The sequence below is a fragment of the Streptomyces sp. NPDC091281 genome, from assembly GCF_044757425.1.
Classification (GTDB): domain Bacteria; phylum Actinomycetota; class Actinomycetes; order Streptomycetales; family Streptomycetaceae; genus Streptomyces.
The window spans coordinates 891,002-980,202 of the sequence record NZ_JBIVUY010000002.1 but is presented as its reverse complement, the minus strand read 5'-3'; the positions used below and the strand labels follow the sequence as shown (position 1 = coordinate 980,202).

General features: G+C 72.9%; 77 protein-coding genes and 5 tRNA genes (1 of these 82 cut by a window edge). 38 read left to right on the top strand and 44 right to left on the bottom strand.

Features of this window, described 5'->3' with window-relative positions; translation table 11 throughout:
- Positions 1-108 precede the first annotated feature (108 nt).
- Positions 109-972: a bifunctional hydroxymethylpyrimidine kinase/phosphomethylpyrimidine kinase gene (gene thiD, locus ACIQPQ_RS08865; RefSeq protein ID WP_401301457.1), complete on the bottom strand. Its 864-nt coding sequence runs from the start codon at positions 970-972 to the stop codon at positions 109-111.
- Complete coding sequence (locus ACIQPQ_RS08860) at positions 969-1,949, bottom strand: thiamine-phosphate kinase (RefSeq protein WP_383774249.1); 981 nt, start codon at positions 1,947-1,949, stop codon at positions 969-971. Before ACIQPQ_RS08860 ends, thiD begins: the two co-directional genes overlap by 4 nt.
- Positions 1,950-2,293: 344 nt before the next feature.
- Between ACIQPQ_RS08860 and ACIQPQ_RS08855 the strand changes: the two genes are divergently transcribed.
- On the top strand, positions 2,294-2,527 hold the full coding sequence (locus tag ACIQPQ_RS08855) for an Lrp/AsnC family transcriptional regulator (protein ID WP_383774251.1): 234 nt from the start codon (positions 2,294-2,296) through the stop codon (positions 2,525-2,527).
- A 20-nt stretch (positions 2,528-2,547) separates the two neighbouring features.
- Entirely contained in the window at positions 2,548-3,030 is a 483-nt protein-coding gene (locus ACIQPQ_RS08850) for a DUF3515 domain-containing protein (protein ID WP_401301453.1), read from the top strand.
- A 92-nt stretch (positions 3,031-3,122) separates the two neighbouring features.
- On the opposite strand, the gene ACIQPQ_RS08845 is transcribed toward ACIQPQ_RS08850, so the two are convergent.
- The 3 genes from ACIQPQ_RS08845 to ACIQPQ_RS08835 form a co-directional block, all read right to left on the bottom strand.
- Positions 3,123-4,280 carry a D-alanine--D-alanine ligase family protein gene (locus ACIQPQ_RS08845; protein WP_401301450.1) on the bottom strand — a complete coding sequence of 386 codons (1,158 nt, stop codon included), beginning with the start codon at positions 4,278-4,280 and terminating at the stop codon, positions 3,123-3,125.
- A 104-nt stretch (positions 4,281-4,384) separates the two neighbouring features.
- Positions 4,385-5,395 (bottom strand): NAD(P)H-dependent glycerol-3-phosphate dehydrogenase, encoded by a 1,011-nt coding sequence (locus tag ACIQPQ_RS08840; RefSeq protein ID WP_401301447.1) that lies wholly within the window; start codon positions 5,393-5,395, stop codon positions 4,385-4,387.
- Positions 5,392-6,183: a lysophospholipid acyltransferase family protein gene (locus ACIQPQ_RS08835; RefSeq protein ID WP_383774259.1), complete on the bottom strand. Its 792-nt coding sequence runs from the start codon at positions 6,181-6,183 to the stop codon at positions 5,392-5,394. Before ACIQPQ_RS08835 ends, ACIQPQ_RS08840 begins: the two co-directional genes overlap by 4 nt.
- A gap of 175 nt (positions 6,184-6,358) precedes the next feature.
- Here ACIQPQ_RS08835 and cofC point away from each other — a divergent pair, with 175 nt between their 5' ends.
- Together cofC and ACIQPQ_RS08825 are read left to right on the top strand one after the other, a co-directional pair.
- Entirely contained in the window at positions 6,359-6,997 is a 639-nt protein-coding gene (gene cofC, locus ACIQPQ_RS08830; protein ID WP_401301444.1) for a 2-phospho-L-lactate guanylyltransferase, read from the top strand.
- Between the two features lie 10 nt (positions 6,998-7,007).
- Positions 7,008-7,211, top strand: a complete 204-nt coding sequence (locus tag ACIQPQ_RS08825) for a hypothetical protein (RefSeq protein WP_383774263.1) — start codon at positions 7,008-7,010, stop codon at positions 7,209-7,211.
- Between the two features lie 144 nt (positions 7,212-7,355).
- Here the strand turns inward: ACIQPQ_RS08825 and ACIQPQ_RS08820 are convergent, their stop codons facing one another.
- From ACIQPQ_RS08820 to leuC, 4 genes are all read right to left on the bottom strand, one after another.
- Complete coding sequence (locus tag ACIQPQ_RS08820; RefSeq protein WP_401301442.1) at positions 7,356-8,009, bottom strand: HU family DNA-binding protein; 654 nt, start codon at positions 8,007-8,009, stop codon at positions 7,356-7,358.
- A 136-nt stretch (positions 8,010-8,145) separates the two neighbouring features.
- A complete protein-coding gene (locus ACIQPQ_RS08815; protein ID WP_383774267.1) occupies positions 8,146-8,376 on the bottom strand; it encodes a hypothetical protein in 231 nt (76 codons plus the stop codon).
- A gap of 293 nt (positions 8,377-8,669) precedes the next feature.
- Positions 8,670-9,263, bottom strand: a complete 594-nt coding sequence (gene leuD / locus ACIQPQ_RS08810) for a 3-isopropylmalate dehydratase small subunit (RefSeq protein WP_401301438.1) — start codon at positions 9,261-9,263, stop codon at positions 8,670-8,672.
- 6 nt (positions 9,264-9,269) lie between these two features.
- Complete coding sequence (gene leuC / locus ACIQPQ_RS08805; RefSeq protein ID WP_401301435.1) at positions 9,270-10,700, bottom strand: 3-isopropylmalate dehydratase large subunit; 1,431 nt, start codon at positions 10,698-10,700, stop codon at positions 9,270-9,272.
- A gap of 188 nt (positions 10,701-10,888) precedes the next feature.
- Between leuC and ndgR the strand changes: the two genes are divergently transcribed.
- Complete coding sequence (ndgR, locus tag ACIQPQ_RS08800; RefSeq protein ID WP_053137572.1) at positions 10,889-11,605, top strand: IclR family transcriptional regulator NdgR; 717 nt, start codon at positions 10,889-10,891, stop codon at positions 11,603-11,605.
- A 157-nt stretch (positions 11,606-11,762) separates the two neighbouring features.
- On the opposite strand, the gene ACIQPQ_RS08795 is transcribed toward ndgR, so the two are convergent.
- The 9 genes from ACIQPQ_RS08795 to ACIQPQ_RS08755 all read right to left on the bottom strand — a co-directional run bounded on the left by ACIQPQ_RS08795 (position 11,763) and on the right by ACIQPQ_RS08755 (position 15,925).
- Positions 11,763-11,835, bottom strand: a tRNA-Glu gene (locus ACIQPQ_RS08795).
- Between the two features lie 28 nt (positions 11,836-11,863).
- A tRNA-Gln gene (locus ACIQPQ_RS08790) sits at positions 11,864-11,935 on the bottom strand.
- A gap of 20 nt (positions 11,936-11,955) precedes the next feature.
- A tRNA-Glu gene (locus ACIQPQ_RS08785) sits at positions 11,956-12,028 on the bottom strand.
- A 62-nt stretch (positions 12,029-12,090) separates the two neighbouring features.
- Positions 12,091-12,163 (bottom strand) — tRNA-Glu (locus tag ACIQPQ_RS08780).
- A 22-nt stretch (positions 12,164-12,185) separates the two neighbouring features.
- Positions 12,186-12,257 (bottom strand) — tRNA-Gln (locus ACIQPQ_RS08775).
- Positions 12,258-12,348: 91 nt separating this feature from the next.
- Positions 12,349-13,080 (bottom strand): HAD family hydrolase, encoded by a 732-nt coding sequence (locus tag ACIQPQ_RS08770; RefSeq protein ID WP_401301432.1) that lies wholly within the window; start codon positions 13,078-13,080, stop codon positions 12,349-12,351.
- Positions 13,081-13,208: 128 nt separating this feature from the next.
- On the bottom strand, positions 13,209-14,693 hold the full coding sequence (gene gltX, locus ACIQPQ_RS08765) for a glutamate--tRNA ligase (RefSeq protein ID WP_401301429.1): 1,485 nt from the start codon (positions 14,691-14,693) through the stop codon (positions 13,209-13,211).
- On the bottom strand, positions 14,686-15,462 hold the full coding sequence (locus tag ACIQPQ_RS08760) for a fumarylacetoacetate hydrolase family protein (protein WP_401301425.1): 777 nt from the start codon (positions 15,460-15,462) through the stop codon (positions 14,686-14,688). The genes gltX and ACIQPQ_RS08760 overlap by 8 nt, the downstream gene beginning before the upstream one ends.
- A 247-nt stretch (positions 15,463-15,709) precedes the next feature.
- Positions 15,710-15,925, bottom strand: coding sequence for a hypothetical protein (locus ACIQPQ_RS08755; RefSeq protein ID WP_383774279.1), 216 nt, complete (start codon positions 15,923-15,925; stop codon positions 15,710-15,712).
- A gap of 595 nt (positions 15,926-16,520) precedes the next feature.
- Between ACIQPQ_RS08755 and ACIQPQ_RS08750 the strand changes: the two genes are divergently transcribed.
- The 8 genes from ACIQPQ_RS08750 (at position 16,521) to ACIQPQ_RS08715 (ending at position 27,242) form a co-directional block, all read left to right on the top strand.
- Positions 16,521-20,369 carry a nitrate- and nitrite sensing domain-containing protein gene (locus ACIQPQ_RS08750; RefSeq protein WP_401301422.1) on the top strand — a complete coding sequence of 1,283 codons (3,849 nt, stop codon included), beginning with the start codon at positions 16,521-16,523 and terminating at the stop codon, positions 20,367-20,369.
- 9 nt (positions 20,370-20,378) lie between these two features.
- Positions 20,379-20,792 carry a roadblock/LC7 domain-containing protein gene (locus ACIQPQ_RS08745; RefSeq protein ID WP_003993189.1) on the top strand — a complete coding sequence of 138 codons (414 nt, stop codon included), beginning with the start codon at positions 20,379-20,381 and terminating at the stop codon, positions 20,790-20,792.
- A 112-nt stretch (positions 20,793-20,904) separates the two neighbouring features.
- Positions 20,905-21,303 carry a DUF742 domain-containing protein gene (locus ACIQPQ_RS08740; protein WP_019058642.1) on the top strand — a complete coding sequence of 133 codons (399 nt, stop codon included), beginning with the start codon at positions 20,905-20,907 and terminating at the stop codon, positions 21,301-21,303.
- Complete coding sequence (locus ACIQPQ_RS08735) at positions 21,284-21,859, top strand: ATP/GTP-binding protein (protein ID WP_030793795.1); 576 nt, start codon at positions 21,284-21,286, stop codon at positions 21,857-21,859. The genes ACIQPQ_RS08740 and ACIQPQ_RS08735 overlap by 20 nt, the downstream gene beginning before the upstream one ends.
- A gap of 383 nt (positions 21,860-22,242) precedes the next feature.
- The gene (locus tag ACIQPQ_RS08730; RefSeq protein ID WP_401301419.1) at positions 22,243-25,569 is read left to right on the top strand and encodes a nitrate- and nitrite sensing domain-containing protein; all 3,327 of its coding nucleotides are present in this window, start codon (positions 22,243-22,245) and stop codon (positions 25,567-25,569) included.
- A gap of 10 nt (positions 25,570-25,579) precedes the next feature.
- The gene (locus ACIQPQ_RS08725; protein WP_030948713.1) at positions 25,580-25,993 is read left to right on the top strand and encodes a roadblock/LC7 domain-containing protein; all 414 of its coding nucleotides are present in this window, start codon (positions 25,580-25,582) and stop codon (positions 25,991-25,993) included.
- A gap of 96 nt (positions 25,994-26,089) precedes the next feature.
- Positions 26,090-26,680 (top strand): DUF742 domain-containing protein, encoded by a 591-nt coding sequence (locus ACIQPQ_RS08720; RefSeq protein ID WP_383778418.1) that lies wholly within the window; start codon positions 26,090-26,092, stop codon positions 26,678-26,680.
- Positions 26,661-27,242 carry an ATP/GTP-binding protein gene (locus tag ACIQPQ_RS08715; protein WP_269642923.1) on the top strand — a complete coding sequence of 194 codons (582 nt, stop codon included), beginning with the start codon at positions 26,661-26,663 and terminating at the stop codon, positions 27,240-27,242. The genes ACIQPQ_RS08720 and ACIQPQ_RS08715 overlap by 20 nt, the downstream gene beginning before the upstream one ends.
- A 211-nt stretch (positions 27,243-27,453) precedes the next feature.
- On the opposite strand, the gene ACIQPQ_RS08710 is transcribed toward ACIQPQ_RS08715, so the two are convergent.
- From ACIQPQ_RS08710 to ACIQPQ_RS08700, 3 genes are all read right to left on the bottom strand, one after another.
- Positions 27,454-27,648 carry an acyl-CoA carboxylase subunit epsilon gene (locus ACIQPQ_RS08710; protein ID WP_383778416.1) on the bottom strand — a complete coding sequence of 65 codons (195 nt, stop codon included), beginning with the start codon at positions 27,646-27,648 and terminating at the stop codon, positions 27,454-27,456.
- Positions 27,649-27,705: 57 nt separating this feature from the next.
- Positions 27,706-29,301: an acyl-CoA carboxylase subunit beta gene (locus ACIQPQ_RS08705; RefSeq protein ID WP_383778414.1), complete on the bottom strand. Its 1,596-nt coding sequence runs from the start codon at positions 29,299-29,301 to the stop codon at positions 27,706-27,708.
- Positions 29,302-29,533: 232 nt separating this feature from the next.
- On the bottom strand, positions 29,534-30,007 hold the full coding sequence (locus ACIQPQ_RS08700) for a MarR family winged helix-turn-helix transcriptional regulator (protein WP_401301415.1): 474 nt from the start codon (positions 30,005-30,007) through the stop codon (positions 29,534-29,536).
- A gap of 329 nt (positions 30,008-30,336) precedes the next feature.
- Here ACIQPQ_RS08700 and ACIQPQ_RS08695 point away from each other — a divergent pair, with 329 nt between their 5' ends.
- The 12 genes from ACIQPQ_RS08695 (at position 30,337) to ACIQPQ_RS08640 (ending at position 42,644) form a co-directional block, all read left to right on the top strand.
- Complete coding sequence (locus tag ACIQPQ_RS08695) at positions 30,337-31,083, top strand: dioxygenase (RefSeq protein WP_401301592.1); 747 nt, start codon at positions 30,337-30,339, stop codon at positions 31,081-31,083.
- 134 nt (positions 31,084-31,217) lie between these two features.
- Positions 31,218-32,153, top strand: a complete 936-nt coding sequence (locus tag ACIQPQ_RS08690) for an NADP-dependent oxidoreductase (protein ID WP_401301589.1) — start codon at positions 31,218-31,220, stop codon at positions 32,151-32,153.
- A gap of 151 nt (positions 32,154-32,304) precedes the next feature.
- The gene (locus ACIQPQ_RS08685) at positions 32,305-33,732 is read left to right on the top strand and encodes a PucR family transcriptional regulator (protein WP_401301412.1); all 1,428 of its coding nucleotides are present in this window, start codon (positions 32,305-32,307) and stop codon (positions 33,730-33,732) included.
- A gap of 587 nt (positions 33,733-34,319) precedes the next feature.
- Positions 34,320-34,814 carry a flavin reductase family protein gene (locus tag ACIQPQ_RS08680; protein WP_401301409.1) on the top strand — a complete coding sequence of 165 codons (495 nt, stop codon included), beginning with the start codon at positions 34,320-34,322 and terminating at the stop codon, positions 34,812-34,814.
- Positions 34,815-34,883: 69 nt separating this feature from the next.
- On the top strand, positions 34,884-36,149 hold the full coding sequence (locus ACIQPQ_RS08675; protein ID WP_401301407.1) for an acyl-CoA dehydrogenase family protein: 1,266 nt from the start codon (positions 34,884-34,886) through the stop codon (positions 36,147-36,149).
- Between the two features lie 91 nt (positions 36,150-36,240).
- On the top strand, positions 36,241-37,161 hold the full coding sequence (locus ACIQPQ_RS08670) for a hypothetical protein (protein ID WP_401301404.1): 921 nt from the start codon (positions 36,241-36,243) through the stop codon (positions 37,159-37,161).
- Positions 37,158-37,922, top strand: a complete 765-nt coding sequence (locus ACIQPQ_RS08665) for an HpcH/HpaI aldolase/citrate lyase family protein (RefSeq protein ID WP_401301401.1) — start codon at positions 37,158-37,160, stop codon at positions 37,920-37,922. The genes ACIQPQ_RS08670 and ACIQPQ_RS08665 overlap by 4 nt, the downstream gene beginning before the upstream one ends.
- The gene (locus ACIQPQ_RS08660; protein WP_401301399.1) at positions 37,919-38,416 is read left to right on the top strand and encodes a nuclear transport factor 2 family protein; all 498 of its coding nucleotides are present in this window, start codon (positions 37,919-37,921) and stop codon (positions 38,414-38,416) included. The genes ACIQPQ_RS08665 and ACIQPQ_RS08660 overlap by 4 nt, the downstream gene beginning before the upstream one ends.
- A 7-nt stretch (positions 38,417-38,423) precedes the next feature.
- A complete protein-coding gene (locus tag ACIQPQ_RS08655) occupies positions 38,424-39,668 on the top strand; it encodes a DUF3500 domain-containing protein (protein ID WP_401301396.1) in 1,245 nt (414 codons plus the stop codon).
- Between the two features lie 289 nt (positions 39,669-39,957).
- Positions 39,958-40,572: a YceI family protein gene (locus ACIQPQ_RS08650; RefSeq protein ID WP_401301393.1), complete on the top strand. Its 615-nt coding sequence runs from the start codon at positions 39,958-39,960 to the stop codon at positions 40,570-40,572.
- A gap of 273 nt (positions 40,573-40,845) precedes the next feature.
- Entirely contained in the window at positions 40,846-41,487 is a 642-nt protein-coding gene (locus ACIQPQ_RS08645; protein WP_401301390.1) for a hypothetical protein, read from the top strand.
- Between the two features lie 377 nt (positions 41,488-41,864).
- Positions 41,865-42,644, top strand: a complete 780-nt coding sequence (locus ACIQPQ_RS08640) for a S1 family peptidase (protein WP_401301387.1) — start codon at positions 41,865-41,867, stop codon at positions 42,642-42,644.
- Between the two features lie 139 nt (positions 42,645-42,783).
- On the opposite strand, the gene ACIQPQ_RS08635 is transcribed toward ACIQPQ_RS08640, so the two are convergent.
- Together ACIQPQ_RS08635 and ACIQPQ_RS08630 are read right to left on the bottom strand one after the other, a co-directional pair.
- Positions 42,784-44,172, bottom strand: a complete 1,389-nt coding sequence (locus tag ACIQPQ_RS08635) for a hypothetical protein (protein ID WP_401301385.1) — start codon at positions 44,170-44,172, stop codon at positions 42,784-42,786.
- A 228-nt stretch (positions 44,173-44,400) separates the two neighbouring features.
- Positions 44,401-47,424, bottom strand: a complete 3,024-nt coding sequence (locus ACIQPQ_RS08630) for a glycoside hydrolase family 3 N-terminal domain-containing protein (protein WP_401301382.1) — start codon at positions 47,422-47,424, stop codon at positions 44,401-44,403.
- A gap of 341 nt (positions 47,425-47,765) precedes the next feature.
- Between ACIQPQ_RS08630 and ACIQPQ_RS08625 the strand changes: the two genes are divergently transcribed.
- Together ACIQPQ_RS08625 and ACIQPQ_RS08620 are read left to right on the top strand one after the other, a co-directional pair.
- Positions 47,766-49,637, top strand: coding sequence for a ricin-type beta-trefoil lectin domain protein (locus ACIQPQ_RS08625; RefSeq protein ID WP_401301379.1), 1,872 nt, complete (start codon positions 47,766-47,768; stop codon positions 49,635-49,637).
- A 295-nt stretch (positions 49,638-49,932) separates the two neighbouring features.
- The gene (locus ACIQPQ_RS08620) at positions 49,933-50,964 is read left to right on the top strand and encodes an NAD-dependent epimerase/dehydratase family protein (protein ID WP_401301376.1); all 1,032 of its coding nucleotides are present in this window, start codon (positions 49,933-49,935) and stop codon (positions 50,962-50,964) included.
- 15 nt (positions 50,965-50,979) lie between these two features.
- Here ACIQPQ_RS08620 and ACIQPQ_RS08615 read toward each other — a convergent pair whose 3' ends face one another.
- A complete protein-coding gene (locus ACIQPQ_RS08615) occupies positions 50,980-51,444 on the bottom strand; it encodes an ATP-binding protein (protein ID WP_401301373.1) in 465 nt (154 codons plus the stop codon).
- A 112-nt stretch (positions 51,445-51,556) separates the two neighbouring features.
- On the opposite strand from ACIQPQ_RS08615, the gene ACIQPQ_RS08610 reads away from it, so the two are divergent.
- The 6 genes from ACIQPQ_RS08610 (at position 51,557) to ACIQPQ_RS08585 (ending at position 57,208) form a co-directional block, all read left to right on the top strand.
- On the top strand, positions 51,557-52,375 hold the full coding sequence (locus tag ACIQPQ_RS08610) for a helix-turn-helix domain-containing protein (protein WP_401301370.1): 819 nt from the start codon (positions 51,557-51,559) through the stop codon (positions 52,373-52,375).
- Positions 52,375-52,572, top strand: coding sequence for a DUF397 domain-containing protein (locus ACIQPQ_RS08605; protein ID WP_401301368.1), 198 nt, complete (start codon positions 52,375-52,377; stop codon positions 52,570-52,572). Before ACIQPQ_RS08610 ends, ACIQPQ_RS08605 begins: the two co-directional genes overlap by 1 nt.
- Before the next feature lie 61 nt (positions 52,573-52,633).
- Complete coding sequence (locus ACIQPQ_RS08600) at positions 52,634-52,840, top strand: DUF397 domain-containing protein (RefSeq protein ID WP_401301365.1); 207 nt, start codon at positions 52,634-52,636, stop codon at positions 52,838-52,840.
- A 29-nt stretch (positions 52,841-52,869) separates the two neighbouring features.
- Entirely contained in the window at positions 52,870-54,045 is a 1,176-nt protein-coding gene (locus ACIQPQ_RS08595; RefSeq protein WP_401301362.1) for a UDP-N-acetylglucosamine--N-acetylmuramyl-(pentapeptide) pyrophosphoryl-undecaprenol N-acetylglucosamine transferase, read from the top strand.
- A 198-nt stretch (positions 54,046-54,243) separates the two neighbouring features.
- The gene (locus tag ACIQPQ_RS08590; RefSeq protein ID WP_401301359.1) at positions 54,244-54,441 is read left to right on the top strand and encodes a DUF397 domain-containing protein; all 198 of its coding nucleotides are present in this window, start codon (positions 54,244-54,246) and stop codon (positions 54,439-54,441) included.
- Positions 54,442-54,448: 7 nt separating this feature from the next.
- The gene (locus ACIQPQ_RS08585; protein WP_401301356.1) at positions 54,449-57,208 is read left to right on the top strand and encodes a P-loop NTPase fold protein; all 2,760 of its coding nucleotides are present in this window, start codon (positions 54,449-54,451) and stop codon (positions 57,206-57,208) included.
- A gap of 23 nt (positions 57,209-57,231) precedes the next feature.
- Here the strand turns inward: ACIQPQ_RS08585 and cimA are convergent, their stop codons facing one another.
- The 5 genes from cimA to ureA form a co-directional block, all read right to left on the bottom strand.
- Positions 57,232-58,836 carry a citramalate synthase gene (gene cimA, locus ACIQPQ_RS08580; RefSeq protein ID WP_401301353.1) on the bottom strand — a complete coding sequence of 535 codons (1,605 nt, stop codon included), beginning with the start codon at positions 58,834-58,836 and terminating at the stop codon, positions 57,232-57,234.
- Positions 58,837-59,246: 410 nt separating this feature from the next.
- Positions 59,247-59,792, bottom strand: coding sequence for a TetR/AcrR family transcriptional regulator (locus tag ACIQPQ_RS08575; RefSeq protein ID WP_401301586.1), 546 nt, complete (start codon positions 59,790-59,792; stop codon positions 59,247-59,249).
- Between the two features lie 170 nt (positions 59,793-59,962).
- Entirely contained in the window at positions 59,963-60,970 is a 1,008-nt protein-coding gene (locus ACIQPQ_RS08570; RefSeq protein ID WP_401301583.1) for an agmatine/peptidylarginine deiminase, read from the bottom strand.
- Between the two features lie 193 nt (positions 60,971-61,163).
- A complete protein-coding gene (locus ACIQPQ_RS08565; protein WP_401301350.1) occupies positions 61,164-62,852 on the bottom strand; it encodes an urease subunit alpha in 1,689 nt (562 codons plus the stop codon).
- Positions 62,849-63,637 carry an urease subunit gamma gene (gene ureA / locus ACIQPQ_RS08560; protein ID WP_401301347.1) on the bottom strand — a complete coding sequence of 263 codons (789 nt, stop codon included), beginning with the start codon at positions 63,635-63,637 and terminating at the stop codon, positions 62,849-62,851. The genes ACIQPQ_RS08565 and ureA overlap by 4 nt, the downstream gene beginning before the upstream one ends.
- Before the next feature lie 186 nt (positions 63,638-63,823).
- On the opposite strand from ureA, the gene ACIQPQ_RS08555 reads away from it, so the two are divergent.
- Positions 63,824-65,257, top strand: a complete 1,434-nt coding sequence (locus ACIQPQ_RS08555; protein WP_401301344.1) for a cytosine permease — start codon at positions 63,824-63,826, stop codon at positions 65,255-65,257.
- A 150-nt stretch (positions 65,258-65,407) separates the two neighbouring features.
- Here the strand turns inward: ACIQPQ_RS08555 and ACIQPQ_RS08550 are convergent, their stop codons facing one another.
- Together ACIQPQ_RS08550 and ACIQPQ_RS08545 are read right to left on the bottom strand one after the other, a co-directional pair.
- Positions 65,408-66,496 carry a branched-chain amino acid aminotransferase gene (locus ACIQPQ_RS08550; protein WP_401301342.1) on the bottom strand — a complete coding sequence of 363 codons (1,089 nt, stop codon included), beginning with the start codon at positions 66,494-66,496 and terminating at the stop codon, positions 65,408-65,410.
- Between the two features lie 233 nt (positions 66,497-66,729).
- Complete coding sequence (locus ACIQPQ_RS08545; RefSeq protein WP_401301340.1) at positions 66,730-67,782, bottom strand: 3-isopropylmalate dehydrogenase; 1,053 nt, start codon at positions 67,780-67,782, stop codon at positions 66,730-66,732.
- A 152-nt stretch (positions 67,783-67,934) separates the two neighbouring features.
- Between ACIQPQ_RS08545 and ACIQPQ_RS08540 the strand changes: the two genes are divergently transcribed.
- Positions 67,935-69,521: a purple acid phosphatase family protein gene (locus ACIQPQ_RS08540; RefSeq protein ID WP_401301337.1), complete on the top strand. Its 1,587-nt coding sequence runs from the start codon at positions 67,935-67,937 to the stop codon at positions 69,519-69,521.
- A 30-nt stretch (positions 69,522-69,551) separates the two neighbouring features.
- Here ACIQPQ_RS08540 and ACIQPQ_RS08535 read toward each other — a convergent pair whose 3' ends face one another.
- From ACIQPQ_RS08535 to ACIQPQ_RS08520, 4 genes are all read right to left on the bottom strand, one after another.
- A complete protein-coding gene (locus tag ACIQPQ_RS08535; RefSeq protein WP_383778380.1) occupies positions 69,552-69,683 on the bottom strand; it encodes a hypothetical protein in 132 nt (43 codons plus the stop codon).
- Positions 69,684-69,935: 252 nt separating this feature from the next.
- Entirely contained in the window at positions 69,936-70,487 is a 552-nt protein-coding gene (locus ACIQPQ_RS08530; RefSeq protein ID WP_401301334.1) for a GNAT family N-acetyltransferase, read from the bottom strand.
- Positions 70,488-70,658: 171 nt separating this feature from the next.
- Positions 70,659-72,290 (bottom strand): L-glutamate gamma-semialdehyde dehydrogenase, encoded by a 1,632-nt coding sequence (gene pruA, locus ACIQPQ_RS08525; protein WP_401301332.1) that lies wholly within the window; start codon positions 72,288-72,290, stop codon positions 70,659-70,661.
- A 70-nt stretch (positions 72,291-72,360) separates the two neighbouring features.
- A complete protein-coding gene (locus ACIQPQ_RS08520) occupies positions 72,361-73,287 on the bottom strand; it encodes a proline dehydrogenase family protein (RefSeq protein WP_401301329.1) in 927 nt (308 codons plus the stop codon).
- A 143-nt stretch (positions 73,288-73,430) separates the two neighbouring features.
- On the opposite strand from ACIQPQ_RS08520, the gene ACIQPQ_RS08515 reads away from it, so the two are divergent.
- Positions 73,431-74,633: a PucR family transcriptional regulator gene (locus ACIQPQ_RS08515; protein ID WP_401301326.1), complete on the top strand. Its 1,203-nt coding sequence runs from the start codon at positions 73,431-73,433 to the stop codon at positions 74,631-74,633.
- Between the two features lie 15 nt (positions 74,634-74,648).
- On the opposite strand, the gene ACIQPQ_RS08510 is transcribed toward ACIQPQ_RS08515, so the two are convergent.
- The 7 genes from ACIQPQ_RS08510 to ACIQPQ_RS08480 form a co-directional block, all read right to left on the bottom strand.
- Complete coding sequence (locus tag ACIQPQ_RS08510; protein ID WP_401301323.1) at positions 74,649-75,230, bottom strand: DUF4240 domain-containing protein; 582 nt, start codon at positions 75,228-75,230, stop codon at positions 74,649-74,651.
- 246 nt (positions 75,231-75,476) lie between these two features.
- Positions 75,477-77,066: a phosphoglycerate dehydrogenase gene (gene serA, locus ACIQPQ_RS08505; RefSeq protein WP_401301320.1), complete on the bottom strand. Its 1,590-nt coding sequence runs from the start codon at positions 77,064-77,066 to the stop codon at positions 75,477-75,479.
- 258 nt (positions 77,067-77,324) lie between these two features.
- Positions 77,325-78,323 carry a ketol-acid reductoisomerase gene (gene ilvC / locus ACIQPQ_RS08500; RefSeq protein ID WP_401301317.1) on the bottom strand — a complete coding sequence of 333 codons (999 nt, stop codon included), beginning with the start codon at positions 78,321-78,323 and terminating at the stop codon, positions 77,325-77,327.
- 118 nt (positions 78,324-78,441) lie between these two features.
- Positions 78,442-78,966, bottom strand: a complete 525-nt coding sequence (ilvN, locus tag ACIQPQ_RS08495; RefSeq protein ID WP_383778370.1) for an acetolactate synthase small subunit — start codon at positions 78,964-78,966, stop codon at positions 78,442-78,444.
- 43 nt (positions 78,967-79,009) lie between these two features.
- Positions 79,010-80,860, bottom strand: coding sequence for an acetolactate synthase large subunit (locus ACIQPQ_RS08490; RefSeq protein ID WP_401301314.1), 1,851 nt, complete (start codon positions 80,858-80,860; stop codon positions 79,010-79,012).
- 242 nt (positions 80,861-81,102) lie between these two features.
- The gene (locus ACIQPQ_RS08485) at positions 81,103-84,360 is read right to left on the bottom strand and encodes a putative bifunctional diguanylate cyclase/phosphodiesterase (protein ID WP_401301312.1); all 3,258 of its coding nucleotides are present in this window, start codon (positions 84,358-84,360) and stop codon (positions 81,103-81,105) included.
- 513 nt (positions 84,361-84,873) lie between these two features.
- Complete coding sequence (locus ACIQPQ_RS08480) at positions 84,874-85,839, bottom strand: 2-hydroxyacid dehydrogenase (RefSeq protein ID WP_401301309.1); 966 nt, start codon at positions 85,837-85,839, stop codon at positions 84,874-84,876.
- A 75-nt stretch (positions 85,840-85,914) separates the two neighbouring features.
- On the opposite strand from ACIQPQ_RS08480, the gene ACIQPQ_RS08475 reads away from it, so the two are divergent.
- Complete coding sequence (locus ACIQPQ_RS08475) at positions 85,915-86,922, top strand: aldo/keto reductase (RefSeq protein WP_401301306.1); 1,008 nt, start codon at positions 85,915-85,917, stop codon at positions 86,920-86,922.
- Positions 86,923-87,133: 211 nt separating this feature from the next.
- Positions 87,134-88,300: a PQQ-dependent sugar dehydrogenase gene (locus tag ACIQPQ_RS08470; protein WP_401301303.1), complete on the top strand. Its 1,167-nt coding sequence runs from the start codon at positions 87,134-87,136 to the stop codon at positions 88,298-88,300.
- Between the two features lie 17 nt (positions 88,301-88,317).
- On the opposite strand, the gene ACIQPQ_RS08465 is transcribed toward ACIQPQ_RS08470, so the two are convergent.
- Together ACIQPQ_RS08465 and ACIQPQ_RS08460 are read right to left on the bottom strand one after the other, a co-directional pair.
- Positions 88,318-88,626, bottom strand: coding sequence for a DUF6191 domain-containing protein (locus ACIQPQ_RS08465; protein WP_401301301.1), 309 nt, complete (start codon positions 88,624-88,626; stop codon positions 88,318-88,320).
- Positions 88,627-88,735: 109 nt separating this feature from the next.
- Positions 88,736-89,201 carry the 3' portion of an AAA family ATPase gene (locus tag ACIQPQ_RS08460; RefSeq protein WP_401301298.1) on the bottom strand. 2,708 nt of this gene lie beyond the right edge of the window, so the window shows 466 of its 3,174 coding nt (coding positions 2,709-3,174); its start codon lies off the right edge, out of view; its stop codon occupies positions 88,736-88,738.

Below are 89,201 nucleotides of genomic sequence, written 5' to 3'. Positions count from 1 at the left end.
CGGCGTGCCGGGCGTGGACCCTCGTACTGGACGTACTCGGGTCTGCGCCCGGTGCGGCGGGAGTGCGTGCATGGCGTCGCGCGGCAGACGGGAATTGTCAGACAGGCCCTAAGGCGTCCCCGCGCCCCGCTCCCGCGTGAGCGCCCACCCGTGGTCCACGGGCCCGATGCCGCCGCCGAGCCGGAACCCGGCCGCGATCGCTCCGGTGACGTAGGCCTTGGCCGCGGTCACCGCCTCTGGCACGGACCGGCCCAGGGCGAGGTACGACGCGATCGCGGAGGCGAGCGTGCAGCCGGTGCCGTGGGTGTGCCGGTTGTCGTGCCGGGGCGCGCGCAGCCAGTGCTCCTCGCGTCCGTCGGTGAGCAGGTCGACGGCCTCGCCGGAGAGATGCCCGCCCTTGATGAGCGCCCAGCGCGGCCCGTACGCCAGCACGGCCGCCGCGGCCTCGGGGAGCTGCGTCTCCGACACGACGCGTACGCCGGTCAGTTGGGCCACCTCGTCGAGGTTGGGGGTGGCGACGGTCGCCACCGGCAGCAGCCGGGTGCGGACCGAGTCCAGGGCGGACGCGGCGAGCAGGGGGTCGCCGTGCTTGGAGACGCCCACCGGGTCGACGACGGCGGGCGCGTCGGTGCCCGCGATCAACTCGGCGACCGCCTCGACCAGTTCGGCGGTGGCGAGCATGCCGGTCTTGACGGCCTGGACGCCGATGTCGTCGACGACGCTGCGGTACTGCGCTCGCACGGCCGCCACCGGCAGCTCCCAGGCGCCCTGCACACCCAGGGAGTTCTGGGCGGTGACCGCGGTGAGGACGCTCATGCCGTGCACGCCGAGCGCCAGCATGGTCTTCAGGTCGGCCTGGATGCCCGCGCCGCCCCCGGAGTCGGACCCGGCGACGGTCAGCACCCTCGGCGGCGCCACCCGCCCCGCCCGCCCCCCGGCCCCGGTCGGCGGGGGCGTCCCCGGTGCCGTCACGACTCGATGCCCCCGTCGTCGCCGTCCCCGAAGTGGTCCCAGCCGCCCTTACTGGTCCACGGCGCCCCGTCGACCGTCACCTGGGGCAGCGCGGACGGGTTGAGGACCTCACCGATCACCTTCCAGCGGGCCGGGAGCTTCACGTCGGGCGGGAACGTCGCCACGATCGCGTGGTCCTCGCCCCCGGTCAGCACCCACTGCACGGGGTCGACGCCGACGGCCTGCCCGATGTCGTTCATCTGCGAGGGCACGTCGATCGCGCCGGAACGGATGTCGATACGGACCTTGCTGGCCTCCGCGATGTGCCCCAGGTCGGCGATCAGCCCGTCGCTGACGTCGCACATCGCGGTCGCGCCCAGCCGGGCGGCGGCCGGACCCGCGTGGTACGGCGGCTCGGGGCGGCGGTGGGCCTCGACGAACGCGCGCGGCGAACGGAAGCCGCGCGAGAGGACCGCGTACCCGGCGGCGGACCAGCCGAGCCAGCCGGTCACGGCAACCAGGTCGCCGGGCTGGGCGCCGGAGCGGGTGATCGGCTCCTGGTTGCGCAGATCGCCGAGCGCCGTGATCGACACCATGATCGTGTCGCCGCGCACCACGTCCCCGCCGACCACGGACGCCCCCGCGACCTGGCACTCGTCGCGCAGGCCGTCCATCAGTTCGGTGGGCCAGGTCACCGGCAGCTCGGCGGGGACGACCAGGCCGAGCAGCACGGCGGTCGGCACGGCGCCCATCGCGGCGATGTCGGCGAGGTTCTGCGCCGCCGCCTTGCGGCCGACGTCGTAGGCGGTCGACCAGTCCCGCCGGAAGTGGCGGCCCTCCAGGAGGATGTCGGTGCTGGCCACCACCCTGCGGTCGGGCGCGGCGACCACCGCGGCGTCGTCGCCGGGGCCGACCCGGACCGCCGGCGTGGTGGTGAGACGGGAGGTGAGCTCCCGGATGAGCCCGAACTCACCTAGCTCACCGACAGTGCCCTTCATCGCCCTCGATCCCCTTCTGTACCTGAGCCCGTACGTGAGCCTGTGCCTGAGCCTGTACCTGACCGGACGCCTGAGCCCGCCCCCGCGCCTGACCCTGCGCCCGAGCAGACCTCCGAGCCTGTGCCCGCGCGCGTACCGACGGCCCTCCCCCCGGCCGTGCTCCCCCGGGCCCGGTCGCGCGGCCCCCGCGTCGCCGCTACGGTCGTGAGGACCGTCGGCTTGTGCCGTGCCCGCGTCCCGGCGCGTGATCCGCGGTTTCCCCAGGTCTCCCCGCGGCACGCGGCGACGCGATACCGTGGCGTTCCTTCTCCCCACATGATCCTCGTGGCCGCCCTGGAGGTTCCGTGGTACAGGCGTACATCCTGATCCAGACGGAGGTCGGCAAGGCGTCGACCGTCGCCGAGATGATCAGCAAGATTCCCGGAGTCGTCCAGGCCGAGGACGTCACCGGTCCCTACGACGTGATCGTGCGGGCCCAGGCCGACACGGTCGACGATCTCGGTCGCATGGTGGTCGCCAAGGTCCAGCAGGTGGACGGCATCACCCGTACTCTGACCTGCCCGGTGGTGCATCTGTAGCCCCCGTCTACCCTGGGCCGGTGATTGCGTTGCGTGTCCGGCCCGCCGCCCTGCCCCCGCTCGCCCTGCTGCTGGCCGCGGTGGGCTGTACCTCGGCGGACGGTGACGCGTCGGTGGCGGTTCCCCGTGCCTCGGCTCAGGTGACCGGAGTCTGCCGGGACCTGGACGACGCGCTGCCGTCCGGCGTGGACGACCTGGACCGCCGCGATCCCTCGCCCGCGTCCGCGTTGACCGCGGGCTGGGGGAACCCGGCGATCATACTGCGCTGCGGGGTCGAACGGCCCGCCAGGATGAACGATCTCGACGCCGACGGGGTCGAGGTGGACGGCGTCGGCTGGCTCCTGGAGAAGCGGGACGACGGGTCGTTCCGCTTCACCACGGCTCTGCGCCGCGCGTATGTCGAGGTGACGATCCCGAAGGCGCGCACCGCGCACGGCATGGCGCCCCTCGTCGATCTGGCCCCGGCCGTGAAGAAGGCGGTCCCCGAAGGGATCGCCGACTGAGGCACACCCGCGCGAACCGACCGGGCAGCACCACGGCCCGGCAGGACCGGAGGCCGTGACGGCGGCCGGTCCCGCCCGGCGCACGGCGCCCGCTAGCGCAGCCCGGTGGAGCGGCGCAGCGCCGCCTGCACCAGGTTCTCGATCAGCTCGGCGTACCCGACGCCGCTCGCCTGCCACATCGCCGGGTACATCGAGATCGGGGTGAAGCCCGGCATCGTGTTGATCTCGTTGATGACGAAGTCGCCGTCCTCGGTGAGGAAGAAGTCGGCGCGGACCAGGCCCTCGCAGGAGGCGGCCTCGAAGGCGTCGACCGCGAGGCGCCGCACCTCGGCGGTCTCCTCCGGCGTCAGCGGCGCGGGCACGATCCCCGGGGTGGAGTCGATGTACTTGGCCTCGAAGTCGTAGTAGGCGTGCGCGTCCGGCGGCGGGATCTCCGCCGGGAGGGAGGCGCGCGGGCCGTCCTCGAACTCCAGCACCCCGCACTCGATCTCGCGGCCCCGCAGCGCGGCCTCGACCAGGATCTTCGGGTCGTGGCGCTGCGCCTCGGCGATCGCCTCGTCCAGGCCGCCGAGGTCGTCGACCTTGGTGATGCCGATGGAGGAGCCCGCGCGGGCGGGCTTCACGAAGAGCGGCCAGCCGTGTTCCCCGGCGAAGTCGACGATCCTCGCGCGGGCGGCGGACTCGTCGCGCTCCCACTCGCGGGGCCGGATCACCACGTACGGGCCGACCTTGAGCCCGAAGGAGGTGAACACCCGCTTCATGTACTCCTTGTCCTGGCCGACGGCCGAGGCGAGCACGCCCGAACCGACGTACGGCACACCGGACAGCTCCAGGAGGCCCTGGAGGGTGCCGTCCTCGCCGTAGGGGCCGTGCAGGACGGGGAAGACGACGTCGACCTCGCCGAGCGCCTTGGGCACCGAACCCGGTTCGCTGTAGACGACTTCGCGGTTGGCGGGGTCGACGGAGAGGACGACACCGCCCTCCTGCGCGTCGGCGAGTTCGTCGACGGCGGGGGTGCGGCGCTCGGTGATGGCCATCCGCTCCGGCTCGTCGGCGGTGAGCACCCACCGGCCCTCGCGGGTGATGCCGATCGGCAGGACGTCGTAGCGGTCCCGGTCGATGGCCTTGAGGACGGCGCCCGCCGTGACCGTGGAGATCCCGTGCTCGGAGCTGCGCCCGCCGAACACGACGGCCACACGCGGCTTCCGGGACGGCTGCTCGGGGCTCTGGGGAAGGTTCTCGGTGCTCATATCGGTGTGAGGGTACCCGGTGGTACCGGCCCGAGACAGCGCCGACTCAGGGGTCCTCGCCCGACGTCACCGGTCCGGCGCCGCACCGCCCCGGCGGCCGTCGCTCAGCGTCGTTCGGGCTTCGCGCTGCGCGACATCAGCTCCTTGAGCGCGACCACCGGGGGCTTGCCCTCGTGGACGATGCCGACGACCGTCTCGGTGATGGGCATGTCGACGCCGTGGCGGCGGGCCAGATCCAGCACGGACTCGCAGGACTTGACGCCCTCGGCGGTCTGCCGGGTGACCGCGATGGTCTCCTGGAGGGTCATGCCCTTGCCGAGGTTGGTGCCGAAGGTGTGGTTGCGGGAGAGCGGCGAGGAGCAGGTCGCCACCAGGTCGCCGAGTCCGGCGAGCCCGGAGAAGGTGAGCGGTTCGGCGCCCATCGCGAGGCCGAGCCGGGTCGTCTCGGCGAGCCCGCGCGTGATGAGGGAGCCCTTGGCGTTGTCGCCGAGGCCCATGCCGTCCGCGATGCCGACGGCGAGCCCGATGACGTTCTTCACGGCGCCGCCGAGTTCGCAGCCGACGACGTCGGTGTTGGTGTACGGCCGGAAGTACGGGGTGTGGCAGGCCTCCTGGAGGCGCCGGGCGACACCCTCGTCGGTGCAGGCGACGACGGCGGCGGCCGGCATCCGGGAGGCGATCTCCCGGGCGAGGTTGGGCCCGGTGACGACGGCGATCCGGTCGGCGCCGACCCCGGCGACGTCCGCGACGACCTCGCTCATCCGCATGGTGGTGCCGAGTTCGACGCCCTTCATCAGGGAGACGAGGACGGTGTCCGGGGCGAGCAGCGGCCGCCAGGCGGCGAGGTTGGCGCGCAGCGTCTGCGAGGGGATCGCGAGGACGGTGAAGTCGGCGTCGCGCGCGGCCTCGGCCGGGTCGGCGGTGGCCCGCAGGTTCGCGGGGAGTTCGACGCCGGGGAGGTAGTCGGGGTTGGTGCGGGTGGAGTTGACCGCGTCGGCCAGCTCCGGGCGGCGGGCCCACAGCGTCACCTCGCACCCGGCGTCGGCGAGCACCGTGCCGAAGGCGGTGCCCCACGATCCGGTGCCGAAGACGGCCGCCTTGACGGGCTTGCTCACGTGGTGCTCTCTCCCTCGGGGCTGGTGCGCGCCCGGGTGCGGCCGGGGCTGGTCTGCGCCTCGGTGCGGCGGCGCTGCTCGATCCGCTCGCGGCGCGGGTCGTAGGGCGTGTCGGGCGCCTTCTCGCCGCGGATCTCCTCCAGGAGGCGGGTGATGTCGGCCATGATGACCTCCGTCGCCTCCTTGAGCAGTTCGGGCGTCATCTCCCGGTCGTAGAACCGGTCGAGGTCCACCGGCGGCCCGGCCAGCACGTGGTGGGTCTTGCGCGGCAGCAGGTCGGGCTTCCTGGCGTACGGCGGCAGGAGTTCGTTGACGCCCCACTGGGCGACCGGGATGACCGGGCAGCGGGTCTGGAGGGCCACGCGCGCGGCGCCGGTCTTGCCGGTCATGGGCCAGCCGTCCGGGTCGCGGGTGAGGGTGCCCTCGGGGTAGAAGGCGACGCACTCGCCGCGCTCCACGGCGTCGATCGCGGCCCGGAAGGCGCTGAGCGCGTCGGTGGACTCGCGGTAGACGGGGATCTGGCCGGTGCCGCGCATCGCGGCGCCGACGAACCCCTTCTTGAACAGGCCGCTCTTCGCGAGGAATCGCGGCACGCGTCCGGTGTTGTACTGGTAGTGCGCGTACGCGAAGGGATCGACGTGTGAATTGTGGTTCACCGCGGTGATAAAGCCGCCCTCAGCCGGAATGTTCTCCATTCCACGCCAGTCCCGCTTGATCAGAGCCACCAGCGGCGGTTTGCACAGGACCGCTGCGAAGCGGTACCAGAAGCCGATTCTGCGGCGGGGCACGCGGACACCTTCCTCTAGGACTTCCCTGACAACCCTGACTTCCCTCCGGGGCCTGGGGGCCGCACAAGTGTGTCCCCGCTCCGCCGGTCTGTCGAGAACACCGTACGCCCCGACCGACGTGGTGCCGGAAGGCGCCGGGTGACAATGTCCGCGACGAGAGAGAGACGGTACGCCGGTGCAGTGGAGCTTGGTCATCCCCCTGAAGCCCTTGGCGCTGGCCAAGAGCAGGCTCGCGGACACCGCCTCCGACGGGTTGCGCCCGGGGCTTGCCCTGGCCTTCGCGGCGGACACGGTGGCGGCGGCGCTGGCCTGCGCGGCGGTACGGGATGTGGCCGTGGTCACGGTCGACGCGGTGGCCGCGCGCGAACTCGCCGCGCTGGGGGCGCGCGTCGTGCCGGACGAGCCGCGCGCGGGACTGAACGCGGCGCTGGCCCACGGGGCGGCCGTGGTCCGCGCCCGCCGCCCGCACGGCGCGGTGGCGGCGCTCAACGCCGATCTGCCCGCGCTGCGTCCGGCGGAATTGGTGCGTGTACTGGATGCCGCCGCGGAATTCCCGCGCTCTTTTCTCCCGGACACGGCAGCTATCGGCACGACCCTGCTCGCGGTCGCCCCCGGCGAGGAATTGCGCCCCGCATTCGGAACGGATTCCCGCTCCCGGCACCGCGCCTCGGGAGCGGTGGAACTCACGCCGACGGGGGTGGATTCGGTACGGCAGGACGTGGACACCGGGGACGACCTGCGGGCGGCGCTGGCGCTCGGGGTGGGTCCCCGGACGGCCGCGGCGGCCGCGCGGCTGCTGATTCCGGGGCAGTAGGCTGCCGTTCATGCAGGCCACCGCATACACGTACGACGCCGGCACCCGCAGCGGGCAGGTGCTCCTGGACGACGGCACCCCGCTGCCCTTCGACGCGCCGGCGTTCGACGCGGGCGGGCTGCGGCTGCTGCGCGCGGGCCAGCGGGTGCGGATCGAGACGGCCGGGGAGGGCGCGCAGCGGCGCGTCACCCTGGTGACGCTCCAGACGTTCTGAGGCCGCGGGCCGGGTACGGCCCCCGCGCGGTCCGGCGGCGCCGGGGTGGCGCCTCTTCGCGGTGGGAAAACGCCGCGGGCCGGACTCCGAGGGGAGTCCGGCCCGGCGCGTGAATGCCGTCGAAGCTGTGCTGTGCCTGCGCGCCTAGCGGGCGGTGGTCTTCTTGGCGGTGGTCTTGCGGGCGGTCGACTTGCGGGCCGGGGCCTTCGTGGCGGTCGCCTTCTTCGCTGGGGCCTTCTTGGCCGCGGTCTTCTTGGCGGTGGCCGTCTTCGCCGTGGTGGTCTTCTTCGCCGCGGCGGTGGTCTTCTTGGTGGCCGACTTCTTCGCGGCGGCCTTCTTGGCGGTGGCCGTGGTCTTCTTCGCGGTGGCCGTGGTCTTCCTCGCCGGGGTCGCCTTCTTCGCGGCGGCGGCCTTGGTGGTGGCCTTCTTCGCCGCGGCCTTCTTGACCGTCGCGGTGGCGCCGCCGGTGAGGCTGCCCTTGGGGGCCTTCTTCACGGCGACCTCGCCGCCGCGCGGCAGCTTCTTGGAGCCGCTGACCAGGTCCTTGAAGCCCTGACCGGCGCGGAAGCGCGGGACGGAGGTCTTCTTGACCCGGACCCGCTCGCCCGTCTGGGGGTTGCGGGCGTAGCGCGCCGGACGGTCGACCTTCTCGAACGAGCCGAAGCCGGTGACCGAGACCCGGTCCCCCGCGACGGTCGCGCGGACGATGGCGTCGAGGACCGCGTCGACCGCCTCGGCGGCCTGCTGGCGGCCGCCCACCTTGTCGGCAATCGCTTCTACGAGCTGCGCCTTGTTCACGTCTTCCCCTTCGGAGACATTGCCCGAACGAAATGTTCAAGCGTTTTCGCACGTTAGGCAGATATATACCGCAAATCAAACACGAAACGGGCTAATCACCCTTGTGCCGCAACGAACTCGGCTGCCGCGGAGGGGGTCAGCGCTCCTCGTCGGGGATACGACCCGCGTCGAGGTCCGCCATGAACCGCTCCAGCCGCCTTGTCGCGTCGGCGAGATCGTGCTTGGCCGCGGCCGTAATGACCAGCAGCTTCCGGGTCAGCGCCATCCGTACGCCCTCCGGGACTTGCAGTGCGCGCACTCTTGTGTGCGCTTCCTTGAGTTGGTCCGCGACCGCCGCATAGAGCTGGAGTTGGCCGTCGTGTTCCATGCACAGATTGTGCCATCTGGGGCGAGTTGTCGCCCGCCCAGGGGGCAACTGCCGCCTCAAAAGGCCTTACGGGCACCTCGGGAGGTGACGTGCCCAGGGGGCGCTTACCCCAGCAACCACCGCCGTAACGTGGGAAGTTGGGAGATATGGCGAAGACCCCGGGGGCCGAACGGGTGCAGACACGGCCGTACCCCCGATCGGGCCGATCGGGGGTACGGAGGGGGTGTCGCGGTGGCCGGATCTCGACCGGTGCCGGGGTGATCCGGCGCGGTGCGGGGTGCGGCGGGGCGGGGTCAGACCGGAAGCGTCCTCGGCTTGTAGGAGGGGCGCTTGGTCTCGTAGGCGGCGATGTCGGCCTCGTTCTGGAGCGTGATGGAGATGTCGTCGAGCCCGTTCAGCAGCCGCCAGCGGGAGTTCTCGTCCAGTTCGAAGGCGGCGGTGACGCCCTCGGCGCGGACCTCGCGGTCCCGGAGGTCGACGGTGATCTCGGCCTGCGGGTCGTCCTCGACGAGGTCCCACAGCGCGTCCACGACCTTCTGGTCGAGGACCACCGTGAGCAGGCCGTTCTTCAGCGAGTTGCCCCGGAAGATGTCGGCGAACCGGGAGGAGATCACGGTCTTGAAGCCGTAGTTCTGGAGGGCCCAGACGGCGTGCTCGCGGGAGGAGCCGGTGCCGAAGTCGGGTCCGGCGACCAGGACGGAGGCGCCCGCCCGCTCGGGGCGGTTGAGGACGAACTCCGGGTCCTTGCGCCAGGCCTCGAAGAGCCCGTCCTCGAACCCGTCGCGGGTGACCTTCTTGAGCCAGTGGGCGGGGATGATCTGGTCGGTGTCGACGTTGCTGCGGCGCAGCGGGACGGCCCGGCCGGTGTGCGTGGTGAAGGCTTCCATGGCTGATCAGACTCCAGCGGGCGTACGGGTCTCGGCGTCGGACAGGTCGGCCGGGGAGGCCAGGTGGCCCAGGACCGCGGTGGCGGCCGCGACCTGCGGCGACACCAGATGGGTGCGGCCGCCCTTGCCCTGCCGTCCCTCGAAGTTGCGGTTGGAGGTGGAGGCGGAGCGCTCACCGGGGGCGAGCTGGTCGGGGTTCATGCCGAGGCACATCGAGCAGCCCGCGTGCCGCCATTCGGCGCCGGCCTCCTTGAAGACGAGGTCCAGGCCCTCGGAGACGGCCTGGAGGCCGACCCGCGCGGAGCCGGGGACGACCAGCATCCGTACGCCGTCGGCGACTTTGCGGTCCCGGACGATGTCGGCGGCGGCCCGCAGGTCCTCGATGCGGCCGTTGGTGCAGGAACCTACGAAGACGGTGTCCACCTTGATGGAGCGCAGCGGCTGTCCGGCCTCCAACCCCATGTATTCCAGGGCCTTCTGGGCGGCGAGGCGCTCCGAAGCGTCTTCGTACGAAGCCGGGTCGGGGACGTCCGCCGAAAGGGGCGCGCCCTGGCCGGGGTTGGTGCCCCAGGTGACGAACGGGGAGAGCGCGGCGGCGTCGATGACGACCTCGGCGTCGAACTCGGCGTCGTCGTCGGTGCGCAGCGTCCTCCAGTAGGCGACGGCGGCGTCCCAGTCCTCGCCCTTGGGGGCGTGCGGGCGGCCCTCCAGGTAGGCGAAGGTGGTCTCGTCGGGGGCGATCATGCCCGCGCGGGCACCGGCCTCGATGGACATGTTGCAGATGGTCATCCGGGCCTCCATCGAGAGCTGCTCGATGGCGGAGCCGCGGTACTCCAGGACGTAGCCCTGGCCGCCGCCGGTGCCGATCCGGGCGATGATCGCGAGGATCAGGTCCTTGGCGGTGACGCCGTCGGGGAGTTCGCCGTCGACGGTGATCGCCATGGTCTTCGGGCGGGCCATCGGGAGGGTCTGGGTGGCGAGCACGTGCTCGACCTGTGAGGTGCCGATGCCGAAGGCGAGGCCGCCGAAGGCGCCGTGGGTGGAGGTGTGGGAGTCGCCGCAGACCACGGTCATGCCGGGCTGGGTCAGGCCGAGCTGCGGTCCGACGACGTGCACGACGCCCTGCTCGACGTCGCCGAGCGGGTGCAGCCGGACGCCGAACTCGGCGCAGTTCTTGCGCAGGGTCTCCAGCTGGGCGCGGGAGACGGGGTCCGCGATGGGCTTGTCGATGTCGAGGGTGGGGGTGTTGTGGTCCTCGGTGGCGATGGTGAGGTCGAGGCGCCGCACCGGGCGGGCGCTCTTGCGGAGGCCGTCGAAGGCCTGCGGGCTGGTCACCTCGTGCAGCAGGTGCAGATCGATGAAGAGAAGGTCGGGCTCGCCCTCGGCGCGCCGGACGACGTGGTCGTCCCAGACCTTTTCCGCGAGTGTCCTACCCATCGCTTTCCCTCCGGCCGGCAGTGGTCGCGCCGGCCCAACTAGAGATCTTGTGGAGGCGGCCCCCGCGTGCCGGTACCGGGCACCCGCCGCCCGGCCCGTCGGTCAGCGGGCCGCTGTGTGTCCAAGGGTTGCGCGTCTCACGGAAAATTGAACTTGCGTTTCACAGAGTGAGACGGGAATATCGTTTCATGGACAACAGTAGCGGCGTCGGCGTCCTGGACAAGGCAGCCCTTGTCCTGAGCGCCCTGGAGTCCGGTCCGGCCACCCTCGCGGGTCTGGTCGCGGCGACGGGACTGGCACGACCCACGGCTCACCGGCTGGCCGTGGCCCTGGAACACCACCGCATGGTCGCGCGCGACATGCAGGGCCGGTTCATTCTCGGTCCCCGGCTGGCGGAGCTGGCCGCGGCGGCGGGCGAGGACCGGCTGCTGGCGACGGCGGGCCCGGTGCTCACGCATCTGCGGGACGTGACGGGCGAGAGCGCGCAGCTCTACCGCCGCCAGGGCGACATGCGGATCTGTGTGGCCGCGGCGGAGCGGCTGTCGGGTCTGCGGGACACCGTTCCGGTGGGTTCGACGCTGACGATGAAGGCGGGTTCGTCGGCGCAGATCCTGATGGCGTGGGAGGAGCCGGAGCGGCTGCACCGCGGCCTCCAGGGCGCCCGTTTCACGGCGACGGCCCTGTCGGGGGTGCGGCGCCGGGGCTGGGCCCAGTCGATCGGCGAGCGCGAGCCGGGTGTCGCGTCCGTCTCGGCGCCGGTGCGCGGCCCGTCCAACCGCGTGGTGGCCGCCGTCTCCGTCTCGGGTCCGATCGAGCGCCTGACCCGGCATCCGGGCCGGATGCACGCGCAGGCGATCATCGACGCCGCCGGGCGTCTCTCCGAGGCGCTGCGCCGCACGGGCTGACGTCGTACGGGAGCGGGGCCGGCCCCAACGCCGCGGCAGGCCCCCTCCCCCACGACATCCGCGTACGCCGCTCTGCCCTGTGCCGGGCCGCTCTCCCGAACTGCCCGTCCGGGAACGCCGAAAGCCCCCCACCGAAGTGGAGGGCTTTCGTCTGCTGTACCCCCGACCGGATTCGAACCGGCGCTACCGCCTTGAGAGGGCGGCGTGCTAGGCCGCTACACAACGGGGGCCTGGACACTGCGTTTCCGCAGGTCCGAGCTGGTCTACCTGGACTCGAACCAAGACTAACTGAACCAGAATCAGTCGTGCTGCCAATTACACCATAGACCAATGCGGCTTAGACCAGTTCGTACCCCCGACCGGATTCGAACCGGCGCTACCGCCTTGAGAGGGCGGCGTGCTAGGCCGCTACACAACGGGGGCCCTAGCGATCCTGCGTCAAAGTCGGCGGGAGCTACCCGAACCGTCCTCGCGGGAAGGATCTGTACCCCCGACCGGATTCGAACCGGCGCTACTGCCGTGAGAGGGCAGCGTGCTAGGCCGCTACACAACGGGGGCTTTGCAGATGAAGCTCTGCGAGCTGGCCTACCTGGACTCGAACCAAGACTAACTGAACCAGAATCAGTCGTGCTGCCAATTACACCATAGGCCACTGGAACGCAAGCCCCGAGGGGCTTTCTGTTCTAGCTTGCTCCCCCGGTTCCCGGCCTTTCGGCCCGCTCCCCGGCGGCGCAGGAAGAACATTACCCGAAGGTGGACCGCGCTCCAAAACGGGTATCCGCGCCGAGCAGCGCGGGCAGTTCGGCGAGGCCGACGATGCGGTGGCGGCCGGTGGGGAGGTCCACGGCGGCCGTGGCACCGGTCCGGTCGATCCACACCGAGAGCAGTCCGGCGTCGGCCGCGCCGCGCCCGTCGATCTCCGGGTGGTCGCCGACGTAGGCCACCTCGTGCGGGGGCAGGCCGAGGGCTTCGCAGGAGGCGAGGAAGGCGGCGGCGTCCGGTTTGGAGACGCCCAGTTCGACCGCGCACAGGATCGACTCGAAGCGGTCGTGGACGCCGAGGGCGCGCAGTTTGTGGTCCTGGACGGGGAGCGAGGAGTTGGACAGGACCGCGTGGCGGTGGCTGTCGGCCAGGGCGTCGAGGACGGGCAGGACGTCCGGGAAGAGGGACCAGGCGGTCTCGTAGTGGACGAGATAGCGGGCGAACCAGGTGTCGGCCTCGGCGTCGGTCAGGTCGCGGCCGGTGAAGATCCGTACCCGGTCGCGGCGCTGGTCCTCGAAGGTGAGGCCGCCCTCGGCGAAGCGGGCCCACTGCTGGTCGGTGACCTCGCGCCAGTGGGCCAGGCCCTCCTCGGCGCTGCCGTAGCGGGCGAGCATGTCCTCGGCGGCGAGGTGGGCGCGCATGCCCTCGCGGTCGGCGGTCGTGTAGTCGAAGAGGGTGTCGTCCACGTCCCAGACGACGGCTCTGATCACCATGGGCCGACCGTAACCCGCCCGGCGCGGGCGTGTCCGGCCGAACGGCGAACGGCGGGCCGGTGGGGGGCCGAAACGGCTGTGAGGTGCGGCACCGTGCTCGGGTGCCGCACCTCACAGGGCGTACGGGGTCAGGCGGCGAGGCGGGCCAGCGCGGCGTCGACGCGGGCCAGCGCCTTCTCCTTGCCGAGGATCTCCAGCGACTCGAAGAGCGGCAGGCCGACGGTGCGGCCGGTGACGGCGACCCGGACCGGGGCCTGGGCCTTGCCGAGCTTGAGGCCGTGGGCCTCGCCGGCGGCCAGGACGGCCTCCTTGAGGGACTCCGGGTCGGACCAGTCGGCGGCGGCGAGCTTCTCGCGGGCGGTGGTCAGCAGGGCGTCGGAGCCCTCCTTCATCGCCTTGGTCCAGCTCGCCTCGTCGAGGACCGGCTCGGGCAGGAAGAGGAAGTCGACGTTGTCGGTGATCTCGGAGAGGACCTTGAGGCGGGTCTGCGCGTGCGGGGCGACCGCCTGCCACTTGGCCTCGTCGAACTCCTCCGGCGCCCAGGGGGCGGCCGGGGCGGTGAGCCAGGGGCGGCAGCGCTCGGTGAAGTCCTTCACGTCGAGCAGCCGGATGTGGTCGGCGTTGATCGCCTCGCACTTCTTGAGGTCGAAGCGCGCCGGGTTGGGGTTGACGTCGGCGATGTCGAAGGCCGCGACCATCTCCTCGATCGAGAAGATGTCCTGGTCGGCGGAGAGCGACCAGCCCAGCAGGGAGAGGTAGTTGAGCAGGCCCTCGGGCAGGAAGCCGCGCTCGCGGTAGAGGTTGAGCGAGGACTGCGGGTCGCGCTTGGAGAGCTTCTTGTTGCCCTCGCCCATCACGTACGGCAGGTGGCCGAAGGCGGGGATCTCCTTCGCCACGCCCAGCTCGATCAGCGCCTTGTAGAGGGCGATCTGGCGGGGGGTGGAGGAGAGCAGGTCCTCGCCGCGCAGGACGTGGGTGATCTCCATCAGGGCGTCGTCGACCGGGTTGACCAGGGTGTACAGCGGGGCGCCGTTGGCGCGCACGATGCCGTAGTCCGGGACGTTCTCCGGGGTGAAGGTGAGGTCGCCGCGGACCAGGTCGGTGAAGGTGATCGTCTCGTCGGGCATCCGGAAGCGGACGATCGGGGCGCGGCCCTCGGCGCGGTAGGCCTCGGTCTGCGCCTCGGTGAGGTCGCGGCAGTGGCCGTCGTAGCCGGAGGGGCGGCCGGCGGCGCGGGCGGCCTCGCGGCGGCTGTCCAGCTCCTCCTGGGAGCAGTAGCAGTGGTAGGCGTGCCCGGCGTCCAGGAGCTTGGCGGCGACGTCCCGGTAGAGGTCCATGCGCTGCGACTGCCGGTACGGGGCGTGCGGGCCGCCGACCTCGGGGCCCTCGTCCCAGTCGAAGCCGAGCCAGCGCATCGCGTCGAGGAGCTGGGTGTACGACTCCTCGGAGTCGCGGGCCGCGTCGGTGTCCTCGATGCGGAAGACCAGCGTGCCCTGGTGGTGCCGGGCGAACGCCCAGTTGAACAGGGCGGTGCGGACCAGGCCCACATGGGGGTTGCCGGTCGGCGAGGGGCAGAAACGGACGCGGACGGGGGAGGCGGGTGCGCTAGCCACGCTTGACAACCTTGTTGGTGAGAGTGCCGATGCCTTCGATGCTGACGGCGACCTCGTCGCCGACAGCGAGGGGGCCGACCCCTGCCGGGGTGCCCGTGAGGATGACGTCGCCGGGGAGCAGCGTCATGGCCTCGGTGGTGTGGACGATCAGATCCTCGATGGTGTGGATCATCTCGCTGGTGCGGCCGAGCTGCCGCTGCTGTCCGTTGACGGTGAGCTGGACGGTGAGGTCGGCCGGGTCGAGGTCGGTCTCCACCCAGGGGCCGAGCGGGCAGGCGGTGTCGAAGCCCTTGGCGCGGGCCCACTGCTTCTCGCGGCGCTGGACGTCCCGTGCGGTGACGTCGTTGGCGCAGGTGTAGCCGAAGATGACGTCCTTGACGCGTTCGCGCGGGACCTCGCGGCACATGCGCCCGATGACGACGGCGAGTTCGGCCTCGTGGTGGACTTCGTCGGAGAACGACGGGTACTGGATGGCGTCGCCGGGGCCGATCACCGAGGTGGACGGCTTGAAGAAGGCGAACGGGACGTCGGGCACCTCGTGGCCGAGTTCGCGCGCGTGCTCCGCGTAGTTGCGGCCGTAGGCCACGACCTTGTTGGGGAGGACGGGCGGCAGGAGCCGGACCTTGCTCAGCGGCACCTTGGTGCCGGAGAGCTGGTGTTCCGTGAACGGGATGCCCTTGATGATGTCGAGGACGAGTTCGTCGGGCTGGTCGCCCTCGACCGCCCCGAAGGCGACGTTCCCGTCGATGGAGAACCTGGCGATGCGCACGGGTGGATCGGCCCCTCGCTGAACTGGCTGGACTCGGACGCCCCAGGCTAACGCGGAAGGGCGCCCCCGACCGGGGACGCCCTTGACATCCGGTGCCGCCGCGGTGAGTACGCGGCGGGCCTCGTCCGTATCTTCCCGCGTGACGGTGTGGGTGACGGAGTGCGTGAGGGTCCGCGGCACGTGCCGCGGGAAGTTCCGCGCGCGGATGCGCGTAGATCTCCGCGCGGCGGGGAAGGAAGTCGTTCGGCTACGGGGCGACGGGCTGCGCGACGGCGGCCGCGGCGACCTCGACGCTCTCCGGGACCACCATGAGGACGGTGCGGCGCGGGTTGGCGGTGGTGGCCGGCAGGGTGACGGAGTGCTCCGGCTGCTCCGGGAGCCGCAGTTCGCCGGCGTCGGTGAGGTGCGCCAGGGTGGTGCGGCGGGGGTTGGCGATCTTGTGGAACATCGTCGTCGTCTTCACTGTTGTACGGAACCCTGTCGTCTCGGGGCGCCGGCCGGGCGGGGACCCGGGGCGCGCGTCTTGTCGGATGTGCCGTCCGTGTAAAGCGTCAGGCTAAACACGCGATTCCCGGGGATCGCGTGCAGGTCTCATGACGGTCGTGTGAGTTTGCTCACGAACGCGCGCCCAAACCGGTCAATCCAGACCCTCGGCCGACCGTCACAATCACGGCATTTCACCCCTGAAGCTGTTATTCCGCTCCTGATCATGGCGACTGGGACACGCGCCCAGGCCGGACGCTTCGCCCGTTTATCACCGGATTGCGCTTGATCACTTTCTACGACGGGTAGCACGTCACTCACCGGCTGTCACGGATGTCACAGCCCGGCCAACAAGCCTTGTTGGAGATCCTGCACTGTGCTGGAATTCCACGGACCGCCGCGGGATCGAGCCGGCGCGCAGGGGCGCACAGCAGCGCCGAGCGGCGGCGAGAAGGGGGAGCCAGCGCCGGTACTCACGACCAATTCGGGGGGCGTAATTCAGGACGCCCCTCAAGACACCGACACCGCCCTTCCGTTCACCCGGAAGAGCGCCTGGTCCAGAGGTTGCGACGCTAGTGCAGGGACGTTTCAAGAGGGATGGCAGCGCTTCGGCAGAGCCGGAGCCGCACGGCGGGACCGACCGCGGTTCCTCGCCCCAGCACGCCCAGAACCCGGGCCCGGCAGCGTCCGGCGACGGCGGTGAGCGCCCTGGGCGCCCCGGCGTGTCCGCGTCGCCGAGCGGCCCCCCGAGCCCCACGGTCAAGTCGTCCGGCGCCACCGGCCCCGGCCCGCGCGTGGCCCTGCGCAACTGGCGCATCTCCACGCGCCTCGTGGCGCTGCTGACGCTTCCGGTGGTCGCGGCCACCACGCTGGGCACGATCCGCATCAACCAGTCGATGGAAGACATCCAGCAGCTCGACAACATGAAGCTGCTGACGGAGATGACCGATCAGGCCACCCAGCTGGCCATGCGTCTCCAGGACGAGCGCGACATCTCCGCCGGTCCCATGGCGCACGGCAAGAGCGCGGCGGACCTGCGGGTCAAGGGCGCCCGTGAGAAGACCGACCAGTCGCTGACCATCTTCAGCGACGCCTCGGAGGAGATCGACGCCTCCAGCGCGGACGGCAACCTCCAGGGCGTCCGCGACAGCCTCGTCGGCCTCCTCAGCGACCTCGGCAACCTGGCCAAGATCCGCAAGACGGCGTACGACAAGGACGGCAACTCCACGCAGACCGTGGAGGCCTACCACCGGCTGATCACCCACCTGCTGGACCTGTCGCAGGACATGGCGCAGGCGACCAGCAACCCGGAGATGATCCAGCGGACCCGCGCGCTCGCCGCGTTCTCGTCCGCCAAGGAGTACGCCTCCGTGCAGCGCGCGACCCTCTCGGCCGCGCTCCCCGTCAGCAACGACGTGTACGGCGAACTGTCCGAGAACGACCGGCAGTACGCCGAGGCGGCGCTGGAGAACGAGCAGTCCGAACTCGCGAGCTTCCGCAGCATCTACGGCGACGAGACCGCCGAGGAGCTGCTGGCCCCGATCCAGAAGGGCAGCCCGACGATCGAGGACGCCGAGACGTACGCCACGCGTGCGCTCGGCTCGGCGGCCGGTCTGACCTCACTGGACAAGCGGTCCTACCAGGACTGGTTCGACGCGAGCACGACCAAGATCCGCCAGATGAAGAACATCGAGAGCACGCTCCTGGAGGACATGGAGCAGAAGGCCCGCGAGCTGCGCTCCGAGTCCGAGCGCGAGGCGATCATCTCCGGTGCGCTGATCCTGCTCGTCCTCGGTGTCTCGCTGGTCGGCGCGTTCATCGTCGCCCGGTCCATGATCCGCTCGCTGCGCCGCCTCCAGGAGACCGCCACCAAGGTCGCCCAGGACCGCCTGCCCGAGCTGGTCAAGCAGCTCTCCGAGTCCGACCCGCAGGACGTCGACACGTCCGTGGAGTCGGTCGGTGTGCACTCCCGGGACGAGATCGGCCAGGTGGCCGCGGCCTTCGACGACGTGCACCGCGAGGCCGTCCGCCTCGCCGCCGAGCAGGCCCTCCTGCGGGGCAACGTCAACGCGATGTTCACCAACCTCTCGCGCCGCTCCCAGGGCCTCATCCAGCGTCAGCTGTCGCTCATCTCCGAACTGGAGTCCCGCGAGGCCGACCCGGACCAGCTCTCCTCGCTGTTCAAGCTCGACCACCTCGCGACCCGCATGCGCCGTAACGGCGAGAACCTCCTCGTCCTCGCGGGCGAGGAGCCGGGCCGCCGCTGGACCCGTCCGGTCCCGCTGGTCGACGTGCTGCGCGCCGCGGCCTCCGAGGTGGAGCAGTACGAGCGCATCGAGCTGGCCTCCGTGCCGACCACCGAAGTGGCCGGCCGGGTCGTCAACGACCTCGTGCACCTCCTCGCCGAGCTGCTGGAGAACGCCACCTCGTTCTCCTCGCCGCAGACCAAGGTCAAGGTCACCGGTCACGCCCTGCCCGACGGCCGGGTGCTGATCGAGATCCACGACACCGGCATCGGCCTCTCCCCCGAGGACCTCGCCGCGATCAACGAGCGGCTCGCCTCGCCGCCCACCGTGGACGTCTCCGTCTCCCGCCGCATGGGCCTCTTCGTGGTCGGCCGCCTGTCCCAGCGACACGGCATCCGCATCCAGCTGCGCCCGTCCGACTCCGGCGGCACCACCGCGCTGGTCATGCTGCCGGTGGACGTCGCCCAGGGCGGCAAGAAGCCGCAGCCCAAGCCCGGCCAGCCCGGTGTCACCGGCGGTCCCGCCGCCGCGCAGGCCGCGGCCGGTGCCGCCGCCGCGCGCCGCCAGGCCGGACAGGGCGGTGCCCCGCTCGGCGCCGGAGCCCCCGGCGGCGGTGCCCTCGGCGCGGCCCCCGGCAACGGCGGACGGCTCGCCGCGGGCCAGGGTCCCCGGGCCGCGCTGCCCGGCCGTGACGGCGCGGGCCGTCCCGGCGGCGCGCCGCGCGGGCCGCAGGGCCAGCCCGGTCAGCAGCAGGGCCGTCCGGCGCCCGCCGGGGCGGGCAGCCTCTTCGGCGCACCGCCCACCGCCTCCCCGCAGCAGGGCTTCCCGGCCGGGAACGGCACGGGCGGCCAGGGCCAGGACCTGTTCGGGGCCGGGCGTCCGCCCGCCCCGCGCCAGAACGACAACCGGGGCGAGCAGGGCGGCCGCGGCCGTCAGCCGCAGCTCCCGCCGCGCGGTGGCGCGCGCGCCGAGCTGCCGGGCGGCAACCCGCAGCAGCGCCAGACCAGCTGGGGCGACGAGAACGCCCAGCCGCCCGTGCCGCGCACCCCGCTGGACGCCCCGCGCGGCCACGAGGAGCCGGACGCCGCGCAGACCTCGCGGATGCCGCGCGTCGACGACCGCCAGGGTCCGGGCGCGACGGCCGAGATACCCGTGGTGTCCGACGACCGGCAGGGCCGCGGCGGACCGGCGGACTTCGCCCGTCCCGGCATCGGCGGCCCGGCGTCGACGGGTCAGTTCCCGGCCGTCAACGGCAGCCAGAACAACGGCCGTCACCCGGTCTCCGACGGCGGCCAGGACACCGGCCAGTTCCCCGGCGCGGGCGCCCGGCAGGACTCCTTCGTCCGCCCGGACGTCTTCGGCACCCCGGGCGGCCAGAACGCCCCCGCGGGTCCGGGCCGGTTCGCCCCGCAGCCCCAGCAGGGCTACGACAACGGCTCCACCGGTCAGTTCCCGGTGCCCGGCCAGGGCGGTTCCGGCACCGGTCAGCACGCGCTGCCCGGCCGCCAGGACCCGTCGTCGACCGGCCAGTTCGAGCGGCCGCAGCCGTCCGACAACGGCGCCGGCTACGGCTACCCGCAGCAGCAGCCGCTGCCGCCGCGTCCGGCGTCCCGCCCCGAGCCGGAGGCGCTGCCGCCGGCCGGTCCGGGCGACGGCCGCACCCCGCTCTACGACACGCTGGAGACCAACTGGTTCCGCGGACAGCAGGCGGGCGGCAACGGCGCGGTCACCAACGGCGACGGCAACGGTGTCCACGGCGGCAACGGACTCAACGGCAACAACAGCGGCAACGGACTCAACGGCGCCAACGGCGCGGCCCCCGTGCCGCAGCAGCCGCAGCACCAGCAGGCTCCGGCCGCCCCCCAGCGTCCCGCGGCCACCGGCGCCTCCTGGCGCACGTCGCCGAACGACGAACTCGTCCGTCAGGCCGAGCGCGTCCGGCAGCCGGCCGCGGGCGGCGTCACCACGTCCGGCCTGCCGCGCCGGGTCCCGCGGGCGAACCTCGTCCCGGGCACGGCTCAGCAGCAACAGCACCAAACCGGTCCGCAGGTCTCGCGTGCGCCTGACGACGTACGCGGGCGGCTGACCAATCTCCGTCGGGGCATCGCGCAGGGTCGTCAGGCCGGCAACGGTCAGACCGGCAGTTTCCCGAGCCCCACTCACCAGCAGGAGCGTTAGTTGAGTCAGATGAGCCAGGCGGCACAGAATCTGAACTGGTTGATCACCAACTTCGTGGACAACACCCCCGGGGTGTCCCACACCGTCGTCGTGTCCGCCGACGGTCTCCTGCTGGCGATGTCCGAGGGCTTCCCGCGCGACCGGGCCGACCAGCTCGCCGCGGTCGCGTCGGGGCTCACCTCGCTGACGGCCGGGGCCTCCCGGATCTTCGAGGGCGGCAGCGTGGCGCAGACGGTCGTCGAGATGGAGCGGGGTTTCCTGTTCCTGATGTCCGTCTCGGACGGTTCGTCCCTGGCCGTGCTCGCCCACCCCGAGTGCGACATCGGCCTCGTCGGCTACGAGATGGCGCTGCTGGTCGACCGTGCGGGCGCCGTGCTCACACCCGACCTGCGTGCCGAACTCCAGGGCAGTCTGCTCCACTGATCCACCCGGTACCACCCGCCTCACGACATCACCGTCCGGCCGACACACTCCCCCCACCGGCCTCGACGGACGGCACGACTGACCGAGACTTGCTGTCCCGCCCGGAGGATTCATGACCCCGCCCACCGCCTCTCATGATCCGTACGCGGAGCCGTACGGGGACGAGGGCGACCAGCCGCTGGTTCGTCCGTACGCGATGACCGGCGGCCGGACCCGGCCGCGCTACCAGCTCGCCATCGAGGCGCTGATCAGCACCACGGCCGACCCGGCAGCGCTCATGGGGCTGCTTCCCGAGCACCAGCGCATCTGCCACCTGTGCCGCGAGGTCAAGTCGGTCGCGGAGGTCTCGGCTCTGCTGGCCATGCCCCTCGGCGTGGCCAGGATCCTCGTGGCGGACCTCGCCGAAGCCGGACTGGTGGCCATCCACCAGCCGGGCGGCGACGAGAACAACGGCGGCGCACCGGACGTGACGCTGCTCGAAAGGGTGCTCAGTGGACTTCGCAAGCTCTGACGGAGGGCGGGCCACCACCTCCGCGAAGATCGTGGTGGCGGGTGGCTTCGGCGTGGGCAAGACCACGTTCGTGGGCGCCGTCTCCGAGATCAACCCGCTGCGCACGGAGGCCGTGATGACGTCCGCGAGCGCGGGCATCGACGACCTCACCCACACCGGGGACAAGACCACCACCACGGTGGCGATGGACTTCGGCCGTATCACGCTGGACCAGGACCTGATCCTGTACCTGTTCGGTACGCCGGGCCAGGACCGGTTCTGGTTCATGTGGGACGACCTGGTGCGTGGCGCGATCGGCGCGGTCGTCCTGGTGGACACCCGCCGCCTGGCGGACTGTTTCCCGGCGGTGGACTACTTCGAGAACAGCGGTCTGCCGTTCGTCGTCGCCCTCAACGGCTTCGACGGGCAGCAGCCGTACCAGCCCGAGGAGGTGCGCGAGGCGCTCCAGATCGGGCCCGACACCCCCATCATCACGACGGACGCCCGGCACCGGTCGGACGCCAAGTCGGCGCTGATCACGCTGGTCGAGCACGCCCTGATGGCCCGCCTGCGCTAGCGGTCGGGGGACAGAAGTACAGCGGTGTACGGCGGTTGCCGTAGGCCCTCCGGAGCCGGTCGTGGCCTTTGACACGGCCGGCTCCGGTGTTCATAACGTTTCGGCAGAGGAATCCCCGAGGGCGGCAACGCGTCGCGGTCAGATCGTCTCGCTGCGCGCACGACGGCCCCGTCTTTTGACGGGGCTCGCTCTTTTTGACCGTTTTATCTGGGGCTTACATCACGCCGAACCAGCGCTTCCGACTGTTTGGAAGTGCACCAGTCGTCATGCTGGAATGCCTGAACTGCCCAATAGTCAATGACGTACTCATGGTCGATGACGTACCGGGCTCTGAGACACTGCGGCACGACGATGGTGCCGACCGCCGAGAGGTTGTTGGTCGAGTGAGGCGAAGCAAGAAAAGTCCCGAGCCGGCGGCCCGGGGCAACTTCACCCCGCCGCCCCGCGGCGCGGCGTCCGGCCCGGTGCCCCCCGCGGAGCCCGCGGCGGCTCCCCCCAAGAGCGGCGGGCGGCTCTCGCCCCGCAACTGGCGGGTGCCGACCCGGCTGAACGCGATCCTGCTCATACCCGTGCTGGTCGGCCTGGTCATGGGCGGCTTCCAGGTGAAGGGCTCCATCGACACCTGGCAGGAGGCCGAGGACGCGCAGAACACCGCGCGCCTGGTGCGGGCCTCCCTCGTCTACGCGGACGCGCTCTCCAACGAGCGTGACATGACGGCGGCCCCCCTGCTGCTGGGCCGCAAGGACGACGCCACCGTCACCGCGGCCCGCAAGGCCACCGACGACGCGGCCGACGCCTTCGACGAGGCCGCCAAGAGCATGCCCGCCAAGCCCGGTCTCGAACGCCGGCTGCGTCTGTTCCGCGAGGCCGAGCCCAAGCTCCAGGCGCTGCGCGACGCCGCGTACACCTCGAAGCTCAAGGGGGTGCAGACCGAGGAGGGCTATGTCGACGTCTCCCACCCGCTGTCCGAGTTCGCCAACGAACTCGGCCTGGGCACCGGGAACATCACCGCCTACGGCCGGACCGTCTACGCGATCTCGCTGACCAAGGCGGCGCTCTCCGTGGAGCGCGCCATCGGCATGCACCTGCTGACCAAGCCGGGTCCGGGCGACGAGGACTTCGGCCGCCAGCGGATCGCGCTCTCCTCGTACGCCTACCTCGAAGGCATCGCCATCGAGGAGTACATCGCGGGCGGCACCGAGTCGGACGCGCAGAAACTGAAGGCCGCCGAGGCGGACATCAAGACCAAGGGCGCCGCCCAGGCCGCCGAGGCCAAGGCGAAGGACCCGGACTACGTCCCGCCGCCGTCCGACCCGACCAAGATGATCGGCGCGCTCTCCACGATGCCGAGCACCTCCGCCGAGGTGCGGGCCGGTCTCGCGGCGAACGGCATCAGCCGGGACAACTGGTGGGCGGTCACCACCCTCAAGTACGACGCCTACCGCCAGATCGAGGCGGACATGGCCGACAAGGCCGTGAACGAGGCCTCGGTCATCGCCGACGACGCCCGTACCGACGCGCTCATCACCGGCGCCGCGGTCGTCATCGCGCTGCTGCTGGCGTTCGTCCTCGCCGGTACGGTGGCCCGCCAGATGAGCCGCTCGATGCGCCAGCTGCGCAACGCGGCCTTCGGCATTGCCGAGCAGCGGCTGCCGATGCTGGTCGACCAGCTCTCGCGCACCGACCCCGGCCGGGTCGACACCCGGGTGCAGCCCATCCCGATCACCACCCGCGACGAGATCGGCGAGGTCGCCCGCGCCTTCGACCAGGTCCACCGCGAGGCCGTCCGGCTCGCCGCCGAGCAGGCCCTGCTGCGGGGCAACATCAACGCGATCTTCACCAACCTCTCTCGCCGCAACCAGTCCCTGATCGAGGGCCAGCTGACCCTCATCACCGACCTGGAGAACAACGAGGCCGACCCGGACCAGCTGGAGAACCTCTTCCGTCTGGACCACCTGGCGACCCGTATGCGCCGCAACGGCGAGAACCTGCTGGTCCTCGCGGGCGAGGAGCCGGGCCGCCGCTGGGACCAGCCGGTCCCGCTGGTCGACGTGCTGCGCGCCGCCTCCTCCGAGGTGGAGCAGTACGAGCGCATCGAGCTGTCGGGCGTGCCGGAGGCCGAGATCCACGGCCGGGCCGTGACCGACCTCGTGCACCTGCTGGCCGAGCTGCTGGAGAACGCGACGACGTTCTCCTCCCCGCAGACCAAGGTGCGGGTGACCGCCACCCGGCTGCCCGACGGCCGCGTCATGATCGAGATCCACGACAAGGGCATCGGCCTGACCGCCGAGGACTTCGCGGACATCAACCACAAGCTGGCCAACCCGCCGACGGTGGACGCCGCGATCTCCCAGCGCATGGGCCTGTTCGTGGTCGGGCGGCTGTCCGACCGGCACGGCATCCGGGTGCAGCTGCGCCCCTCGGGCGAGCAGGCGGGCACGACCTCGCTGGTCATGCTGCCGGACGCGATCACCCACGGTGGCGGCGGCGAGCAGCCGGGCACCCCGCGCGACGAGTTCACCGTCTCGCAGATCATCCCGGAGCAGCAGTTCGGCGGCGGCGAGGACTTCAACCAGCTGCCGATGCGGACGGCGGCGGAGCTGGGCTTCGACGACAGCCGGTACTCGGAGGTCCCCGACGACCTGCGCGACCTGGACCCGGTGAGCCGTTCGCTCACCCGGGAGGACCGCAAGGCGGCCCTGGAGTCCCCGGCGGCGCCCGCCGCGCAGCAGGCTCCGGAGGCACCGGCCTACGCCGACGGCTTCGACGCCCCGCAGCAGCAGCCCGCGTTCGACGCCTCCCCCAACAACGGCTACGCGGGTGCGCAGAACGGCTACGCCGACGGCACGACCGGATACCCGGAGCAGGGCGCGGGGTACGACGGTCAGCAGGCGTACGAGGAGCAGCGGCGGACCGCGTACGAGGACCCGTACGGCGCCGGGCAGGGCGCGGGCCAGGGGGCCGCGGCGCCCGGCGACGGCTTCACGGCGAACGGCGACGGCTTCGCGGCGAACGGCACGGCCGGGCAGAACGGTTCCTTCGGGGCGAACGGCGGCTATCCGGAAGCGGCCTACGCGGAGGTCCCGGCGGAGAAGCGGACGGCGGAGCAGCCGCCCGCGGCGGAAGGCTTCGCTCCGTACCAGGAGCAGCCCTACCAGGACGACTGGCCTCAGCAGAGCGGCTATCAGAACGGTTATCCGGACCAGTACGCTCCGGAAGCGGAATCCGCGCAGCCCGCTGACGCGGGTGAGCGGAACAGCGTAGGCTTCGACCGTCCGGGCCCGGAATCCGCCACCCCCGCTCACGCGCTGACCGACGCCGGACTTCCCCGGCGCGGCTCCCAGACGGCGAGCGGTGCGAACGGTGCCCGGCCCGCGCAGCAGCAGGACACGACGGCCCCCGGCTCCGAGGGCGGTCCGGACTGGCGTTCGGCGAACGACGAGCGCTGGCAGCAGGCCTCGCAGCTGCGCAAGCCGAAGGCGGGCGGGGTCACCTCCTCCGGTCTGCCGCGGCGGGTGCCGAAGGCGAACCTGGTCGAAGGCGCCGCCGAGACCACCCCCCAGGGAGGCCCCCAGGTCTCCCGCGCCCCGGAGGACGTCCGAGGCAGGTTGAGCAACCTGCGTCGCGGGGTCCAGCGGGGACGCAACGCAGGCAGTGAAACGAACGGCCAGGGCCTCGGTCCTGACAGCACCTACCACCAGGAGCGTTAGTGTGAGCCCGATGAGCCAGGCGGCGCAGAACCTGAACTGGTTGATCACCAACTTCGTGGACAACACCCCCGGGGTGTCCCACACGGTGGTGGTCTCCGCCGACGGACTCCTTCTGGCGATGTCCGAAGGCTTCCCCCGCGACCGTGCCGACCAGCTCGCGGCCGTCGCCTCCGGTCTGACGTCCCTCACGGCGGGCGCCTCCCGGATCTTCGAGGGGGGCAGCGTCAACCAGACGGTCGTGGAGATGGAGCGCGGCTTCCTCTTCCTGATGTCCATCTCGGACGGTTCCTCGCTCGCCGTCCTCGCCCACCCCGAGGCCGACATCGGTCTCATCGGGTACGAGATGGCCCTCCTGGTGGACCGTGCCGGCACGGTCCTGACCCCCGATCTGCGGGCCGAGCTCCAGGGGAGCCTGCTCAACTGACAGACGGACGGTGCGTTTTGGCGTCCCGAGGCCGTAGGGTTTCGGGACGCGGCTTCCACGTGATAGGTGCCAGGCACAGTCGGAGGAGGAGAGAAAGTGGCAACACCCCCAGGCGGTTCCCATGCGGGCAACTGGTCCTACGGCCCTGGCCAGGGCCAGGGTGACGGTTCGCAGAACCCGAACCGTTACAACTTCCCCTCCGCTCCGAGCAGGCAGCAGCAGCCGTACGCGCCCCAGAACCCGCAGGGTCCCGGGCCGTCGCCGTACGACCAGCCGCACGCGCCGCGCATCCAGCCCGTGCAGCCGCACCGCCGTTCGCCGGAACCGTCGCCCGCCGGGGCGTCGCACAACCCGCTGGTGCGTCCGTACGCCATGACCGGTGGCCGGACCCGCCCGCGGTACCAGCTCGCCATCGAGGCGCTGGTGCACACCACCGCGCAGCCGCACCAGATGCAGGGCCAGTTGCCCGAGCATCAGCGGATCTGCAATCTCTGCCGGGAGATCAAGTCGGTCGCCGAGATCTCGGCGCTGCTGACCATCCCTCTCGGTGTGGCCAGGATTCTCGTCGCCGACTTGGCGGAGGCGGGACTGGTCGCCATCCATCAGCCCGGCGGCGACGAGAGCGCCGGCGGCCAGCCAGACGTGACACTGCTCGAAAGGGTGCTCAGTGGACTTCGCAAGCTCTAGCGGCGGTCCTTCCCGCTCCACCACCTCGGCGAAGATCGTGGTGGCGGGTGGCTTCGGCGTGGGCAAGACCACGTTCGTCGGGGCCGTCTCGGAGATCAACCCGCTGCGTACCGAGGCCGTCATGACGTCTGCTTCGGCAGGCATCGACGACCTCACCCACACCGGGGACAAGACGACCACCACGGTCGCCATGGACTTCGGCCGCATCACGCTGGACCAGGACCTGATCCTGTACCTCTTCGGTACACCCGGCCAGGACCGCTTCTGGTTCATGTGGGACGACCTGGTGCGCGGCGCGATCGGCGCGATCGTGCTGGTCGACACCCGGCGTCTCGCCGACTGCTTCCCGGCGGTCGACTACTTCGAGAACTCGGGCCTGCCGTTCGTGATCGCCCTCAACGGCTTCGACGGCAACCAGCCGTACAACCCGGACGAGGTGCGCGAGGCGCTTCAGATCGGGCCGGACACCCCGATCATCACGACGGACGCCCGGCACCGGTCGGACGCCAAGTCGGCGCTGATCACGCTGGTCGAGCACGCCCTGATGGCGCGCCTGCGGTAGTCGGCGGAACGAATCTCCCCGGGCGGGCCCCGCACCTGAACTCTACGTCGGTGATCCGGCGCGGTGCGGGGCTCTCCCGTTTCCGGGGTCAGGTGTGCCTCTTCGGGCACGCGCCGGGCAGGTCCGCGGCCCCGGTCGCCGGGCACGGCGAAGGCCCTGGCCGCCCGTCGCGGGCGGCCAGGGCCTTCGTGCGTGCTTGCCGTGCTGCGGGTCAGCGCCAGCTGTGCGGGGCGCGGAAGCCGGGCTCGCGCTCCAGGCGGCGCCAGCCGGCCCGGGGGCGGCCGCCGAGGTCCTGGGCGGGCTCGGCGGAGCGGGCGGCGGCGCGGGCCAGGAGGACGGCCGTGATGGCGGCGACCTCCTCGGGCTCGGCGTGGCCCTTCTCGACGCGGATGTCGGTGGTGTTCATGGGTCTCATTCTCCGTGAGAGAGGTTTCCGCGAGTGGTGCGCGGAAAGTCCGCGGGGTTACTGCGGGGGGTTGCCGTGCTTGCGGGACGGCAGGTCGGCGTGCTTCGTCTGGAGCATCGCCAGGGAGCGGACGAGGACCTCGCGGGTCTCGGCGGGGTCGATGACGTCGTCGACCAGGCCGCGCTCGGCCGCGTAGTAGGGGTGCATCAGCTCGGACTTGTACTCCTTGACCATGCGGGCCCGCATGGCCTCGGGGTCCTCGGCACCGGCGATCTGACGGCGGAAGATGACGTTGGCGGCGCCCTCGGCGCCCATCACGGCGATCTCGTTGGTCGGCCAGGCGAAGGTGAGGTCCGCGCCGATGGACTGGGAGTCCATGACGATGTAGGCGCCTCCGTACGCCTTGCGCAGGATCAGGGAGATCCGGGGCACGGTCGCGTTGCAGTAGGCGTAGAGGAGCTTCGCGCCGTGGCGGATGATCCCACCGTGCTCCTGGTCGACGCCGGGGAGGAAGCCGGGGACGTCCAGAAGGGTGATGATCGGGATGTTGAAGGCGTCGCACATCTGCACGAAGCGGGCGGCCTTCTCGCTGGCCTCGATGTCGAGGACACCGGCGAGGGACTGCGGCTGGTTGGCGACGATGCCGACGACCTGGCCGTCGAGGCGGGCCAGGGCGCAGATGATGTTGCGCGCCCAGCGCTCGTGGACCTCCAGGTAGTCGCCGTCGTCGACGATCTCCTCGATGACCTTGGCCATGTCGTACGGGCGGTTGCCGTCGGCGGGGACCAGGTCGAGCAGGACGTCGCCGCGGCGGTCGGCGGGGTCGCTCGCCTCGGCGCGGGGCGGGTTCTCGCGGTTGTTCTGCGGCAGCAGCGACAGGAGGTAGCGGACCTCCGCGATGCAGGTCTCCTCGTCGTCGTACGCGAAGTGGCAGACGCCGGAGGTCTCGGCGTGCACGTCGGCGCCGCCGAGGCCGTTCTGGGTGATCTCCTCGCCGGTGACGGCCTTGACGACGTCGGGGCCGGTGATGAACATCTGCGAGGTCTCACGGACCATGAACACGAAGTCGGTGAGGGCGGGGCTGTAGGCGGCGCCGCCCGCGCACGGGCCGAGCATCACGCTGATCTGCGGGATGACACCGGAGGCGCGGGTGTTGCGCTGGAAGATGCCGCCGTACCCGGCGAGGGCGGAGACGCCCTCCTGGATACGGGCGCCCGCGCCATCGTTGAGGGAGACCAGCGGCGCGCCCGCGGCGATGGCCATGTCCATGATCTTGTGGATCTTCGCGGCGTGGGCCTCGCCCAGCGCGCCGCCGAAGATCCGGAAATCGTGCGCGTACACGAAGACCGTCCGGCCCTCGACCGTGCCCCAGCCGGTGACGACACCGTCGGTGTACGGCTTCTTCGCCTCCAGGCCGAAGCCGCTGGCGCGGTGCCTGCGCAGCTGTTCGACCTCCTGGAAGGAGCCCGGGTCGACCAGCAGCTCGATGCGCTCCCGGGCGGTGAGCTTGCCCTTGGCGTGCTGCGCCTCGGTCGCCTTCTCGCTCGGCCCGGCCAGCGCCTGCGCACGGATCACGTGCAGCTCGGCGACGCGCCCGCGCGCGTCCGTGGGCTCCGCGGCCGGCTCACCCGTCGTCTCTTCCAAAACGGTCATGTAGCGACCTTACGAAGACGAGCCCGGTCGGCGAGACGTCGACTCCGTACAGTCTCCGGAGCGTTTTCCTGGTACCCCTGAACAGAAGGGGGGCGGAGTGAGGGCATTCCGACTGCTCAGACCCGGTATGGCTTGTGGGGGTCGGACAAAGGGGCCCGATGAGATCCACTTCACATTGTCGCCCGGCAGGCGCCGCCCAGTGGAGTGACGCGGGGCCGCGCCGGGCCGTCGTTCAGCGTCCTTCGAGTTCCCCGCGGACGGTGGCGGCGAGGCGGGTGAGGGCGGTCTCCAGGTGGCGGCGCTGCGCGGCGGTGAGCGGGTCGAACACCAGCCGCCGGACCAGCGCGACGTGCTCGGGGGCGCTCTCGGCGAGTTTGCGCCGCCCGGCGTCGGTGAGGGTGGCGAGGGTGTAGCGGCCGTCGTCGGGGTCGGGCCGCCGGGTGACCCAGTCGCGGGCCTCGAAGCGGTCCATCAGTTTCGACAGCCGGGGCTGGGTGCTGTCGCAGAGCCGGGCCAGGTCGCTCAGGCGCAGGGTGTCCCCCTCCGACAGGGAGAGCCGGGCGAGGACGCCGTACTCGAAGTTGGAGATGCCCGCGTCCCGCTGGAGCTGGCGGTCGAGGGCCGCCGGGAGGGCGATGACGACCGTGAGCAGCGCCTGCCACAGGTCCTGCTGGTCGGCGTCGAGCCAGGGTGACGGGGTGTCCATGGCGGTCATCCTACGTGCTCAGCGGCCCTGGATCACTTGACCGGACAAGTCCCGTAGCGCAGCCCGTCCGTCGCGGACGTGCCCTCCATGACTTGCCTGGGCAAGTCATCGGGAGTAGCTTTTCACTTGCCTGGGCAAGTCAATGGGGCGGTCCGGGCAGGTGAAAGGAGCTGATCCGGATGACCTCGACACCCGCGGCACCCGCGACGACCGCGGTGACCTCACGGCCCGGACCCCGGCCCGGACCCGCCGCGGCCTACGACGCCCTCCTCGCCCGGGTGCTGCCCGAGGCGCGCGAGCAGCGGGCGTGGACCCCGTCGGACGGCCCGCTGCCGAGCCTGTTCGTCAGCCACGGCGCGCCGTTCACCCTCGACGACCCGCGCTGGCTCGACGACCTGTACGCCTGGGGCCGGTCACTGCCCAAGCCCCGCGCGGTGGTCGTCGTGTCGGCCCACTGGGAGTCGGCCCCCGCCGCGCTCTCCTCGACGGCCGCCGGGACCCCGCTCCACTACGACTTCAGCGGCTTCCACCCCCGCTACAAGACGCTGCCCTACGCGACGCCGGACGCCTCCGCCCTGGGGCGGCGGATCGCCGGACTCCTCGGCGGGGCTCCGGTGCACGAGCACACCGACCGCGGACTGGACCACGGTGCCTTCATCCCGCTGATGGCGATGTACCCCGCCGCCGACGTCCCGGTCGTCCAGCTGTCGATGCCGGGCCTCGACCCCGGCGCGCTGCTCGCCCTGGGCCGACGGCTGCGGCCCCTGCGCGACGAGGGCGTCCTCGTGCTCGGCTCCGGGTTCATGACCCACAGCTTCGCCGTGTTCCACCAGCCCCGGCTGGCCGCCGCCACCGCGGAGTTCGACGCGTGGGCGGTGGACGCGCTGGCCCGCGGCGACGTCGACGCCCTCAGCGACCACCGCCGGGCGCCCGGCGCGGCCGTCGCGCATCCGACGGCCGAACACTTCGTGCCGCTGCTGCTCGCCGTCGGCGCCGCCGACGACCCGGCGAGCGCGGTCAGCGCCCTCGACCGGACGGTGCTCGGCAACTCGACGCGGTCGGTGCAGCTGAACTGAGCCCCCGCACGCGCTCCCCCTCCCTTCCCCCCTTTGTTCCGCCCCCCTTTTTCTTCCTTTCTTCCGCCCGTCGCGGTGTGCGGCGGTGCGGACCGTGTGCAGGACCGATTCCGAAGGACACCGTCATGACAGTGATGAAGGCAGTGCGTTTCCACACGTTCGGCGGCAGCGACGTGCTGCGCTACGAGGACGTCGACCGTCCGGTGCCCGGCGCCGGTGAGGTCCTCGTACGGGTGACGGCGACGTCGTTCAACCCGGTCGACGACCACCTGCGCTCCGGCGTCCTCGCCGAGATGATCCCGGTCGCCCTCCCCTACGTGCCGGGCATCGACCTGGCGGGCACCGTCGCCGCGCTCGGCGCGGGCGTGACCGGGCCCGAGGTGGGCGCCCCGGTGGTGGCGATGCTGCCCCTGGACTCGGCGGGCGGCGCCGCCGAGTACGCCGTCGTCCCGGCCGGATCGCTGGCCCCGGCGCCCCGTACCACCGAGCTGGCCGACGCCGCCGCGCTGCCGCTGACCGGCCTGGCCGCCTGGCAGACCGTGTTCGAGCTGGCGGGCCTGAAGTCCGGGCAGACCGTGCTGGTCAACGGCGCGGGCGGCGCGGTGGGCAGCCTCGTCGTGCAGCTCGCCGTGGACGCCGGGGCCCGCGTCACGGCCGTGGACGCCCCGCCGCACGCCGAGCGGCTGCGCGGCTACGGCGCCGAGCGGGTCGTGGGCCCGCTGGACCTCGCCGCGGGCCCGGCCGCCGTGGGCGGCCCGTTCGACGCCGTCGTCAACCATGTGCGGGTCGCCCCGGAGGACCTCGCCCGGCTGACGGCGTACGTCGCCGACGGCGGGGTCGCCGCCAGCTCGGCCGGACCGGTCCCCGAGGCCCCCGAGCGGGGGGTGCGCAGCGCGAACCTCTGGGTGCGCAGCGACGGGGCCCAACTGGCCGAGCTGGTCGCCAAGGTGGACGCCGGGGCGCTGCGGCTGCACGTCGCCGACCGTCGTTCGCTGGCCGAGCTGGCGGACGTGCACGCCGACGCCGGGGCCGGCCGGCTGTCCGGCAAGACGGTCGTCCTGGCCCCCTGAGCCGGACGGGGGCGGGGGCGGGGACGGGGACGGACCAAGGCCCCGGACCCCCGGGCCCCGGTCCGGTCTCCGGACCCCGGACTCCGGACCGGGAGCGGCCCCCAAAGCGGCATCGGCATCGGTATCGGCATCAGACCCGAGGAGGTGCGTCGTGGACCAGACCGGGCGGCGGGCGGCGCGGCGGGAGTGGGTGCTGCGGCTGGCTCCGCGGGGCGAGGTCGGCCTGGACCGGGCCGCGGGTCCGCGCGCGGTGGTCGAGGAGGCCGTCGCGCGGGCCGGTGCGGCGCCCGTGCGGTGGGCGATCGAGCAGGGGGACGCGGTCGTCCGGCGGATCGTCGACGAGGTGCCTGCCCTCGGGGGCGGCCCGGCCGCCGTCGAGATGCTGCGCCGGGGCAACGAGGCGACCACCCTGCGGGCCCTCGTCACCCTGCTGGACGGCCCGGCCGCCGCACCGCCCCTCGGCGAGGCGACCCTGGAGGGCATCCGCGAGTTCGTGCACCGCGCCGTGCCGCTGGAGGAGGTGCTGCGGGGGGTGCGGGCGGGGCACGCGGCGACCGCCGAGGCGTTCCAGCGGGCCTGCGCCGACCTGGTCGGCCCGGCACGGGCGGCCGAGGAGGTCACGGCGGTCTCCCGCGATCTGTTCGCCTACGTGGACGACCTCTCGGACGCCATGATCCGGGCGTATCTCGCGGAGCACGAGGCGTGGAGCACCAGCGCCGCCGCGGCCCGCGCCGACCTGGTGCGGACCCTGCTGGCCGACCCGGCGGCGGTGGACGTCGGCGCGGCGTCCCGGCTCCTCGGCCTCGACCTGCGGCGGACGCAGGTGGCGGCGGTGGTGTGGTCGGACACGCCGGACGGCGGCCCCGCGCTCCAGGCGGCGGCCGTCGCGGCGCTGCGGGCGCGGGGCGCCACGGCGACCCTGACGGTGCCGGTCACGTCGGGGACGGTGTGGGCGTGGGGCACGGTGGCCGGGAGGGACGGGCCGGGCGGCACCGTGGGGGCCGGTGCCGTGGCGCAGGCGCGGCGGGCGCAGGTCGCGTTGGGGACGCCGGGCGCCGGTGTCGCGGGCTTCCGCCGCTCGCACCGGGAGGCCCGGCGCGCGGCGGAGGTCGAGCGGCTGCGCCGGGCCGCCGGACGGGACGCGCGGCCCGTCACCGCGTACGCCGACATCGCGGCCGTGGCGCTGGCCGCGACCGACCTCACGGCGGCCGGGGACTTCGTGCGCCGGGAGCTGGGCGGGCTCGCCGCCCCGGGCGCGGCGACGGAGGCCCTGCGCGGCACCCTCCTCCACTACCTCGACGCCGAGCGCAGCCTGTTGGTGGTCGCCCGGCGCCTGCACGTGGCCCGGGGGACGGTGACGTACCGGGTGAAGCGGGCCCAGGAGTTGCTGGGGCACGGCCTGGACGACGGGCGCCGCCTCGCCCTGCACACCGCCCTGGCCCTCGCCGAGGAACTGGGAGACGCGGTCCTGCTGCCGCCGGATTCCGCCACGGCGAGCGGGCCGGACCGACCGGCGAGCGCGACGCACCGACCGGCGAGCGCGGCGGACGAACCGGCCGGCTTGCCGGACCGGCCCTGAGCAGACGGCGCGGAGCGGCGAGCCCCGCGAACCCTCCGGCCGACGTGACACACCGACCGCGAGCAGGCCCGCACGGACCGACGGGACCGGCGCACCGACCAGCGAACGCGCCGGACGAACCGGCCGCCACGATGCACGGCCCGTGAGCAGGGCACGCCGACCGGCGAGCGCGACGGGCCCACCGGCGATCGTGCCGCACCACCCCTGCGCGAGGCGCACGGGTCGGCGATCCCCGCCGACCCACCGGCGAGCGGGTCGGACCACCCGTGCGCAGGGCACCCCGCCCGGCGAGCGCGGCGGACGAACCGGGCGCCCCTGACGGACCTGCCGTGAGCAGCGCCCACCGACCGGTGCGCGACGCCCCCCGTAAGCAGGGCACCCCGACCGCCGAGCCCCACAGCCCCCTCACGCCCTCACGCCCCCACCCCCCGATGAGTGCCGCAGACCAACCCAGGCCCGGGACTCTCGGCTCGGGGACCAAGCGGGCTTCGGGTGGCGGAAGTTGACTGGAGTCACGCCGGACGAGCCACCGTACGCACGGGTGTCCGGCCTCCACCCCCGCAGTCCGAGCCCACGGGAGGCTACCCATGATCGACCGAGCGACCTTCGTCGAACTGATGAGCGGGGTGTGCGCCCCGGTCACGGTGGTGACGGCGACGAGCGACGACGGGCACCCGCACGGCAGCACCGTGTCCAGCTTCGCCTCGCTCTCCCTGGACCCCCCGCTCGTGAGTTTCGCCCTGGACCGGGCCTCGGGGCTGCTGCCCCACCTCCCGCCGGGCGGCCGGGTGGGGATCAACATCCTCGGCGCCCACCAGCGGGAGCTGGCCTCGGTGTTCGCCCGCCGCCGGCAGGGCCCGGGGTCGAAGTTCGACGGCGTCGGGTGGACCGTCCGCGCCGGGCTGCCGCACCTGCCCGAGTCGGCGGGGTGGACGGCGGGGCGCGTGGAACGCCATGTCGACGGCGGCGACCACGTCCTGCTCGTCGTCTCCGTCGAGGAGGCCGAGCCGACGCCCGCCGCCCCGCTGGTCTACGCGCACCGCACATTCGGCACGCACTCCGCGCTCGCCGTCGCGAGCTGAGCCCCGCCCCCGCGCGGGCACCGCCCACGGCACCCACCCGACCCCCCACCCCGACCGGACGGAACGACGATGAGCCTCCTCACCAACGGCGCGACCGGCACCACCACCACGGCGCCCGCCCCCGCACCCGCCCCCCGGACCCTCCGCTCCCCCGACGCCGCCCGCGCCCTGCGGGCCGAACTCGTCGAGCGGGCCGCCGCGTTGCGCCCCCTGATCGCGGGGAACGCCGACCGCACCGACCGGGAGCGCGGGGTGCCCGCCGAGAACGTCGCCGCCCTGGCCGGGGCCGGTCTGCTGGCGCTGACCCGGCCCGCCCGGCACGGCGGCCTCCAGACCGACTTCCGCACGGTGCTGGACGTCGGCCGCGAGATCGGCCGGGCCTGCGGCTCCACCGGCTGGGTGGTCTCGCTCCTCAACGCCAACGCGTGGTTCGTCGGCCTCTTCCCCGCCCGCGCCCAGGACGACGTGTGGGGTGCCGCCCCCGACGCCCGGGTGGCCGGGGTCGTCACCCCGTCGGGCACGGCGCGCGCGGTCGAGGGCGGCTACCGGGTGAGCGGGCGCTGGGCCCCCGCCTCCGGGTGCGCGCACGCCGACTGGGCGGTCCTCGGGGTGACCCGGCCGGACGCCGAGGGCACCCCGGACGGGGTCGGCATCGTGCTGGCGCCGATGGCCGAACTGACCGTCGAGGACACCTGGTTCGTGGCCGGGATGCGCGGGACCGCCTCGCACACCCTGATCGGCGAGGACCTGTTCGTCCCCGCGCACCGGTTCCTGTCGGTGCCCGAGGCCGTCGAGGGCCGGGTCGCGACGCCGTTCACCGACGAGGCGCTCTACCGGGCGCCGTTCGTGCCGGTCGCCGCGCTGGTGCTGACGGGGACGCAGCTCGGGCTCGCCACCGCCGCCGTGGACCTGCTGCTGGAGCGGGCCCCCGGGCGCGGGCTGACCCTGACGGGCTACCGCTCCCAGGCCGAGGCGCCGACGATCCAGCTCGCCGCCGCGCAGGCCGCGTCCGTCGCCGACTCCGCCCATCTGCACGCCCACCGCGCGGCCGCCGACATCGACGGGGCGGCGCGGACCGGGGTGTTCCCGTCGTACGACGCGCGGGCGCGCATCCGGATGGACACGGCGGTGGCGGCGGTGCACGCGCGGGAGGCGGTGCGGATCGTGTGCTCGGCGCAGGGCGCGTCGAGCTTCGGCGAGTCGAACCCCTTGCAGCGCGTCTGGCGGGACATCGAGACGGGCAGCCGCCACGCGGTCCTCGACGCGGGCGTGGCCGCGCAGATCTACGGCACCTCGCTGTTCGGCATCCGCGGCACGGTGTCCGCGCTGGTGTAGGCGCGCGCGACGGCAGGGCGGGTCTGGCGGGAGCCCGGCCCACGCAGGAACAGCGAGAAGAAGAACAAGAAGAAGAAGGAGGAGGAGTCGTATGTCGGTGTCCAGCGTCGGCGCGCTCGCGGGAGCGTCCGCCGTGCACGAGGTCCCGGAGCGGGAGCCGGATCTGGTGTCCGCCGGGGGCAGCCGGACCTGGTCGCTGCGCGGCCGGAACTTCGCGGTGGCGATCACCCGGCTCGCGGTGGGCGACCGGCTCGCCGAGCGGGACGTGCCCGACGAGTACGTCCTGCTCGTGCCGGAGGAGGCGGTGGTGGACGTGGCCCACGGCGGGCGGGCGTACACGACCGTGGCCGGGCCCGCGCTGGTCGTCGTGCCCGCCGGGACCAGTGTGGTGCGGGCGACGGCGGCGGCCACCGTCGTCCGGGTGTTCAGCGCGCGCTGCCCGGAGCAGACGGGCCGGGCCGTCAACCGGGACCGTCCGGCCGACCCGCGCACGGCACCGCTGCCGGGACCGGCCGCCGCCGGGCGCGCCGGGACGGAGAGCGGGGTCGGCCGGGTGCGGGTGCACCGGCTCACGGACGTGCCCGAAGAGGAGGGGCGGCTCGGCCGGATCTTCCGGACGGGTTCGCTGATGGTCAACTGGTTCCCGGTGCGGGAGGGCCCGCGTGACCCCGAGGCGCTGTCGCCGCACGCGCACGCCGACTTCGAGCAGATGTCGGTGACGCTCGCCGGGGACCACGTCCACCATCTCCGGGTCCCGTGGACGCCCCGGATGAGCGAGTGGCGCGACGACGAGCACGTCCGGGTCGGGAGTCCCTCGATGACGCTGATCCCGCCGACGGTCGTGCACACGACGCGGGCGGTCGGTGCGGGCCCGCACACCCTGATCGACGTCTTCGCCCCGCCGCGCGCGGACTTCCTCGCCGCGGGCTGGGTCCTCAACGCCGCCGACTACGACGACCACGCCGCCTCCCCCGACCGCGGCCACGACGGCCGCGCGGAGGTCCGGGCATGACGGCCGCCGCCGCTCCCCTTCCCCGGCTCGGCGCGTGGGTGAAGCTGCCGGTGCCGGAGAGCGTGGAGCTGCTGGCGCTCGCCGGGTTCGACTTCGTCGTGATCGACGCCGAGCACGCCGCGATCGACGTCCGGACGATGGCGACGATGATCGGGCTGGCGCGCGGCTGCGGGGTGGCGCCCTTCGTGCGGGTGGCGGGCACGGCGCCGCGCGATGTGCAGGTGCCGCTCGACGCGGGCGCGGCCGGGCTGTTCGTCCCGCGGGTCGAGGACGCCGGGGCGGCACGGGACGCCGTCGACGCGACCCGGTTCCCGCCGCTGGGCCGGCGCGGGGCGTCCCCTTCGGGGCGGGCGGGCCGCTGGGGGCTGGACGGCCTGGCCGCCTATCTGCGGTCCGGTGACGAGGAGGTCCGGCTCGTCGTCCAGGCCGAGAGCGTCGGCGCGCTCGCGGCGATCACCGAGATCGGTACGGTGCCCGGCGTCGACGCGGTCTTCGTCGGCCCGACGGACCTCGCGGTGTCCGCCCGGTCCACCGGCCGGGAGGGCCGGACGGCGGACCTCGTCACGGCCGCCGAACGGCGCTGCGCCGACCGGGGCGTCCCGCTGGGCACCACCGCCGCCACCCCGGCCGAGGCGCGGGAGCTGCTCGACCGGCGGGGCTACGGCTTCCTCGTCCTGGGCGCCGACAGCACCCTGCTGCGGCAGGGCGGCCGGGCCCTGGTCGACGCCGTACACGCCACGTCAGAGGCGGGCGCGCGATGAGCGCCGGCGCGCGGACCGCGCGGTCGGACGGGGCCGACGGGCACGTTCTGCTGCGGGCCCGGCTGGAGGCGCTGGTGGTCGCGCTGTGGTTCGAGATCGACCACGGCGACGGCTCGGCGGCCTCGGGGTTCTTCACGCCCGACGCCGAACTGACCTTCTCCCGGCGGACGTTCCGGGGCACGGCCGCCATCGACGGCGTCTACGCCGACCGTGCCGCGCGGGGCCCGCGCGTCTCCCGCCACCTCGCCTCGAACCTCCACGTCCTGCGGCACGGGCCCGACGCCGTCGAGGCGGTGTCCGTCCTGGTGCTGCACGCACGCGACGGTGTGCCGCCGGTCCCGACGGCCGTTCCGGTGCTGGTCGCGGACGTGTACGACCGCTTCGTCCGGGTCGGGGGACCGGACGAGGCCTCCCGCCGCTGGCTGATCGCCTCCCGGCGGATCGAGAACCGTTTCCTCGCCCCCGGCGACGTGCTCGCCGTACCCACGGAGTAGGTGACCGATGTCCGAGCAGCGACCGGGGGACGCGTACCCCCTGCCGACCGCGCGCGGCGATCTGCCGATCGTCGACTCCCACCTCTACGACGACCTGCTGCCCCCGGAGGCGGCGTACGAGCTGACCGCCGGGCTGCGCCGCCATCTGGAGCCGTTCGTCGGCGTCACCGAGGACGGCACCCCGCGCCCGGGGCTGTACCGGCTCGACGGCTCGGGCACCTCCCCGCGCTCCGCCGTGACGGCCGCCCGCGCCTACCTGGACGGGCTGGCTCCGTACCAGCGGGTGGTGGGCGCGCTGCCGATGGACGCCCCGGAGTGGCGGCTGTGGACCAACGCGGTCCCGACCTGGCATCCCAAGGGCATGCGCCTGGACCGGCTCGGCGACCGGGACCGCGAGCGGGCGCTGGCCGTGGTCGCGGCGAGCCTCAGCCCGTCCGGTTACGCCTCCGTACGGGCGGCGATGGCGCTCAACCAGAACCTAGGCGAGCTGATCGACGACTACCGGGACACGCTGACGGAGTTCGCGTACTGGTTCACCGTGTTCGGGACGCCGTCGGCGGACACCCCGTGGGGCTGGCAGCTGATGGGGCACCACGTCGACCTGCACTGCGTGTTCGTCGGCGGCCAGACCGTCCTCGCCCCGGTGTTCCTCGGGGCCGAGCCGACCACGGGGTCGGGACGGTACGAGGGCGTGCACGCGCTGCGCGACGAGACGGAGGTGGCGCTGCGGTTCCGGCGTGCCCTGGACCCCGGCCGGGCGGACGAGTTCCTGATGGGGCCGTCGCTGCGGGCGGCCGACCTCCCGCCCGAGCTGGCGGGCCCGTGGAACGGGCGGCACCTCGCCGGGGCGGGCGCCGACAACCTGGTCCTGCCGCCCGAGGGCGTCGTCGCGGCGAGCCTGTCGGCCGACGAGCGGGACGGTCTGCTCGAACTGGTCCGGGTCTATCTCGACCGGCTCCCGGCACCGCAGGCCGAACGGGCCCTGGCGCTCTTCCGCGAGCACCTGGGCGAGACCCGGTTCGCCTGGCGCGGCGGCCACGACGACGTGTGCGCCTTCTACTACCGCATCCACTCCCCCGTCCTGCTGGTGGAGTACGACAACCATCCCGGCGTCTTCCTCGCCAACCCGGAGCCCGCCCGCTACCACGTGCACACCATCGTCCGGGCACCCAACGGCAACGACTACGGCCGCGACCTCCTCGCCCAGCACTACCGGCGCCACCACGCCGGCCCGGCGCCGGTCGGCCCGTAGCCCGGCGTCCGGCCGGGCGCGGGGTCCGACGCGGAGCCGGGCGCGGGGCCGGGCGCGGGGTCCGGCCGGTCGGACAGGCGGAGGCGGGTGACCGCGAGTAGCGTCGTGAACACACCCGTCGATGAAGTTGAAACTTGAACGGAATAGGTCTACGGTCTCCCGTGTTGGCCTCGTTGAACATTCAACATCAACGACCGCCGCGCACCGCACCACCGCGAGAACCGCCGCACCGCACCACCGCGCGGCACCTCCCCCACTCGCCTCGATCCGTCCCCAAGGAGCACACGTCATGGGCATCTTCGGCCGCAAGAACAGCAGCGAGTCCACCGAGACCGCGACCGGCGCCGGGGCCGTCAGCGCCGACCTGGCCGCCCTCACCGGTGAGTACACCCTCGACCCGGCGCACACGACGATCGGCTTCGTCGCCCGCCACGCCATGGTCACCAACGTCAAGGGCTCCTTCACCGACTTCAGCGGCACGCTGCACCTGGACGGCGCCGACCCGTCGAAGTCGACCGCGTCCCTGGACGTCACGATGGACAGCATCGACACCGGCTCGCCCGACCGCGACGGCCACCTCAAGAGCGCGGACTTCTTCAAGACGGACGAGTTCCCGAAGATGACCTTCCGCTCCACCTCCGCCGAGGCCCTGGGCGGCGACGACTACCGCATCACCGGCGACCTGACCATCCTCGGTGTCACCAAGCCGCTCACCATCGACCTGGAGTTCAACGGCGCCGCGAAGGACCCGTTCGGCAACGAGCGCGTCGGCTTCGAGGGCAAGGCCCAGATCGAGCGTTCCGCGTGGGGCCTGACCTGGAACGCGGCGCTGGAGACCGGTGGCGTCCTGGTCTCCGACAAGATCAAGCTGGCCTTCGACATCTCGGCGATCAAGCAGGCCTGACCCCGGCGGGCGGGTCCGCGTGACGTCCCGCCGACGGCTCCCGAGCGCGCCCGTCCTCCCCGTACGGAGGGCGGGCGCTCGGCGTTCCCGGGCTCCGGCGCGTCGCCCCGGCGCGTACGGCCGCCCGGCGCGAGCGCGCACGCCTCCCCGCCCGGCGCGCTTCCGGACGCGGACGCGCGCCCCCCTCGGCGCGCGACGGGGCGCGGTGCCGGTCGTTCAGCAGGGTGCCCCGGCCGAGGACGCGGCCCGGGAACCCCCGAGCGAGGAGGCGCCATGAGCCCCAGGACCGGCCCGCAGCACTATCCGGGCGCGCACCGCGACGCGTGGTACCAGGACGACTTCGGCGGCGACCGGATGGAGGTCAACGTGGTGGTCCTGCACACCACGGAGGGCCGGTCGCTCCCCGGCTACCAGGGCGGGGCGACCGCGCCGAACCTGACGGCGGTGCCGGACCTCGGCGCGCGCAAACTGACCTGGTACCAGCACTTCGACATCGACATCTCCTCGCGCGCCCTGCGCAACCGGCCGGGCGGGGTGGAGACCAACACCCTCAACGTCTGCCAGGTGGAGCTGGCCGGGACCTGCGACCCGGAGACGCACACCAAGTGGACCAACGCCGGGAAGGCGCACGTGTACTGGCCGAAGGCTCCCGAGTGGGCGCTGCTCGGGGTGGCCCGCTTCCTGGCCTGGGCCCACGAGCGCCACGGGGTGCCGCTGCGCGGTCCGGCGCTGTGGCCCGCGTATCCGAGGTCGGCGGGGAACGCGGGCGGGCAGCGGATGAGCGGGGCCCGCTGGAACGGGTTCCGGGGCGTCTGCGGGCACATGCACGTGCCGGAGAACGACCACGGGGACCCCGGCGCGATCGACTTCGAGACGCTGATCCGGATGGCGCGGGAGGCGGCCGAGGAGGGGTGAGGCGCGGTGGGACGCGGTGAGGCGGGCCGCGCGGGCGGGTCGGCGGGGGCGCACCGGCCCGGCCCGTACGGCCCGCCAGCCCAGCCCGCACACCCCGCCGCCCCGGCCGGCACACCCTCACCGCCCCCGTTCCCGCACCTCCGCCGAACCGGCCGGATCACGTCCGGATCTCGTCCCCCGTGGCCGGATTCCTCCCTTGTGCGAAAGCTTGCGGCGTCCTCATAATCCAGCAACAGATTTGACCTGCTCATGCCAGCACATGGGCAATCATTTGTTGGCATCCCCTTGTTGCTCTGCTGTCATGCGCACGTCAACTTCGTGTTTCTTCCCGCCAGGTTCCCCACCTGGTGTCACCCCCCACGGAAGGCATCACGCAGATGAGACTCCTCACCGCGCTCAAGAGACTCGCCGCCGTCGGCGCCACCGCGCTGGCGATCGCCAGCCTCCAGCCGGTCTCGGCCGCGCAGGCCGCCCCCTCCCCGGTCGTCGGCGGCTCCCAGGCCGCGCAGGGCGAGTTCCCGTTCATGGTCCGGCTCTCGATGGGCTGCGGCGGCGCGCTCTACACCCAGCAGATCGTCCTCACCGCCGCCCACTGCGTCTCCCGGACCGGCCCGAACACCAGCATCACCGCCACGGCCGGGGTCACGGACCTCCAGTCCACCAGCGGCCGCGTCCAGGTCCGCTCCACGTACGTGTACGTGGCCCCCGGCTACAACGGCACCGGCAAGGACTGGGCGCTGATCAAGCTCGCCCAGCCGATCAACCTGCCGACGCTGAAGATCGCGACGACCACGCAGTACAACACCGGCACCTTCACCGTCGCCGGATGGGGGGCGGCCCGCGAGGGCGGCGCCCAGCAGCGGTACCTGCTCAAGGCCAGCGTGCCGTTCGTCAGCGACGCCACCTGTCGCTCGTACAGCGGTTACAGCGGGCTGGTCGCCTCCGAGGAGATCTGCGCCGGTCTGCCGCAGGGCGGGGTCGACACCTGCCAGGGCGACTCCGGCGGCCCGATGTTCCGCCGCGACGCCTCGAACGCGTGGATACAGGTCGGCATCGTGAGCTGGGGCATCGGCTGCGCCCGGCCGAACGCGCCCGGCGTGTACACCGAGGTCTCCACGTTCGCCTCCGCCATCGCCTCGGCGGCGGCCGGACTCTGACCCACCGCGCGTCCCCCGCGGACGCGCACCCGTACCCGCACACTCACGGGCCCGGCGGCTTCCGCGCCGGGCCCGTGCCCGTGTGCGTACCCGTACTCGTGCCCGTGCCCGTACGGTCCTCGGGTCGTCCCCGGCCGGGTCAGAACCCGCCGCCGAAGTCGCCGCCCCCGCCACCCCCGAAGTCACCGCCGCCTCCGCCGAAGTCGCCGAAGCTGCCGGGGTCGAAGTCGGCGCCGGAGACGTCGCCGCCCTCGTAGCCGCCGCCGAAGTCGCCGTAGCCGCCGCCGTAGTCGGAGGCGTAGGACGGGCCCGCCATCAGGCCGCCGAGCATGGTGCCGACGAGGAGGCCGGGGAGCAGGCCGCCGCCGAAGTAGCCGCCCGCCCAGGGGCCGTAGGCCGGGCCCGCCTCCCAGTAGGGGCGGCGGCCCTGGTCGGTGTCGACCTCGCGGATCACCGGGTCGCGGCCGTCGGCGAGGCGGGTCTGGTCGGCGGCGCAGACCGGCACCTCGCGCGGGGCGCCGCCGGGCGGGGTCCAGGACGCGTCGGCGACGGACGGGCCGTGCCGGGGGTCGAAGAAGCAGGGCGGGCGGCGCTCGGGCAGCGGTTCGCCGTGGCGGCGGGCGGCGAGGCGGACCAGCGCGAACCGGCCGTCCTCCAGCGCCTCGGTGACACCGCGCACGTCCTCGGGCCGGGTGGCGGCGGCCATCTGCGACTTCGCGGTCTCGTAGGCGTCGAGGGCGTGCGCGTAGTCGTCGCGCATCGCGTCGTCGGCGCCCGGTTCGCCGGGGTGGAAGTCGAGCCGGTCGAGTTCCTCGCCGTACGCGGTGATGTCCTCGTCGACGACGACCCGCAGCCGGTCCAGGGCGGCCCGCTGCTCGGCCTCGCGACGGCGGCGGTTGCGGCGGACCAGGGTGTACGCGCCCGCGCCGCCCGCGACGAGGACGACGCCCGCGGTGACCAGGGCGCCGGTGGAGACCCCGCCGCCGGTGTCCGCCGCGCCCCAGCTCGCGGGGGCGGAGCCGCCCATGTTGGCGACGGCGCGGTCGGTGAAGTCGTCGAGCTGCGCCTTGGCGTCGGTCTCCCCCCGCACACTCCCGACGAGGTTGCGCACGGCCGCGGCAGGCAGGACCGAGGCGTCGGCGCGGGCGTCGAACCGGTCGCCGAGCCGGATGGCGTACAGCCCGGTGACGCCGGTGGCGGTCCGCAGGTCCGTGAAGAGGTTCTCGGTCGGATACCCGGCGGGCAGCACCGCGACGAACACCGGCTTGTCGGCCCCCTCGATCCGCTTCTGGAGCGCGTGCGCGTCGGCCTGCGACAGCTGCCCGGAGGCGGCGGGATCGACGTAGACCGGACTCTCCCGCAGGCTCGCGGCGATGGCGGACACACTGGTCTCGGCAGCCCGCGGCGCGGCGGAGGCGGAGGCACTGCCGCCCGCACCCCCGGCCAGAACCGGCGCCAGCACGGCGAGCACCCCGGCGGCGAGCAGCGCCACGAGGGCGGGGACACGGGTCGTACGGGCGACCGTCATACCTCGAAGCTACCCCGAAAGGGTAGGAAACGGGGCACGTGGCCGGTGCGCGGGCGGCCGGGAACGCCGTGCCGCCCGTCGCCCCGATGCGGGTCCAGGGCGACGGGCGGGTGGGGCCGGCCGGGCTGAGCGGCGGTGGAGGGCCCGGCCGGGGCGAGGGCCTGTCCGACCATTCCCGTCGTCGCCCGGAGCGCGGCAGGAGGGAGTGTCAGACAGGGCGTAGGAGGGTCAGGACTTGCGGTAGGCCTCCGTCAGTTTGCGGATCGCGTCGGCGTAGCGGCCCTTGAGGAGGAGGTGGTCGGCGTCGGCGAAGGGGGCGGAGACGGCGGCCGTGACGTGCTGGCCGATCTTCTGCTGGACCAGCAGGCGGGCCTGCTTCACCAGCGTCTTGCCGAGGGTCCCGGCGCCGAGGCGTTCCGCCGCCGTCGCCGCGAGGGTGAGCGCCTGGAGGGTGGCCGTCCCGCCGGTCGGGATCTTGGTCCCGGTGGTGAGACCCCAGCCGTACGGGTACTGCGGGTCGTACGCCGTGTCGCCGACGTTGATCGGGAGCTGGGCCTCGCTGCGCGGCCAGGTCACCGGGAGCTGGCCGGTGAAGGGGCGCCTGCCGTAGAGGACGTCGGCGACGCCGCCGCCCTCGGTGCCGGGCAGCCAGGAGGCGACCAGGGCGTCGATGGCGCCGAGGCGGTCGCCGATGAGCTGGGGGCGCCCGGAGACGATCAGGACCGCGCACTTCATCGCCGCGCAGACCTTGTCCACGGCGGCCTGGTCGGCGGCGGACAGGGCCAGGTCGTGGCCGTTGCCGACGTCACCGACGCCCTCGGCGTACGGGGTCTCGCCGACGACGACCACGCCGACGTCGTGTCCGGCGAGCGGCGCGGAGGCGTCCTTGCTGTAGGTGACGGGCGCGCCGGTGTCGCGGATGCCCTTGAGGACGGTGGTGCCGGGGGTGATGGCACCGGAGGAGCCCTGCCAGGTGATGGTCCAGCCGCCGGCCTGGTTGCCGATGTCGTCGGCGTTGGACCCGGCGACGTAGACCTTCTGGGACTTCTTCAGCGGGAGGAGGCCGCCCGCGTTCTTGAGGAGGACCTGGGACTGGGCGGCGGCCTCGCGGGCGACGGCCCGGTGCTTGGCGGAGCCGATGTCCTGGGCGCCCTTGGTGTCGGCGTAGGGCTTCTCGAAGAGGCCGAGGCGGAACTTCTGGGTGAGGATGCGGGACACGGCGTCGTCGATCCGCCGTTCGCTGATCCGCCCGGCGCGGACCTCGGCGACGAGCGCGGTGCGGAAGTCCTGGTAGGTGTAGGGGACCATGATCATGTCGAGGCCCGCGTTGACGGAGGTCCGTACGTCGCTGGCCAGGTCGCCGGGGAGCTGGTCGATGGCGGCCCAGTCGCTGATGACGAACCCGTCGAAGCCCATCCGGTCCTTGAGCACGCCGTTGATCATGTCGGCGCGGGCGTGCATCTTGACCGGTCCCTGGCCGTCCCCGGCGATGTCGAGGGAGGAGTAGGACGGCATGACCGTGCCGACGCCCCGGTCGACGGCGTCCTGGTAGGGCGCCAGGTGGACGGCCTCCAGCTCCTTGCGGGTGACCTGGGTGATGCCCTGGTCGATGGTGTAGGTGCCGGTGGTGGAGGACCCGTAGGTGGTGCCGCCGTCGCCGACGAAGTGCTTGGCGGTGGCGAGGACGCGGTCACGGTCCTTGAGGTCGCTGCCGTCGGGGTCGCCCTGGAGGCCCTGGATGACCGTCTCCAGCGACTCGACCAGCGCGGGGTCCTCGCCGAAGGCCTCGTAGGAGCGGCCCCAGCGTTCGTCGCGGGTGACGCAGAGGCAGGGCGCGAAGTCCCAGGGCACGCCGGTCGCGCGGACCTCGGCGGCGGTGACCTCGCCGGTCCGCCGGGCGAGCGCGGGGTCACGGGTGGCGCCGATGCCGATGTTGTGCGGCATGACGGTGGCGCCGACCAGGTTGTTGTGGCCGTGGACGGCGTCGACGCCGTAGATCAGCGGGATCTGGTAGCGGCCGGCCCGCGCGCGCAGCTGGAACCCGTCGATCATCTTGGCCCAGGCGGCGGCGGTGTTGGGGGTGGGCGTGGAGCCGCCGCCGGAGAGCAGCGAGCCGAGGCCGTACGCGGCGATGTCGCCCGGAGTGGCGGTGACGGCGCCGCGCTCGGCCTGGGTCATCTGCCCGGCCTTCTCCTCCAGCGAGAGCCGCCCGACCAGGTCGGCGACGCGCTTCTTCACGGGCAACCGGCTGTCCAGGTACGGCAGTCCGTGCGCGTCGACCACGATCTGCGGGGTCTCCGCGGGCGCCTTGGCGCCGGTCACCGTCAGTTTCAGCGGGACGGTCTCGGCGGCCTCCGCCGACCGGTCCTTGAGGGTGGGCACGCGCACGGTCCGGGTGGTCCCGGAGGGGGTGCCCGCGGGGAAGGTGAGGGTGCCGGAGACCGGGGTGTAGTCCTTGCCCGCCTCGGCGGTGCCGCCGGAGGTCTCGTAGGCGACGGTCACGGGCTCGTCCACGGGCGCGGAGCCGGTGGTGGCCAGGGTGACCTTCACGGCCGCGGTGCCGCCCTCGCCGACGGGGTAGACGGGGGCGTCGGTGGTGACGACGGCACGTCGGGCCTGGTCGGCGCGGCCGTACAACTCGACGTGGTCGAGGGCGAATTCACCGCTGGTTCCGGCGGGGAGGGTGACGGCGTAGCCCCACATCTCGGTGAGGCCGAGGACCTGGTCGATGCCGCCGACGGGCTGGTAGTCGGTGCGGTAGACGAAGTCCGTGAAGGGGATCTCGATCTGCCGCCAGCCGGTGGAGTCGTCGGCGAAGGACGTCGTCCACAGCTCGGAGGCCTCGCCGTGGGCGCCGCCGTCCTTGATCTCGACGGCGATCCGGCGGCCGGTGCCGTGCCCCTCCCACCAGAAGCGCAGCCCCTTGTGGCCCGACCAGTCGTGGGCGGGCTCGTTCGCGGCGTAGTCGTGGGTGAAGCCGCCCCAGCCGCTGATGTCGTAGGTCCCGGCGAGGACCTTGGCGCCCTCGGGGGCGTCCGGGCGGTCGGCGAGGCGGAGGGTGGGCGGGTCGTCGCTGTCGCTGCCCCAGGTGAAGATGCCCTCGGCGGGCTGGGCGGCGAAGGGGACCTCACCCTCGAAGCGGTCGACGGCGGTGGGGGCCGGGTCGGCCGGGTCGTCGGCGGCGCGGGACACGGACAGGGGCAGCAGGGTGGCGAGCACGGTGGCGGAGACGAGCAGGGCGGTTCTTCGCATGGACCTTCCCTCGGCTCAGAAACTCGGTGGCGTGGCGTTCCTGGGGTTCCTGCGGGGCGCGCGGTTCGTCGGTCGGCTCCGGGGCGGCGGCTGCCCGGTTCTCGGCTCTGCGGGTCCTTCCGCCCGGTGATCTCTCACGACTTAGATCATTACGTGAGTTAAATGGCAGGTGAGTGCGCCGTCAAGAGTTCGAACCGGAACCGGTACAGGGGCAACCACCGGCCGGACATGGGGCGTTGCGCGTTCAAAGAGTGAATGCGCAACCTCTTGACGCGGCTGTCCGGCCGTCATTTACTCACGGCTCGCACGCCCCCATCCCCCACCCAGAAGGGCGGCGCTCCATGACAGGACGTCTCCGGGCGGCCCGGCTGCTGCTGGCCGGACTGCTCACCACGGCCGGGCTCGGCGCCGTGGCGACCCCCACGGCGCACGCGGCAGGCGAACAGGTCACCGCGTACCTCACCACGACCGACGACGCGGGCGGCCGGCACGTGGTCCGCGGCCTCCAGGCGCAGACGCCGTTCGCGTTCCAGGCGGGCGCGGGCGGCGGCGGCGAGAACATCACCGTGGACGAGAACACCCGCTACCAGACCTTCACCGGCGGCGGCGCCTCGTTCACCGACACGGCGGCCTGGCTGATGAACAGCAGCGGCGCGTTGTCGCAGGCCACGCGGGACGCGACGATGCGGAAGCTGTTCTCCCCGACGGAGGGCATCGGCCTGTCCTTCGTCCGCAATCCGATGGGCGGCTCGGACCTCGCCCGCTTCGGCTACACCTACGACGACGTGCCCGCCGGGCAGACCGACCCCACGCTGGCCCGTTTCTCCCTCGCCCACGACCAGGCGGACGTGCTGCCGCTGACCCGGCAGGCCCGCCAGCTCAACCCCGACCTGACGGTGGTCGCCTCGCCGTGGACGGCCCCGGCGTGGATGAAGGACAACGGTCAGCTCAACGGCGGCTGGCTGAAGGCCGAGAACTACGGCGCGTACGCCTCGTACTTCGTGAAGTATCTCCAGGGCTACCGCGATCAAGGGGTGCCCGTTCAGTACGTGACCGCGCAGAACGAGCCGACGTGCTGCGGCGGTTACCCCTCGATGAGCTGGAACGCGTCGGGTCTGGCCTATTTCACCAAGAGCGAGCTGCTGCCGAAGCTGGCGGCGGCCGGGCTCTCCACGAAGGTGCTGGCGCACGACTGGAACTGGGACACCTACGACGCGTACGCGGCGCAGACGGTGAACGACCCGGCGGTCCGCTCCCACCCCAACTTCGGCGGGATCGCCTGGCACGGCTACGGCGGTGACGTCGCCAAGCAGACGACGGTGCACAACCAGTACCCCACGCTGGACGCGTTCGGCACCGAGCACTCGGGCGGCACCTGGATCGCCAACCAGCAGCGCGAGGACATGCTCAACATCGTGGACTACACCCGCAACTGGGCGAAGTCGGTGACCAAGTGGTCGCTGGCCGTGGACCAGAACCGGGGCCCGCACAACGGGGGTTGCGGCACCTGCGACGGCCTGATCACCGTGCACAACGGGGACTCCCGGCACGGCCAGGTCGACTACATGATCGAGTACTACACGATGGGCCACCTCACGAAGTTCGTCCGGCCCGGCGCCACCCGGATCGCCTCCACGGCGTCCTCGGCGGTGCCGAACGTGGCCTGGCGCAACCCCGACGGGTCGAAGGCGCTGATCGCCTACAACGACTCCTCGGCGGCCCGCACGGTCACCATCAACTGGGGCGGGCAGCACGCCACGTACTCCCTCCCCGGCAAGACCTCGGCCACCTTCACCTGGTCCGGCACCCCGTCCGGCGGGGGCGGCGGCACGTCCGGCTCGCTGGTCGGTCTCGCGGGCAAGTGCCTGGACGTGGCGGGCGGTTCGACCGCCAACGGCACGGCGGTGCAGCTCTACGACTGCAACGGCTCGACGGCCCAGCGGTGGACCGTCCAGGCCGACGGCTCCCTCCAGTCCCTCGGCAAGTGCCTCGACGTGACCGCCGGTTCGACCGCCGACGGCGCCAAGGTCCAGCTCTACGACTGCAACGGCTCCGGCGCCCAACGCTGGTCCTACAACGCGGGCACCGGCGACGTCGTCAACACGGCCGCGAACAAGTGCCTCGACGTCACCGACAACTCGTCGGCGAACGGCGCGAGGGCACAGATCTGGGCGTGCACGGGGGCGGCCAATCAGAAGTGGCGGCTTCAGTAGGGGCGCCTTAGGAAGGGGCGGCCTCGACGGGGGCGGCCCGGTGCGAGCGTGACCGGGCGGGCCCTCGGCTCGGCGCTGGGATCGACGCGGTGCGCCGGGGTGCCCGTACGGGGCTCACGCCCGGAGGTGCCGGGGCCCACATCCCTCTGGGAACGTGGCAGACGGGGACCCACCCCACCGACCGCCCCCTTCCCGCCTTCCCGCTCCGCCGATCGGCGGAGAAGCGCACGCCATCCCGGTCACGGGCCGGAGTCCACCGGCCCGCGGTGCCCGCCTCCGGGCAAGGATCGCGGCCATGAGAATCCTCGTGCTGGGCGGAAGCTGGTTCCTCGGTCGCGCGGTCGCACGGGACGCCCTGGACCGAGGCTGGGAGGTGACGGTCTTCCACCGGGGCCGCTCCGGGACCGCGCCGGCCGGGGTCCGCACGGTGCACGGGGACCGTACGGTCGCCGCCGACCTCGCGCGGCTCGCCGGGGCGGGCCGGTGGGACGCCGTCGTGGACACGTCCGCCTCCGAGATGGCGCCCCGTGACGTCCTCGCCGGCGCCCGGCTGTTGAGCCCGGTCGCCGAACGGTACGTGTACGTCTCCACGGTGAACGTCTACCGCGGCTGGCCCGGGGAGCCGGTGACGGAGGACGCGGTGGTACTGGACGGGCCGCCGGACGCGGACGCCGGGTACGGCCTGCTCCCCGCGGGCCCGGACGGCGCGGCCTGGCACTACGGCCGTCAGAAGGCGGGCGCGGAGCGGGCGGTCGTCGCCGCCTTCGGTGAGGACCGGGCGGTCGTCCTGCGGCCGGGCGTCATCCTCGGACCGGGCGAGTACGTCGGCCGACTGCCGTGGTGGCTGAACCGGGCGGCCCGGGGCGGACGGATGCTCGCTCCGGGCGCTCCGGACCGGACCGTGCAACCCGTCGACGTACGTGATGTGGCCACGTTCGCCCTCGACCGGGGCACGGCCGGTGGGGGCGGCCCGTACAACTGCGTGGCGCCGGCCGGCCGGGACACGATGAGCGACTTCCTCACGGCCTGCGTGACGGCGACGGGCGGCGACGCGGAGCTGATCTGGGCACCGGACCGGCTGCTCCTGGACCACGACGTGCGCCAGTGGACGGAACTGCCGCTGTGGCGCACCGAGCCGGGCACCTGGCAGGTGGACGCGACGCGGGCGCGGACCGCGGGGCTGCTGTGCCGCCCCTTGGCGGAGACGGTGGCGGACACCTGGGCATGGCTCCGCGCGGGCGGGAAGCCCGTGGAGCACCCGCGCCGGACCGAGCACGGCATCGCACCGGAGAAGGAGGCCGCCGTCCTGTCCGCGCTCGGCCGGTAGCGGGTCGGGCGCGGATCACCGGATGTCAGGGGCTCCCGTCCGCCCGAGCGTCTTGAACGCGCACCAGACGATCTTTCCGGGGTGGCGTTCGCGTACGCCCCAGTCGTCGGAGAGGGCGTGGACGAGACCGAGTCCACGCCCTCCTTCGGCGTCCGGACCCGGCTCGCCCGCCCGGACCGTGCCGTCCCCGCTGTCGTGCACCTCGATCCGGAGGACTCCGTCGGCGCCGAGTTCCAGCGCGAGCCGGAAGAGGCGGTTCCGCGGGACGCCGTGCAGCAGGGCGTTGGTGGCCAGCTCGCTCACACAGAGCAGGACGTCGTCCGCACGGTCGAGCGCGTCCCACTCGACGAGCGCGGCACGGGCCAGTTCCCGCGCGGCACGGACCGAGCGGCGGTCCCTGGGGAAGACGGCGGTGCGGGGTGGGGGCGTCGGGGCCGGTGGGGTGGGTGGGGTGGGTGCTGGCGGGGTGAAGGTTTCCATGGTCCGACTGTCACAGGTAGTCACTATCGTGGAGCAGTGAGTGAGTTCGTAGTTCGTTTTCCTACGACCTCACTACGAGGAGTCGGGGTGCCCAAGGGGGAAAGGAACTGCCATGCAGACGGTCAGGAAGCCAAGGAAGCCCAGTTCGTGGCGTGCGGTGGGGGCGGTGCTGGCGCACTGCCGCAAGAAGGCCGGACTCACCCAGGAACAGTTCGCCGACCAGGCGAAGATCAGCGTGGACACCGTCGGTTCGATCGAACAGGGCCGCCTGGCCCTCCAGCCCGACCGCGCCGTCGAGTTCGACCGCATCCTCGGCACGGGAGGCGTACTGACGGTCCTCGTGGCCGAGATGCCGGTACGGGAGAAGGTGGTGCAGTTCGCGCAGGGGTTGGTGGATCACGAGCAGGAGGCGGTGAGTCTGTTCTCGTATCAGACGCAGCTGATCCCCGGTCTTTTGCAGACTGTGGAGTACTGCCGCGCCTCGTTCGACTCCCGCTATCCCGCGCTGGGTAGCGAAACGGCCGAGCAGTGGGTGGACGCGCGCATGAAGCGGCAGTTGGTGTGGCAGCGCGAGGTGCCTCCTGTCGGCCATTTCGTTCTGGAGGAAAGCGTGTTACGACGGCAGGTGGGTGGTCCGGAGGTGATGCGTGGTCAGTTGCTCCGGGTCTTGGAATACACCGAGCCGATTCACATGAGCTTCCAGATCATGCCCATGGATCGCATGCCGCACGCCGGTCTCGCGGGCCCCATGACCCTGCTGGAGACCCCCGAGTACGAACGGCTCGTCTACCTGGAAGTACAGCGTGCGAGTTTCCTCGTGGATGATCCCGACGAGGTCGCCGACTATCACCACAAGTATGGAATGCTGCGGTCTCAGGCCCTCTCTCCCGAAGAGAGCGTGCGCTACCTACACGGACTGCTAGGAGACTGATGAGCACCGCACTGCACTGGGTGAAGTCCAGCTACAGCAGCAACGAGGGCGGCGATTGCATCGAGGTCGCCACCCAGCCCACGGCCGTCCACGTCCGCGACTCCAAGAACGTCCCGGCCACCGGGCCGGTTGTTCGTGTCGCCCCCGCCGTGTGGGCCGCGTTCCTGGGGCTTGCCCGCGAGGACGTCCAGTTGTAGTAGGCACCGCCGACACCAGGTGGCGCCCCGGCGCCACCTCCACGGACTACCAGGAGGCCCGATGAGCACGGCACTTCAGTGGTTCAAGTCGAGTTACAGCAGCAGTGAGGGCGGCAACTGCGTCGAGGTCGCCGCCGGGCGCTTCGCGGTCCACGTCCGCGACTCCAAGGACGTCCCGTCCGCCGGGCCCGTTCTCCGGGTCGCCCCGACCGCGTGGGCCGCGTTCCTCGGGCTCACACGCGAGGACGGGCGGCGCCCCTCGGCATGACCGGCCGGTCAGCCCGTAAAGTGCGCGGGATGAACACTGCCCCCGCACTCCCCCGCTCCTTCCGGCTGATCGTGACGGGCGGAGGTACCGGCGGTCACACCTATCCGGCACTGACCGCGATCCGGACCTTGCAGAGCCGTCTGGTGGCTGCGGGCGGCACGCTGGACGTGCTGTGGATCGGGACGGAGGACGGTCTCGAAGCGCGGGTCGCTCCCGCTGAGGGAATCGCGTTCAGGACGGTCGCCACGGGCAAGATCCGCCGGTCGTCGAATCCGCTGAAGATGCTGTCCGCCGCGAACGTGAAGGACATGGCGCGGGTGCCGCTCGGCGTGGCGCAGGCCCGCTCCGTCGTGTCGGGGTTCCGGCCGGATGTCGTCCTGGCGACGGGTGGGTACGTCGCGGTCCCGGCCGGGCTGGCCGCGCGGCTGTGCCGCGTTCCACTCGTGCTGCACGAGCAGACGGTCCGGCTCGGGCTGGCCAACCGTAAGCTCGCGAGTTCGGCGACGCGGATCGCGGTGTCCTCGGACTCCTCCCTCCCCCTGCTGCCCGCCGAGGTGCGTGAGCGCGCGGTCGTCACGGGGAACCCGGTACGGCCCGAAGTCCTCGGCGGTCACGCGGACAAGGCGGTGGAGGCGCTGGGCCTGTACGGGTTCGACCGGCGTCTGCCGACCGTCTACGTCACCGGCGGCGCCCAGGGCGCCCAGCAGATCAACGGTGTGGTGCGGGAAGCGCTGCCGTGGCTCCTGGCGCACGCGAACGTCATCCACCAGTGCGGTCCGGCGAACGTGGACGGACTCCGGTCGGCCGCGGCCGGACTGGACCCCGCCCTCGCGGGCCGCTACCACCTGACGGGGTTCCTCGGGGCGGAGCTTCCGGACGTGCTGGCGCTGGCCGATGTCGTGGTGTCCCGCAGCGGCGCCGGGACGCTGGCGGAGCTGACCGCGCTCGGCAAGCCCGCGGTGTTCGTCCCGCTGGCCACGTCGGCCGGGAACGAGCAGGCGCACAATGCCCGGCACCTGGCCGACGCGGGCGCGGCCCTCGCACTGCTCGGCGAGGTCACCGGCTCCGCTCTGCGCGACGCGGTGGGGCCCCTCCTGACCGACCCGGCTCTGCGGGCCGCGATGGCGGAGCGGGCCCGGACCTACGGGCGGCCGGACGCGGCGGACAGGCTCGTGGACGTGGTGCTGTCCGCCGCGTCCGGCTGATCGGCCGGGCCGCGGGCCACGTCTCACCGGGGCGCGGCGTGGAGTCCGACCCCTCACCGGCCCAAGTACACGGTCAGCGAACGACGTTGGACTCTTCCGAAGCGTCAGCGTTCGTCACCCTGGGTATGGAATGCTGCGGTCCCGGCGCGCCCTCAGCCCTTGAGAGCGCGCTGTCCGCACGGTCTACCGGGAGGCCCCTTGAGCACCGCACCGCACTGGGTGAAGTCCAGTTACAGCAGCCCCGAGGGCGGCGACTGCGTCGAGGTCGCCGCCGAACCCTCGACCATCCACGTCCGCGACTCCAAGAACCTCCCGGCCACCGGGCCCGTTCTCCAGGTCGCCGCCGCCACGTGGGCCGCGTTCCTCGGGCTCGCCCGTCGGGACGGGCGGCTGTAGAGACACAGTGAGCAACGGGGGATATCACTGGCGGTACGGGGAGCGGGCCGTCTACGAGCAGGCGGTGCGAGCCTGCCTGGGCGACCGGCGGTTACGTGAGCTGTTGCGGCGGCGGCCGTACGTCACGGAGGAGTCCGTGGTCGACGCCATGTGTGCGCCGCCGGTGGTCAACCGGGTGCTGAGCCAGTCCGATTCACGGTTGGGCCATCGGCTGCATCTGCGGGTCGGGCGCCTGCACGAGCGTTCACGCATCAGGCCGGGACCGATCGTCCCGGAGGCGTTCGGTGGCTGGCTCACCGTGAGTGTGGTCCTGCTCGGCCTGCTGAGTGACACGAACCTGCCCCTGCCCGTCACGGTGGCGACCGCTCTGACCCCCGCCCTCGGCGTCGGGGCGTACACGTACGCCCGGAGCACTCTGCTGCCTGCGGCGCCCGTGACCCCACGGGCCATGTGGCGGTCCTGCGTCGTCGCCCTGCCCTTGATGCCGGTGGTGATCGCCCTCTGGGTGATGAAACAGCTCAGCACGACGCTGTGGACCCGTGAGCTGCGGCGGGCCGGGCTCGCGGACGAGGTCTCCCGAGCGGTCGAGGAGCTGCTCGGTGACGAGCGCGGCACCCTGCTGATCACCAGCAGCCACGAGGGGTTGCGCGCACCCCGGCAGCGGTCGTACTTCGTGGCCAACGGCTCGGCAGCCGAACTCGACCGCAAGATGGGACAGTTGGACGGCGGGGTGATAGCCGTCAGCGGACCGCGCGGCGTCGGCAAGACGAGCCTCATGGAGAACTGCGTCCGCGAGGACGACTTCGCCGTCTTCGCGCACGCGCCCGCCACGTACGCGCCGCACGACTTCCTCACCTCCCTCTTCGTCTCCGTCTGCCGGACCTACATCACGCGCGCGGGCTTCGACGCCCCCGAGTTCGTCCGGCTGTCGTACCTGCGCCGGGTGACACGCGCGATGTCCCGGCCACTGCGCTACCTCGGCCGACGGCTGCTCTTCGCGGTGCCCGCGGTGACGCTGGTCGCGGTCGGGCTGTACGCCACCGAACGCTCTCTGGAACGGGACCGCCTGCCGGATGTCGAGCGGCACGTCGCGGACTACACGGGGCGGGGAACCGGGTTCGTGGCGGACGTGCTCGGAGGACGGGAGCCCGAGGCCGCGTTGGCCCTCGCCGCCGCCGGGATCGTCCTGTGGTTCCTCCGGGACAACCGAACCCTGGCGAAATGGGCGCGGCTCGTCTCCAGCGTGCTCTTCGGCGTGACCGTGGCCACTCTGCTGTGCGGCCCGTTCCTGTCGCTGCTCTGGGACGAGCAGCTGCGGCAGCACGCCCCGGCCCTGGCCAACCTGTGGTTCGTGCCCCTGTTCGCACTCTGGTTCGCGTGCGGCCTCGGCATGTCCGACGTCAACGAGAAGGGCCCCACCACCAGGCTGCTGTGGTGGCCCGCCAAGCGCGCCTACGTCTACGGCCTGCCCGCCAGGTTGCTGCCCCTGGTGATCCTCGTCCTGGTCGGGGTCGACGAGCGGACCCGGCCCCTGCTCACCGACCCCGACCACGCGGTCCGGGTCGGGGTGTTCGTCCTGGGCTTGGTCCTGCTCAAGCTCGGCAGCAGACCCTGGTCGTTCCTGCGGCCCGCCCCGCGGCTCGTGACCGACTGCCGGGATCACCTCTACCGGCTCCAGACCGTGCAGAGCGCCAGTGCCGCGCTCAACTCGGGTGCCGCGCAGGTGCTGACGCTCGGCACCGCGCACACCACGACCCTGACCAGCGTGCCACCCAACTACCCTGCTCTGGTGGACGACTTCCGGGCGCTGCTGACCCGGATCGCGAGCTACGAGCACGGGCGCAAGCACCGTGTCGTCATCGTCATCGACGAGTTGGACCGCCTCGGCTCGGACACCAAGGCCCTCGCCTTCCTCGCCGAGGTCAAGGCGATCCTGGGGGTGCCCCACGTGCACTACCTCGTCTCCGTCGCGGAGGACGTCGGGGCCGCGTTCGTGCGGCGGGGGCTGCCGTACCGGGACGTGACCGACAGTTCGCTGGACGACGTGCTGCATGTGCGGCCGGGGACGGCGGCGGACGCGGTGCGGATGCTGGGCGTGCGGGCGCCGGGCATCGGGGAGCCGTACGTGCTGCTCGCGCACGCGCTGTCCGGTGGGCTCCCGCGCGACCTGGTGCGGTACGCGCGCCGCCTGCTGGAGATCAAGGCCGCCACCGAGCAGGTCGAACTGCCGGACGTGGCGGGGCTGTTGATCCTGGAGGAGCTGGCGGAGACCCTGGCCGGCTTCCGGACGCTGCTGGCGAAGCAGCCGTGGACGGCGGGCGACCCGGATGTGCTGGGGCTGTTCCGGGACGCCGCCGCGCATCTGCGGACCGCCTGCCCGTGCACGCTCCCGATGCGGGCGCTGCGCCCGGCGCTGCTGCGGCTGGCGGTGCCCGGCACGACGGGGCTCGCGGAGGAGCCGCGGCGGCTGGTCGACGAGGCCGCCGCGTACGTCTCCCTCGCGCTGACCCTGCTCGACGTGTTCGGGCCGCCCGACTTCAACCGGCGGCGCGCCGACGCCGAGGCCGCCTCGCCGGACGGCGGCCCCGACGCGCTCGCGGAGGCCCGGCAGGAGCTGGCCCTGTCGCCGTACACCGCGCGCACCGTGATCGACGCGGTACGCCGGGCGTGGGGCCTCGCCCCACTGACCGCCCCGGCGGCGGCCGTCCCCCCACAGCGCCGCCCGCCCTGCGCACGGCATCCCCGCCGCACCGCACCGGTCGGCTGAACCCCCGTACGGCCAAGGCCCCCCTACTCCGCCGGCTTCACGCCCGCCCGCAGCAGGCCGTAGGCGTACGCGTCCTCCAGGGCCTGCCAGCTCGCGGCGATGACGTTCTCGGCGACGCCGACCGTGGACCACTCGCCCGCGCCGTCGGAGGTGGAGATGAGGACGCGGGTGGTGGACTGGGTGCCGTGGACGCCCTCCAGGATGCGGACCTTGTAGTCCACCAGGTCCAGTTGGGCGAGCTGGGGGTAGATCTTCTCCAGGGCGACGCGGAGCGCGCGGTCCAGGGCGTTGACCGGGCCGTTGCCCTCGGCGGTGGCGACGATCCGCTCGCCCTTGGCCCACAGTTTCACGGTGGCCTCGTTGGCGTGGGTGCCGTCGGGGCGGTCCTCGACGATGGCCCGCCAGGACTCGACCTCGAAGTACTTCAGCGGGCGGCCCTCGGCCTCGGCGCGCAGCAGCAGTTCGAAGCTGGCGTCGGCGGCCTCGTAGGTGTAGCCCTTCAGCTCGCGTTCCTTGACGCGGTCCACGACCCGGCCGACCAGTTCGCGGTCGCCGCCGAGGTCGACGCCGAGTTCCTTGCCCTTCAGCTCGACGGAGGCGCGGCCCGCCATGTCGGAGACCAGCATCCGCATGGTGTTGCCGACCTGCTCGGGGTCGATGTGCTGGTACAGGTCCGGGTCGACCTTGATCGCGGAGGCGTGCAGGCCCGCCTTGTGGGCGAACGCGGAGACACCCACGTACGGCTGGTGCGTGGACGGGGTGAGGTTGACGACCTCGGCGATGGCGTGCGAGATCCGGGTCATCTCGCGCAGCCGCCCCTCGGGCAGCACCCGCTTGCCGTACTTCAGCTCCAGCGCGGCGACCACCGGGAACAGGTTGGCGTTGCCGACCCGCTCGCCGTAGCCGTTGGCGGTGCACTGGACGTGGGTGGCGCCCGCGTCGACGGCGGCGAGGGTGTTGGCGACGGCGCAGCCGGTGTCGTCCTGGGTGTGGATGCCGAGCCGGGCGCCGGTGTCGGCGAGGACGGTCGAGACGACGGCCTGGATCTGCGCGGGCAGCATCCCGCCGTTGGTGTCGCACAGGACGACGACGTCGGCGCCCGCCTCGGCGGCGGCCCGGACGACGGCCTTGGCGTAGGCGGGGTTCGCGCGGTAGCCGTCGAAGAAGTGCTCGCAGTCCACGAAGACCCGGCGGCCCTGGGAGCGCAGGAAGGACACGGTGTCCGCGACCATCGCGAGGTTCTCGTCCAGCGTGGTGCGCAGCGCCAGCTCCACATGCCGGTCGTGCGACTTCGCGACCAGCGTGATGACGTCGGCGCCGGAGTCCAGGAGGGCCTTGACCTGCGGGTCCTCGGCGGCCTTGGCGTTCGGGCGCCGGGTGGCGCCGAAGGCGACGAGCTGGGCGTGCCGGAAGGTGATCTCGTCCCGGGCGCGGGCGAAGAACTCCGTGTCGCGGGGGTTGGCGCCGGGCCAGCCGCCCTCGATGAAGCCGACGCCGAACTCGTCCAGGTGCCGGGCGATCGCGAGCTTGTCGGCGACCGTGAGGTTGATGCCCTCACGCTGGGCGCCGTCGCGCAGGGTGGTGTCGAAGACGTGGAACGAGTCGTCGGGCTCGCTGGTGTCCGTCATGGTGTCAAGGCTCCTGTTTTGGATCTCGGTCTGACCGGAATGACCGGCTCCACCGTCCCTCCATGGTCCCTCGCGCTCGTCCCCCGGCTACAGGTGGGCCAGGAAAACGAAAAACCTCTCGCGGGTGCGAGAGGTCTGCGCGCGGGTCGAGGACGACGATGGCCGCCCGTACCTGGTCGTACGTGGCGGTCACTGCGGACCGGCGCGCCTGCTGCCAATAATCGTGGCGAACGAGAGCACGGGGGGATTTTGGCACACTCCCGGCGGCCTGCCGGGGGTGTCTCACGATGCGGTCCATGATGTCCGGGAATCGTGCGGAGCCGGTCCGCGAGGCGGGACGTCCGGAGGGGGCCGGCCCGGACGGCCTGCGGCGCCCGCGGGCCGCCTCGCCTCCCCCTCACCCCGCCGCGTCAGCCCTCCCGCGCCAGTCCCCCGTCCAGGAACTCGCGGACGTGCCCGATGATCTGCTCGCGGTCGGTGCCGCGCAGGCCGACGGCCACGTTGATGGAGAAGCCGTCGAGCAGGGCGCGCAGCCGGGCGGCGTAGCGGTCGGGGTCGACCGGGCGGAACTCGCCCCGTGAGACGCCCTCGGCGAGCAGGGCGACCAGGTCGCGGTGCCAGGCGCCCTCGATGGCGGCCTGCCGGTCGCGGGCGTCGCCGTCGGCGGTCTGGGAGCGGTTCCAGACCTCCAGCCAGAGGGTCCAGTGCGGGTCGCGGTGGCCGTCGGGGACGTACAGGTCGACGTAGGCGTCGAGCCGTTCGCGGGCGGTGGCGCCCCGGGTGAGGAGGCGGCCGCGCTCCACCCCGAGGCGGCCCTCGCTCCACTCCAGGGTGCGCAGCAGCAGCTCGTCCTTGGTCCCGAAGTAGTACAGGAGGTGGCCGCTGCTCATCCCGACCTCGCGGCCGAGCGCCGCCATGGTCAGCTTCTCCAGGCCGCGCTCGGCGATCATGGCCATGGCGGCGGCGAGGACGTCCTCACGGGGCGGGGCCTGCCTGCGCGACGCCGCGCCCCGGCCCGGGGCGGCCTCGGGCGGGGCCTCCGAGGGCGAGGCCGCCCTGCCGGGTGCCTCCTCGCCCCGTGCCTCCTTGCCCCGTGCCTCCTTGCGCGCGCCTGCCATGGGACTCCTCAGACCTTGGGCTGCTGCTGGGTGATGCAGTGGATGCCTCCGCCACCGGCGAAGATCGTACGGGCGTCGACCAGGGTGACGGTCCGTTCCGGGAAGAGCCTGCCGAAGATCCCGGCGGCGGTCTCGTCGCGCGGGTCGTCGAAGCCGCAGAGGACGACGCCGTCGTTGCAGAGGTAGTGGTTGATGTACGAGTAGTCGGCCCAGTGGCCGTCGGCCTCCAGGACGGTCGGGGCGGGCACCTCGACGACCTCCAGGCGGCGCCCGCGCGCGTCGGTGGCCGACCGGAGCAGCCCGATGACCTCCTTCGTCACCTCGTGGTCGGGGTGGGCCGGGTCCGGCTGGTGGTGGGCGACGACGACGCCGGGCCGGGCGAACGCGGCCACGATGTCGACGTGCCCGAGGGTCCCGAAGCCGTACGGCGGGTAGTCGCCGGTGAGGCCGCGCGGCAGCCAGATCGCCGTGCGGGTGCCGAGGTGGGCGTGGATCTCCGCCTCCACCCGCTCGCGGCTCCAGCCGGGGTTGCGTTCCGGGCCGAGCTGGACGGTGTCGGTGAGCAGGACGGTGCCCTCGCCGTCGACGTGGATCGCACCGCCCTCGTTGACCAGCGCGGAGGCGTACGTCCGGGCGCCCGCGAGCGCGGCGACCTCGCCGCCGATCCGCGCGTCGTGCTCCCAGCGGGCCCAGCCCTGCGCGCCCCAGCCGTTGAACGTCCAGTCCACGGCGGCCAGTTCGCGGCCGTCGGTGAGGAAGGTGGGGCCGATGTCCCGCATCCAGGCGTCGTCCAGGTCGCGTTCGACCGTGTCGATGCCCCGGCCGAGCAGGCGGGCCGCCTCGGCGGACTGGCCCGGACCGCAGACCACGGTGACCGGTTCGAAGCGGCGGACCGCGCGGGCCACCAGCGCCCAGGCGTGCCGGGCCTCCGCCAGTTCCTCGGCGCTGTCGAAGGTGGGGTTGGGCGACGGCCACGCCATCCAGGTCCGCTCGTGCGGGGTCCACTCGGCGGGCATCCGGAACCCGTCGGCGGCGGGCGTCCCGGCGGGATGCGGGGCCGGGGCGGGGGCCGACACCGGCGAGGGGGCCGGCACCGGGGGCGGGGTCTCGGCGAGGGCCGGGGGCGGGGTCTCGGCGGGCGGGGTCGAGGCCGGGGCGGAGGTCATGGCGGGCACCTTCGGTGAGTGGGGCGGCGGGTTCACGGCGACGTCACAGGAAGTAGAGGCGGTTGAGGGAGACCGAGTCGGCCGGTTCCGAGCGCAGCGGTTCGCCGTCGAGGGTGACGAGACCGGTCCGCTGGTCGACGTCGACCGCGCCCGTACGGGAGTTGAGGCGCAGGTCGGCCGGGCCGATGCCGCGTGTGCCGCGCACGGCGACCCGGCGGCGGCGGGTGGGCATCGTGTCGTTGCCCTGGTCGAGGGCGGCGCGGGCGACGAACGCCACCGACAGGTCGGCCGGGGTGGCGCCGTGGCCGCCGAACAGCGGCCCCAGCACGAGGGGTTCGCAGGTGTCGGTGGCCGCGTTGGGGTCGCCGGTGACACCGAAGGCGGGGAAGCCCGACTTGAGGACGAGCTGCGGTTTGGCGCCGAAGTACTCCGGCCGCCACAGCACGATGTCGGCGAGCTTGCCGACCTCGATCGAACCGACCTCGTGGGAGAGGCCGTGCGCGATGGCCGGGTTGACGGTCAGCTTGGCGATGTAGCGCAGGACGCGCTCGTTGTCGTCGCCGTCCGGGGCGCCGAACTCGGCCTTCATCTTCCCGGCCATGGCGAAGGTGCGGCGGACCGTCTCGCCCGCGCGGCCCATGCCCTGCGCGTCGGAGGAGGTGATGCCGATCGCGCCCAGGTCGTGCAGGACGTCCTCGGCGCCCATCGTCCCGGCGCGGATGCGGTCGCGGGCCATCGCCGCGTCGCCGGGCAGGTCGGTCTTGAGGTCGTGGACGGAGACGATCATGCCGTAGTGCTCGGCGACCGCGTCCCGGCCGAAGGGCAGGGTGGGGTTGGTGGAGGAGCCGATGACGTTCGGGACCCCGGCCATCTTCAGCACGTTGGGCACGTGGCCGCCGCCGCAGCCCTCGATGTGGAAGGCGTGGATGGTCCGCCCCTCCAGCACGCGCAGGGTGTCCTCCACCGACAGGCACTCGTTCAACCCGTCGCTGTGCAGGGCCACTTGGACGTCGTGTTCCTCGGCGACGCGCAGCGCGGTGTCCAGGGCGCGGGTGTGGGCGCCCATGTCCTCGTGGACCTTGAACCCGGACGCGCCGCCCTCCGCGAGCGCCTCGACCAGCGGGGCCGGGTCGGAGGACGAACCCCGGCCCAGGAAGCCGATGTTGACCGGCCAGGCGTCGAAGGAGTTGAACGCGTGCCGCAGCGCCCAGGGCGAGTTCACGCCGACGCCCCAGACCGGGCCGAACTCCTGCCCGATGATCGTGGTGACGCCGGAGGCGAGGGAGGCCTCCATGATGCGCGGCGACAGCAGGTGGACGTGGGTGTCCACGGCCCCGGCGGTGGCGATCAGGCCCTCGCCGGAGACGATGGAGGTGCCGGTGCCGACGACCACGTCGACGCCGTCGAGGGTGTCGGGGTTCCCGGCCCGGCCGATGCCGCAGATCCGGCCCTCGCGGATGCCGATGGAGACCTTGCGGATGCCCTGCACGGCGTCGATGACCACGACGTTGCTGATGACGACGTCGCAGGTGTCGCGGACGGCGGCGGCCTTGAGGTGCAGTCCGTCGCGGGCGGTCTTGCCGAACCCGGCGAGGAACTCGTCGCCGTAGGACTGGGAGTCGGACTCGACGCGGATCACCAGACCGGAGTCACCGAGCCGGACGCGGTCGCCCGCGCGGGGGCCGTGGGTGGCGGCGTACTCGTACGGGCTGAGGGGGGTGCCGGGGTTCACCGGGCCGCTCCTGTCTCGGCGGGACCGCCGTCGCTGGGGGTGTCCGCGCGGCCGGGGCCGGTGGAGATGTCCGCGCGGCCGGGGCCGACGGGGGTGTCCGCGCGGTCGGCGGTCACGCCGAGGTAGCCGCAGGCGGCCGCCCTGCGCAGGGCCTCCGCCTTGGCGCCGGGGGCGTCGAGGGGGCCGTCGACCAGGCCCGCGAAGCCGATCGCGACGCGGTCGCCGCCGAGGGGCAGCAGGCCGACCTCGCCGCTCTCGCCCGGCCCGAAGCGGACGGACGACCCGGCGGGGACGGCGAGGCGCATGCCGTAGGCGGCCGAACGGTCGAAGTCCAGGCGGGGGTTGGCCTCGAAGAAGTGGAAGTGGGAGGTCACGGAGACCGGCACGGTGGACGTGTTGGTGACGGTCAGCCGGAGCACCGCCTCGGGTTCGCGGTGCGCGGGGCCCGGCAGCAGGGCGCCCGGCGCGGCGTCGGCGAGGCCGCCGCCGATCGGGTCGCTGACCACCGCGAGCCGGGAGCCGTCGTCGAAGACGGCCTCGACGTGCACCTCGGTGACGACGTCGGCGACGCCGGGGAGCACATCGGCCGGGCCGAGCACGGTCCGGGCGCGCTCGATCGCCTCGGCGAGGCGGACCCCGTCGCGGGCGGCCTCGCAGACGGTGTCCGCGATCAGCGCGGTCGCCTCGGGCACGTTCAGCCGGAGGCCGCGGGCCCGGCGGGCGCGGGCCAGCTCGGCGGCTCCGAAGAGCAGCAGCCGGTCACGTTCCGTGGGGGTGAGTCTCATGCTGCGGTACCTCCCTTGTCCTCCACGGGTTAGAGCATCACTCTAAACATGGGCTTCACGCAACCAAAACATTGACGGGCCACCTTGAGCGGGCTTAGCTAAGTTCACATTGAGTGCCGCTCTAATCGAGACCAGGCCGCTCACCCCACCCTCCCGCCCGGCGGCCGATCGAAGGAGACCAGCCCCATGCCGATGGAACAGCGCGGAGTCGACACCATCCCGGACGAGGAGCGCACCAGCGGGCCGCGCGATCTCGTCTCGATCCTGCTCGGCTCGAACCTCTGCCTGGGCGTCATCGTCTTCGGCTGGCTGCCGCCGTCCTTCGGGCTCGGCTGGTGGGCGTCGGTCAGCGCGATCGTGGTCGGCACCCTGGTCGGCACGGCCCTCACCGCCCCGCTGGCGCTGATCTCGCTGCGCACCGCGACCAACCTGTCCACCTCCTCGGGCGCCCAGTTCGGCGTGCGGGGGCGCCTGGTCGGCTCGGTGGTCGGCCTGCTGCTGGCGCTCGGCTACACCTCGCTGACCGTGTGGATCGGCGGCGACGTGATCGTCGGCGTCCTCGGCCGGATGGTGGACCTGTCCGCGGACGGGCTGTCGTACGGGGTCGTCTACGGGCTGCTCGCGGCGGCGACGGTGGCGGGCGCGGTCTACGGCTACCGGGTGCTGCTGGCGATGAGCCGGGTGCTGGCGTTCGGCATGACGGCCCTGCTGCTCCTCGGCCTGATCGCGTACGCCCCCGACTTCACCACCGCCGCGCTCCCCGACGCCGGGGGCTATCTGCTGGGCGGGTTCTGGCCGACCTGGCTGCTCGCGGCCGTCGCCGCGGGCCTGTCCGGGCCGATCGCCTTCATCACCCTGCTCGGCGACTACACCCGCTACATCTCCCCCGCCCGCCACACCTCGCGCGGCGTGCTGCGCGCGACCTGGCTCGGGCTGATCGTCGGCCTGCTGGTCCCGCAGCTCTTCGGCACCTTCACGGCGTACGCGGCGGGCGCGGCCCTCGACTACGCGGGGCCGCTGGTCGACGCCTCCCCCGGCTGGTACCTGCTGCCGCTGCTGCTCGCCGCGACGGCCGGATCGGTGGGCAACGCGGGCCTGATGCTGTACTCCATGGGCCTCGACCTGGACGCGATCCTGCCGCGCGCCTCCCGCGCGGCGGCCACCTGCGCCGTCGCCGTGGTCGCCACGGCCTGCGTCTTCGTCGGCCACTACGCCTCGTCCGCGCAGGACGCCATGACCTCGTTCGTGCTGCTCCTCACCGCGATCGGCACACCGTGGGCGGTCATCACCCTCATCGGCTTCGTCCGCTCCCGCGGGCACTACGACGCGGAGGCCCTCCAGGTCTTCAACCGCCGGGCGCGGGGCGGGATCTACTGGTTCCGGGCGGGCTGGAACATCCCCGCCACGGTCGCCTGGGCGGCGGGCGCCGCGGTCGGCCTGCTCGCCGTCTCCCTCCCCTCCTACGAGGGCCCGCTCCTCTCCCTCACCGGCGGCGTCGACGCCAGCTTCGTCCTCTCCGGCCTGGTCGGCGGCGCGGTCTACCTGGTGCTGCCCCAGCCGACGGGCGCTCCCGTCCCGGACGCGGTCCCGGGCGCGGCGCTGGTGAGCGAGGACGCGTAACGGCGGCCCGGACCACCGCGGGCCCCTCGCCCACCCCCACCCCCGCACCTCCCCCCCCCGGTACACACAGAGCCGCCCCGGACACCATGTCCGGGGCGGCTCTGTGTTCGGAGTGCGGGGCGGACTCCGGGGGAGCCCGCCCCGGCCGGGTCAGGCCAGCTCGTGCATCCAGCCGTGCCGGTCCTCGGCGATGCCGCGCTGGATGTCGAGGAGGGCGGAGCGCAGCCGGAGGGTGGCCTCGCCGGGCTCGCCGCCGGACTGCTGCCACTCGGCGCCGGCCCGCTTGACCGTGCCGACGGGGGTGATGACGGCGGCGGTGCCGCAGGCGAAGACCTCGGTGAGGGAGCCGTCCGCGGCGTCGGCCTGCCACTGGTCGGCGGAGACGCGGCCCTCCACGGCCTCGTAGCCGAGGTCGCGGGCGACGGTGAGGAGGGAGTCACGGGTGACGCCCTCCAGGATCGACCCGGTCAGCGTCGGCGTGACGATCTTGTTGCCGTAGACGAAGTACAGGTTCATGCCGCCGAGTTCCTCGACCCAGCGGTGCTCGACCGCGTCGAGGTAGCAGACCTGGTCGCAGCCCTTGGCGGCGGCCTCGGCCTGGGCGAGCAGGGACGCCGCGTAGTTGCCGCCGGTCTTGGCATCGCCCATGCCGCCGGGGACGGCGCGGACGCGGTCCTCGGAGACCCAGATGGAGACCGGCCGGACGCCGCCGGGGAAGTAGGCGCCGGCCGGGGAGGCGATGACGAGGAAGAGGTACTCGTTGGCGGGCTTCACGCCGAGCCCGACCTCGGTGGCGATCATGAAGGGCCGCAGGTAGAGGGATTCCTCGCCGCCGTGCGCGGGGACCCACGCCTTGTCCTGGCGGACCAGCGCGTCGCACGCCTCGATGAAGGTCTCGACGGGCAGCTCGGGCATGGCCAGGCGCCGGGCGGAGCGCTGGAAGCGCTTGGCGTTCTGGTCGGGGCGGAAGGTGGCGACCGAGCCGTCGGGGCGGCGGTAGGCCTTGAGCCCCTCGAAGATCTCCTGCGCGTAGTGCAGGACGTTGGTCGCCGGGTCGAGCGGGATCGGCGCGTACGGAACGAGCTGGCCGTCGTGCCAGCCGCGGCCCTCGGTCCACCTGATGGTGACCATGTGGTCGGTGAAGTGGCGGCCGAAGCCGGGGTTGGCCAGCATCGCCGCGCGCTCGGCGTCGGCGAGCGGGGTGGCGGAGGGCTTGAGCTCGATCGTGGGCGTCGTCATGTGTGGATGTCCTTCACCGGTTGTAGTGACGAGCCGCTTTCATTCCTGCACGCCCAGTGCTAGGACGTCCGAGCATTCCCGCGTACCGCGGCTCCGTGTTCGATTATCACGCGGGAGCCCCGGCGGGCGAAAACGGGGTGAATGCGGCCCGGGGTTGATGGTGGCACCCGGCGGGGGACATGCGGAAGCCGCCGGGTGCGGATGCGACCCGGCGGCTTGTGGCGCGCGGCGGGTCAGCCGGCTACGCGTACGGCGAGCGCGTCGCCGATCTCGGAGGTGCTGCGGGCGGGCTTGCCGGTGCGCTCCGCGAGGTCGGCGGAGACGGCCTCCTCGATGCGGGCGGCCTCGGCTTCGTGGCCGAGGTGGCGCAGCAGGAGGGCGACGGACAGGACCGTGGCGGTGGGATCGGCCTTGCCCTGTCCGGCGATGTCCGGGGCCGAGCCGTGGACGGGCTCGAACATCGAGGGGAAGTCGCGCGCGGGGTTGATGTTGCCGCTCGCGGCGACGCCGATGCCGCCGGAGACGGCCGCGGCGAGGTCGGTGATGATGTCGCCGAAGAGGTTGTCGGTGACGATGACGTCGAAGCGGCCGGGGTCGGTGACGAGGAAGATCGTCGCGGCGTCGACGTGCAGGTAGTCGCTGCTGACCTCGGGGAACTCGGCGGCGACCTTGGTGAAGGTGTCGGTCCAGAGGTGGCCCGCGAAGGTCAGCACGTTGTTCTTGTGGACCAGGGTGAGCTTCTTGCGGGGGCGGGCCTGGGCGCGGGCGAAGGCGTCGCGGACGACGCGCTCGACACCGTAGGCCGTGTTCACGGAGACCTCGGTGGCGACCTCGTGCGGGGTGCCCTTGCGGATGGTGCCGCCGTTGCCGGTGTAGGGGCCCTCGGTGCCCTCGCGGACGACGACGAAGTCGATCTCCGGCGCGCCCGCCAGCGGGGTGGCGACCCCGGGGAGCAGCTTGGACGGCCGCAGGTTGACGTGGTGGTCGAAGGCGAAGCGCAGCTTCAGCAGGAACCCGCGCTCCAGGACGCCGGACGGCACCGACGGGTCGCCGATCGCGCCGAGGAGGATCGCGTCGTGGTCCTTGAGCGCGTCGAGGTCGGCGTCGGTGAGGGTCTCACCGGTGGCGTGGTAGCGCCGCGCGCCGAAGTCGAACTCCCGGGTCTCCAGCTTCACGTCCTGCGGGAGGACGGCGGCGAGGACCTTGAGGCCCTCGGCCACGACCTCCTGGCCGATGCCGTCACCGGGGATCACTGCGAGATTGATGCTGCGAGAACTTGCCGACATGCCAGCACCGTACCCCTCGTCCCATGGGATGACATGCACTGTCCGCGATACGGACAGCGGTGGGCCGGTCGGGGCGGGTGAACGGCGGTGCGTTCGAACGGTGTTCACCCGTTCGCCGGACGGGCGTCGTGGGCTGCGGGAAGGTTGGGGCCATGGAGACACCGGACGTCGGCATTCCGCCCCGGCTCGCGGAGCGGATGAGCATGGCCGAGCAGTACGCGTACCTGCGGGAGCGGCGGCCGCGCCGGCGGACCCTGGTGACGGCGGGCATGGTGGCGGGCGGCGCCCTGCTGACCGGCTGCACGGGCGCGGACCGCACAGCCGGTCCGGCGCGCGGCACGACGGCCGTCCCGTCGCCCTCCCCCACGACCACCCCGCCCGGCGGGTCCGTCGTCCCCTTCGGCCGCCATCTCTCCTTCGGCGCCGACCCGCGCACCGGGATGCGGATCTCCTGGCAGGTCCCGGCGAAGGTGCGCCGCCCGTACGTGCGGTTCGGCACCCGCCCCGACGACCTGGGCGGGCGGACGGCCGCCGAGCTGCGGGGGCTGCACACGCCGGGCGTCGAGGGCGTCCGCCTCGCGCTGGACCAGTACTACGTGCACGCCGCGCTCGACGGCCTGTTCCCCGGCACGACGTACCACTACGGCGTCGGCCACGACGGCTTCGACCCGGCCGCCCCCGAGCACCGGGCCGCCCTCGCCTCGTTCCGGACCGCGCCCGCCCGGCCGGAGCGGTTCGTGTTCACGGCCTTCGGCGACCAGGGCGTGGGCACCGACGCGGTGGCCGTGAACCGGCTGCTGGCGCGGGAGGAGCCCGCCTTCCATCTGCACGCGGGCGACATCTGCTACGCCGACGGCACCGGCCACGGCGAGCGGTCCGACGGCTACGACCCCTCCGCCTGGGACGCGTTCCTGCGGCAGAGCGAACCGGTGGCGCGCTCGGTGCCGTGGATGGTCACCACCGGCAACCACGACATGGAGGCCTGGTACTCCCCCGACGGCTACGGCGGCCAGCTCGCCCGGTTCTCCCTGCCGGAGACCGGCTTCGCGCCCCGCTCGACGCCGGGCGCGTACACCTTCACGTACGGCAACGTCGGGGTGGTGGCGCTGGACGCCAACGACGTGTCGTACGAGATCCCGGCCAACCTGGGGCAGAGCGACGGGCGTCAGACGGTGTGGCTGAAGCGGACGCTGGCGGCGCTGCGGGCGACGGACGGGGTGGACTTCGTGGTGGTCTTCTTCCACCACTGCGCCTACTCGACCTCCTCGCACGCCTCCGACGGCGGGGTCCGGGCGCGCTGGCTGCCGCTGTTCGCCCGCTACGAGGTGGACCTGGTGGTGAACGGGCACAACCACGTCTACGAGCGCACCGACGCGATCCGGGACGGCGCGGTCGGCCGCCCGGTGCCGATTGGCGGCGCCACCGACCCGTCCCGCGACGGCACGGTGTACGTCACCGCCGGGGGCGCGGGGCGCGGCCTGTACGGCTTCCCGGCGGGCGTGGCGGAGAGCTACGAGGGGCATGTGACGCGGCACGAGCCGGTGGACTCCTTCGCCTGGACCCGCTCACGGGAGCAGGCGACGGAGACGGTGGAGTGGTCGCGGGTGCGCTACCGCGGCTTCTCCTGCCTCAGCGTGACCGCCGAGGCCGGGGACGCGCCCCGGCTGACGGTGTCGGCGCGGGCCGCGGACGGCCGGCGCGTCGACCACTTCGAGGTACGGCGACGGCGCCCGGCCTGACCGGGCGCGGCGCCGGAGGGGGAGGCCGGCTCAGTGGCCGGTCTCGCCGCCGTTGTCCCGGCGGTCGAGGGCGCGCTGGAGGGCGGCGGCGGCGTTCTTGCGGTCGGACTCGCTGGTGCGGGCCGCGTGGCGGACGCGGGGGCGGACGGTCGTCTCGGCCATGGGGAATCGACTCCTTCGTGAAAGACCTGGGAGTACGGGAAAAAAAAGGGGGTTCGAGACGCCGGTGGGCGGGGAGCGGGCCGCAGGGGTTGCCTGCGCGGGGCCCGGCTCTCGACCGCCTTTCGCTGGATCGAGCGAGACGTTCGGCTCCATCCAACGTAAGGGAGCCGGGCACTCCTGTCTCCACGATTACTCGGACTTCCTACTATCTGAGACAGTGCCCTGAGTCACACGGCCATGACCTGCGGTTTCTCAGACGACGTCGCCGTCCCGCCAGTCGAAGAGGAGCGGGCCCGCCGGGTCGAGGGGACCGGCCTGGGCGGGGCGGACGTAGACACTGCCCTCCTCCTCGCGCAGCCGGACGACGCCGTCCGGGGAGAGGGCCTGGATCTCCCCCGGCCAGGGCCGCCAGCCGCGCGCGGTGTAGAGGTGCGCGCCGTCGTCGCTCGCGGAGAGCGCGCCGAGGTCGTAGGCACGGTCGATCACCCGCTCCAGCGCGGTCATCAGCCGCCCGCCGAGTCCGGTGCGGCGGACGTCGGCGCGGACGGCGACGGCCTCGACGTACCCGGTACGCAGCCAGCGTCCGCCGTGCCGGACCCGGCGCAGCACGACCGAGCCGTGCGCGGCGAGGCCCGCCGCGTCGTGGATCAGGGCGTGCGTCCCGCCGAGACCGTGGTCGTAGTCGTCGTCGGTGAGATCGCCCTCGAAGGCGTCCTCCAACAGGGCACGGACGGCACGCAGTTCGGCGGGTTCGAGGTCGGCGGTGTGGGCGAGGCGGAGGGGGCTGGTGGTCATGGGGGTCATGATGCCCGGCGGAGGCGGGTGGGGGCCGGTGCGTTCCGGGCGCGTGCGCGGGGGGTGTGCGCGGCGCCCGCGCGCCCCCGTCCGGGCATGACTGCGGGCCGGGAGGCGTGCTCGTGCTTCACGGCTCCCGGCCCGGGGACGCGGCGGGGGCAGGGGGTCCCCCGGCGCGGGTCAGCCCATGTGCGGGTAGGTGTAGTCGGTCGGGGCGACCAGCGTCTCCTTGATGGCGCGGGTCAGGGTCCAGCGCGTCAGGTTCTGCGGGGCACCGGCCTTGTCGTTGGTGCCGGAGGCCCGGCCGCCGCCGAAGGGCTGCTGGCCGACGACGGCGCCCGTCGACTTGTCGTTGATGTAGAAGTTCCCGGCCGCGTAGCGCAGCTTCTCCATCGTGTACGCCGCCGCCGCGCGGTCGCCGGAGACGACCGAGCCGGTGAGGGCGTAATCGGACACCGACTCCATCTGGGTCAGCATCTCGTCGTACCGGTCGTCCTCGTAGACGTGCACGGCGAGGATCGGACCGAAGTACTCGGTGGTGAACACCTCGTTCTCCGGGTCGGTGCACGCGATGACGGTCGGGCGGACGAAGTAGCCCACCGCGTCGTCGTAGGAGCCGCCCGCGACGATCGTGCAGGTCGGGTCCTGCTTGGCGCGGTCGATGGCGGCCTTGTTCTTGGCGAAGGCCCGCTCGTCGATGACGGCGCCGACGAAGTTCGACAGGTCGGTGACGTCACCCATGGTCAGGTAGTCGACCTCGGCGGCGAACTCCTCACGGAAGCCGTCGTTCCAGATGGACGCGGGGAGGTACGCGCGGGAGGTCGCCGAACACTTCTGGCCCTGGTACTCGAAGGCACCGCGGGTCAGCGCGGTCTTGAGGACGGCGCGGTCGGCGCTCGGGTGGGCGACCACGAAGTCCTTGCCACCGGTCTCGCCGACCAGGCGCGGGTAGGCGCGGTACTTCTCGATGTTGGCGCCGACCGTCTTCCACAGGTACTGGAAGGTCTTGGTCGAGCCGGTGAAGTGGATGCCCGCGAGATCACGGTGCTCCAGCGCGACCGCGGAGACCTCGATGCCGTCGCCGGTGACGAGGTTGATGACGCCCTTGGGCAGTCCCGCCTCCTCCAGCAGCTCCATGAGCAGCACGGCGGCGTGGGTCTGCGTCGGGGACGGCTTCCACACGACGACGTTGCCCATCAGGGCGGGCGCGGTCGGCAGGTTGCCCGCGATCGCCGTGAAGTTGAAGGGGGTGATCGCGTAGACGAAGCCCTCCAGCGGGCGGTGGTCCAGGCGGTTCCAGACGCCCGGCGAGTTCGCCGGGGGCTGCTCGGCGAGGATCTGCCGGGCGTAGGCGACGTTGAAGCGCCAGAAGTCGACCAGTTCGCAGGGGGTGTCGATCTCGGCCTGCTGGGCGGTCTTGGACTGGCCGAGCATGGTGGACGCGGCGAGCGTCTCGCGCCACGGGCCGGCGAGGAGTTCGGCGGCGCGCAGGATGATCGCGGCGCGGTCGTCGAAGGACATCGCGCGCCAGGCGGGCGCGGCGGCGAGGGCCGCGTCGATGGCGTCCTGGGCGTCGTCGCGGGTGGCGTTGGCGTAGGTGCCGAGGCGGGCCGCGTGGCGGTGCGGCTGCACGACGTCGAAGCGCTCGCCGCCGCCCATCCGCTTCTCGCCGCCGATGGTCATCGGCAGGTCGATCGGGTTGTCGGCCAGCTCCTTGAGCTTCGCCTCCAGCCGGGCCCGCTCGGGCGAACCGGGGGCGTAGCCGTGCACCGGCTCGTTGACGGGGGTGGGGACCTGGGTCACAGCGTCCATGGGTTCCGTAACTCCTTACTGAGCGGGTGGGGCGAAGAGAGAGGGGGCGGGGGCGCCGGGGGGGGCGGGCTCAGCCCTTGCTGATCATGCTGCGGGCGAAGAAGCGCAGGTTGGCGGGCTTCTCCGCGAGGCGGCGCATGAAGTAGCCGTACCAGTCGGTGCCGTACGCGGTGTAGACGCGCATACGGTGGCCCTCGGCGGCCAGCCGCAGGTGCTCCTCGCCGCGGATGCCGTACAGCATCTGGAACTCGTACTCGTCCAGCTTGCGCCCCGCCGTGCGGGCCAGCTCCTGGCCGATCGCGATGAGCCGCGGGTCGTGGGAGCCGATCATCGGGTACCCGGAGCCGTCCATCAGCGTGCGCAGGACCCGGACGTACGCCTTGTCGATCTCGTGCTTGCGCTGGTAGGCGACCTCGGCGGGCTCCTTGTAGGCGCCCTTCACCAGGCGGACCCGGCTGCCCGCGGCGGCGAGACGGCGGGCGTCGGCCTCGGTGCGGAACAGGTAGGCCTGGATGACGCAGCCGGTCTGCGGGAAGTCCTTCCGCAGCTCCTCGTGGATGGCGAACATCGAGTCGAGGGTGGTGTGGTCCTCGGCGTCCAGGGTGACCGTGGTGCCGAGCGCGGCGGCGGCCTCGACGACCGGGCGGACGTTGGCGAGGGCCAGCTCGTGGCCGCCGGGCAGGGCCTGGCCGAACATCGACAGCTTGACGGAGAGTTCGACGCGCTCGCCCAGCTCCAGCGGGGCGAGGCGGGCGATCAGCGCGAGGTAGGCGTCGCGGGCGGCGGCCGCCTGCTCGGGGCCGGTGATGTCCTCGCCGACGACGTCCATCGTCAGCTCCAGGCCGTTCGCCGTCAGCTCCTCGACGACGGGGACGATGTCGTCCACGGTCTCACCGGGGATGAAACGGTCGACGACCTGCTTCGTCACCGGGGCCGCCGAGATCAGACGGCGCATCCGGTCGCTGCGCGACGCGGCGAGAATCACGGGACCCAGCACGGGGCACCTCCACTTACCAGACCGTACGAGGCCGCCACCCGACGGTCCGGGAACGGCACGGAGAACCACCGTGAAACCTATGGACCCCTCCGATCGTGGGCCATCTACAGCTGTCACGCATCCGTGCAGCGGATCTCAGACAGATGTATGAAGGGCCCGCGCGGATACGGGACAATGGCCGGGTGACGGCGGATTTCACGGGTGACTACCAGGTGCTGGTCGACGACATCTCGGCGCTGCTCGGCGCCCCCGCCACCCTGGAGAACCGCGACTTCGAACTGATCGCGTTCGGGGCCTACGACAGCGAGGACGAGCTGGACGCGGCCGCGCTGGACCCGGTGCGCACCCGCTCGATCCTCACCCGGCGCTCCACGGCCGCCGTCCGGACCTGGTTCGAGGGGTTCGGCATCACACGGGCGACCGGCCCGGTCCGTATCCCGCCCACCCCGGCGGCGGGCGTCCACCGGGGCCGGGTCTGCCTCCCGGTCCGCCACCGCGGCGTCGTCCTCGGCTACGTCTGGCTGCTGGACGGCGACCCCGGCCCCTCGGACGCGCAGCTCGCCGCCGCGATGGAGGTGGCGGCCCGGATCGGCGCCCTCCTCGCCGACGAGGCCCGGCAGGGCGCGGGCCTCACCCGGGAACTGCGGGCGGCCCTGACCGCCGCCGAGGGCTGGCCGCGGGACGCGGCGGTGGCCGAACTGCGCACCGCGCTCGGCGCCCGCGCGGACGGCCCCCAGACGGTGGTGTGCGTGGCGCCCTGGCCCGCCGCGGACCCCGAGGACGCGCCGTCCCTGCGCGCGCTGCCCGGCGCCGAGGCGCTGTGCGCGCTGCCCTGGGGCGCGGACGCCCGCTGCCTGGCGGTCCTGGTCCGGCTGCGCACGGCCGACGGCACCGCCCCCGCGACGGCGGTCGCCGCCCGCCTGCTGGAGCGGGCGGGGACGGCGGCCGGCGTCGCGGCGGGCCGGGTGGGCCTGGCCGAGCTGGGCGCGGCCTGGCGGGAGGCCTCGGCGGCGGCCCGCGCCGCCCTCGCGGAACCCCGGCTCGGCCCCTGCGCCGAATGGACGACGATCGGCCCCTACCGCCTCCTCACCACCCTCTCCCCCACCACAGCCGCGGACCCCGCCGTCCGCCCCCTGCTCACCCCCGCCCACCAGGAACTGGCCCGCACCGCCGAGACCTACCTCGACCGCGCGGGCCAGGCCGCCCGCACCGCCGCCGAACTCGGCATCCACCGCCAGACCCTCTACTACCGCCTCTCCCGCGTCGAACACCTCACCGGCCTCGACCTGGACGACGGCGAGGACCGCCTGCTGCTGCATATGGCGTTGAAGGCCCATCGGCTGTGAGACGGCGGGGGCCCGTCACAGCACGTCAGTGGCGGGGAACAGCGCGCTGAGCCGGGGCAGACGACGCGAGGCCTCGGCGTCGAGAGCGGCGTCCCACCGTTCGCCGACCGGCTCCGCCGATTCCAAGTCCTCGACGCGCAGGGCGTCCATGGCGTCGTAGAAGTCGTCCTCCGTCCTGCCGGTCACGTCTTCGAAGGCACGGGCCGCCACGTAGTCCAGCTCCTCCCATTCGGGCACCTCCTCGTCCGGCCAAGCGGCTGGAGACCGGCCCGCGAGGCGATGGATCTGCGGAACGTCCGCGAGCGCGTCAGGACTCCGGGCCACTCGCTCGAAGGTGTCGCGGCCCAGGCCGACCAGCCAGAGCCGGAAGTAGAAGAAGACGTCGTCGGAACACCAGCCGAGCATCCGGTCCGCCGCCGCCCACAGATCCCAGGTGAACGTCGGCACCAGGGCGGTGTCCAGGCACACCTGGAAGCGCAGGATCTCCGCCTCGGGCCGTTCCGCCAGGTGCCCGCGCAACCACAACAGCCGCTCGTCCGGGTCGCGGGTCTGCGCCCTGCACCGCTCGATCACATTCCAGAACGTCTCGTCATCCACGGCCGCACTATGGCAGGAGGGACTGACATCCCCCACGGACCGCGACCGTCGGCCACGGTCCCCACCGCGACCCGGCCGGACCGGTGCTCGGCCGGGCCGTCGCCACCCGGCCCGACGGCGTCCCGCTGCTGCGCCCGCGGGTGCGGGCTGACGTGGGAGGACGCGAAGACGCCGGACGGGGCGTGTTGCCCGTCCGGCGTCTGAGGGGAACCCCTGGGAAGGGGCCCCTGGTCAGGCCAGGTCGGCTCAGGCCAGGTTGACCGCGCGGGCCGACGTGGCGCCGATCTCGGCGGCGACCTCGGTGAGGACACCCGCCGGGACCGTGTCGTCGACAGTGAGGACCGCGAGGGCCTCGCCGCCGGCCGCGGCGCGGGCGACCTGCATGCCGGCGATGTTGATGCCGGCCTCGCCGAAGATGCGGCCGACGGTGCCGACGACACCGGGGCGGTCCTCGTAGCGCAGGACGACCATGTGGTCGGCGAGCGCGAGGTCGACGTCGTACTCGCCGACGGCGACGATCTTCTGGAGGTGCTTGGGACCGGCCAGGGTGCCGGAGACCGACACCTCCTCGCCGCTGCCGAGCGTGCCGCGCACCGTCACGACGTTGCGGTGGTCGGCCGACTCCGAGCTGGTCGTCAGCCGCACCTCGACGCCGCGCTCCTGCGCGAACAGCGGGGCGTTGACGTAGGACACCGTCTCGGCGACGACGTCCTCGAAGACGCCCTTCAGCGCGGACAGTTCCAGCACCTTCACGTCGTGCTGGGTGATCTCGCCGTAGACCTCGACGTCCAGGCGGACGGCGACCTCACCGGCGAGCGCGGTGAAGATGCGGCCCAGGCGCTCGGCGAGCGGCAGTCCGGGCTTGACGTCCTCGGCGATGACCCCGCCCTGGACGTTGACCGCGTCGGGGACCAGCTCACCGGCGAGCGCGAGCCGCACCGAGCGGGCCACGGCGATACCGGCCTTCTCCTGCGCCTCGTCGGTGGAGGCGCCGAGGTGCGGGGTGGCGACGACCTGGTCGAACTCGAACAGCGGGGAGTCCGTGCAGGGCTCCTTCGCGTAGACGTCGAGTCCGGCGCCCGCGACGCGGCCCTCCTTGAGCGCCGAGTACAGCGCCTCCTCGTCGACGATGCCGCCGCGGGCCGCGTTGACGATCCGCACGGTCGGCTTGACCCGGCGCAGCGCCTCGTCGCCGATGAGGCCGACCGTCTCGGGGGTCTTCGGGAGGTGGACGGTGATGAAGTCGGAGACCTCCAGCAGCTCGTCCAGCGTCAGGACCTTGACGCCCATCTGCGCGGCCCGCGCGGGCTGCACGTACGGGTCGTAGGCGACGACCTTCATGCCGAAGCCGGACATGCGCTGGGCGACCAGCGCGCCGATGCGGCCGAGGCCGACGACGCCGAGGGTCTTCTCCGCCAGCTCCACACCGGTGTACTTGCTGCGCTTCCACTCGCCGTTCTTCAGCGCGGCGTTGGCCTGCGGGATGTGGCGGGCGGTGGCGAGGATCAGACCGCAGGCCAGCTCGGCGGCGGTCACGATGTTGGAGGTCGGCGCGTTGACGACCATCACACCGGCCTTGGTGGCGGCGGAGACGTCGACGTTGTCGAGGCCGACGCCCGCGCGGGCGACGACCTTCAGCTTGCGCGCGGCGGCGATGGCCTCGGCGTCCACCTTGGTGGCGGAGCGGATCAGGATCGCGTCGACGTCGGCGATGGCGGGGAGCAGTTCGGCTCGGTCCGCTCCGTTGCAGTGCCGGATCTCGAAGTCCGGACCGAGCGCGTCCACGGTCGCGGGCGACAGCTCTTCAGCGATGAGTACGACAGGTTTCGAGCTCACGTGAGTCCTCACAAGTCCCTTGCGTGCGGACGGCCGTCCCGACGGCCGCAGGCGGAGGAGGTGCTAGCCGCGTGGAAGACGCACGACGCTGTGGGCCTGACGCGTATGTAGTGCAGCAGTGTAGTGCCGAGGCCGGGGGCGTCCTGTGCCTCTACGGAAGGATCACCCGTCCGTGGCTGGACACCGTGGACAACGGCGCCGGGGCCCGGACGGCGGCGCGGGGGCCGGAGCGGCACGCTCCGGCCCCCGGCGCGGGGCTCACGCCTCTTCGTCGACCCAGCTCATCAGCTTGCGCAGCTGCTTGCCGGTGGTCTCCAGCAGGTGCTCGGAGTCGGCCGACTTGTACTCCTCGTACTTCTTCAGGCCGCCGTGGTACTCGTCCATCCAGTTCTTGGCGAAGGTGCCGTCCTGGATCTCGGTGAGGACCTGCTTCATCTCGGCCTTGGTGGCGTCGGTGATGATGCGGGGGCCGGTGACGTAGTCGCCCCACTCGGCGGTCTCGGAGACCGACCAGCGCATCTTCTCCAGGCCGCCCTCGTACATGAGGTCGACGATCAGCTTCAGCTCGTGCAGGCACTCGAAGTAGGCGATCTCCGGCTGGTAGCCGGCCTCGACGAGGGTCTCGAAGCCCGCCTTGACCAGCGCGGACGTACCGCCGCACAGGACGGCCTGCTCGCCGAAGAGGTCGGTCTCGGTCTCCTCGGTGAAGGTCGTCCGGATGACACCGGCGCGGGTGCCGCCGATCGCCTTGGCGTACGACAGGGCCAGCGCGAAGGCGTTGCCGGTGGCGTCCTGCTCGACCGCGGCGATCGCGGGGACGCCGCGGCCCTCCTCGTACTGGCGGCGGACCAGGTGACCCGGGCCCTTCGGGGCGACGAGGGCGACGTCGACACCGGCCGGGGCCTTGATGAAGCCGAAGCGGACGTTGAAGCCGTGCGCGAAGAACAGGGCGTCGCCGTCGGACAGGTGGGGGGCGATGGACTCCTCGTAGACCTTGGCCTGGATCGGGTCCGGGATCAGGATCATGATGAGGTCGGCCTCGGCGGCGGCCTCCGCGGGGGTGACCACGCGCAGGCCCTGCTCCTCGGCCTTGGCCTTCGACGTGGAGCCCTCGTGCAGGCCGACCCGCACGTCGACACCGGAGTCGCGCAGCGACAGCGCGTGGGCGTGGCCCTGACTGCCGTAACCGATGACCGCGACCTTGCGGCCCTGGATGATGGACAGGTCGGCGTCAGCGTCGTAGAACAGCTCGGCCACTTTGGGTTCTCTCCTTGGGTGCAGGTGGTGCGTCCCACCGTATGACGGCGGGGATGGGGGAAGGTGCGGGGTCTCGGAATGCGGGCGGCCGGTGTCGTCCGGCCGCCCGGTTCCTTCGCTACGCCGACCGGTCGAGGGCGCGCAGCGACCGGTCGGTGATCGAACGGGCGCCGCGGCCGATGGCGATCGTGCCGGACTGGACCAGCTCCTTGATGCCGTACGGTTCCAGCATCTTGAGCATGGCGGACAGCTTGTCGCTGCTGCCGGTGGCCTCGATGGTGACGGCCTCCGGGGAGACGTCGACGGTCTTGGCGCGGAACAGCTGGACGATCTCGACGATCTGGGAGCGCGTCTCGTTGTCGGCGCGGACCTTCACCAGGACGAGTTCGCGCTGGACGGCCTGCGCGGGCTCCAGTTCGACGATCTTGAGCACGTTGACCAGCTTGTTGAGCTGCTTGGTGACCTGCTCCAGCGGGAGGTCGTCGACGCTCACCACGATCGTGATGCGGGAGATGTCGGAGTGCTCGGTGACGCCGACCGCGAGCGAGTCGATGTTGAAGCCGCGGCGGGAGAACAGGGCGGCGATGCGGGCCAGGATGCCCGGCGTGTTCTCCACCAGGACGGAGAGCGTGTGCTTGGTCATGTCGGGTGGGGTCTTCCTCGCTCGAACGTCTCGGTCGTCTCGGTCAGTCGTCTTCGTTGTCGCCGAAGTCGGGGCGGACGTCCCGGGCGGCCATGATCTCGTCGTTGGAGGTTCCGGCGGCGACCATCGGCCAGACCATCGCGTCCTCGTGGACGATGAAGTCGACGACGACGGGGCGGTCGTTGACCGAGTTCGCCTCCTCGATGACCTTGTCGAGGTCGGCGGGGTCCTCGCAGCGGATGGCGTAACAGCCCATCGCCTCCGACAGCTTGACGAAGTCGGGGACGCGGGTGCCGCCGCTCGGCTGGGTGCCGTCGGCGTCGGGGCCGGAGTGCAGCACGGTGTTGGAGTAGCGCTGGTTGTAGAACAGGGTCTGCCACTGGCGGACCATGCCGAGGGCGCCGTTGTTGATGATGGCGACCTTGATCGGGATGTTGTTCAGGGCGCAGGTGGTGAGTTCCTGGTTGGTCATCTGGAAGCAGCCGTCGCCGTCGATCGCCCAGACGGTCCGGGAGGGGACACCGGCCTTGGCACCCATCGCGGCGGGGACCGCGTAGCCCATGGTCCCGGCGCCGCCGGAGTTGAGCCAGGTGGCGGGCTTCTCGTACTGGACGAAGTGCGCGGCCCACATCTGGTGCTGGCCGACACCGGCCGCGAACACCGTTCCCTCGGGGGCCAGTTGACCGATCCGCTCGATGACCTGCTGCGGGGAGAGCGAGCCGTCCGCGGGCTGGTCGTAGCCGAGCGGGTAGGTCTCGCGCCAGCGGTCGAGGTCCTTCCACCAGGCGGTGTAGTCGCCGGGGCCGCTCTCGCCGTGCTCCTTCTGGACGGCCTGGATCAGATCGGCGATGACCTCGCGGGCGTCCCCGACGATCGGCACGTCGGCCTCGCGGTTCTTGCCGATCTCGGCCGGGTCGATGTCGGCGTGGACGATCTTGGCGTACGGGGCGAAGCTGTCGAGCTTGCCGGTGACACGGTCGTCGAAGCGGGCGCCGAGGGCGACGATCAGGTCGGCCTTCTGGAGCGCGGTGACGGCGGCGACCGAGCCGTGCATGCCGGGCATGCCCAGGTGCTGGCGGTGGCTGTCGGGGAAGGCGCCCAGCGCCATCAGGGTGGTGGTGACGGGCGCGCCGGTCAGTTCGGCGAGGACCTTCAGTTCGGCGGTGGCGCGCGCCTTGAGGACGCCGCCGCCGACGTAGAGGACCGGGCGCTTCGCGGCGGTGATCAGCTTGGCGGCCTCGCGGATCTGCTTGGCGTGCGGCTTGGTCACCGGGCGGTAGCCGGGCAGGTCCATGACGGGCGGCCAGGAGAACGTGGTGCGGGCCTGGAGGGCGTCCTTGGCGATGTCGACCAGGACCGGGCCGGGGCGGCCGGTGGACGCGATGTGGAAGGCCTGCGCGATGATCCGCGGGATGTCCTCGGCCTTGGTGACGAGGAAGTTGTGCTTGGTGATCGGCATGGTGATGCCGACGATGTCCGCCTCCTGGAAGGCGTCCGTGCCGATGGCCTTCGAGGCGACCTGGCCGGTGATGGCGACCAGGGGCACCGAGTCCATGTGGGCGTCGGCGATCGGGGTGACCAGGTTGGTGGCGCCCGGCCCGGAGGTGGCCATGCAGACCCCGACCTTGCCGGTGGCCTGCGCGTACCCGGTGGCGGCGTGGCCGGCGCCCTGCTCGTGCCGGACCAGGACGTGGCGGACGCGGGTGGAGTCCATCAGCGGGTCGTAGGCCGGCAGGATCGCGCCGCCCGGAATGCCGAACACCGTGTCGGCCCCGACCTCCTCCAGGGAGCGGATGAGGGACTGCGCGCCGGTCACGTGCTCGACGGACGCGGAGTGTCCTCCGGATCGGGGCCGCGGCTGCGGGTGAGGGGCCCCGGTGGCCTGCTCGGTCATCGGCATTCTCTTCTCGATGCTGAGGGTTTTTGCGAGGTGTGCGCGGTTCGTACCGCGGGGCGGCAGGTGCCTGTGCAACAAAAAACCCCTCGTGCCGTAAGGCAAGCGAGGGGAGCGCGCCGGGGAGGTCGCTGGGGGTTTCCGGATCGTCGTCCGGTGGTCCCAGTTCAGCCGACGCGCTGTCCAAGTACGAGAATTCGGGTGCGCATGGCATTGACCCTCCCCCCGGCACGCACCGACTGTCAAGTGGGTGGGACGGGGGTCTCATCATGTGAACGGAGGGCGGTGCCGCCGAGGCCGCCCCCGGCGAGGGTCCCGCCGCCGAGGACGGTGGTGACACCGCCAGTGACCGCTCCCGTGTAGCCCCCGGCGCCCGCGCCGGGGCCGCCGGTCCCGCCGCCGCCGGTGCCCGTGCCGCTTCCGGCGAAGACCGGTTCGGCGGGGCCGCTCGGGACGGGGCAGGTGCCCCGGCCGAGCGCCCGGCGCAGCCGGTACTCGTCGAGCGGCCCGGCGAAGGCCATGCCCTGCCCGTGGGTGCAGCCCATCGCGCGCAGGGCGACGACCTGCTCGGGCAGGTCCACGCCCTCGGCGACGGACTGGAGGCCGAGGTCCCCGGCCATCCGCAGCAGCCCGCTGGTGATCTTGTGCAGGCGGGCGGACTCCACGACGCCCTCGACCAGCCCGCGGTCGAGTTTGAGTATGTCGATGGGGAGGCGGCGCAGCGCCGTTATGGCCACGCCGCCGCCGAAGCCGTCCAGGGCGATCCGCACCCCGAGACGGCGGAGCGCGCCGAGGCGGCGCTCCAGGTCCTCCAGCGGCACCCGGGCATCGATGTCGGACAGCTCTATCACCAGCGATCCGGACGGCAGTCCGTACCGGGTGAGCAGGGCCTCCAGGGAGCCCAGCGGGAGCGAGCGGTCGAGGAGGCGGCGGGCGGCGACGGAGACCACGACGGGGATGTGCACCCCGCCCGCGGCCCGGTCGGCGGCCTGCTCCACGGCCTGTTCGAGGACCCAGCGGCTCAGCTCGGCGGTCCGGTCGCCGTCGTCGGCGACCCGGAGGAACTCGGCGGGCGTGAACAGCACGCCCTGCGAGGAGCGCCAGCGGGGCTGGGCGGCGACGGAGGAGATCCGGCCGTCGGAGAGGCGGACCACGGGCTGGTGCAGCAGCGCGAACTCGCCGTCGTGCAGCGCGGCCCGCAGCCGGGTGGCCAGCTCGGCCTTCCGTACGACGTCCTGCTGCATCTGCGGCCGGTACAGCTCGACCCGGCCCTTGCCGCCCGCCTTCGCCCGGTACATGGCGAGGTCGGCGTTGCGCAGCAGTTCGCCCGCGCCGAGGCCGGACTCGGCGAAGGCGACGCCGATGGAGGCGGCGACCCGGACGTCGTTGCCGTCGATGAGGTAGGGCTGGGAGAGGGTGAGGCGCAGGCGGTCGGCGAGTTCCAGTATGTGGCGCTCGCGGGCGGCGCGGTCGCGGGTGCCGTCGCCGACGATCAGGGCGGCGAACTCGTCGCCGCCGAGCCGGGAGGCGGTGTCGCCCTGCCGGACGGCCTCCTGGAGGCGGCGGGCGGCCTGGATGAGGAGTTCGTCGCCCGCCTGGTGGCCGATGGTGTCGTTGACCGCCTTGAAGCCGTCCAGGTCGATGAAGAGGACGGCCGTGTTGCGCAGGGCGGAGCCCCGGTCGGAGCTGCGGCGGCCGGAGAGCGCCTGCTGGACGCGCGTGGTGAACAGGGCGCGGTTGGGGAGGTCGGTGAGCGGGTCGTGCTCGGCGTTGTGCTGGAGCTGGGCCTGGAGGCGGACCCGTTCGGTGACGTCGCGGCTGTTGAAGATGAGGCCGCCGTGGTGGCGTTTGACGGTCGACTCGACGTTCAGCCAGACGCCGCCCGCGCCGGACCCCGCGCCGGGCGCCGGGCCGCTTCCTGATCCGGTCGCTGATCCGGTTCCCGGGCCGGGTGCCGGGCCGGGTGCGGTGCCGCCCGCGCGGGAGGCGGACGCGTCGCCGGAGCGGAAGCGGCACTCGATGCGGGTGGTGGGTTCCTCCTGCGGGTCGGCGGCGAGGAAGCGACGCACCTCGTGCACCACGCAGCCGAAGTCGTCCGGGTGGATCAGCTGGGCGAGTTCGGTGCCGACCAGGTCCTCGGCGGGCCGTCCGTAGACCCCGGCGGCGGCCGGGGAGACGTAGCGCAGGACGCCGCTGGGGGCGGCGATCATGATGACGTCGCTGGAGCCCTGCACCAGGGAGCGGAAGTGGTTCTCCTTGTGGGCGAGTTCCTGGGTGAGCGCGATGTTGTCGAGGAGCATGATGCCCTGGCGCACCACGAGGGCGAGGACGACGGCCCCGCCGGTGAGCAGGACGACCCGGTCGACGCTGCGGCCGTTGAGGACGTTGTAGAGGATGCCCAGGGTGCAGACGGCCGCCGCGAGGTAGGGCGTGAGCGCGGCCAGGGAGCCCGTGATCGGGCGGGTGGTGAGGGGGCCGCCGGAGTCGGCGCCCGGCGGGGGCGGCTGCCCGCCCTTCTGCGCGGCCGGGTGGCCGGTCGGCTGCGCGTGCGGCTGCGGCTGCGGGGGCTCGTGCGGGTGGTCGCCGCCGCGCGGTCCGGGCCGGTGCTCGTGCACGACGCGCGTGTGCCCCTCGGCCAGCGCGCGGTGGTGGCGGCGGGCGGCCCAGGGGGCGTAGGCGAGGAGCAGGGAACCGGCGAACCAGCCCGCGTCGAGGAGCTGCCCGGAGCGGTAGTTGTTGTGCATGAGCGGCGAGGTGAACAGCGCGTCGCACATGACGGTGAGCGCCAGGGCGCTGACGGCGGTGTTCACCGCGGCGCGGTTGATCGCGGAGCGCCGGAAGTGCAGCACCAGGACCATGCTGACGAGGGCGATGTCCAGCAGCGGATACGCCAGCGACAGCGCCGCGTGCCCCACGCTCGGCCGGTCCAGCTTGGCCGCCTGCGCCAGTGCGAGGCTCCAGGAGAGGGTGAGCAGCGAACCGGCGATCAGCCAGGCGTCGAGGGCGAGGCAGACCCAGCCCGCGCGGCTGACCGGCCGGGCGGCGAGCACCAGGAGCCCGATGATCGCGGGCGGCGCGAAGCAGAGGAAGAACAGGTCGGCGTAGCTCGGGCTGGGCACCGGCTGGTCGAGCACGACCTCGTACCAGCCCCAGACCAGGTTGCCGAGGGCGGCCATCGTGGAGGAGAGCGCGAACAGCAGCCAGGCGAGCCGGAAGCGGACCCCGGTGCGCGCGTGCAGGAAGCAGGAGACGGCGGCGGTGGCGGCCGCCGCGGAGAGCCCGAAGTCGCCCATGACGAGCGCGAGTTCGGGCGAACCCCAGCCGAGGGCGGAGCCGACCGCGTACCCCGCGCAGATCAGCGCGAGCAGCAGTTGGTGGACGGTGTTGGAGCCGCCGCGGGAGGCGGGCGGCCTGGCGAGCGGTGCCCCGGGCGCTCCGGCGGGAGGCTGGGTGCGCGGCGTGCCGTCCAGGAGGGTCGTGAGGGTCGGCGGCGAACTCACCGTGGCCTCCCGGTCCGTGCCGTCGGGGCCGCTCCGGCGTTCTGCGCCGCCGGGGCCGCCGCGGTGTCCCGTGCCGTGCGGTCCGCTCCGGTGTCCGGTGTCGTACGGACCACCGCCTGCGGCCCGTACGCGGTGCGGCTCGCCGGGTGCGGGCGGCTCGGGCGGCCGGTGCGGCCGCGCGGATGCCGCGTGCCGTGCTGCCGACTCTCCGGACCGGCGGGGCCACCTCGTCTGCGGGCGGCCCTGCAACAGGGTCGCCGGCGGTGGCTCCGCCGCGTCGGGTCGTTCGTCCATAGGCCGTGCATCGCCCGTCGCCCCCCTCACAGTCTGCTCTGTCGTTCCCCGGCGCCGAACGGTGCGCGGCGCAGCCCCTGTCGGGACGATACACCAGTCTCGTCACTCAGGGACATAGCTTCTCTACGCTCAGTGACGACCAGCGGATATGCCCGAACGGGCCGCGTCCGAAGGGCTGCGGAGGGTGTCCGGGGCCGTCCGCGCGAGGGCCGTTTCCGGTCAGGGCCCGTCCGCCGTACCCGTCGTCAGGACCACGTTCCGCAGCGGCTCCCGGTTCACGAACCGGGTGAGCTGGTCGGCCAGCAGACGCTTGGCGCGGGGCAGGAAGGCGGAGCTGGGGCCGCCGACGTGCGGACTGATCAGGACACCCGGCGCCGTCCACAACGGGTGGGCGGGCGGCAGGGGTTCGGGGTCGGTGACGTCGAGTGCGGCGGTGAGGCGGCCGGTGCTCACCTCGGCGAGCAGGGCGGCGGTGTCGACGACCGGGCCCCGGGCGACGTTGACCAGCAGCGCGCCGTCCTTCATGCGGGCCAGGAAGGCGGCGTCGACCAGGCCGCGGGTGGTGTCGTCGAGCGGGGTGCAGAGGATGACGACGTCCGCCTCGGGGAGCAGGGCGGGGAGCCGGGTGAACGGATGCACCGGACCGCGCGCCGTGGTGCGCTCGGAGCGCGCGACGCGCGCCACCCGCGCGACCTCGAACGGCACGAGCCGGTCCTCGACGGCGGCGCCGATCGCGCCGTATCCGACGACGAGGACGCTGCGGTCGGCGAGCGCGGGCCGGAAGTCGCCCTGCCAGTGGCCGTGTTGCTGGGCGCGGACGAAGTCGGGGATGCCGCGCAGGGAGGCGAGGGTGAGGGTCAGCGCGAGTTCGGCGGTGCTGGTCTCGTGGACGCCGCGCGCGTTGCACAGCCGTACGCCGGGGGGCAGGCCGGCGAGGGCCGGGGTGATGTCGTCGACCCCGGCGGTGAGGGTCTGCACGACCTGGAGGCGGCGCATGCCGGGCAGGGGGCGGGTCTTGACGGGGTGGCGCTTCATGTACGGCACGACGTAGAGCACGCAGTCGGCGGGGTCGCCCGGGAACTCCTGGTTGCCGTCGGCGCCCCCGTCCCAGAAGCGGTAGTCGGGGCCCTCGGGGAGTCCGTCGATCTCGTCCGGCGGGATGGGCAGCCACACATGAGCGTTCATGGTCAGGAGGCTATGTCAGGACGGTTGCTGACCAGGGGTTAGGTTGGGGGACCGGAGAGGGAGGGTCACGAGCACGTGGAGCGCAGGACGATCGGCGCGGGGGCGCTCGGGGTCGGGGCCGTCGGACTCGGGTGCATGCCGATGAGCTGGGGGTACAGCGGGTCGCGGCAGCGGGGTGACGCGTCGGCGCGGACGCTGCACCGGGCGCTGGATCTCGGCGCGAGTCTGCTGGACACCGCGGACATGTACGGCCCGTTCACCAACGAGCTGGTGGTGGGGCGGGTGTTGAGGGAGCGGCGCGGGGACGCGTTCGTGTCGACGAAGGTGGGGCTGCTGGCCGGCGAGCAGCACATCGTGGCCAACGGCCGCCCCGGATACGTACGGCGGGCCTGCGACGCGTCGCTGCGGCGGCTCCAGACCGACGTCATCGACCTGTACCAGTTGCACCGCGCCGACCCCGAGGTCCCGGTCGAGGAGACGTGGGGCGCGATGGCGGAGCTGGTGCGGGCGGGCAAGGTTCGGGCGCTGGGGCTGTGCGCGGTGGGGGCGCTCGGCGGACGCGGCGGGCGCAAGGACGGCGCGCGGCTGTACGAGGCCACCCTGCGGCAGTTGCGGCGGGTGCAGCAGGTGTTCCCGGTGAGCGCGGTGGAGGCGGAGCTGTCGGTGTGGTCGCCGGAGGCACGGGAGACGCTGCTGCCGTGGTGCGAGGAGCGCGGCATCGGGCTGCTGGCGGCGATGCCGTTGGGGAATGGTTTCCTCAGCGGGCGGCTGCGGCCGGGCGAGGGGTTCGAGCCGGACGACATGCGGGCCCGCCATCCCCGGTTCACGGCGGAGATGATGGCGGCGAACCAGCCGATCGTGGTCGGGCTGCGCCGGATCGCGGCCCGGCACGGCGCGGAGGTCACCCCGGCGCAGGTGGCGCTGGCCTGGGTGCTGGCGCAGGGGCGGCACGTGGTGCCGGTGCCGGGCGCGAAGCGGGAGCGCTGGGTGACGGAGAACGTGGGGGCGGCCGGTCTGCGGCTGACCGAGCGGGACCTGGCGGAGATCGCGGAGCTGCCCGCGGCGCAGGGGTCGTGGGACTGAGCCGGTGGGGACCCCGGTGGCCCGGTGCCGTCGGGACCCGAACTGCTGAGCGGCGCACCCCGCAGGGCGTCCGGCCGCATCAGGTTCGCCGGATCGGGAACTCCTGAGGGTGCGGGCGCGGTATGACAGGTAGCACCCGTCGGCGGGGGACCGCCGCAAGGGGCTGCCGCGCCGTACCGGGCGGACCGTGACCGTGGAAGGGACCGAGATCGTGCGACGTCGAGCAGTGTCGGCCGTGGCCGCCGCGAGCGCGCTCCTGCTGGCGGCGGGCTGCACCTCCGGGGACTCCGGGGGCGGGGACTCCGCGGGAGCCGCCGCGAGCCCGTCCCCGAGCATGTCGGTGAGCGGGTCGCCCGCACCCGCCGAGGAGACCCCGCCCGCCAAGGGCACGGCGAAGGTGGTGCGGACGGTCGCGGAGGGCCTGAAGAGCCCCTGGGGCCTCGCCCCGCTCCCCGGGGGCGGCGGCCTGCTGGTCGGCTCCCGCGACGAGGGCACGATCACCCTGGTCGACGAGAAGAGCGGCGCGAAGACCGAGGTGGGCGAGGTGCCCGGCGTCTCGGCGGCGGGCGAGGGCGGCCTCCTCGGCCTCGCCCTCTCCCCGGACCACGCCGCGGACCGGATGATCTACGCCTACTTCACCTCCGCCTCCGACAACCGCGTCGTACGGATGCGCTACGACCCCGACCGGCCCGAGGGCGAACGGCTCGGCGCCCCCGACACCGTCTTCCGGGGCATCCCCAAGGGCATGATCCACAACGGCGGCCGGATCGCGTTCGGCCCCGACGGCATGCTGTACGTCGGCACCGGCGAGAGCGGCCGGGAAGGCCTCTCCCAGGACAGGAAGTCCCTCGGCGGCAAGATCCTGCGCCTGACCCCGGAGGGCGAACCGGCGCCGGGCAACCCCTTCCCCGACTCCCCGGTGTACTCGTACGGACACCGCAACGTGCAGGGCCTGGCCTGGGACAAGAAGCAGCGGCTGTTCGCCGCCGAGTTCGGCCAGAACACCTGGGACGAGCTGAACGCGATCGTGCCCGGCGGGAACTACGGCTGGCCCGAGGTCGAGGGCGACGCGGACGAGGCGGCGTACCGCGACCCGGTCGCCCAGTGGCCCACCGACCAGGCCTCCCCCAGCGGCATCGCCTACGCGGCGGGCTCGGTGTGGATGGCGGGGCTGCGCGGCCAGCGCCTGTGGCGGATTCCGCTGAAGGGGACGGAGCGGTCGGCGGACCCGCAGGCGTTCCTCACGGAGAAGTACGGCCGTCTGCGCACGGTGGTCGCGGCGGGCGGCGACAAGCTGTGGGTGACGACCAGCAACACCGACGGCCGGGGGGCGCCGAAGTCCGGGGACGACCGCGTCCTGGAGGTCGAGGTGAGCTGAGGCGGCCCGCCGGGGGCTCAGGCGCGGGGGCCCTCCCCGTCGGCCGGGTCCGCGTCCGCCCTGTCCTGGTCCGCCGGGTCCCGGTCCGCCGGGTCCGATGCCTGTCCCCCGGCCGTGTCCGGTCGGTCGTCGGTGGCGTCGGAGGGCTCCGGAGGCAGGGCCGTCGAGCCTGGGCGGACGACGACCACCTTGCCCGAGGAGAGGTCTATGGGCCCGCGTCCGGGGTCTCCGTCGCCGACGTCCTCGCGGGTCAGCTCCAGCCGGTTCTGTTCGTCCCGCGTGTGCTTGCGACCGGGTGCGAACAGTTCGTCGAACATGTTGAACACGGCGCCTCCATGACCAGGTCCTGCCAGCGTACGCCCGAGGCCCATACGGGGCCCCGCGCGAAGGCCGCGGGACGCCTTACCGGAGTGTGACGGCGGCGGGCGGCCCCGGTCAGCCGCCCGTCGACGGGGCCGGGGCCCCGACCGGGGCACGGTCGTCCGTGCCGTCGGAGTCCGCCGGGAACAGGTCCAGCCGGTGGGCCAGGGCCGCCGCCTCACCGCGCCCGGAGACGGCGAGCTTGGCGAGGATGCGGGAGACGTGGACGCTGGCCGTCTTGGGCGAGATGAAGAGGGCCTGCGCGATCTGGCGGTTGGTGCGGCCGCGCGCGACGAGGCGCAGGACGTCGCGCTCCCGGTCGGTGAGTCCGAGCGAGGTCAGCGGGTCGGTGGCCGCCGCGGCCGGGCGGGGCCCGGGGAGCAGCGGCAGCCGGGCCTGCCGGGCGAGGCGGGCGACGGCGTCGGTGAGCGGGCGGGCGCCCAGGTGGTCGGCGACGGCCCCGGTGAGGCGGAGCAGGTCGGCGGCGCGGTCGCGGTGGCCGTCGCCGCCCTCGGTGAGCAGCGCCTCGGCCAGCCGCAGC

What these genes read in the sequence shown, in the direction of transcription:
- ACIQPQ_RS08860 (WP_383774249.1), bottom strand. Translation starts at nt 1,949, where the DNA reads ATGAAGGGCACTGTCGGTGAGCTAGGTGAGTTCGGGCTCATCCGGGAG.
- ACIQPQ_RS08845 (WP_401301450.1), bottom strand. Translation starts at nt 4,280, where the DNA reads ATGAGCACCGAGAACCTTCCCCAGAGCCCCGAGCAGCCGTCCCGGAAG.
- ACIQPQ_RS08825 (WP_383774263.1), top strand. Translation starts at nt 7,008, where the DNA reads ATGCAGGCCACCGCATACACGTACGACGCCGGCACCCGCAGCGGGCAG.
- ACIQPQ_RS08815 (WP_383774267.1), bottom strand. Translation starts at nt 8,376, where the DNA reads ATGGAACACGACGGCCAACTCCAGCTCTATGCGGCGGTCGCGGACCAA.
- leuD (WP_401301438.1), bottom strand. Translation starts at nt 9,263, where the DNA reads ATGGAAGCCTTCACCACGCACACCGGCCGGGCCGTCCCGCTGCGCCGC.
- leuC (WP_401301435.1), bottom strand. Translation starts at nt 10,700, where the DNA reads ATGGGTAGGACACTCGCGGAAAAGGTCTGGGACGACCACGTCGTCCGG.
- ndgR (WP_053137572.1), top strand. Translation starts at nt 10,889, where the DNA reads ATGGACAACAGTAGCGGCGTCGGCGTCCTGGACAAGGCAGCCCTTGTC.
- ACIQPQ_RS08770 (WP_401301432.1), bottom strand. Translation starts at nt 13,080, where the DNA reads ATGGTGATCAGAGCCGTCGTCTGGGACGTGGACGACACCCTCTTCGAC.
- ACIQPQ_RS08745 (WP_003993189.1), top strand. Translation starts at nt 20,379, where the DNA reads ATGAGCCAGGCGGCACAGAATCTGAACTGGTTGATCACCAACTTCGTG.
- ACIQPQ_RS08740 (WP_019058642.1), top strand. Translation starts at nt 20,905, where the DNA reads ATGACCCCGCCCACCGCCTCTCATGATCCGTACGCGGAGCCGTACGGG.
- ACIQPQ_RS08725 (WP_030948713.1), top strand. Translation starts at nt 25,580, where the DNA reads ATGAGCCAGGCGGCGCAGAACCTGAACTGGTTGATCACCAACTTCGTG.
- ACIQPQ_RS08710 (WP_383778416.1), bottom strand. Translation starts at nt 27,648, where the DNA reads ATGAACACCACCGACATCCGCGTCGAGAAGGGCCACGCCGAGCCCGAG.
- ACIQPQ_RS08705 (WP_383778414.1), bottom strand. Translation starts at nt 29,301, where the DNA reads ATGACCGTTTTGGAAGAGACGACGGGTGAGCCGGCCGCGGAGCCCACG.
- ACIQPQ_RS08700 (WP_401301415.1), bottom strand. Translation starts at nt 30,007, where the DNA reads ATGGACACCCCGTCACCCTGGCTCGACGCCGACCAGCAGGACCTGTGG.
- ACIQPQ_RS08690 (WP_401301589.1), top strand. Translation starts at nt 31,218, where the DNA reads ATGAAGGCAGTGCGTTTCCACACGTTCGGCGGCAGCGACGTGCTGCGC.
- ACIQPQ_RS08680 (WP_401301409.1), top strand. Translation starts at nt 34,320, where the DNA reads ATGATCGACCGAGCGACCTTCGTCGAACTGATGAGCGGGGTGTGCGCC.
- ACIQPQ_RS08675 (WP_401301407.1), top strand. Translation starts at nt 34,884, where the DNA reads ATGAGCCTCCTCACCAACGGCGCGACCGGCACCACCACCACGGCGCCC.
- ACIQPQ_RS08670 (WP_401301404.1), top strand. Translation starts at nt 36,241, where the DNA reads ATGTCGGTGTCCAGCGTCGGCGCGCTCGCGGGAGCGTCCGCCGTGCAC.
- ACIQPQ_RS08665 (WP_401301401.1), top strand. Translation starts at nt 37,158, where the DNA reads ATGACGGCCGCCGCCGCTCCCCTTCCCCGGCTCGGCGCGTGGGTGAAG.
- ACIQPQ_RS08660 (WP_401301399.1), top strand. Translation starts at nt 37,919, where the DNA reads ATGAGCGCCGGCGCGCGGACCGCGCGGTCGGACGGGGCCGACGGGCAC.
- ACIQPQ_RS08655 (WP_401301396.1), top strand. Translation starts at nt 38,424, where the DNA reads ATGTCCGAGCAGCGACCGGGGGACGCGTACCCCCTGCCGACCGCGCGC.
- ACIQPQ_RS08650 (WP_401301393.1), top strand. Translation starts at nt 39,958, where the DNA reads ATGGGCATCTTCGGCCGCAAGAACAGCAGCGAGTCCACCGAGACCGCG.
- ACIQPQ_RS08645 (WP_401301390.1), top strand. Translation starts at nt 40,846, where the DNA reads ATGAGCCCCAGGACCGGCCCGCAGCACTATCCGGGCGCGCACCGCGAC.
- ACIQPQ_RS08640 (WP_401301387.1), top strand. Translation starts at nt 41,865, where the DNA reads ATGAGACTCCTCACCGCGCTCAAGAGACTCGCCGCCGTCGGCGCCACC.
- ACIQPQ_RS08635 (WP_401301385.1), bottom strand. Translation starts at nt 44,172, where the DNA reads ATGACGGTCGCCCGTACGACCCGTGTCCCCGCCCTCGTGGCGCTGCTC.
- ACIQPQ_RS08630 (WP_401301382.1), bottom strand. Translation starts at nt 47,424, where the DNA reads ATGCGAAGAACCGCCCTGCTCGTCTCCGCCACCGTGCTCGCCACCCTG.
- ACIQPQ_RS08625 (WP_401301379.1), top strand. Translation starts at nt 47,766, where the DNA reads ATGACAGGACGTCTCCGGGCGGCCCGGCTGCTGCTGGCCGGACTGCTC.
- ACIQPQ_RS08620 (WP_401301376.1), top strand. Translation starts at nt 49,933, where the DNA reads ATGAGAATCCTCGTGCTGGGCGGAAGCTGGTTCCTCGGTCGCGCGGTC.
- ACIQPQ_RS08615 (WP_401301373.1), bottom strand. Translation starts at nt 51,444, where the DNA reads ATGGAAACCTTCACCCCGCCAGCACCCACCCCACCCACCCCACCGGCC.
- ACIQPQ_RS08610 (WP_401301370.1), top strand. Translation starts at nt 51,557, where the DNA reads ATGCAGACGGTCAGGAAGCCAAGGAAGCCCAGTTCGTGGCGTGCGGTG.
- ACIQPQ_RS08605 (WP_401301368.1), top strand. Translation starts at nt 52,375, where the DNA reads ATGAGCACCGCACTGCACTGGGTGAAGTCCAGCTACAGCAGCAACGAG.
- ACIQPQ_RS08600 (WP_401301365.1), top strand. Translation starts at nt 52,634, where the DNA reads ATGAGCACGGCACTTCAGTGGTTCAAGTCGAGTTACAGCAGCAGTGAG.
- ACIQPQ_RS08595 (WP_401301362.1), top strand. Translation starts at nt 52,870, where the DNA reads ATGAACACTGCCCCCGCACTCCCCCGCTCCTTCCGGCTGATCGTGACG.
- cimA (WP_401301353.1), bottom strand. Translation starts at nt 58,836, where the DNA reads ATGACGGACACCAGCGAGCCCGACGACTCGTTCCACGTCTTCGACACC.
- ACIQPQ_RS08575 (WP_401301586.1), bottom strand. Translation starts at nt 59,792, where the DNA reads ATGGCCATGATCGCCGAGCGCGGCCTGGAGAAGCTGACCATGGCGGCG.
- ACIQPQ_RS08570 (WP_401301583.1), bottom strand. Translation starts at nt 60,970, where the DNA reads ATGCCCGCCGAGTGGACCCCGCACGAGCGGACCTGGATGGCGTGGCCG.
- ureA (WP_401301347.1), bottom strand. Translation starts at nt 63,637, where the DNA reads ATGAGACTCACCCCCACGGAACGTGACCGGCTGCTGCTCTTCGGAGCC.
- ACIQPQ_RS08555 (WP_401301344.1), top strand. Translation starts at nt 63,824, where the DNA reads ATGCCGATGGAACAGCGCGGAGTCGACACCATCCCGGACGAGGAGCGC.
- ACIQPQ_RS08550 (WP_401301342.1), bottom strand. Translation starts at nt 66,496, where the DNA reads ATGACGACGCCCACGATCGAGCTCAAGCCCTCCGCCACCCCGCTCGCC.
- ACIQPQ_RS08545 (WP_401301340.1), bottom strand. Translation starts at nt 67,782, where the DNA reads ATGTCGGCAAGTTCTCGCAGCATCAATCTCGCAGTGATCCCCGGTGAC.
- ACIQPQ_RS08540 (WP_401301337.1), top strand. Translation starts at nt 67,935, where the DNA reads ATGGAGACACCGGACGTCGGCATTCCGCCCCGGCTCGCGGAGCGGATG.
- ACIQPQ_RS08535 (WP_383778380.1), bottom strand. Translation starts at nt 69,683, where the DNA reads ATGGCCGAGACGACCGTCCGCCCCCGCGTCCGCCACGCGGCCCGCACC.
- ACIQPQ_RS08530 (WP_401301334.1), bottom strand. Translation starts at nt 70,487, where the DNA reads ATGACCCCCATGACCACCAGCCCCCTCCGCCTCGCCCACACCGCCGAC.
- pruA (WP_401301332.1), bottom strand. Translation starts at nt 72,290, where the DNA reads ATGGACGCTGTGACCCAGGTCCCCACCCCCGTCAACGAGCCGGTGCAC.
- ACIQPQ_RS08515 (WP_401301326.1), top strand. Translation starts at nt 73,431, where the DNA reads ATGTATGAAGGGCCCGCGCGGATACGGGACAATGGCCGGGTGACGGCG.
- ilvN (WP_383778370.1), bottom strand. Translation starts at nt 78,966, where the DNA reads ATGACCAAGCACACGCTCTCCGTCCTGGTGGAGAACACGCCGGGCATC.
- ACIQPQ_RS08490 (WP_401301314.1), bottom strand. Translation starts at nt 80,860, where the DNA reads ATGACCGAGCAGGCCACCGGGGCCCCTCACCCGCAGCCGCGGCCCCGA.
- ACIQPQ_RS08480 (WP_401301309.1), bottom strand. Translation starts at nt 85,839, where the DNA reads ATGAACGCTCATGTGTGGCTGCCCATCCCGCCGGACGAGATCGACGGA.